Below are 114,594 nucleotides of genomic sequence, written 5' to 3'. Positions count from 1 at the left end.
CAACGATGTTCTTGCCGATGTCATGCACGTCACCCTTGACCGTCGCCATCAGGATCTTGCCCTTGGCTTCCGGTTTGTCGCCTTTTTCCGCTTCGATAAAGGGGATCAGGTGGGCCACCGCCTGTTTCATCACGCGCGCGGATTTCACTACCTGCGGTAGGAACATCTTGCCCGAGCCGAACAGATCACCGACTACGTTCATGCCGGACATGAGCGGTCCTTCGATCACTTCAATCGGCCGCGCGCATTGTTGGCGGGCCTCCTCGGTGTCGGCAACGATATGCGTGGTAATGCCCTTGACCAGTGAGTGCGACAAGCGCTCATCCACACTCCAGCTGCGCCATTCTTCGCTTTCGGCTTCCTTTACGCTGCCGTCTCCCTTGTACTCATCGGCAATATTCAAGAGGGCTTCGGTGCCGCCCTCGGAGCGATTAAGCACGACGTCCTCGACGATATCCCGCAGCTTGGGCGGAATCTCGTCATAGATCTCCAGCTGACCGGCATTGACGATACCCATGGTCAGGCCAGCCTTGATCGCGTGGAATAGGAATACCGAGTGGATCGCCTCACGCACCGGGTTGTTGCCCCGGAACGAGAACGACACGTTGGACACGCCGCCGGAGGTGAGGGCGTAGGGAAGGTGATCGCGGATATAACGACAGGCGTCGATGAAATCGACGGCGTAGTTGTTGTGCTCCTCGATACCGGTGGCGATGGCGAAGATATTCGGGTCAAAGATAATGTCTTCCGGCGGGAAGCCGACTTCGTTGACCAGGATATCGTAGGACCGCTTGCAGATTTCACGCTTGCGCGCGGCTGTATCGGCCTGGCCTTTCTCGTCGAAGGCCATGACAATGACTGCGGCGCCGTAGCGTTTGCACAGGCGGGCGTGCTCGCGGAACTGCTCTTCGCCTTCCTTCATCGAGATGGAGTTGACGATGCCCTTGCCCTGGATGCATTTGAGGCCGGCCTCGATGATGTCCCATTTCGAGGAGTCGATCATGATCGGCACGCGGGAGATGTCCGGCTCTCCAGCAATCAGATTGAGGAAGGTCACCATGGCCTTCTTCGAATCCAGCATGCCTTCATCCATATTGATGTCGATGATCTGTGCGCCTGCCTCGACCTGCTGGAGTGCGACATCCAGCGCCTCGGTGTAATTCTCATCGCGGATCAGGCGGGCAAACTTGGCCGAGCCGGTTATATTGGTGCGCTCGCCCACGTTCACGAACAACGATTCGCGGGTGATGGTGAAAGGCTCGAGACCGGACAAGCGGCAGGCTTTGGGAATGTCCGGGATCTGGCGTGGCGGATACTTGGCGACAGCCTCGGCAATTGCCCTGATGTGGTCTGGCGTCGTACCGCAGCAACCACCAACAATATTCAGGAAGCCCGCCGCGGCGAATTCTTCGACGATCTCGGCCATCTCGGCAGCCGATTCGTCGTACTCGCCAAACTCGTTGGGCAGGCCCGCGTTGGGGTGCGCCGAAATGTGCGTATCAGCCTTGTCGGATAACTCTTCCAGATAGGGGCGCAGCTCTTTGGCGCCCAGCGCACAGTTCAAACCGACCGACAGCGGGTTGGCATGGCGTACCGAGTTCCAGAACGCTTCGGTGGTCTGGCCTGACAGTGTGCGGCCTGAGGCATCGGTGATGGTGCCGGATATCATGATCGGCAGTTCGACACCAAGATCGTCGAAGGTTTGCTGAACGGCGAATATGGCCGCCTTGGCATTGAGCGTATCGAATATGGTTTCTATAAGAATCAGATCGGCGCCGCCCTCTACCAACCCGCGCGTGGCTTCGCTGTAATTGTCGACCAGTTCGTCAAAGGTGACGTTGCGGTAGCCGGGGTTATTGACATCCGGGGACAGCGAGCAGGTTCGGCTGGTCGGCCCCAGCACCCCGGCGACAAAGCGTGGACGCTCCGGTGTTTCGGCAGTCTTCGCATCACAAACGCTGCGTGCCAGCCGTGCGCCTTCAAGGTTGAGCTCGTATGCCAGCTCCTGCATGCCGTAGTCAGCCTGTGAAACCCGTGTCGAGTTGAAGGTATTGGTTTCAATGATATCCGCGCCGGCGTCGAGATAGGCTTTCTCCATGGCGCCAATGGCATCCGGCCGCGTCAGGATCAACAGGTCATTATTGCCCTTGAGATCGGTCGGCCAATCGGCAAAGCGTTCGCCACGGAAATCGGATTCTTCGAGTCGATAGCTCTGGATCATGGTTCCCATGCCACCGTCGAGAATCAGGATGCGCTGGCGCAGCGCCTCATGCAGGGCGGTCAATCGAGCGTTCAGATCAAGCATTGGGACTCCGGGGATTACGTACTGGATAGCCGGCTAGTCTAACAGATGCGTCTGCAACACTGAATTGCCGCGGCTGCGGGCCATTGAGTCACGGCTGGAAATACCCTACCAAAACAGTGGGACTTTATCCGGTCAGTCATCTCCCGTACACTAGCGCTATTGAAACCCATCGCGTATGAGGCATTACATGGCAGGCATTACTCTTACCTCCGCAGCTGAAGCCTATCTGGCTGAGTTGCTGGCAAAACAGGACACCGCCGGTATTGGTATCCGGGTATTCATTACCCAGCCGGGTACTCCCTATGCGGAGACCTGCATCGCCTACTGCAAGCCAGGTGAGGAAAAGCCGGAAGACCGCCTGCTGCAGCTGGATTCATTTGGCGTCTGGATTGACACCATCAGTGAGCCTTTTCTGGAAGATGCGGTCGTGGATTACGCCACCGACCGTATGGGCGGGCAGCTGACCATCAAGGCGCCGAATGCCAAAGTGCCCATGGTCAACGACAACAGTCCGTTGAATGATCGCATCAACTATCTGCTGCAGACCGAGATCAATCCGGGTCTGGCCAGCCACGGCGGAGAGGTCAAGCTGGTCGATGTGGTAGAGGGCGGGGTCGCCATTCTGCAGTTCGGCGGCGGTTGCCAGGGCTGCGGTATGGTCGACGTGACGCTGAAGGAAGGTATCGAGAAGACCTTGGTGGCCCGTATTCCCGAATTGACGGCCGTGCGTGACGTCACAGACCACACCGTCACCGAGAATGCGTACTACTGAGCGGATAGTTGCCGGCTACTGAAATTGCTGTAACAAAGCGGTATCCTTGGCTGGTGGCGCAAGGCCGTAAAGCTGACTGATTTGACGAGGGCAATATGGCCGGAGTGTTGGATACCGTAGACCAGAGGACGCGCCTTGTAGGCGAGAATCGTCTGGAGATTCTCCTGTTCAGGCTGGCTGGGCCGCAGCTCTTTGCACTCAACGTATTCAAGATTCGTGAAGTGCTGCAGTTGCCACGGATGACGCAGGTACCCAAGCGGCATCCGCATGTGCTGGGTGTTATCCATTTGCGCGGCCAGGCGATCCCGGTTATCGATCTCTCTGCCGCGATTGGCATGCGGGCACAGACGGTCAGCGCCGAAAGCACCATAATCGTCACCGAATACAACCAGTCGGTTCAGGCGTTCCTCGTCGGCTCGGTCGACCGCATCATGAATCTGAACTGGGACACTGTGCTGCCGCCGCCCCGCAGTGCGGGCCGCGCTCACTACCTGACTGCCATTACGCGTCTCGAAAACCAGCGCCTGGTTGAAATCATCGACGTGGAAAAGGTGCTGGCGGAAATCGTACCCTTCAATACGCGTGTCAGCGACGCGCTTCTGGATGCCGGGTTGCTCAACAAGGCGCGGGGGCGTGAAGTATTGCTGGTTGATGATTCCCCTACGGGCATGAACCAGTTGCGTGAGACACTTTCCCAGCTTGAACTGCAGATGCATGTACAGACTGATGGCCTGCGTGCACTCCGCCAGTTGCAGGCCTGGGCTGACGAGGGTGGCAAGGTCAGTGATCGGCTGCTGATGGTCATTACTGATGCAGAAATGCCGGAAATGGATGGCTATCGCCTGACCGCCGAGATCCGCAAGGATCCGCGTCTCAAGGACCTGTTTGTGGTGCTGCACACATCGCTTTCCGGGGCATTCAACAAGGCGATGGTTGAAAAGGTCGGCTGTGACGGCTTCCTTTCCAAGTTCCAGCCCGACCAGCTCGTCGAAGTCGTGCGGGAGCGACTGGAACGCCTGCCTGACTGAAACGGGCTTCTTTTAGTCTGGCTCGGACGCAGGCTACCTGCGTGGCCGAGCCTCCCTCCGTTCAAAGGCTCAATGGGCCGGAAAATTCAGCATATGCTCGTCGTTGTTCATAACGGGCTGTTCGATCCCCAATTTGTCTCCATAGATCACTGCGTAGCTCAGCACGCTCTGAACGTACTGGCGTGTTTCATCGAAGGGGATATTTTCTATCCAGATGTCCGCTGGTAGCTGATCGACGTCACGCGTCCATTGGCGCACGCGCCCCGGCCCGGCGTTATATGCCGCTGAAGCCAGTACGCGGTTACCCTGAAACTGCTCATGCAGCTGGGCCAGATATGCCGTGCCCAGGGCAATGTTGCGCTCGGGCAGGAGCACGTCGTTGGGGTTGCTCAGCGCGATGCTGAAGCGGCGCGCAGTTTCCCTTGCGGTAGCAGGCATAAGCTGCATCAAGCCAACTGCGCCCGCATGGGAGCGCGCATCCTCCATGAAGCCACTCTCCTGGCGGGTTATGGCGTACACCCAGGTCGGATTGAGCTGCCGAGCGCGAGCCTGCTGGATGATTGGTTGCTGATAGGCAAGGGGAAAGCGTATATCCAGGTCATCCCAGTGCTGCGCCTGACTGATCCCGCGAATAGCGGGGAAGTGCCAACCCAGGTCGCGAGCCATGGCCGCCTGCGCGATCAGTTCTTCGCGGCTGAAGGTGCGTCCGGCGTGATACCACTCGCGGCGTGCGTTGACTATCTGGCCGCGGGCGAGGAATTCGCGGGCTCGACGAATACCCGCCGTCTGGCTTACCCGTGCATGGGCGCGCGGCTCGACCTCGGCGGGCTTGTGGTTCAGCGCGTAGGGCTTGCGGCTGCGTTCAGCGGCGATGAATCCATAGAAGTCCCGCTCTTTGGCAAGTTCTGCGTATTCACCTGTAATGTCGCTCTCAGGGAAGGCCAACTGGGCGCTGCGAGCCCGCCAATAGCGCCAACGGTTCTGTTGCTGTAACGATTCCGGCATCGCTTGCGTGAGGTCGTGGGCCTGGCGCCATTGACCAGTGCGCAGGGCCAGGCGAATCCGCCATTCGCTGACCTGGTCATCCGTCATCGCTGGATCATTGGCGGCCATGAAAGGTAGTGCCTGGGGATCGTGGCGCTTGGCAAGGCGCACGCCGATGTCACGAATGATTGCTCGCCTGTCGTCCTCTGCGAAGGGCAGGTCGCGGTAGAACGGCCATAACGCCATCGCCGCTGCGGCGTCATCCCTTGCCATGCGGCGCAGGGCTACGGTGACAATATCGGTCATTCGATCGCTCGACTTGCCGGCAGTTGGCCGGAACCGGTCAGTATCACTGAGACGGGCGGGTTGGGTCGCAGCGTCGATAAAACGCTCAGCCAGTGCCTTCTGGCTGGGCAGATAACGCACCAGGTAGCGCGCCAGTGCATCCTGACGATAAAGCAATGCCAACCGCAGGCGCTCCCAGGCAACCTGCTCGGTCAAGCCTCCGGCGGCCCGCCACTTTTCGAAGAGCGGGTCGCAGGCGTCCGGCTGCGAATGGCCAACGGTCCATAATTCAGTGGCTCGTTGTCTGGCTAGCGTAGCGTTACCTTCGCGCCACATGTGCAGAGTAAGCTGACAGTCCAGTTCGGTGCTCTGGCTGTCTGTATCGTAGTGCTTGCGCAACAGATCCCATTTGCCCTGTTTGGCCAGACGCTGCAGCCAGTTGTTTTTTATGCCCTGGGCAGCTGGCAGGTCGCCCTGTGTTACCAGGAATGCCTGAACCTCATGGTCCGCCGGGGCGTCCTGCTGCTTTATTTCTTCAAGCAGAAGATAGGCATAAAGGGGGTAGTCGCGCAGGCCTTGCTTGAGCTGTAAATAGCGGCTGTGCTGACCCTGTTTCAGCGCTTTCATTGCCTGGTCATAACTTTGTCGCTGACTTTCAAGGCGGCTGTCTGCGACAGTTTCGGTAATAACAAAAGCTTGGAAAATCAAAACGAAAGCGGAGAATCTTGTCAGCCTTTGTAGGATGTTACAGCGCATCATGAATCCTGGCCGGAAGGGCAGTCGGAGAAATTACGAAAGGGGAAACTAGGATGTCTGACAGCTTAGCCTGTTGCTCTTAGTCGGCATAGGGGCGAGCGTTGGAATAAGCGATGCAGCAGACTAGCGGGAAGGGTAGAATGCCGGTCAATACAAGTTAAGGATGTTCTGAAAGTCCCTGCGCTCGGCCAAGCGGCGCTGGAATCACTCAAAAACCGTCTGCTGCTCAGCCCTTCATGCTATGGGCGTTTCCGGTTTGCCTGTGTTCGATTTCGCTCCCCATGGCTCCCTGTCGCTCGTGTTTCAGTGCTCCGCAAAAGGTGTGATATGGCGCTGCTCTCGTTTACTGATGTTTCCCTGGCTTATGGCCTCAATCCCCTCCTGCAGAAGGTCAGCTTTCAACTGGAACGCGGCGAGCGCGCCTGCCTCATCGGTCGCAACGGAGCCGGCAAGTCCAGCCTGTTCAAGCTGGTCAATGGGGAGCAGTCTGCCGATGAAGGTGAGATCTGGTACGCCCCGGGTTTGAAGATCGGTCAGTTGCCACAGGAGCTGCCCGAGGCTGGAGACCTGTTGGTATACGATGTGGTGGCGGCAGGTTTGACCGGAGTGGGCGAACTGCTCGCCGAATATCATCACCTCGTGCACGGTGAGATGGGCGAAGCCGAGCTGGAGCGTCTGGAAAAAGTGCAGGGTCGCCTCGAAGCCAAGGATGGATGGCGGCTGAACCAGTTGGTCGAAACGACCCTTACTCGCTTGGGGCTGCCGGCAGATAAGCGCATGTCCGAGCTGTCGGGCGGCTGGCGTCGCCGGGTACTGCTGGCGCAGGCGCTGGTGGCGGAGCCGGACGTTCTTTTGCTCGACGAGCCAACCAACCATCTGGATATCCACACCATCGCGTGGCTTGAGCAGGTGCTGCTCGATTTCCGTGGCGCGGTCCTGTTTATCACCCACGATCGACAGTTCCTGCAGGCGCTGGCGACCCGGATCATGGAGCTGGACCGCGGTCAACTGATCGATTGGCAGGGTAACTACTCAAGTTTTCTCGAACACAAGGAACAGCAGCTGGCTGCCGAAGCCAGCGCCAATGCCCTGTTTGACAAGCGGCTGGCGCAGGAAGAGGTGTGGATTCGTCAGGGGATCAAGGCGCGGCGGACCCGTAACGAAGGTCGAGTACGCGCCCTCAAGGCCATGCGTGAGGAACGTGCCCGGCGTGTAGAGCGTCAGGGGCGCGCCAGTTTTCAGCTGGAAACAGCCGACTCGTCGGGCAAGCGCGTTATCGAAGTAGAAAACATTTCCTTTGCATATCCGGGACAGCGCCCGCTGATACGCGAGCTGAGCACGGTGGTGTTGCGCGGGGATCGTATCGGTCTGATCGGTAATAACGGCTCGGGAAAAAGTACCTTGCTCAGGTTGCTGCTAGGCCAGCTGGAGCCGACTAGTGGCACCGTCAAGCACGGAACACGCCTGGAAGTGGCTTATTTTGACCAGCTCCGTGGGCAGCTCGATCTCGAACGGTCGGTTATCGACAATATTTCTGAAGGGCGTGATTTCATCGAGATCAACGGTGAGCGTCGGCACGTCATCAGTTATCTGGGCGATTTTCTGTTTTCGCCGGAGCGTGCCCGAACGCCTGTCAAGGCACTATCCGGGGGCGAGCGCGCACGGCTACTGTTGGCGCGCCTGTTCAGCAAGCCAGCCAATATGCTGGTGCTCGACGAGCCAACCAATGATCTTGACGTGGAAACGCTTGAGCTTCTGGAGGAGGTGCTTGCCGGGTTCGATGGCACTGTGTTGATTGTCAGTCACGACCGGGTCTTCCTGGATAACGTGGTAACCAGCAGCCTGGTCTTCGAAGGGCATGGCAGGGTACGGGAATACGTTGGCGGTTATGCCGACTGGCTGCGTCAGGGCGGCAAGATCGAAGCATTGGCCGAATGGGGCGATGACGCTGCGGCTCAGGCTGCCGCGGAGCCGGAGCCGGAGCCGGAGGCTACGCCAGCGCCAGTACAGGCTGCCTCGTCAGCCCAAAAACCTAAGCTCAGCTACAAGTTACAGCGGGAACTTGATGCATTACCTGAATCGCTGGAACGGCTTGAAGCCGAGTTGGAGGCGATTCAGCAGCAGGTTAATGCCCCGGATTTTTATCAGCAGCCCCATGAGCACACCGCTCCGGTCATTGAAGCGCTGGCGGCCAAACAGGCGGAGCTTGATGGGGCGCTAGAGCGCTGGGCTGAATTGGATGATCTGCAGGGCTGAGGAAAAGCGCACAGCTGACTAGGTTCAGTCAGCTGTAGTCGGTCGATTGTCTAGCTGGTTTTCTTTTTCTTTTCCAGGCGCACCGCGATGACATCACAGGGTGCGCCGTGCAACACATCGTTGGCGGTAGAGCCGAGCAGAAGAGCCAGGCCGTGCCGGCCGTGGCTACCGACCACAATCAGGTCGCAGCCCTGTTCGGTGGCGACGCGGTGGATTTCCTGGCGCGGATGGCCGAACGCGATTTGCAATTGGCTCTCCGGCAGACCGTAATCCCCGGCAAACATCTGCATGCGCTCTCGAGCCTGTTCGAACTGCTGTTGCTGCAGCATCGAGAGATCCATAGGCACATCGCCGCCATAGGCCATGGCAAGGGGTTCGACGACGTGTAACAGCGTTAGGTCGGCATTCAGCGCCTTGGCGAGTGACATGGCGTGGTCGGCTACCGAGCGACACTCATCAATCAGATCCACTGCCACCAGCACGTGAGAGTAAAGCATGCAGGTTCCTCCTGGCTTTTCGCTGATACTAGCAGCCTTTATACCGCAATCCGCGGAGGATTTATCATTCTTCGAAAGTTTTGCACCGTTTTCCGCGTTTGTCTGTTGCACAGATTGCGCTGTACGAGGGGGGTAGGATCATGGAATGGGTAGCGTTTGGCTTGGTTGCCGCTATATTTGTTTCCTCGTTACACAAGGTTTTGCCGCGCGGCCGACAATTGAGTTTGCATCGAGTGCGCGAGCATGCCCGAAAGCTCGGTTTTGTTGTGGAACGTCAGCAGGGGAGCAGGCGTGACGTTGCGCTTGAAGGGTGCGTTGGTTATCGCCTCGCACTGGAAAAATGCCCGATGGCTGAGGAGTTCAGCTATAGGCGGACCGATTCCGGCTGGGCGCGTCAGTTCGGAGCGACTGGCCCGTGCTGTCTTCCCGAAGTGCTTGCAGAGTTACCCGCAAACGTAGCGGGTCTGGATCGGTCAAGCTTTTCGCTGAGTGTGTATTGGGTTGAGCCTGAGGAGACGCAGGCACTGGACCGTCTTTTTGTAACCTTGCAACCTCTGCATCGATTGCCTGTCGGATCAGAAGGAATGACGCCCTAGATGTAAGGCTAATTCTCTAATAGCGCGGTAACTATCTGAAAATAGGTAGATTTGGCTGGAGTCCTGGTCACGTTGGATGGCCGTTGCAGCGCAACGGGCCAGTAGCTGATTGACAATCACAAGGTTTTCCCCGAAGGTGTGCGCACCCGAATCAAACAAGCGTATGAATTTCTGTGTTTGTACCGCGCAGCCTTCACCGCATCGGGAACGTTCATGGCATCGTCCTGCATCAGGCCCGACTGGCTAAACCGGATCGGCCTTCTTGTTGGACGCTGCTTCTCAAGTGCTTTTATAGCGTGGAGATCAGTTGATGATTTACGAAGGTAAAGCCATCACGGTTCAAGCCCTTGAAGACGGCATCGTCGAACTCAAGTTCGATCTGCAGGGCGAGTCTGTCAACAAGTTCAATCGTGCCACCCTGGCGGAGCTGCAAGCCGCCGTCGAGGCCATTCAATCTGACGCCAGCGTCAAGGGCGTTATTGTCACCAGCGGCAAGGACGTATTCATCGTCGGCGCCGATATCAACGAATTCGTCAACACCTTCCAGTTGCCCGAGGAAGACCTCGTAGCCGGCAACCTGGAAGCTAATCAGACCTTCAATGCATTCGAAGACCTGAACGTTCCGACAGTTGCCGCCATCAATGGTTTGGCGCTGGGCGGCGGTTTTGAAATGTGTCTGGCATGTGACTACCGCATCATGTCTTCAACCGCCAAGGTTGGCTTGCCGGAAACCAAGCTGGGTATCTATCCGGGCTTCGGCGGTACTGTGAGGGCGCCGCGTATCATGGGTATCGACAACGCCATCGAGTGGATCTGTGGTGGCGCTGAGCAGCGCGCTGACAAGGCGCTGAGCCTGCGCGCTGTTGATGCTGTGGTTGCACCTGCCAAGCTGAAGGAAGGCGCGATTGATCTGTGCAAGCGCGCGATCTCCGGTGAGTTGGATTTCCGTGCCAAGCGTCAGCCCAAGCTGGAAAAAGTCAAACTCAACACCATTGAGCAGATGATGGCGTTCGAGACGGCCAAGGGCTTCGTCGCTGGCCAGGCCGGTCCGCATTACCCGGCTCCGGTTGAAGCGATCAAGACTATTCAGAAGGCTGCCAACGCCGGTCGCGACAAGGCGCTCGAAATCGAAGCTGCCGGGTTCGCCAAGCTGGCCAAGACGTCTGTGGCCGCTAGCCTGGTTGGTCTGTTCCTGAACGATCAGGCCCTCAAGCAGAAGGCCAAGCAGTACGACAAGCAAGCTGCTGATGTGAAGCTGGCCGCTGTGCTGGGTGCCGGTATCATGGGCGGCGGTATTGCTTTCCAGTCGGCTTCCAAGGGCACGCCTATCCTGATGAAGGATATTCGTGAGGAAGGCATCCAGATGGGTCTGGATGAAGCGTCCAAGCTGCTCGGCAAGCGTGTCGCCAAGGGCCGCATGAAGCCGGAACAGATGGCTGGTGCGCTGAATGCGATCCGTCCGACCATGTCCTATGGTGATTTCGGTAATGTCGACATCGTAGTCGAAGCCGTCGTCGAGAACTCCAAGGTCAAGCACGCTGTACTGGCAGAGGTGGAAGGTCACGTGAAGGACGATGCGATCATCGCCTCCAACACCTCGACCATCTCTATCACCTATCTGGCCCAGGCGCTCAAGCGTCCGGAAAACTTCTGCGGTATGCACTTCTTCAACCCTGTGCACATGATGCCGCTGGTGGAAGTCATCCGTGGTGAGAAATCCAGTGAAAAGGCCATCGCCACCACCGTCGCCTATGCCAAGAAAATGGGCAAGACACCGATTGTGGTCAACGACTGCCCCGGCTTCCTGGTTAACCGCGTTCTGTTCCCCTATTTCGGTGGCTTTGCCCGCCTGATCAATATGGGCGCGGACTTCCAGCGTGTCGACAAAGTCATGGAGAAGTTTGGCTGGCCCATGGGTCCTGCGTACCTGATGGACGTAGTCGGCATGGACACCGGTCACCATGGTCGTGACGTGATGGCCGAGGGTTACCCGGACCGCATGGCTGATACCACCCGCACCGCCGTCGATGTCATGTATGACGAAGGCCGTCTTGGTCAGAAATCCGGCAAGGGCTTCTATGCCTACGAGCTAGACAAGAAAGGCAAGCAGAAGAAGGTTGTTGATCAGCAGGCCTACGAATTGCTCAAGCCGATCGTGCTGGAGCAGCGTGAGTTCACCGACGAGGAAATCGTCGAGATCATGATGGTTCCGCTGTGCCTCGAGACTGTACGTTGCCTGGAAGACGGCATCGTCGAGTCCGCTGGCGACGCTGACATGGGTCTGATCTACGGTATCGGGTTCCCTCCCTTCCGTGGCGGCGCGCTGCGCTACATCGACACCATTGGCGTGGCCGAGTTTGTTGCCATCGCCGACAAGTACGCCGAGTTTGGCGCCATGTATCACCCGACCGAGAAGTTGCGTGAGATGGCCAAGACCGGCAAGAAATTTTTCGGTTAACGGAACGCACAGAGCGAGAGTGAATTTATGAGCCTGAATCCGAGAGACGTCGTCATTGTCGACTTCGGCCGCACCCCGATGGGCCGTTCCAAGGGCGGCATGTACCGTAACTTCCGTGCCGAATCCATGTCAGCCAGCCTGATCACCGGCATGCTGGAGCGCAATCCCAAGCTGGACCCGGCGGAAGTTGAAGATGTGATCTGGGGCTGTGTCAACCAGACCCTGGAGCAGGGCTGGAACATCGCCCGTATGGCATCATTGATGACCCCGATCCCCCACACCAGCTCGGCGCAGACTGTCAGCCGTCTGTGTGGTTCGTCCATGAGCGCCCTGCACACCGCCGCACAGGCAATCATGACCGGAAACGGTGACGTGTTTGTCGTCGGTGGCGTCGAGCACATGGGGCACGTGGGCATGATGCACGGTGTTGATCCCAACCCTGCGCTGTCGCTGTACGCAGCCAAGGCGTCCGGCATGATGGGTCTGACTGCAGAAATGCTCGGCAAGATGCACGGCATCACCCGCGAGCAGCAGGACCAGTTCGGTGCACGTTCGCATCGTCTGGCCCACCAGGCGACCCTTGACGGGAAGTTTGAGCGTGAGATCCTGCCGATGGAAGGCCATGACGAGAATGGTTTCCTGAAGATCTTCACCGCCGACGAGACCATCCGCCCGGAGACTACGGTGGAAAGCCTGGCGGCATTGCGCCCGGCCTTCAATCCGAAGGGCGGCACGGTTACTGCCGGTACGTCCTCGCAGATCACTGACGGTGCATCCTGCATGATCGTCATGTCTGCCGAGCGTGCCCAGGCCCTGGGTATGGAGCCGCTGGCGGTTATCCGTTCCATGGCGGTGGCGGGTGTTGATCCGGCTATCATGGGTTACGGCCCTGTGCCATCCACCCAGAAAGCGCTCAAGCGTGCCGGCATGACCATGGCTGATGTTGAGTATGTCGAGCTGAACGAAGCTTTCGCCGCCCAGGCGCTGCCTGTGTTGAAAGATCTGAAGCTGCTCGACAAGATGGAAGAGAAGGTTAACCTTCACGGTGGCGCGATTGCTCTGGGTCACCCGTTCGGCTGTTCCGGTACGCGTATCTGTGGCAGCCTGCTCAATGTCATGAAAGAGCAGGGCGGTACCATCGGTATCGCGACCATGTGCATCGGCCTCGGCCAAGGCATCACCACGGTCTTCGAACGCGTCTGAAGCCAGGTGGGTCAAACAAGCCGGGGCTTTGCCCCGGCTTTTTTATTAGAGCAACAGGAGTGTGCAGGATGAAGATCATTCTCGGCCGGTATCGCCACTATAAAGGTAGCGATTATCAGGTCATCGGTCTGGCACAGCATTCCGAGACCGGCGAGCAGCTGGTCGTGTATCGCACCTTGTACGGAAACTATGATCTTTGGGTCAGACCGCTAAGCATGTTTGTTGAACAGGTTCAGGTGGACGACGTGGCTATCCCACGCTTTACCTTTATCAGCGAAGACGTGTAGGCTCTGGCCCTCCAGCGGGCTGGCCGGGTTTCCCGGCCATGCCGGTTATTCTTTGCCCGCGTTGGGCAATTCAGATGATTGAGTTAGGAATACGATTACCCATGGGAAAAGCACTGGTCATTGTGGAGTCTCCGGCCAAGGCCAAGACGATCAACAAGTACCTTGGCAACGACTTCATTGTGAAGTCGAGTATTGGCCATATTCGGGACCTGCCAACCAGTGGCAGCAGCAAGACCGAGAGCAAACCAAAGGGTAAGAAAGCCGCCTCCGCTCCGGAGCTGGACAAGGAAACCAAGGCGCGCATGCAGCTGGTCAAGCGCATGGGCGTCGACCCGGAAAACGGCTGGAAAGCACATTACGAAATTCTTCCCGGCAAGGAAAAGGTGGTCGACGAGCTCCGCCGTCTGGCCCGGGACGCTGACGCGATCTATCTCGCGACGGATTTGGACCGTGAAGGGGAAGCCATCGCCTGGCACCTGCGCGAGTCCATCGGCGGCGATGATGCCCGTTATAAGCGCGTGGTCTTCAACGAAATCACCAAGAAGGCCATTCAGGAGGCCTTCGCCACGCCTGGTGAGCTGGATATCAATCGCGTCAATGCCCAGCAGGCGCGCCGCTTTCTCGACCGCGTCGTCGGTTATATGGTTTCGCCGTTGTTATGGCAGAAAATTGCCCGTGGCTTGTCCGCTGGACGCGTACAGTCCGTCGCGGTGAAGCTGATCGTTGATCGTGAGCGTGAAATCCGCGCATTCATTCCCGAGGAGTTCTGGGAAATCCATGCGCTGCTGGATTCGCCCAAGGCGGAGGCCGTGCGCTTCGAAGTGGTCCGTGAGAAGGGCGAAGCATTCCGTCCGCTCAATAAGGAGCAGGCCGACACCGCGCTGGGTAAATTGCAGGGCGCCGAGTATCGCGTTGCCAAGCGCGAAGACAAGCCGACCAGCACGCGCCCCAATGCGCCCTTTATAACTTCGACCCTGCAGCAGGCAGCCAGCACGCGTCTGGGTTTCAGCGTGAAGAAGACCATGATGATGGCCCAGCGACTTTATGAAGCGGGTTACATCACTTACATGCGTACCGACTCTACGAATCTGTCAGCCGACGCCATCGCCATGGCGCGTGACTTCATAGAGAAGAATTACGGCGACAAGTATCTGCCGGAAAAGCCCAATCTCTACAGCAGCAAGGAAGGCGCCCAGGAAGCCCACGAGGCGATACGTCCCTCCGATGTCAAGACCAAGACGTCTGATCTGAAAAGCATGGAGCGCGACGCTGAGCGTCTGTACGAGCTGATCTGGCGTCAGTTTGTTGCCTGCCAGATGCCGCCGGCGCGTTATCTGTCTACCAGTATTACGGTCAAAGCCGGTGATTTTGATCTGCGCGCCAAGGGTCGCATTCTGCAATTCGACGGTTACACCCGGGTTATGCCGCCCCAGGGCAAGGGCGGCGAGGATGAAGTGCTGCCGGATCTGCAGATGGATAACGCCCTCAAACTCAACAAGCTGGAGCCCAAGCAGCATTTCACCAAACCACCGGCGCGCTACGCCGAAGCGAGCCTGGTCAAGGAGCTGGAGAAGCGCGGAATTGGTCGGCCATCGACCTATGCCTCAATCATTTCCACGATCCAGGAGCGTGGGTACGTCGAGCTGAACAACCGCCGTTTCTACGCTGAGAAAATGGGCGATATCGTGACCGAGCGGTTGAGCGAAAGCTTTCCCAATCTGATGGATTATGGCTTTACAGCGCGTATGGAGGAGTCGCTTGACGACGTTGCCCAGGGTGACGTGCCATGGAAACGGGTCCTCGACGACTTCTATTCCGATTTCAAACAGAGGCTCGGCGCTGCAGCTGCGGCTGACGAAGGCAAGGGCATGCGCGCCAATCTGCCTACGCCAACCGACATCGCCTGCACCAATTGTGGCAGGCCGATGATGATTCGTACCGCCTCGACCGGCGTGTTTCTGGGGTGCTCCGGTTACGCCTTGCCGCCGAAAGAACGCTGCAAGGAGACGGTCAATCTGGTGCCTGGTAACGAAGTTGCCGCTGACGACGAAGAGGGCGAATCGCGGATTCTGCGCGCCAAGCACCGTTGCCCTATCTGCTCTACAGCGATGGACAGTTATCTGGTTGATGAAACCCGCAAACTTCACGTATGCGGTAATAACCCTGATTGCACCGGGTTTGAAGTCGAGGAAGGCCACTTCAAAATCAAGGGCTACGATGGCCCGGTTATCGAATGCGACAAATGTGGCAGTGAAATGCAGCTGAAGACCGGCCGTTTCGGCAAGTATTTCGGCTGTACCAACGCTGACTGCAAGAACACGCGCAAGCTGCTGAGAAGTGGCGAGGCAGCGCCGCCGAAAATGGACCCGGTGCCCATGCCGGAACTGAAGTGCGAAAAGGTAGACGACGTCTATATCCTGCGTGACGGTGCGTCGGGGCTCTTCCTGGCTGCCAGCAAATTTCCCAAGAACAGGGAGACGCGCGCACCCTTGGTCAAGGAGTTGTTGCCGCACAAGTCGGAGATCGATCCCAAGTATCACTTTTTGATGGACGCGCCGGTTGCTGACCCGGAAGGCAATCCGACGGTTGTACGTTACAGCCGCAAGACGAAAGAGCAGTATGTGCAGAGTGAGGTCGACGGGAAGCCCACCGGATGGCGCGCATTCCACGGCGACAAGGGCTGGACGATCGAAGACGGACGGACCAAGGCCAAGCGCAAAGAGGCTTGAACATGGCTAACGAAGTCTACACCCGAACCAATCAGGCATTGTTTTTCGCACGTAAGGCACTGGATGCGTGGCGAGAAGCGGAGGGCTCCCAGGCGCTGGACGCCCGGAGCCAGGCGCTTTATCACCGGGAGCATGCGCTTTTTCACCTGTATCGTACGGTACTGGCCATCGTCCACGAGGTAGCTGATCGTTACCGTTGGCCGCTCATGGACGTGCGTACAGTGGAACAGGCGCTGGACGGGGAGGCGGCAAGGTGTTTTCCCGGGCCTGAGCTGGCTGAGCTGAGCGAGTTGGGTTGTGAGAGAGAAACCTGGCTGGGACGGTTGCTCGCCGGTTGGCTAGCCCTGCACGCGCCACCGGTGCAGGCCGCCACTAAGCCGCAGAACGACGGGCTGATAGCAAGCAGTGCGGCGAGTGCTCGCGCCGAGTGGTCACTGGATGATGCGGATGACGCCATCGGTGCGCTGAATGAGCTGATCAGCCGCTACCGTGACGGAATGGTGGAATATTGATTTTCGCCAGCCAGCCAGCCTCGCTCCTCGCGGGTTGCTGTCAAGCCTGAGTGGGCGTTACGCGGAGCCGGTCTGCTGCGTCTGTGGTACACTGCGCGCCAGTAGCCAGGAGACCAGAACATGCCTTCACCCTTTCTCGAAATAGTTGAGCTCCCCAACGGTAAGGTCGCGCTGCGACGCTCCGATGAGGACGGTGAGCCTTTGCTGGTCATCGAGTTCTCGCCCGACGCGAAGGATTTTCTGCAGGGCCATTACATTGAAGTCGCCAAGGCAATGATCAGCGCCGGCATGCAGGTGGCGGGGCAGGTGATGGAAGAAGACGATACCATCCCGGAGGATCGGGTCCTGCACTGATCTGTTATTGCCTGACAGTGCGACTCAGGCGGCTCGGGCTGCATCGAGCCGCACGTTCAGGCTGCGGCAGTTCCCTTTGCGAGCGGCGCCTTCCAGCATCTTGGCCTCACGCGCCCCTGCTGCCAACCAGCTGACCACCGTGTGACTGTTACCCAGCGCTAGAATCTCGCAGCAGAACGTCAGGCAATCCATGCTGCGCTTCGGGCGGACGATCAAAATCTGGCTCGGGTCCAGCCCGGCCGAGCGTAACCAGGTATGGCTCAGGTTTTCCGGTGGGTCGATCAAGGTCAGCCAGCGCGGCGTTCTTGTCTGGCTCAGATCGCGCAGAACCGGTGCGAGCCATTGCATGCACTGCCGCGGAGAACCATTCAGGCAGATCTCACTGAACCCTGTATCTTCATTGCTTTCGGCAACTTCGGTGGCCGCCTGCTGTTTCATCAGCCCCAGTGGTGCCCTGTAGCGGGACGCGAGCAGGGCATTCCTGATGAGATCAGACTGTTCGAGACGCGTTTCCTGGAAGTACGGCATGGTCAGCTCCTGGCGTAAACGGCAAATGGTCAGCGGCGTATAACGCCGACGCTCAACCCTTCAATAGTCAGTTCCTGCTCGGCAAGATCGATATCTATTGGCGCGAAGTCCGGGTTTTCGGCAATCAGTGAAACCTTGCGGCCTTTTTTCATGAAGCGTTTGACGGTGACTTCATCGTCTATGCGTGCAACGACTATCTGGCCATTGCGTGCTTCAGTGGTTCTATGCACGGCCAGCAGATCGCCATCGAAAATACCGATATCTTTCATGCTCATGCCTTTTACCTTGAGCAGGTAATCAGCCCTGGGATGGAAAAAATCAGGGTCGACCCGGCAATGATCTTCGATGTTCTCGACTGCCAGAATCGGGGCCCCCGCAGCAACCTGGCCGATAACCGGTAGGCGATCCTCTGCAGCATTTAGCGTATCGGCAGGTAAGCGTATCCCGCGCGATGCTCCGGGTATCATCTCGATAGCCCCCTTGCGAGCAAGCGCGCGTAAATGGTCCTCGGCAGCGTTTGGTGATTTGAAGCCGATTTCCCGGGCGATATCCGCACGCGTAGGCGGGTATCCGTGGGCATCCATATAATCCTTTATAAAGGAAAGAATCTGCTGCTGCCGTGCGGTGAGCTTTTGCATTTGGGTTGTGCCTGTTTTTTTATACAGTAGCTGTGATTATATACAGTTGATCTGTCAGTACAAGCTTGCCTGGCTCCAAATACTTGCGCCTCGCACGCAGATTGGTTAGAACCATACCTGCCAAGAGGCTCGTATGCGCTGAGCTTGACAGTCAGACCGTTTGAAACGTATGTTTCAAACACACGTTGGCGTACTTGGAATCCAGATGGCCCATTCTGATACCGTTCAAAGAATTCTCGATGCTGCTGAGCGGTCCTTTGCCGAAAAAGGATTTGCAGAAACATCCTTACGACTGATCACCAGTAAGGCAGGGGTGAACCTGGCGGCAGTGAATTATCACTTCGGTTCGAAGAAGGCGCTCATACAGGCGGTGTTCGTGCGGTTCCTCGATCCGTTCGTCTCAAGCCTGGAGCGGGAGCTGGACCGCCGGCAGGAGGCCGCAGAGGACGATGACCCCAGCCTGGAAGAGCTGCTTGAGATGCTGGTGCGTCAGGTGCTGACGGTCAAACCCCGAAGCGGTAATGACCTGTCGATTTTCATGCGCTTGCTGGGCTTGGCTTTCAGCCAAAGCCAGGGCCATCTGCGCAAGTATCTGGGGGAAGTATACGGCAAGGTATTCCAGCGCTATATGGTGTTGGTATACCGGGCCGCGCCGCAACTGCCGCCCGATGAGCTATTCTGGCGAGTGCATTTCATGCTCGGAAGTGCCGCATTTACCATGTCCAGTATGAAGGCGCTCCGGGCGATCGCTGAAGACGAGTTCGGCGTTCACCATAGCGTGGACCGTGTACTCAGGCTGATGGTCCCGTTCCTTGCTGCCGGCATGCGTGCCGACGGGAGTGCGATGGCGCGAGCTGTCGTTCCAGAGGCGCGTCTGGAATCGGTCTGATGGGCTTACCTCTGATGCTCTGATCCGTTATCGTGTGCACTTTCGCAGGGGCGCGCATGCAGCTGGATCTGATTCATATATCGATTTCTTCTCAGCAGCTAACCGGATACGCATCCGGTCGGCTGCTTTGCACGTTCCCCATCTCCACCGCCGTCAATGGGCCTGGCGAACGCAATGGCAGCGGTTGCACGCCGCGCGGTCTGCACCGTGTACGTGCGCGTATCGGCGCAGGCGAGCCCCAGGGCGCGGTGTTTATCGGCAGGCGTACCACCGGCGAGATCTGGACGGCCGAACTGGCCAGGCAGCATCCTCAGCGAGACTGGATTCTTTCACGAATTCTCTGGCTGTGCGGCGAGCGCCCCGGCTTCAACCGTGGCGGTAGCTGCGACTCCCAGCGACGCTACATCTATCTTCACGGCACCGGCGATGATCAACCTATGGGCGTACCCTTGTCCCACGGCTGCATCCGTCTGCGCAATAGCGACATTATCGAGCTTTTCGACATGACGCCGGTCGGTTGCAAGGTCCAGATTGAAGAATAAGTCCCCGCAGCGTTCATGCCGCTGCCATCACCCCTTAGCTAGGCAGGAGTAATAGGTTTGAATCAAGGTTCCCTGATGCTGGACGTCGCAGGTACGTGGCTCACTGCGGCCGACCGCGACATACTCAGACAGCCGGAAGTCGGCGGCATCATACTTTTTGCCCGCAATACCGAATCGCCAATGCAGGTGCGCGAACTGGTCAGAGCCATCCGTGCGGTGCGTCCGGATATGATTATTGCCATCGATCAGGAAGGCGGACGGGTGCAACGTCTGCGCAATGGCGTACTGCGACTCCCTGCGCTGGGTGACGTGGCGGCGCTACCAGCAGAACAAGCCGAACAGGCAGCCACTGCCGCGGCCTGGGTGATGGCCACAGAGATGCTCGCGTGCGGCATCGATATCAGTTTTGCTCCGGTGCTGGATCTTGATTATGGCCGCAGTGCCGTCATCGGTAACCGCTCACTGGGTGGTGATCCGCAGCAAGTGACCCGGTTGGCCGCGTCCTACATTCAAGGTCTGAAGCACGCCGGCATGGCTGCGACGGGCAAGCATTTCCCCGGCCATGGCTGGGCCGAGGCAGACTCTCATTTTGCTCTGCCGGTTGATGAACGCTCAGAAGAGGACATTCGCGCGTCGGATCTCAAGCCCTTCGCAGCGTTAGCCTCCCGACTTGACGGAATCATGCCCGCTCACGTCGTCTATCCCGCTGTAGATGAGCTGCCAGCCGGTTTTTCTCGGCGCTGGCTGCAAGACATCCTGCGCGCCGAGATGGCTTTTGAAGGAGTCATTTTCAGTGATGACCTGACCATGGCTGGTGCCCACGCGGTGGGCGGGATGAGCGAGCGTGTTGATGCGGCGTTGCATTCTGGCTGCGATATGTTGCTGGTGTGTAACGATCGCGACGCTGCGGAGCAGGCACTGGTGCACGTCCAAAAGATTGGCGTGCAACCGCCTGATAATCTTGGCCGAATGCTAGCCCGTCAGCGCCCCGGTGTAGAGTACAAGTCGTCTCCCGCCTGGCTGCAGGCAACCAGCTTGCTGAAACGCCTGGAGCTGCTCTGATGGACAGCGTCGCGATCATCGGTGGCACTGGGCTGAGCCAGCTGGAGGAGCTCCAGGTGACCGCCGAGCTGGACCCATCGACTCCGTTTGGCCGAGCGTCCGGACCGGTCATGAAAGGTTTGCTGGCCGGCCGTGAAGTGTTGTTTCTGGTGCGTCACGGAAATCCGCATCGTCTGCCTCCTCACAAGATCAATTACCGAGCCAACATCTGGGCTCTGAAAGAGGCTGGCGCTGACGCAGTGATCGCGGTGAACGCCGTCGGCGGCATCCATAGTGCGATGGGTTCAGGACACTTTTGCGTGCCTGACCAGTTAATCGATTACACCTGGGGCCGTGACAGCAGTTTTTTCGAGGTGGATCTCGAGCACGTCACGCATATCGATTTCAGCTATCCCTATGATGAGAGTCTGCGCAAGAAGCTGGTCGGCGTGATGGCGCGCCAGTCGATTGCTCACAGCCCCCATGGCGTGCACGCGATCACCCAGGGCCCGCGCCTGGAAACCGCAGCCGAGATACGGCGGCTCCAGCGCGATGGCTGTGACATTGTAGGGATGACCGGCATGCCGGAGGCCGCTTTGGCCCGCGAGCTGGGGCTGCCCTATGCGTGCCTGGCGCTCGTCGTCAATCCTGCTGCCGGGACGCATCCGGACATGATTAGCATGGAGTCGATGGAGCGGGTGGTCGCCGCCGGGATGGAGCAGGTCAGGAATATCCTGACGCGTGTGATTACCGAGGCCTGATTACAGTACGATTCCTGAGTTAGTCTCCGCGAGCCGACAGGGCTGCGCTGACACGCTGCAAGTACGTCCCTGTAAGCTCGGCGATGACATCCATGTCATCGAACGGTCATCGCAACTCTGTCGCCTCGCTCCGCCGAGATTGGAGCCGCCGGCTGGCTCGGAAAATCAGTTTAATCTCTCTATCGCACGAGTGCCTGATCGAGCTTGCCGACTGCCAGGGTGGAGCAAGTGTTGAAAACAGGGATGTTTTCACCAAGTCCCCATGGAAGGGTTCACGGCGTCTTGCGTAATCCTGGCAGGTGGCGGGCGATTGACTTTGGAATGAATCGGTGAGGGGATGCGGGCAATCCCCCTAGCCCCGCTTTTTCAAAGGGGGGAACCAGGCTGTGCTGTCAGGTGGTTTGATGTTTGGGTCATGCTGAGTCTGATCAGAGTTACCGCTACATGGCCATTGCTCGCTCGTTAGCAGCTTCAGACCGAGCTTAGCGGCTAACGATAATCAGCATGCCCAGGCTTTGATGATCCAGGTAGTGAACCTCGTCAGGGCGCAGGCGGCGGCTCTGTTGCAGGCGTTCGCTTACCGGCTGGCTGTCCATCGAGCCTGATTCATGGTGGACCCAGAATGCGACGTCGGCTTCCAGAGTGTTGGCGCGGCGCAGGCTGACCACACCCTGGACCGGATACTGATCGAAGCCGGTCAGGTCGTCGCCCTTGGTCACCGCTACAGGCGTGCCGGCGGGCTGGGTCCATGCTTTGTGAAAAAGTATTCTGGATCCCTGGGCGGACAATTTACGCGCTTCATTTGCCAGTCGATGGCGGGACGCGTCGATGGGCCGCACATTGCTACGGGTGGTGCTGTCCAGTTCTGCGGCGTCCGATTTCCAGTTCAGCTCGGGTCCGGGGCCCTCGACGATGCCGCTGCCGGGTTGAGTAAATAGCACTACTTCTACGATGTAATCCTGCGCACTGGCGAGCGATGTCGCGCTGAGCAGTAGCACGAGCAGCAGGGCGTGCAGGGGAGAGGCGGGTCTGGTCATTTGCGTTTTCCTTTGGCTTTCGGTTCGATCGGCGGTTGCTCCAACCGTTCGATAAGCGCTTCGACGGTGTTGAGCCGCAGCTCAGCATTGGCCATTGGCGCGCTGAACCGGAATATTGTGGCGCCTTCAAGTCGATACCGCTGGGGATTGTCCTGGATCATGCGCACCAGTACCAGTGGATCAACTGAGGTTTCGGCCGCAAATTCGAGCCTGCCATGCTCAGGGCCTACATCCACTTTGCAGATCCCCAGCGGCGCGCAGTGCAGTTTGAGCGAGGTTAGCCGGAACAGGGTTTTGACCGGCACCGGCAGCAGGCCAAAGCGATCAATCATCTCGACCTGCAGATCGCGCAAGGCATCTTCGTCGCCGGCATTGGCGATACGCTTGTACAGAATCAGCCTGGTATGAACGTCGGGGAGGTAATCGTCCGGTATCAGTGCAGGGAGACGCAGATTGATATCCGGTCCGCCGCCCAGTGGTTGTTCCAGCGAGGGCTCCTTGCCGTTCTGGATCGCCTTGACTGCGCGTTCAAGCATATCCATGTAGAGCGTGAAGCCAACCGCTTGGATCTGACCGCTTTGTCCGTCGCCAAGCAGTTCGCCGGCGCCGCGGATTTCCAGGTCGTGGGTCGCCAGCGTGAAACCGGCACCCAGATCCTGAGCCATGGCTATCGCTTCGAGACGCTTTTCCGCATCGCCGGTGATTTTTCGGCCCGCGGGGGTGAGCAAATAGGCGTAGGCCTGGTGATGGCTGCGACCGACCCGACCACGTAACTGGTGTAACTGTGCGAGCCCGAACTTGTCGGCGCGCTCGATAATGATGGTATTGGCGCTGGGGACGTCGATACCGGTCTCGATGATGGTTGTGGTAACGAGGATGTTGAACCGGCGATGATAGAAATCGCGCATCACCTGCTCAAGCGCACGTTCCGGCATCTGCCCATGGCTCACGCCAATTCGCGCTTCGGGCACTAGCTCAGCCAAGTCGGCAGCGCATTTTTCGATGGTCTGCACTTCGTTGTGCAGATAGTAGATCTGCCCACCGCGCAGCAGCTCACGAAGAATCGCCTCCTTCAGTACGGCTGGCTGTTGCTGCATGACAAAGGTCTTCACAGACAGGCGGCGTGCTGGAGGCGTGGCGATGATCGACAGATCCCGCATGCCGGACATGGCCATGTTCAGCGTACGTGGAATTGGCGTGGCGGTGAGGGTCAGTATGTCAACTTCGCTGCGCAGCTTCTTGAGTCGTTCTTTCTGGCGCACACCGAATCGATGTTCTTCATCGATGATCACCAGCCCCAGATCCTTGAACTTGATGTCTTCCTGCAGCAGCTTGTGCGTGCCGATCATGATGTCCACCTTGCCTTCGCCGAGCTCAGCGACCGCAGACTTCATCTCCTTGGCTGACTTGAAGCGCGACATGACCTCAACCTTGACGGGCCAGTCGGCAAAGCGGTCGCTGAAACTGTTGAAGTGCTGCTGGGCCAGCAAGGTCGTAGGCACCAGTACCGCGACCTGTTTGCCACTGTGTACGGCAACAAAGGCAGCGCGCATGGCGACTTCGGTCTTACCGAAGCCTACGTCGCCGCAGACCAGGCGATCCATTGGCTGGCTGCCGGTCATGTCATTGATGACCGCCTCGATCGCGGCTTGCTGATCAGCGGTTTCCTCAAACGGGAAGGTGTCAGCGAACGCCTCATAATCATGCTCGGGCTCGCTGAAACTGAAGCCCTTGCGCGCCGCCCGTCGGGCGTAGACGTCGAGCAATTCAGCCGCCACATCACGTACCTGCTCGGCCGCCTTGCGTTTGGCTTTTTGCCATTGCTCGGAACCCAGTCTGTGCAGCGGTGCGTGTTCATCTTCGGAGCCGGTATAACGCGCAATCAGATGCAGGTTCGATACCGGTACATATAGCGTCGCTTCGTCTGCATAGAGCAGTTTGAGAAATTCGGCTTCCTGGTCCTCGACCGTCAGGTTGACCAGGCCGCAATAGCGGCCGACACCGTGATCAATGTGAACCACCGGCGCGCCTTCGCGCAGCTCGGTCAGGTTGCGGATGACCGCGTCACCCAGGTCGGTAACCTTGCCGCGCCGTCTGCGCTGCATGACACGCTTACCGAACAGCTGCGTTTCGGAAATGAGTGCGACTGCAGGCGTGTCGACCACAAGCCCCTGATCTACAGGCGCTACGATGATGCCGATGGTGCTTCCGGATTGGACGAAGCCATGCCAGGTTTCGAACTGTTCCGGTTTGACGTCGATGCGAGACAGTAGCTCAAGCAACGCTTCGCGGCGCCCGGCGGAATCGGCAGCGAACAGCACGCGGCCGGCGAATCCATTCAGAAAGTTTTCCAGCTCAGCCAGGGGGCGTTCGCGCTTGTTGTCCAGTGGCAGCTCCGGCGGCGGCTGGCACGGCAGGTTGCTGCGCCCGGCGCCGGGCTCCAGCTCATCCGTATGGCAGACGACCCGTGGATAGCCCTTAATCTGGGCGAAGCAGTCTTCTACGGTGAGAAATAGCTCAGCTGGCGGGAGCAGAGGGCGAGTCGGATCCAGGCTCTGATCCTGGTGGCGAACGCGTACGTCGTTCCAGAACTGCTCGGCGCTGGATTCGATCCCCGGTTCGCTGAACAGCAGCGTATTCTCGGGGAGATAGTCGAACAGCGTGCCGAGTTCCTCGAAAAACAACGGCAGGTAATACTCGATACCAGGCGGTATCAGTCCTTCGGACATGTCCTGATACAACGGCACCTTGCGGTGGTCGATCTCGAAACGTTCGCGAAAGCGAGCGCGAAAGCCGGTAAGGGCTGACTTGTCCAGCGGGAATTCCCGGGCCGGTAGCAGGTGGATGCGCTCGACCTTGTCGATGGAGCGCTGGGTTTCCGGATCGAAGGTGCGGAGGGTCTCGATCTCATCGTCAAACAGGTCAATCCGGTAGGGCAGCTTGCTACCCATCGGAAACAGATCAAGCAGCGCGCCGCGGACGGCGTAATCGCCATGCTCGTAAACCGTGTCCACACAACGGTAACCGGCTGCATCAAGGTTCATGCGCATGCGGTCGATGTCGAGCTGCTGGCCGGTCTCCATCATCAGTACCGAGCCACCCAAGAAGGGGCGCGGCGGGATGCGGTGGAGCAGGGTGGTCATGGGGACCACGAGTATCCCCTGTTTCACTTGCGGTAGTTGATACAGGGTTTTCAGGCGCTGGGAGATAATGTCCTGGTGTGGTGAGAACCGGTCATAGGGCAGCGTTTCCCAGTCGGGGAAAGTCAGTACCGGCAGATGAGGCGCAAAGAACCGCAGCTCACGGTCGAGGCGGTCTGCCATCGCCGTATCGCGTGTTATGACCAGGCTCAGGCCCTGGTGCCGGCTCGCTGCTTCCGCAATTGCCAAGGCGCGCGCTGCGCCGTCCAGCCGGCCCCATGCAACTTTGCCATTATTAATGTTGAACTTTTCGAGGGGTAAGATCGTCTGACTGCCGGGCATGCTTGGGGTCCATCAGGAAAAGCGCTAGTGTAACGCCGTCTGGTACGGTCTGTCCGACATGGTCTGTCCTGTCTCCGGCTTTTTCCAAGGATGATTGCCTCTCTTGCCCGCTAAACGCATAATATTGGCCCTCTTTAGCACCCAAGACCTGGAAGGAAACGCCGTGACTCAAGCCCAATACGATCAATGCCTGGAAGCCTGGACTGAACGGGAAGCAACCGCTGAGGCGATGATTCCGCTGATCGGTCGGCTGTACCGCGAGAACAACGTGGTCACCTCAATCTATGGCCGGGGTCTGGTGAACCGGTCTGTTATCAGTCTACTCAAATCTCACCGTTTCGCCCGCCAGATTGATGATACCGAGCTGTCGGTCCACGACACATTTCCTGTCATCAAGGCGCTGCTGGATCTGGATCTGGGGCCGGCTTCGATTGACCTTGGCCGACTGGTAAACAAATTCCGTGAGGTCGGTGGCGATGATTTGGACGCCTTCCTGCGTGATGAGCTGGCTGAGGTAATCGGCAAGAAAGGCGAGCGGCGTGAAGGGCGTGATGTCGTTCTGTATGGTTTCGGTCGTATTGGACGTCTGCTGGCCCGCATCATGGTTGAAAAGACCGGCGCTGGCGACGGTCTGCGTCTGCGCGCCATCGTCGTGCGCAAGGGTGCCGCCAACGATCTGGCCAAACGCGCCAGTCTGCTGCGCCGCGATTCGGTTCACGGCTCCTTCCAAGGCACCATTACGATCGATGAAGAGAGCAATACGCTCACTGCAAACGGCAACGTCATTCAGATCATTTATGCCAGCGACCCGAGCAGCGTCGTTTACACCCAGTACGGTATCAAGGACGCGATCGTTGTTGATAACACCGGCGTATGGCGTGACGAGGCAGGCCTGTCTCAGCACCTCAAGTGCCCGGGTGTTTCCCAGGTAGTCCTCACTGCACCGGGCAAGGGTGACCTGAAGAATATCGTTCATGGCATCAACCATGCGGCAATTACGCCCGAAGACAAGATCATTTCCGCTGCGTCCTGTACGACCAACGCAATCGTGCCGGTGTTGAAAGCAATCAATGACAAATACGGCATTGAAAATGGTCACGTTGAGACTGTTCATTCCTACACAAATGACCAGAACCTGATCGATAACTTCCACAAGGGCAATCGCCGTGGCCGCAGCGCCGCGTTGAACATGGTCATCACCGAGACTGGCGCCGCCAAGGCTGTGGCCAAGGCGCTGCCCGAGCTGTCCGGCAAACTCTCCGGTAACGCGATCCGGGTGCCCACGCCCAACGTGTCCATGGCGATTCTGAACCTGAATCTGAAGAGCAGCACTAACCGTGACGAGGTCAATGATTACCTGCGTCACATGGCGTTGCACTCCGACCTGCACAAGCAGATCGACTTCACTAATTCTCAGGAAGTGGTTTCCACCGACTTCGTTGGCTCCCGCCACGCTGGTGTTGTGGATGCTGAAGCAACCATCTGCAATGACAATCGTGTGATTCTGTATGTGTGGTACGACAACGAATTCGGATACAGCTGTCAGGTTGTGCGGATTCTGGAAGACATGGCCAATGTGAATCCTCCGGCATTTCCGTCCAAGCGGTAAGCAAGGCTATGCAAAAAAGGCGCTTCGGCGCCTTTTTTGTTGTGCGTTCTTCAGGTGTCCGCATGAAACCGTTGCTCCTGTTGTCGCCATGCAACGGCTTTTCTCAGGGTTTTGAACCAGCGCTTGATTCTCGCAAATGCGACTGATTGTCACTGGGGCGGTATGAAGCAGATACTCCGAAATATTCAAGTGCTTGAGTAGCTTTGGTTAGGCAGGATCTTTATACTTAGCGGGATTTTTGGTGGGGGTTTGCTGCCGTCTTGCTTTGATTCCGCGTCTGTTTTCAGCGCCATATCGTCGGGTTTCCCGGTTCGGTAGCGGCACACCCTTATAGATTCCAACCAGTGATTAGGCTATTCGTATGATAAAAATCAAACGGGGCTTGGACTTGCCAATCACCGGGTCGCCCGAGCAACGTATTGACGATGCCCGTCAGGTACGTAGCGTGGCCGTAATCGGCTTCGACTACCACGGTATGAAACCTACCATGGAAGTACAATTGGGTGACCGGGTCAGATTGGGACAGATCCTGTTCAGTGACAAGAAAACACCTGGAGTTGTGTATACGGCTCCTGCCAGCGGCGTGATCAGCGCCATCAATCGTGGCGAAAAGCGTGTTTTGCAGTCTGTCGTGATCGATGTCGAGGGCGATGATGCCGTCGAGTTCGATGCGCACGAAGCCGCAGCTCTGGCCAGCCTTGATGGCGAAAAGGTTCGTCAGCAGCTTATCAATTCAGGCATGTGGACAGCCCTGCGGACCCGACCTTACAGCAAGGTCCCGGAAGTGGACGCAACGCCCAGTTCGATTTTTGTCACCGCCATCGACACCCATCCGCTGTCAGCCGATCCGGCTGTCGTGCTTGCCGATCAGGCTGAAGCCTTCGAAAACGGTCTTAAGGTGCTGTCCCGGCTTGCTCGCGTCTGGCTGTGCAAGGCCGACGGGGCATCGATCCCCGGCGAGAATGTTGAAGGTGTACGTACAGAGAGCTTCGCAGGGCCGCATCCGGCAGGTCTCCCCGGCACCCATATTCATATGCTTGATCCGGTCAACGAGAACCGCCAGGCCTGGCATATCAATTACCAGGACGTGATCGCGGTCGGCAAGCTGTTTACTGACGGTCGTCTCTGGACTGAGCGCGTCATCGCGCTGGGTGGTCCGCAGGTAGAAAAACCACGCCTGCTGAAAACCCGTGTGGGAGCGAACCTTGAGGAGTTGACCGCTGGTGAGCTCAAGACTGGCGTAAATCGCATCATCTCGGGTTCAGTATTCGGTGGCCGTCACGCGCGTGGCCCAGTCAGTTATCTAGGTCGTTATCATCTGCAGGCATCCGTATTGCTGGAAGGCACTGATCGGCAGATGCTGCATTACTTGCGTGCCGGTACTGACAAACACTCCGTAATGAACATCTTTTTGTCCAAGCTCAGCCCGTCGAAGCTGTTCGATATGACTACCACCACCAATGGCAGTCCTCGCGCCATGATTCCGGTTGGCAACTACGAACAGGTCATGCCGCTGGATATCCTTCCGACCCAACTGTTGCGCGCATTGATTGTCGGCGACACCGAAGTCGCTCAACAGCTCGGTTGTCTGGAGCTGGATGAAGAAGATCTGGCGCTGTGCAGTTACGTGTGTGCCGGTAAGTACGAATACGGCCCGATTCTGCGGGACAACCTAACCCGCATCGAAAAGGAGGGTTAAGCCATGGGTCTTCGTGCATTGCTCGACAAGATCGAGCATAACTTCGAAAAAGGCGGTAAACACGAGAAGTATTACGCCTTGTATGAAGCCGTGGATACTTTCCTGTATCGCCCGGGCAGCGTTACCCGGACAACCTCCCATGTACGCGACGGGCTTGACCTCAAGCGCATGATGATCACCGTCTGGTTGTGTACTTTCCCGGCGATGTTCTACGGGATGTATAACGTCGGTCTTCAGGCCAACAGCATTTATGCTGAAAACCCTGAAATGCTGGGTATGCAGGATAGCTGGCGCATCGCGCTGATCCAGATGTTCGCTGGATTCGATCCGGCTAGCCTGTGGGACAACTTCGTACACGGCGCAGCGTACTTCCTGCCGGTGTACGCGGTGACCTTCATAGTGGGCGGTTTCTGGGAGGTGGTGTTTGCATCGGTCCGCAAGCATGAGGTCAATGAAGGTTTCTTCGTTACTTCAGTCCTGTTTGCATTGATTCTGCCGCCGGATATCCCTCTCTGGCAGGTCGCACTGGGTATCAGCTTCGGCGTGGTCATCGGCAAGGAAGTCTTTGGCGGTACCGGTAAGAACTTCCTTAACCCGGCGCTAACCGGCCGGGCCTTTCTGTTCTTTGCCTATCCTGCGGAAATTTCCGGTGATGCGGTATGGACGGCGGTCGATGGCTACGCCAGCGCCACTGCACTCAGTGCTATGGCGATGGGCGGTGTCGAAGCGGTCATCGGCCAGGGCATTACCTGGTGGGACGCATTCCTTGGCAATATCCACGGCTCGATGGGTGAAACTTCAACCCTGGCGATTTTCATTGGCGGCGCAGTATTGTTGATGACCCGCATCGCTAGCATGCGGATTGTTCTGGGCGTAATGATCGGCATGATCGCGACCAGCTTGTTGTTCAACGTGCTGGGATCGACATCCAATCCGATGTTCGCGATGCCCTGGTACTGGCACCTCGTCACCGGTGGTTTCGCCTTCGGCATGATCTTCATGGCTACCGATCCCGTGTCAGCGTCCATGACGAACACGGGTAAGTGGGTGTTTGGTGCTCTGATCGGGTTGATGGTGGTGCTGATTCGTGTAGTGAACCCAGCGTTCCCTGAGGGCATGATGCTCGCGATTCTATTCGCTAACCTCTTTGCTCCCCTGATCGATCACTTCGTCGTTCAGGCCAACATCAAACGGAGGCTTGCACGTAATGTCCACTAAAAAAGAATCCGTCAGCCGTACTATTATCGTCGCGCTGCTGGTCTGCCTGGTGTGCTCGATCGTGGTGTCGGTCGCCGCCGTGTCGCTCAAGCCGGTGCAGGTGAAAAACCAGCTGCTCGACAAACAGCGCAACATTCTGTTGATTGCCGGTTTGCTGGAAGAAGGGCCTAGCGTAGCTGAACAATTCGAGCAGGTAACTGCGCGTCTGGTGGATCTGCGTACCGGTAAGTTCAGCGATGCGCACGAGCCGCTGAGCTACGACCAGCAGGCTGCATCGCGGGATCCGAACCTGTCCCGCGCGCTGGAAGCGCATGAGGACGTGGCCAGCATTCGTCGACGCGAGCATTACGCTACGGTGTACATGATCGAGAACGAAGACGGCATCGAAACCATGATTCTGCCGATACATGGCTATGGTCTCTGGTCCACTCTGTACGGCTTCCTCGCGCTGGAAGGCGACCTCAACACCATCCGCGGGCTGGGTTTTTACCAGCACGGTGAAACACCCGGTCTTGGTGGCGAGGTAGATAATCCCCGGTGGCGTGAGCTGTGGAAAGGCAACGTCGTATACAACGAGGAAGGTGAAGTCGGCGTACAGGTCGTCAAGGGTACCGTCGATGGCAGCGATCCGCGTCGTCAATACAAGGTCGACGGTCTGGCTGGCGCTACGCTGACCAGTCGCGGCGTCGAGAATCTCGTTCGATTCTGGATGGGCGACACCGGTTTCCGTTCCTTCTTGCAAAACCTGAAAGCAGGGGAGGCATGACATGGCTAATGTAAGTGCCAAAGGGGTCCTTTTCGATCCCGTATTCAAGAACAACCCGATTGCACTTCAGATCCTGGGTATCTGTTCGGCTCTGGCGGTTACCACCAGTCTCAATGTGACGCTAGTCATGTGTCTGGCGCTGACCTCGGTGACGGCATTCTCCAACCTGTTCATCTCGACAATCCGCTCACAGATCCCCGGCTCGATCCGCATGATCGTGCAGATGGTGATCATTGCTTCGCTGGTTATCGTGGTGGATCAGGTGTTGAAAGCCTACGCGTTCAATATCAGCAAACAGCTGTCGGTGTTCGTTGGTCTGATCATCACCAACTGTATCGTGATGGGTCGCGCTGAAGCGTTTGCCATGCAGAACCCTCCGCATCTGAGCTTCTTGGACGGGGTGGGTAACGGCTTGGGCTATAGCTTCATCCTGATTGTGGTTGCCACCATTCGTGAGCTGTTCGGCGCTGGCAAGCTGCTGGGTTATGAAATCCTGCCGGTCGTCAGCGAGGGTGGCTGGTATCAGCCCAACGGCCTGTTGCTACTGCCACCGTCCGCGTTCTTTATTATCGGCTTGATTATCTGGGCTCTGCGTAGCTGGAAGACCGAACAGGTCGAGGCGAAGGATTACCCGATGGCACCCCAGTCCCGTGCCGTGAAGGAGGCTATGTAAATCATGATCGAACATTATATTAGCCTCGCGGTCCGGGCCATTTTTGTCGAAAACATGGCCCTCGCGTTCTTCCTCGGGATGTGTACGTTTATCGCTATCTCGAAGAAGGTGCAGACTGCAATCGGTCTGGGCATCGCGGTGATCGTCGTACTGACGATCACGGTTCCCGCGAACAACCTGATCTACACCTATCTGCTCAAGGATGGCGCTCTGGCCTGGGCAGGCCTGCCCAACGTCGACCTCAGCTTCCTGGGTCTGCTGAGTTACATCGGCGTTATCGCCGCGATTGTGCAGATCATGGAAATGCTGCTCGACAAGTTCGTGCCTGCGCTCTACAACGCGCTGGGCGTGTTCCTGCCGCTGATCACGGTTAACTGCGCGATCATGGGGGCTGCACTGTTCATGGTCGAGCGGGATTACGCCTTCGGTGAGAGTGTGGTCTATGGCTTTGGCTCGGGCACCGGCTGGGCTCTGGCGATCGTTGCGTTGGCAGGGATCCGCGAGAAGCTCAAATACAGCGATGTGCCGGATGGTCTGCGCGGCCTGGGCATAACATTCATCGCCGTGGGTCTGATGTCCCTCGGTTTCATGTCGTTTTCCGGCGTGCAACTGTAAAGAGGAGCTGAACTGATGGAGATGGAAATTTATCTCGGCGTAGGGATGTTCACAGCCATCGTATTGACCCTGGTGACTGTGATTCTGATTGCGCGTTCAAAGCTGGTCAGCAGCGGTGATGTCAATATCGAGATCAACGGCGAGCGGACTGTTACCGTGGCCGCGGGCGACAAGCTGCTGAATACGCTGTCTTCCAATGGCATCTTTCTATCGTCTGCATGTGGCGGTGGCGGCACCTGCGCTCAGTGCAAATGCATCGTCGAGAGCGGCGGCGGCGAAATGTTGCCCACCGAAGAAACGCATTTCACCAAGCGCGAAGCGAAGGAAGGCTGGCGTCTTTCCTGCCAGACTCCGGTCAAGCAGGACATGAAGATCGAGGTTCCGGAAGAAGTATTCGGGGTCAAGAAGTGGGAATGCACCGTTGAATCGAACCCCAACGTCGCGACCTTCATCAAGGAGCTGACGTTGAAATTGCCGGAGGGCGAGAATGTCGACTTCCGTGCGGGCGGTTACGTGCAGCTGGAATGCCCGCCGCACACCGTGAACTACAAGGATTTCGATATTCAACCGGAATTCCGTGGCGACTGGGACAAGTTCAATCTGTGGAAATTTGTCTCCAAGGTGGACGAAACAGTCATTCGCGCGTACTCCATGGCGAACTACCCGGAAGAGCGTGGCTTGGTCAAATTCAACATCCGTGTAGCGTCACCGCCGCCCGGGCGTGATGAGCTGCCACCGGGCAAAATGTCCTCCTGGGTGTTCAGCCTCAAGCCTGGCGACAAGGTCACCGTTTATGGACCGTTCGGTGAATTCTTTGCCAAGGATACCGAAGCTGAAATGGTCTTCATTGGTGGTGGTGCAGGTATGGCGCCCATGCGCTCGCACATCTTTGACCAGCTCAAGCGTCTGCAGTCCAAGCGCAAGATGTCCTTCTGGTACGGTGCACGTTCATTGCGCGAAGCGTTCTACGTCGAGGAATACGACAAACTCGCCGCAGAGAACGAGAACTTCGAATGGCATCTGGCGTTGTCCGATCCCTTGCCTGAAGACAATTGGGAAGGCCCGACCGGATTCATTCATAACGTGCTCTACGAGAATTACCTCAAGGACCATCCGGCTCCAGAGGATTGCGAGTACTACATGTGTGGACCGCCGATGATGAACGCCTCGGTGATCAAGATGCTGCAGGACCTGGGTGTTGAGCCGGAGAATATCTTGCTTGATGACTTCGGCGGCTAGCATGCTGCACCGCATCACTCAGCCCGCTTTCGTAGTTGCTGTGGCAGCTACGTTAGCGGGCTGTTTCAATTCTGCAGAAACGGTTTCCGAAATCTACGGCGGCACCATGGGCAGTACCTATTCGATAAAATGGGTAAGTACCGAGGAGACGCCTGCGCCGGAAGCGTTACAAGCGAATATTGAAGCGCTGTTAGCCGAATTCGATGGCGAAGTGTCCACCTGGCGTGATGATTCAGATCTGGCTCGCTTCAATGCTCTTCCGGCAGGTAGCTGCCAGGACATGCCTGAATCCGTTCTGGAGATGGTGTCCTTGGCCGACGAGCTCCATGAGCACAGCGATGGGGGCTTTGATATCACCATCGGCCCCTTGCTCGAATTATGGGGTTTCCATGGTGGCCCGGCCGGTCAGTCAGTTCCTGAAGCTGCGGCGCTGACTGAAGTGTTGCAGAAAGTCGGCCAGCAGAATCTGCATACGGTAGACGGGCAGTTGTGCAAGGACGCACCTGTCCAGGTGGATCTGAGCGCGATGGCAGCCGGTTACATGGTGGATCGGGTGGTGGAACACCTGGCGGCAGAGAGCATCACAAGTTATATGGTGGAAATCACCGGGGAACTCAAGGCAGCGGGTTCGAAACCCGGCGATGTGCCTTGGCGCATCGCTATTGAAGAGCCCCGTGACGACAACCGTATCGCTCAGCTCATTCTGCCGCTGGATGGTCACGGAGTGTCTACGTCGGGTGATTACCGCAACTACTTCGAGTTTGAAGGCAAGCGGTATTCCCATACCTTCGATCCACGCAGCGGTGAACCGGTCATGCATCAGCTGGCCGCGGTAACAGTACTGGACCCGGATACGGCCAGGGCTGACGGATTATCGACCCTGTTGCTGGTCAAGGGCCCGGAGCTGGGTTGGCAGTATGCTGTCGAGCAGGATATTGCAGCGTTATTTGTTATACGCAAAGGGGTGGGCTTCGAATCCAGAAGTACGCCTCGATTCAAGGCCCTTGAACGGGGCAAGGAGTAGAAAATGGTCTGGTTATTAGCATTTTTGTTGATGTGCCTGGTCGTGGCTGGCATGGCGGTCGGCGTGATGATGGGCCGCAAGCCGATCGCCGGCTCGTGTGGCGGCATCGGCGCAACAGGTCTGGATTCCAGCTGCTCGATCTGTGGTGGAAACGCCGATAAGTGCGACGAGAACAGCCTCGAGACGAAAAAGAAGCCCAAGGCGAACCTGGCCTACGACGCGACCAAGGTCGAGTAGTTGACGCAATAGCACTATGCAAGCATCCGGGTATTGGAACAAGGAAATCGAAGTATGGCCGTATATAACTATGATGTAGTGGTGCTGGGCTCAGGGCCAGCGGGCGAGGGCGCTGCGATGAATGCCGCCAAGCATGGCCGCAAGGTTGCAGTAGTCGAAGCCCACAGCCTGGTAGGGGGCAATTGCACGCACCTGGGCACTATTCCGTCCAAAGCCCTGCGGTATTCGGTCAAGCAGATTATTCACTTCAATACCAACCCGATGTTTCGCGTGATAGGCGACCCGCGTTGGTTTTCCTTCCCGGATGTGCTTAAAAGCGCCGAAAGCGTGATGGCCAAGCAGGTGGCGTCGCGTACCAGTTATTATGCGCGCAATCGTGTGGATCTGTTTTTTGGCCGCGGCAGCTTCGCAGACGCCAACACCATCGAGCTGGTAAACGCGCAGGGTGTGGTCGAGCGTTTGGCGGCGAAGGAAATCATCGTCGCCACGGGTTCGCGGCCATACCGTCCAGCGGACGTGAACTTCAACCATCCGCGCATCTACGACAGCGATACCATTCTCAAGCTTAACCATACACCCAGGAATTTGATCATCTACGGGGCTGGGGTAATCGGCTGTGAATATGCTTCGATTTTCTGTGGCCTGGGTGTGAAGGTTGATCTTATTGACAACCGCGATCGCCTGCTCAGCTTCCTTGATGACGAAATCTCTGACGCGCTGAGTTATCACCTGCGCAACAACGCCGTGCTGATTCGTCACAACGAGGAATACGAGAAGATTGAGGGTCTGGATAATCGCGGTGTAGTCCTGCACCTGAAGTCGGGCAAGAAGCTCAAGGCTGACGCACTGCTGTGGTGCAACGGACGTACGGGTAACACGGATGGACTGGGGCTGGAAAATGTCGGGTTGCAGGCCAACGGGCGTGGCCAGCTCAGCGTCGATGAAAATTACCGGACCGAAGTGCCGAACATCTATGCCGTAGGGGATGTGATCGGCTGGCCGAGCCTGGCCAGTGCTGCTTTCGATCAGGGCCGTTCCGCTGCCGGCAATATCGTCAGCAATGATGCATGGCGTTTTGTCGACGATGTGCCGACGGGTATCTATACGATTCCGGAAATCAGTTCCCTGGGCAAGACCGAACGAGAGTTGACCGAGGAAAAAGTGCCCTACGAAATTGGCCAGGCGTTCTTCAAGAATATGGCCCGCGCGCAAATCAGTAGCGAGCCGGTTGGTATGCTCAAGCTGCTCTTTCACCGGGAGACGCTGGAAGTGCTGGGCATCCACTGTTTCGGCGACCAGGCTTCGGAGATCGTGCACATCGGCCAGGCGATAATGAACCAGAAGGGCGAAGCGAACTCCATCAAGTATTTCGTCAACACGACCTTCAACTATCCAACCATGGCGGAAGCCTACCGCGTGGCCGCGCTGGATGGTCTGAACCGTTTGTTCTGATGCGAACCCTGCCCGGCAAGAACCGGGCAGTTCTCTCAGGTGTGCAAGCCGATCGTCTCAACTGCCAGGTGCGGGACATCGGTGATAATGCTGTCAACACCCATCCCGACCAATCTATGCATCAACGCCGGATCGTTAACGGTCCAGACCGATACGTGCAAGCCGTGGCGATGCGCACGACGAACCCGCTGCAGGTTGCATAGTTTCCAGTTCAGCACCAGAAACTGACAGCCGTAGCGCAAGGCGCTGCGTATGGGATCAAGCAGGCCGTATTCCTCTACCAGACCTGTGGGCAAAGAAAAACCTGATGTCTTTGCCACCTTGAGCAGCGTGCGGCTACCCGATGTGATGACGACCTTGTTCTCCAGTCCGAACTGCTCAACCAGTCTGGCAAGCGCATCCAGCACAATATGGGACTGATTGATCGAGCCCGATTTGACCTCAAGCTGATAATGCTCGATTTCCGAAAGCTCGCGGAACAGCTGTTCCAGAGAGGGGATGGCACAGGTGCTGGACCAGCCCGGCAGGGCAAAACGAGCATCTATCTGCATCAGCTCTTCTGCGGTGTGCTGTGCGATTTTGCCGCGCAGACCGGTGGTGCGCTTTAGCGTCGGGTCATGAATGATCATTAACTTACGGTCAGAAGACAGGTGCAGATCCAACTCCATTCGCGTTACGCCTGCATCCAATGCCTGACGAAAACTTGGCAGGGTGTTTTCCGGGGCTTCCCCGCGAGCGCCGCGGTGACCGTAAAGAATGGTCATTCGCTCAATTAGCCTTCGGCCGGTGCTGAAGGACGCTGTGTACGACGGTGTTTGCTTCGAAGTACACGCTGAAGCCTTGATAATCCCAACGACTTATAGGCGGCTCGCCAACGGCCGTATGACGTACCGCTGGCTCGCCGTGGCGCTGGATAACCGATGCGGCTGACTGGCCACGCAGAGGTAGTTCGATCGAGACAGCTGAGCTGTGCTGCTGCCCAACCGGAATGGTTAAAGTGTCTGCCCCTGCTAACGGTGTGGTGAGCAGGAGAGAAAAAGCCAACAAACGGGCGTTCAGAATGTTCATAACTGAATCCTTTCGGTTTTCGCGGCACGTATTTCCTGTGCCTGTTTCTGCAGAATATGTCTGGCGAGCAGCTGGCGTTCCGGATCGCTTAGTGCTTCGAAGCTGACACCTATGGTCCAGCTGCCGGCTGCTTCGGCGCAATCGCAGCGTAGCACCCGCGCTGGAATCACCAGCCCGAGCGGAGAGGGCATGAGTACCAGCCGCAGTGCAAGCCAGGTTTCGGGTTCGAGCGGTTCGGTGGCCGTGAAGGACATACCTCCTTCGCTCAAGGTCACCTGCAGCTTATCCGTCGGCGTATCGGCAGCCTGGGTAACCAGCGTTCTGGCAACCAGCTCGATGCGCTTGTTTACAATCTTCAGGTAGGCCGCCAGTGAACGGTCACGTTCACCTATCTGGCGCAGCAGATGCTGGGATTCCTGCTCCAGCACCTGAAGCTCGCTGAGCATCTGGAATTGCGGCGACTCGAGTTGCGCATCGGACAGATCCGGTCCTTTAATGACCCGGTAGTCCAGGGCAAGCTTATCTTCAATGCGGTAAAAATCCCTTTTATCTTGAATGCTGTCGTCAATCGTTTGCATGTCATGGTCCGTTTATCCCAGCTGAATTCAGTGTAACATGTCTCTCCCAATAGCCACTCACGGGTCTATTCCCCCGTCAGGGACCTGATATTTCATGTTCAGACCTTTGCCTTTCTTTATTGGCCTGCGTTACACGCGGGCGAAACGTCGTAACCATTTCATCTCCTTCATATCGCTGATTTCCATGCTTGGCCTGACGCTGGGCGTGCTGGTGATGATCCTTGTGCTGTCGGTAATGAACGGTTTTGATCGGGAGCTGCGTACCCGCATTCTCGGCATGGTGCCACACGCTACCATCAACGGTTATCAGCCGATCGAAGATTGGCGCTCGCTTGCGTCCACACTGGAAGAACATCCTCAGGTCGAAGCCGCCGCGCCTTTTATCCAGCTCCAGGGCATGCTGACTCATGACGGCAGCGTGGCCCCTGTCTTGGTCAGCGGGATCATTCCCGAAGCTGAACAACGGGTTTCGATTATCGGCGAACATATGGAAGCGGGGGCGCTTGAGGAGCTGGTTGATGGCGAATTCGGCATCATCATTGGCGAGCTGACTGCCAACCGTTTCGGGGTGCGACCTGGTGACAAGCTGACCTTCGTGCTTCCGGAGGCCTCGGTCACGCCAGCGGGGGTATTTCCTCGGCTCAAGCGTTTCGAGGTCAAGGGTATATTCAAGGTGGGCGCCGAGCTGGATGGCTCCCTTGCTATCATCCACGCCGGTGACGCAGCTCGGCTGAGTCGCTGGCCTTCAGGTCAGATGCAGGGTGTACGGGTCAAGCTGCACGACCTGTTTCAGGCGCCGACAGTATCCTGGGAACTGGTGTCGGGCTTGTCGGGTGATTATTACGCGCAGGACTGGACGCGTAGCCATGGCAACCTTTTTGCTGCCATCCGCATGGAGAAAACCATGATTGGCTTGCTGCTCCTGCTGATCGTCGCGGTCGCAGCGTTCAATATCATCTCCACGTTGGTGATGGTGGTTACCGACAAGAAAGCCGACATAGCGATTCTACGCACGCTGGGCGCATCGCCGGGTACCATCATGGGCATATTCATGGTGCAGGGCTCGGTAATCGGCGTGGTGGGGACCCTGGTCGGTGGGGTTCTCGGCGTTCTGGCTGCTCTGAATGTCTCGGCGCTGGTTGCGGGGCTGGAGAAGCTGCTGGGAATGCAGTTCCTGAGCTCGGATGTCTACTTCATCAGCTATCTGCCATCCCAATTGATCTGGAGCGATGTCGTTCTCATCTGTTCCGCCGCGTTGGGGATGAGTTTTCTAGCAACACTGTATCCGGCATGGCGGGCGTCCCGTACCGAGCCGGCGGAGGCTTTGCGTTATGACTGAAGCAGTCCTGGAATGCCGCGAGCTGAGCAAAGAGTACGCCGTCGGGCCCCAGCGCCTGAAGGTCCTGGACAGAGTCAATCTGAAGCTGCTGCCCGGCGAGCGGGTAGCGATCGTCGGCAGCTCGGGTTCAGGCAAGACCACCTTGTTGAACATGCTCGGCGGACTGGACACGCCCAGCGAAGGTGAAGTCTGGTTGGCTGGCCGTCAGATGTCGGCACTGAAGGAATCCGAGCGCGGGCGGTTGCGTAATACCGGTCTGGGTTTCGTTTACCAGTTTCACCATCTGCTTGCCGAGTTCACTGCGCTGGAAAATGTCTGCATGCCGTTACTGATCGGCAAAATGCCGGTTGCGCAGGCACGCGAGCGGGCAAATGAAATGTTGGCTGGCGTGGGGCTGGCGAAACGGGCCGGGCACAAGCCGGCCGAGCTGTCTGGCGGCGAACGCCAGCGGGTTGCGATTGCCAGGGCGCTGATTAATCAGCCGGCGTGCGTGCTGCTGGATGAGCCGACCGGCAATCTCGACCATCACACTGCCCGAGGTGTTCAGGAGCTGATGCTGGAGCTGAGTCAGCGGCTCAATACCGCGTTCATGGTGGTTACTCATGATCTGGCGCTGGCAGGACAAATGGATCGCGTGTTGACCTTGCACGAGGGACACCTGCAGCCACGAGTGAATTGATCCAAACTCCGGGTGCATACGCAGCATAAAAAACGGCCGCTGAATCAGCGGCCGTTTTTCGTTGCGCTCGGTTGATACTATCTGGATTCAGCGGAAGTCACGGCGAGCTCCGGTGCATCCTCAACACGTTGATGACGGTTGCGGATCCAACTGAAGGCAATGGCAAGAATCAGGGCGAAGCCAACATAGCCGAGTAACGGGTAAACGGTGCCAACCAGCTTGCTGAAGCCCGCCATGCTCAGACCCAGACCGATCAATACGGAAACTGTACTGACAGATTTGAACTGCAGCGAGTCCGGCGCTGCGAAACGCGCGCTGAAAGCAAAGAACATCCCCACAGCCGTGCTGTAGATCATGCAGATCAGCGCTACCGACATGATTACCGAGAGGATCGGTGAGATGTTCGAGGCCAGCGCGAGCGTTGGCATCTCGACACCCTGCAGTTGATTGATATTGGCAAACAAACCGACGTTCAACAGCAGAATCAGGAGCCCCAGACCCAGCCCGCCAAGGATGCCCCCGAGGCTGGCTGCTCGCTGTGATTTGACCATGCCGCCAATGACAGCCAGCATCGGAAAACCGACAGCAATATTGAATGAGGCATAGAGTAATGCACCAAGGATCCAGTTGGAGCTGACTGTGTCCCCTTGCTTGGCTACCTGGTCGAGGGTTTCCAGGGGGGCGTCGTAGCTGAAGATCGAGTAGGTGGTGATAATCAGCACCAGGCCGAGTAAAAACGGCAATACCGCGCTGATCAGCCGAATGATGCTTTTGACATTGAGGCAGAGCGTGATAATCACCAGCGTCGTCATCACGAGGCCACCAGCAAGCGGAGGCCAATCGTACTGTTGACTGAAAATCGAACCGGTACCGGCCAGCATCACGACGCCGACACCAAACAGGAAGAATGACAGTACGAGATCCACCAGAAATCCGGCTTTCTGCCCAAACAGGATATAAAGCACGGCCTTGTGGGAGTCCGCCTTCATTTTCGAACTGATACGGGCGATTTGCATACCCAGGAAGGCAAACAGTAGGCCACTGAGCAGGGTGCCGAGAATACCGATCAGGCCAAAGCCGGTGAAGAATTGCAACACTTCCTGCCCCGAGGCAAAGCCTCCGCCGATCACGACGGACATGTAAGCCATGGCTATCTGAAGGGATTGTCTGTTCATCTCATGTCTCTCTTATTTGAATTATGAACCCGGACGCGATTGATGCCCGCGCCCGTGATTGATATGCCGGGTGAACTCAGGTTCGATTGATTGCTCCAGAACCGGTCACTGCGTCCGTGCATGTTGAGGCCGTAACCTTCAACAGCGATGCAGGTCGGGTAGTTCAGGTGGCTGAGTGACCAGTGCTTAACGGCTGGCCAAGGTGCCGATCACTCATGCGGGCAGAGCCGCGATGACAGACATCTCGACAAGAATGTCCGGATCGCAGAGTTTTGCTTCGACGGTTGCTCTGGCGGGCGCGGTTCCTGCAGGCAGCCACTGATCCCAGGCGGTATTCATGCCTGCAAAATCCCGCGCGATATCCTTGAGATATATAGTCACCGAGAGGATGTGTTGCGTATCGGTGCCTGCTTCGACAAGCAGCTTCTCGACTTCCTTCAAGGTATCGCGAGTCTGTTGCTCGACATCTGTGCTGACATTGTCAGCGACCTGCCCGGACAAGTAAACGATGCCCTGATGAATGACAATCTGACTCATGCGCTTGTCAGTGTGCTGTCGCTGGATGTGCATATTTTCTGACCTCTTTGTTGTTTGTGTAGCGGAAGATGTCCAGACCCTCGGTGCTGATCCGGGAAGTTTTGTTCATCAATTGGTCTGCCAACAAGCGAGCGGAGCCGCAAGACATGGTCCAGCCAAGGGTGCCGTGACCGGTGTTCAGGAACAGATTGCGGTAACGGGTTGCACCAATGATCGGCGTGCCGTCCGGAGTTGCTGGACGCAGACCGGTCCAGAGCTCGGTATCTGCCAGGTTGCCGCCTTCAGGGAACAGGTCCTTGACGATCATTTTCAAGGTTTCCCCACGGCGCGCATCAATATTCAGGTCATAGCCACGGAGTTCGGCCATGCCGCCTACTCGGATCCGGTCGTTCAGCCGCGTGATAGCTACCTTGTAGGTCTCGTCCAGCATGGTTGATACCGGCGCCATTTCCGAGTTGGTAATCGGCACGGTGATCGAATAACCCTTAAGGGGGTATATCGGAGCCGTGATGCCCAGCGGGGCGAGCATCTGCGGACTGAAACTGCCGAGCGCAACCACGTAATAGTCGGCGGTCTCCAGTTGACCATCGATCACTACGCCACTCAGGCGATCTCCGCTGTATTCCAGTCGCTCGATGTTCTGATTGAAGCGGAACTCAACGCCCGCCCGCACCGCCAGTTCTGCTAAGCGAGTGGTGAACATCTGGCAGTCCCCTGTCTGGTCGTTGGGTAAACGCAAGCCGCCGGTCAGCTTGTGCTTTACTCTGGCCAGCGCCGGCTCGGCCCGGCACACACCATCACGATCGAGTAGTTCGTATGGCACGCCGAGCCGCTCGAGTACCGCGATATCCTTGGCCGCTCCTTCAAGTTGGGCCTGGGTGCGGAAGAGTTGAGTGGTGCCGCGCTGCCGGCCTTCATATTCAATGCCTGTTTCTGCGCGCAGTTCGTCCAGACAGTCGCGGCTGAACTCGGACAAGCGCACCATGCGTTCTTTGTTCACCGCATATCGCCCGGCGGTGCAGTTGCGCAGCATCCGCGCCATGAACAGATACTGGTTGATATCGCCCGTTGGTTTTATGGAAAGCGGCGCATGTTGCTGCAACATCCATTTTATTGCCTTCAGCGGAACGCCCGGCGCCGCCCAGGGCGAGGCGTAACCCGGTGAAATCTGCCCCGCATTGGCGTGGCTGGTTTCCATCGCTACCGCAGGCTGCCGATCAACTACCGTAACCTCAAACCCTTCCCGGGCCAGGTAGTAGGCGCTGGTAGTTCCCACAACGCCGCTACCGAGAATGAGAACGCGCATGTATTTCTCCAGTGTGCATGCCCGGTCAGGGCAGGTGGCTTTCACCGGATTATAGGAAAGCTGAGATGGTGAAATTCACTGATTAAACGGCTATATTCAGGGTAAATTCACGTTCAATTAGCCAAAGGTCTAGTGCATATAACCATGAGAGCCCAATACAAGACTCAACGAGAGCTGGATCGAATAGACCGGCAGATTCTTCGGGAGCTGCAGGCAGAGGGACGACTGGCGTTTACCGAGCTCGGTGAGCGAATTGGCCTTTCAACCACACCCTGTACCGAGCGAGTGCGCCGGCTGGAACGTGAAGGGGTAATCATGGGTTACTCGGCGAGGTTGAACCCGGCGCATCTGGAGGCCGGGTTGCTGGTGTTCGTCGAGATCAACCTGTCCTACAAATCGGCGGATATTTTCGAAGAGTTTCGCCGGTCGGTGCTCACCTTGCCGCATGTCCTCGAATGTCATCTGGTATCAGGCGATTTTGATTACCTGATCAAGGCACGCATCAACGAGATGGCGTCCTATCGCAAATTGCTGGGCGATATTCTATTGAAACTCCCTAACGTTCGAGACTCCAAAAGTTACATCGTGATGGAAGAGGTAAAGGAATCGCTAACGTTGCCCGTGCCTGAACGCTAGCGCCGCCGGGGGACGCGGACAATCAGCTTTGGCTACGACGTCTCAGTTTGCGCTGCTGCCAGTTGCGTGAGACCCACACTCGCCAATACAACATGGTGGCACCATAACCAACCAGCGCCAGAATGATGCCAAAGAGCAGCGATCCGAGCAGTAAGGGCTGCCAGATGTGATGAAATTCTGAGCTAAGCCAGGCCAATGATAGTTCCATGGGCATGGTGCGTTCAGGCGTACCCAGCAACAACGTACCCACTTTGTACTGCACGAAGAATATCGGCGGCATGGTAACCGGATTGGTCAGCCAGACCAGGCCAATCGATACCGGGAGGTTGGCTCGTGCGGGCAATGCAATGGATGCCGACAGCAGCATCTGCATGGGAATCGGCAGCATTGCCACAAATAAACCGATCGACATCGCCCGCGCAACACTGTGGCGGTTGAGATGCCACAGGTTTGCATCATGCAGAAGAGTCCCCATAAAACGAAGCGATTTACTTCGCTTGATGCGCTCCGGATTTGGCATGTAGCGTTTGAGAAGGCGGCGGGGCATTGCAGACTGGCCAGCAGCTGGAAGTGAATCAATTATGCATGGAATGTCACGGTCACACTACCGGCTGGCGGCACTTCAGGTGAACAGGATGTTTCCGCCATGGCGTTGTCAGCCGCGCTTTTTGCCCTGTTTGTCGGGCTCATCACACCCTTGCTTATGCCAAGCCTGCCTCCTGCCTGGTCGCTCGCAGTTGTACTGCCGGTTATGCTGGGAGCCGCACTGTTCGGGCGCTCCGGTCGGGTATTCGCGGCTTTTTTAGCAGGACTGATCTGGGCCAGCTACTGCCATCATCAGATGCTTGATAAGCGCCTTGTGCCTGCGCTCGATGGTCAGAAAGTATTGATTGAAGGTCGCATCAGTGGGCTGCCCGAGCCGACCCTCACTGGCTGGCGATTCGAATTGGCTGAAGCGCGTATGGCTGATACGGGCGAGGCGCTGCCCCTGATTCGCGCGCACTGGTATGCAGGAGAACCAGTGGCAAGCAACCAGCGCTGGCGGTTTGAAGCAAACCTGCGGCGTCCGCGCGGTATGTCCAATCCCGGTGGGTTTGATTACGAAGCCTGGCTCTATGCTCAGGAGATCGGCGCTCTGGCAAGCATTCGTCACGGTCAACTGCTTGAGGAGCCGGTGGTCCGGCTGAGTGGGCTGCGCAGTTATATCAGACAGCGGCTGGACGCAACCCTGGTCCCCCAGCCCGGCGGACAGCGTTTGCTGGCGCTGATAGTAGGTGATCGCAGTGTACTGAGTGCTGACGAATGGACAATCATGCAGGCGACGGGGACCAGTCATTTGATGGTGATCTCCGGTTTGCATGTGGGCATGCTGGCATCGCTGGCTTTCTTGATCATGGCAGTGTGCGCCAGGTTGCGTCTGTTTCCTGGCCGATGGCCGCGATTCTGGTTCGCTGCGCCATTGGCTGTTCTCCTCGCATCCGGTTATGCGGCGCTGGCAGGGTTTGCGGTGCCCACGCAGCGGGCGTTGTTGATGATCCTGTTGGTACTGATTGCGCGTTTGATCTACCGCCAGCCCGGCCCATGGGTAACCTGGTTGGCCGCGCTGTGTGCCGTGGTCATGGTATCGCCTGCCGCACCGCTCAAGGCCGGGTTCTGGCTGTCCTTCATGGCCGTGGGTCTGCTGATCTTCGGCATGAGCGGAAGGCTTGCCGTACGCGGTATCTGGCTGCGTTGGGGCAAGGCGCAATGGGTAATCTTCGTTGGGCTGTGGCCCTGGCTTCTGCTCTGGGCGATGCCCGTCAGTCTGTCAGCACCGCTGGTGAACGCAGTTGCCATTCCCTGGGTAAGTCTGGTGGTGGTGCCGGCTGCGCTGCTTGGCGCCGTGTTTGACGTGGCGTTTGGCTGGTCCTGGCTGTTATTGGCTGCCGCGCACGCACTCGATGCATTGTTTGATGGTTTGGCCTGGTTTGCTGATTTTCAGGCGCCGCTGCGGATGGCATTTCCGGGTTGGCTGGGTTGGTCGGTGGGGGCTACAGGAACGCTTGCCTTGCTCAGCCCGCTGAGCAGATTGTTACTCGTTCCTGCGCTGGTCAGTCTGGCCGTTCTGCTGCTCCCTGGTCGGCCAGTTCCGCAGCAGGGCGCGTTCTGGGTAACCGTCCTGGACGTTGGCCAGGGTTCGTCGGCGCTTATCCAGACCAGCAACCACACGCTGCTTTACGATACAGGGGCACGACTCAGCAGTGGTTTTGATCTTGGAGAAGCTGTGGTTCACCCAGCCCTGGTTTCGTTCGGTCTCAGGAAGCTTGATGTCATGCTGCTGAGTCATGCAGATAACGATCATGCAGGGGGCGCCCTGGCGATCCAGCGTCTGATGCAGGTGGACCGGGTGCTATCGGGCGAGCATGAGCGACAGGCGGTTGCCTTGAATGCCGAGCAGTGTCGTGCCGGTGATAGCTGGGATTGGGACGGTGTGCATTTCAAGATTATGTACGCTGCAGGCGCGCCGGCTAATTCCAATGATCGCTCCTGTGTACTGAAAGTCACCACCGGTGACTCCAGCCTGTTACTCACCGGCGACCTGGGCATGTCCGGAGAATACGAGCTGTTAGCCGAGGATGTGCAGGCAGACTTGCTGCTCGCGCCCCATCACGGCAGCCGAAGTTCGTCCTCCTATGCTTTTATTCGTGCTGTTGCGCCACGCTGGGTGGTGTTCAGCGCGGGCTATGGGAACCGCTTCGGTCACCCCCACAAAAACGTTGTGCAACGCTACCGCGAACTCGGCGCCGAACCTGTTTATACTGCGACGTCCGGAGCTGTGCGGTTCGTCCTGAATGGAACAGGGCAGAGCATGCAGCTATGGAGCTGGCGCGAGCATTCAAGGCGCTTCTGGCATGAATAGCCAGGCACCTGATATCCGCCGGGGCCGCGGTTCGCGCGGTCTGTGCTAGAGTATTCAACCATTTGGGGGAGGGATCGCTTGTGTGGGAATTGATCAGTGCGGGTGGTTGGCTAATGCTGCCAATCCTGGTGTCGTCGGTAATCGCCGTTGCTATTGTAATAGAGAGACTATGGACGCTGCGTAGCAGCAAAGTCGCACCGCCGAGCCTGCTTGGGCAGGTCTGGCGCTGGGTCAAGGAAGGCCAGATGGATTCGGTGAAACTGAAAACACTGCGCGCCGACTCACCGCTGGGCGAGGTCCTCGCCGCCGGCTTGGCGAACTCACGTCATGGCCGTGAAATCATGAAGGAAAGCATCCAGGAAGCGGCCGGTAAGGTCATTCACGAGATGGAGCGTTACCTCAGCACGTTGGGCACCATCGCTGCCATTACGCCGCTGCTTGGTCTGCTCGGTACGGTGGTCGGTATGATCGATGTTTTCAGCGCGATCATGGCCCAGGGTACCGGTAATACCGGCGTGCTCGCAGGAGGCATCTCCAAAGCGTTGATGACCACCGCAGCGGGTCTGACCGTAGCGATTCCGGCGTTGTTCTTTCATCGCTTCCTGATGCGTCGCATCGATGAGCTGGTGATCGCTATGGAGCAGGAAGCCACCAAGCTGGTCGAGGTCATCCAGGGTAATCGTGATGTCGACGCCTCTGCAGTCGCTCAGGAGGGCGCTCCGCTGCGTCCCGGCAGCGTTCGCAAGGGAGCCTGACCGTGAACTTTCGGCGTACGCGACCCGAGGAGATCAGCGTCAACCTGACTCCGCTGATTGATGTGGTGTTTCTGCTGCTGATTTTCTTCATGGTTTCGACAACCTTTACCCGGGAAACGCAGCTGGAGCTGGATTTGCCCGAGGCCGCCTCGGGTAATCCCGTCGAAAGCCGCGCGCAGCAGATCGAGCTGACCATCTCCGCAACGGGGGAGGTGGCGATAAACGATAAAACGCTGCTTGCTCCGGGACTGGATACCATCAAGAATGCGTTGCAACGCGAGTCGGCTGGTGATACCAATCTGCCCGTTGTGATCACTGCGGACGGCAAGGCATCGCACCAGTCGGTGATCACCGTCATGGATGCGGCAGGGCAGCTGGGCTTCAGCCGTCTGCGACTGACTACCAGCGAGCTGGAGGCGGGCGACGGCCAGTGAAACAGCCGTCGCTTGAACGATTCATGCTACGTGCCTGGTATGACGGGCACGCCTGGCTGAAGCTGCTGCGTCCTCTTTCCTTGCTGTATCGCGCGGTGGCAACTCGCCGCCGCCGCTCCTATCTCTCTGATTCCGCCGCCAGTTGGCAGCCGCCTGTGCCTTTGATCGTGGTGGGTAATATCACCCTGGGCGGTACGGGCAAGACCCCTATGGTTATCTGGCTGATTGAGCATTTGCAGCGCCGGGGATTCAGGCCCGGCGTCATCAGTCGTGGCTATGGCGCGGCCCCGCCGTCTTTTCCCTGGCTGATCGACGCTGCGCTCGATACGTCCGGGCAGGTCGGAGATGAGCCGCTGCTGGTTGCCCGACGCTGCAATGTCCCGGTTGTCATTGATCCTGATCGGTCACGCGCGGCCAGGCAGTTGCTGGCCCAGTGCAAGGTAGACCTGATCATCAGTGACGATGGGTTACAGCACTATCGGATGGGCCGCACGCTAGAGTTGGCACTGGTCGATGCTGCGCGCGGTCTGGGTAATGCGCAGTGTTTACCGGAAGGCCCCCTGCGCGAGCCGCCGGAAAGGCTGGATTCCGTCGATTTCGTAATCCGCAATGGCGCCAACAGCGACCGTCCTGACGGCTTTGCGATGCAATTGCGACCCTCTGCGCTGGTTAATATATGTACGGGAGAGCGGTGTGATATTGCAAGCTGGCCGCACAGCAGGACGGTTAATGCTGTAGCGGGTATCGGTAACCCGGGCCGTTTCTTCGACACCCTGAAAGGCCTCTCTTTCAGCCCCAGAGAGTATGCCTTTGGCGACCATGCCGATTACAATGCCGACAGCTTTGCAGGGTTGGACCCAGCCCTGCCGGTAATCATGACCGAAAAAGACGCTGTCAAATGCATCGGCTTTGCACAGGCCAACTGGTGGTATCTGGCCGTAGACGCCGAACTGAGCGACGCCTTTGCTGCGGCGCTGGACGCAAGGCTTGGCGCCGTTCATTAATCTTTCCCAGGAGTCGTATCCATGGATCCCAAACTGCTAGATATTCTTGCCTGTCCCCTCTGCAAGGGGCCGCTGGTCCAGAACAAGGACAAGACCGAGCTTTGGTGCCGAGCGGATGGTTTGGCGTTTCCGGTTCGCGATGGCATTCCAGTGATGCTGGAGGGCGAGGCGCGCTCGCTCGACGCAGATGAACGGCTGGATCGCTGACATGTACCACGTCATCATCCCGGCGCGCTATGCGTCCACGCGTCTGCCGGGCAAGCCGCTGCAGGACATCGCTGGCAAACCAATGATCGAGCATGTCTGGACTCAGGCGCGTAAAAGTCAGGCCGAGAGCGTGACAGTAGCAACCGATGATCAACGTATAGCTGACGCCTGTCGCGGTTTCGGTGCTGACGTGATCATGACCCGTGCCGACCATCCCTCCGGTACGGACCGGTTACAGGAAGTGGTCACGCAGCTTGGCCTGGATGACAACGCCTGTGTGGTAAATGTCCAGGGCGATGAGCCGCTGGTACCGCCTGCGCTGATCGATCAGGTGGCGGGCAATCTTCTGCAGTATCCGGAGGCGAGTATTGCGACGCTGTCCGAACCGCTCACGGATATCGACACCTTGTTCAACCCGAATGCGGTCAAGGTAGTGACCGATAACCGGGGGTTTGCACTGTATTTCAGCAGGGCCCCCATGCCCTGGTGCCGTGATCAGTTTGCGGAACAACCCCGAGTGCTTCCACAAGGCGTCCCGTTTCAACGACATATTGGCCTTTACGCTTACAAGGTCGGCTTTCTGCACGACTATGTCCGCTGGCCAGCAAGCCCGCTCGAAACAGCTGAAGCACTGGAGCAGCTTCGTGCCCTCTGGTTTGGCTGCCGTATACATGTTGCCGAAGCTTGTGAAATCCCACCCGCCGGCGTTGACACGGCAGCCGACCTGGATCGCGTCCGCGCTGTACTAGGTGCCCTGTAATGCGTGTGTTGTTCGTTTGTCTGGGCAATATCTGTCGCTCACCCTCAGCGCAGGGTGTATTTCAAAAGTTGCTGGCCCATAGTGAGCTGGCCAGCCTCGTCGAGGTGGATTCCGCTGGCACGGCTGATTATCACGTTGGCAAACCGCCGGATCGCCGCGCCATCGCGGCAGCCTCCCGTCGCGGCGTGGACATCAGTAGATTAAGCGCCAGAAGGGTCGCTGACAGTGATTTTGCGGAATTTGATCTGATCCTCGCTGCGGACCATAGCAACCTGCTGGAATTGCTGCGACGCGCACCAGCACACTGTGCCGCAAAAATCCGTCTGTTCATGAGTTACGCTCCGCATGACGCCGAGGAGATTCCGGATCCTTACTATGGTGGTGAACAGGGCTTCGAGGATGTGCTCGATATGCTTGAGAGAGCTTCGCAGGGTCTCCTGGCGAGCCTTGGTGAAGGCGCATCAGTGACTACGGCCTGTCAACCGTGCTCGACATAATCAACAACGCTGACTTGCGTACCCACAATACCTTCGGTATCAGCGAGCACGCCGAGCGGTTGGTATTCGTCGAGAACGACAGGCAATTGCTGCAGGCGTTATCCCTAGCGGACAAGCACGCCTGGCCTGTAACCCTTCTGGGTGGTGGCAGCAACCTGGTTCTGGCCGGACCCGTTCGGGGTCTGGTGTTAGCCATCCGCAGCCGCGGTCGCCGTGTGGTCTCGCGCAGCGGCCGCGAGGTTATTATCGAAGCAGAAGCAGGGGAGAACTGGCATGCGCTGGTCAATTGGTCCCTGGATCTAGGCTTGTGTGGCCTGGAAAACCTGTCTCTCATACCAGGCACTGCTGGCGCCGCGCCGGTACAAAACATTGGCGCCTACGGCGTAGAGCTGGAAGATGTTTTCGAAAGCGTCGAGGTGTACGACAGGTGTACTGGTGACATCCGCCGGCTTCACCGTGAACATTGCCGGTTCGCCTACCGCGACAGCCTGTTCAAACAAGAGCCGGGCCGTTACATCATCTTGCGACTCCGGCTGCGCCTGTCGTCAGTACCTGATCCGAAGCTTGGATATGGCCCGCTGGCTAATGCCTGGCAGGCAACCGGTTTGCAGCGAGCCGATGCGCGGGTTGTCAGCGAACTGGTGTGCCAGATACGTCAGTCTAAATTGCCCGATCCTTCACAACTGGCCAACGCGGGTAGCTTCTTCAAGAATCCACTGGTAACCGCTGAACAGGCGGAAGCGTTACAGCAATGCTGGCCCGGCTTGCCAAGCTATATGCAGCCGGATGGGCGCTACAAGCTGGCCGCGGGATGGTTGATTGAACAGGCGGGCTGGAAAGGCTCCCGCGACGGCGACGCTGGGGTTCACCGTGAGCAAGCGTTGGTATTGGTGAATTACGGCAGGGCGAGGGGGGAGGACATCATGGGGCTCGCCACACGTATCCAAACGGACATCCGGCAACGTTTCGGCGTATCGCTGGAGATGGAGCCAATCGTTCTGGGATTATGACAAGACCAAACCGGGCCAGAAGAGGGTTCTGTAAGCAGAATAAGTTGGCTTGCTACAGAAACAAAAAGGGGATGCCGAAGCATCCCCTTTTTTGTTACCCGTTACTGCTTGTTGGGTTCTTCCTGCTGCTGTTCAAGCACATGGGTGTCCGGATGGCCTTCCTTCCCAGTGCCATCGTGTGTAGGCCGCGTTCTGGTTGAAGCACGTTCCTCGTCTGCTTCCTCACGCTGCTGTCCCTGGACGTGCGTGTCAGGATGATCCTTTACATCGCTTGGCTCTGGCAGCGCGTCAGGTGCTTCCAGATCGGTCCTGTTCAGCTGCTCCTTCTGCTGTTCCACCGCATTAGTCGCAGGATGCGTCCGGTCGCCGGTAGCATCGTGTACTGGCTTTACAGTTTCGGTTGCCGCTTCTTCTGGCGTGACAAACTGCTGGCCCAATACATGTGTGTCGGGATGCTGGTCGTCGCCGGTGGCGTTGGCGGATGCAGGTGCTTCAACGGTTTCGAGAGGCGTTTCAGTCTTTTCCACTGCTGCAGGCTTTTCTGCTTCGCGAGCCTGCTCTTCGGCAAGACGCTTGGCTTCTTGCTGGCGGCGGCGGATTTCCCGTGGGTCGTTGTAGGCACGTCCGCTTTCAGTCAGCGCCGGAGCGCGCTTGGAAACCGGCTCGGATGCTGCCTTCTCTGACTCGGCTACCTGCTCTGGCTTCGCTGCCTGCGGTGCTGCAACGGGTTCCGCTGCAGGCTCCTTGACGGGCGATTCAGTCGCATGCGCCTCTGGGCCGCTCGCTTGCTCGGCTTTTTCAGCTTTCTCTACGACAGGCTTGGTTTCGGACGTCGGAGATTCTGCTGTTACTTCGGTAACCTGGTCAGCGGGGCGTTTTGCCTCGGCCTGTGCAGCGTCGGCTGCGGGTGCTACAGGCGTCGGGGCTGAGTCAGGCTGAACAGTGGTCGTGCTCTCAGTCTGGTCGTCCGAGTCCTGGCGGCTGGACTGGCTGAAGGCTTCCACTGCGTTTTCAATCGATTGCTCGGCGTTGACTGCAGTCTGATTGAGGCCGCTTTCGACAGGCATTTTGACTTGATCGAGTGGGTTGGCTGATTCAGCTGGTTGCGCCTGGGCTTGCGACGCAGACACCGCTTTTGGCTCCTCACCGATCGACGACGCGATTGCGGCTGTCGCAGCGACGGCTGCCGCAGCTGGCACGACATCACTGTTCGGATCGGAAGCGTCCAGGGTGGAGCCAGAGGATTGCGCATCGGTTTGCGCTGTGCTTTCTGCGGTAGTCTCGTCCTGCACGGGACGGCTGCGACGGTTGTTGCGGCGACGCTGGCTGTTACGTGAACGGCGCTTCGGACGCTCCCCCTCGTTGCCAGCTTCATCAGCCTGTATCTCAGCTGCTACTGGCTCTGCAATGGCTGCCGCGGTTTCTTCGTTGCGCTGAGGGCGACGCTCTGCAGGTGCTGCGCTACGATTGCTTTCCGTATCCTGCTGAACCCGTGGTTCGCTGGTTGTTTCCTGGCTACGGCGACGGCGGCGTGGAGCGGTCTCAACTGGCTTGCTATCAGTCGGTGCAGTCGTCGGTGTTGCGGCGGTTTGTTCTTCGACATTGCGCTCGGCACGCTCCGGCTTGGGCGCGCGCTCAGGGCGAGGCGGACGTGGCGTTTGAGCCTTGTCGCTGCGATCACTTCGCTGGCGCCGGTTGCGTGTATTGCTGCGTCCATCGCTGCTGCGATTGCTTTCGCGCGGCTTGCGCTCTGGTGCGGTTGTAGCAGCGGCAGGCTTGCTTTCTTCGGCCGTCTGCTCATCGCTGGCAAACAGACTGACCAGTGATTTGATCAGACCCTTGAAAAGGCCTGGCTGAGTCTCGTGGATCGCCTGGGTGGCTGCGATCGGTGCAGCCGGAGTAGGTGCAGGGCGTGAAGGGGAGATGCTTTTTACAGCGGCTTCCTGACGGACGATGGCGCGCGTCTGGCTGACCGGCACGGGCTCCTCGGCGACAATATCCGCACTCATGGTGTAGCTGGTTTCGCCGTTCAGTACCGATTCGTGATCGTCACGCAGACGCTGAACTTCGAAATGAGGCGTTTCCATGTGCTCGCTGGGCAGGATAAGCACGCGGACTTTGTTCCGCGCCTCGGTCAAGGCCAGCGCTTCGCGTTTTTCGTTGAGCAGGAAGGTGGCGACAGCGATGGGTACGTGTGCCCGTACTTCGGCTGTGCGGTCCTTGAGTGCTTCTTCTTCGATCAGGCGGAGCACAGACAAGGATAGTGATTCGACGTCACGAATGGTGCCGCGGCCGTTACAGCGCGGGCAGACAATGCCGCTGGTTTCGCCAAGCGACGGGCGCAACCGCTGGCGAGACATTTCCAGCAGACCGAAGCGCGAGATGCGGCCGACCTGTACCCGGGCGCGGTCGGCCTCCAGGCTTTCGCGCACGCGCTCTTCAACCGCGCGCTGGTTTTTCGCCGGACTCATGTCGATGAAGTCGATTACGATCAGGCCGCCAATGTCGCGCAGGCGCAGCTGGCGGGCGATTTCTTCTGCCGCTTCCAGGTTGGTCTGAAGCGCGGTGTCTTCGATATCAGTACCCTTGGTCGCCCGTGCAGAGTTGATGTCGATAGAGACCAGGGCCTCGGTGTGGTCGATAACGATCGAGCCGCCCGAGGGGAGTTTTACTTCGCGTTCGAAGGCTGTTTCGATCTGGCTTTCGATCTGGAACCGGTTGAACAGCGGCACGCTGTCTTCATACAGTTTGACCTTGGTGGCGTATTGCGGCATCACCTGGCTGATGAAGTTGAGCGCTTCTTCCTTGACCGTTTCACTATCAATGAGGACTTCGCCGATGTCCTGGCGCAGGTAGTCACGGATTGCACGGATGATGACATTGCTCTCCTGATAGATCAGGAACGGAGCGCTGCGCTCAGAGGAGGCGGATTTGACGGCTTCCCACAACTGAAGCAGGTAATCGAGATCCCATTGCAGTTCTTCTGCGCTGCGGCCCAGGCCGGCAGTGCGGACGATCATGCCCATGTCCGGCGGGACGTTCAGGCTGTTGATGGCTTCGCGCAGCTCGTTGCGCTCTTCGCCTTCAATGCGGCGCGAGATACCGCCGGCACGTGGATTGTTTGGCATAAGGACCAGGTAGCGGCCGGCCAGACTGATAAAACTGGTGAGTGCTGCGCCTTTGTTGCCGCGTTCTTCCTTGTCGACCTGGACGATGATTTCCTGGCCTTCTTTCAGTACTTCCTTGATGTTGACGCGGCCTTCAGGCTGCTTGGTGAAATATTCGCGGGAAATTTCCTTGAGGGGGAGAAAGCCATGACGCTCCGAGCCGAAATCGACAAAAGCGGCTTCCAGGCTGGGTTCTACTCGAGTGATCCGGCCTTTATAGATGTTGGCTTTCTTCTGTTCGCGTGCGCCGGATTCAATATCCAGGTCATACAGGCGCTGGCCATCTACCAGGGCTACTCGCAACTCTTCGGGTTGAGTTGCGTTGATCAGCATTCTTTTCATGAAGTACCGTTGTGTTCCAGTGCTTCTCTGGAAAACACGAGTACGGCACCTGCGACTCGTCCGTTAGGTGTCAGGTGTGTTTCTGCTTGGGCCAAACCTTGCCCTTGTTCAGAGTTCATATCGCGCCCGTTGGCGGCGACAGTTGAGTCTGTGGCGAGTACAGCGAAACGATACTTTAGGGAGGAATCAGCCGGACTGGGAACGGGGACACAATGAAATGGCAAGTGTCAGCGCTCGTCACATGATCCTGAAGCTGTGCATCTCCACCTAAACACTTACCCATCTGAATCGGGTGCCGCTCATCGTTTTCCCGAGAGCGGGTTTATATTCTGTTCGCGCATGTGGCGAGCAGGGTGTCGATCATAGGGGCCGCCGGCATCTATTTTGGCCTGGCTAAGCCTCTATCTCGGTATTTCTGGGGAACGTCTGCAGGACTAGTGTTCATCCATCTTCCCCGGCTGCAATAACCGCAGCTCGCCGGACTATATCAGCATTTTTTAAGTGCTTCAATTGCATGAAAAAATGTATCATGCGCGGATGAAAATTCCTGCATCTGAAGCGCCATCTGCCGTCCAAACCGTGCTGATTCCTGAGGACCTGGCCGGCCAGCGCATTGACAACTTTTTGCTTACCCGCCTCAAGGGCGCTCCCAGAACCCTGATTTACCGGATCCTTCGTAAAGGGGAAGTGCGGGTGAACAAGGGGCGGATCAAGCCTGACTACCGCTTGAAGGCCGGCGACAGCGTACGGATTCCGCCGGTGCGCCTGCCGGAGCCCAACGAGCCCGCACTGGTCGGGCGCGGTATATTGCAAGCCTTGGAAGCCAGCATTCTTTATGAAGACAAGGCGCTGATTGTCGTCAACAAGCCGGCGGGACTGGCGGTGCATGGTGGGAGTGGGCTGAATTTTGGTGTGATCGAGGCTGTTCGCCAGTTGCGGCCTGAGGCCAGTGGCCAGCTGGAGCTGGTGCATCGGCTGGATCGTGATACCTCCGGCTGTTTGATGATCGCCAAGCGGCGAAGCATGTTGCGCCATCTGCACGCGGCGCTGCGAGGCGATAATGGTAGCGACAGTGTAACCAAGCGATACATCGCACTGGTGCGCGGGCGTTGGCCGGCCACCACCAAGCGGGTGCATGCGCCGCTGCAGAAGAACAATCTGCGTTCCGGTGAGCGGATGGTAGAGGTGGATGCCGAAGGCAAGGAATCGCTGACCGAGTTTCGTGTGCTGCAGCGTTTCGGTGATTTCGCCACGCTGGTCGAGGCGCAGCCTATCACTGGCCGTACGCATCAGATCCGCGTGCATGCCCGCCATGCAGGGCATCCGATAGCCGGGGATCCAAAGTATGGTGATGACGATTTCTCCCAGAAGATAAAAGAGCTGGGCGGCAAGCGTCTGTTCCTGCACGCGGCCTCGTTGCGTACAGAGCTGCCAGATGGTGCCGTGCTGGAAATCAGTGCTGAGCCTGGCCAGATGTGGGATAACACTCTCGCGCGATTGGCCGACTATGAATGAGCTCAATACCCTGATCTTCGATTGGGACGGCACGCTGGTGGATTCGGTCGAGAGGATCGTCGAGGCCATGCAGGTGGCGGCCGATGAGGTGGGCTTGGTTGTTCCGGCTGCCGAGGCCGTGCGCGGCATTATTGGTTTGGGGTTACCCGAGGCTATCGCTACCCTGTATCCGGAGCTCGATGACCCGTCACGGGCCGCGGCGCTCAAGCAAGCGTACAGTGACTGCTATATCCGGCTGGAGCTCACCCCGTCTCCGATGTTCGAGGGCGTGATGGATACGCTGGATGCCTGCCGGCAGCGGGGGTTCAATCTTGCAGTGGCAACTGGCAAGAGCCGGCGCGGCCTTCAGCGGATTCTCGCACAGCATGGTCTGACGGATTACTTCGATGCCACGCGCTGCGCGGACGAAACAGCCAGCAAGCCGCATCCGTTGATGCTGCGGGAAATCTTGGCGCAACTGGATATCGCGCCCGAGCAAGCGTTGATGATCGGCGACAGCGAGTTCGATATGCACATGGCGCGTAATGCCGGTATAGCGGGGCTTGCGGTCAGTTACGGGGCGCAAAGCAGGGAGCAGCTGTTGTGTTGCGACCCGGTGCATTGCATTGACGAGTTTATTGAGTTCCACGGCTGGGTGATGCCGCGTTACGGCGCCCGCCAGACAATCGAGGTATGAGCATGCAAGGGGATGAATGGACCGAGGGTTCGATGCGCTCCAGGGAGGAGATTGCAGTGGAGAAAGAAGATCGTAAAGCATGGCAATTGCTGGATAAAACGCTGCAGGCCTCGATTCAGGAGCAGCGTCGGTCGCGCCGCTGGGGCATCTTCTTCAAGTCGCTGACCTTCCTGTATCTACTTGGCGCATTTTTGATGCTTTCGCCCTGGGGAAGCGGTGACGGTGCCGGTACAGCGGAGCCGCATACCGCTGTGGTTGAACTGCGCGGCACTATCGCAGATCTCGAAGAGGCCAGCGCTGACAATTTGGTGACTAGCCTGCGGCGCGCCTTTGAAGACGAGAATACCAAGGGCGTGGTACTGCGTATCAATAGCCCGGGCGGTAGTCCTGTCCAGTCCGGCTATGTGTATGACGAAATCAAGCGACTGCGTGGTGAGTATCCGGATATCAAGCTGTATGCGGTTATTGCTGATATAGGTGCCTCGGGCGCCTATTACATCGCCGCAGCGGCGGACGAGATATATGCCGACAAGGCCAGTCTGGTCGGCTCGATTGGCGTAACAGCAGCAGGGTTCGGCTTTGTTGGCACGTTGGACAAGTTGGGCATTGAGCGTCGGACATACGCGGCCGGTGAGCACAAAACCTTTCTTGATCCGTTTCAGCCTGAGAAGGCCGATGAGCGCGAGTTCTGGCAATCAGTGCTGAACAATACGCATCAGCAATTCATTGATCAGGTCAAGGCGGGGCGGGGCGATCGGCTCAAAAATGACCCTGAGCTGTTCAGCGGTTTGGTGTGGTCTGGCGAGCAGGCGCTTGAGCTGGGGTTGATTGATGGGTTGGCCAGCACGTCCAGTGTTGCCCGGGACGTCATCGGCGCTGAAGAAACCGTGGACTTTACCTATCGCGAGTCTCCCCTGGCGCGGTTTACCCGGCAGCTCGGCACGAGCATCGGCACGGCCCTGGCCAGGCAGCTGGAGCTGGCCACTACCGCACCGGCTCCAACCCTGCGCTGATTGTCTGATCAGGGGATCCGGGTGCCTTCCTGCCTGAGCATCTCGCATAGCCTGATCAGCGGAAGGCCGATCAGGCTGGTGGGGTCATCACCGCGCAACGCACTGAACAGGCTGATGCCCAGTCCCTCCGCCTTGAAGCTTCCGGCACAATCATAGGGTTGATCGTAAGCCAGATAGCGCTCAATGCTGGCATCGTCCAGCGTACGGAACGCGACTTCAAACGGCACGTAGTCCTGTTGGTAATCACCTGTGGCGGAGTCGAGCACGCATAGTGATGTAACGAAGCGGACGGTTCTGCCGCTGCACCGTCGCAATTGGCTGGCGGCGGTAGCGTGACTGCCGGGCTTGCTGACTGGCTGGCCTTCCAGCAACAGTACCTGATCGGAGCCTATTATCAGATGGCTCGGGAAGCGTTCTGCCAGGGCGCGCGCTTTGTCCAGTGCCAGGCGCAGTGTCAGTTCTTCAGCAGACTCGCCGGTGTAAGCTTCTTCATTTATATGGGGCGCTGCCCATTCGAAGGGCAGCTGAAGGCGCTGCAAAAGCTCGCGTCGATATGGGGAGCTGGACGCCAATACCAGGCCAGGCATTAATGGGTTCCTTTTTGCGCTGTAGAAGGGGCAGTGCAGCGGCTATCTTAAGGCAGGATAGTCATTCGCCGCGATCCTCGGGTTTCTTCGCGTCGATTTGGGCGGGGCGTGCTGAAACGGAAGCAAACCCTGCGCATATTTCTGCAAATAGTTTTGACAGCAGAGGGCGTGGTCCCTAGAATTGCGCGCTTATGTCAGGACCTATACCCGCACACATTGAGCCGCACAAGCTGATTGACCGCAGCATCGTTCTGGAAGGAACGGTTCCTGCGAGCAAGATGCCGCGTCTGAGCGCCTTACTGGACGCCCCCGCTGAAGATGTACAGGTAAAGCTGTCGTTTTCGCGTGACGAACAGGGCGTGCATGCTATGCACGGCCATTATCAGGTCGATGTGGCGCTGATTTGTCAGCGCTGCCTTGAGCAGGTAATGATCCCGCTTGATAGTGAGTGCGACGTGGGTTTTGTAAGCAGTGACGAGGCGGCCAAGAACCTGCCCCGGCACTATGAACCGGTTATCTTGGATGATGAAAAACTCGATCTGCACGCTTTGATCGAAGATGAGCTCTTGCTGGCCCTGCCAGCGGTTCCGATGCATCCAACGGGAACATGTCAGCATCCACCCGGTTATCAGCCCGATATCCCGGAGCCGGAGGAAGAAGCCGAAAAGCCCAATCCTTTCAGCGTGCTGGCCAAGTTGAAACGTGATACCTAAAGCTTAGGAGCTTATAGTCATGGCTGTACAGCAGAACAAAAAGTCTCGTTCCGCGCGTGACATGCGTCGCTCACACGATGCGCTGTCCGCACCGTCCTTGTCTGTTGACAAGACTACTGGTGAGACTCACCTTCGTCACCACGTATCGCCAGATGGCTTCTATCGTGGCCGCCAGGTGATCAACAAGGACAACGACGAGTAAGTCTTGTCCACGTCAGTTTGCCCAGGTCCGCTGATAGTGCGTTGCGGTCAATGACGACACCTCAAATGACTTTGGCAATTGATGTAATGGGCGGGGACTTCGGTCCCCGTTGCATTATCCCCGCCGTAGCTCGCTCCCTTCGTCAATATCCCGATCTGAATGTTGTGCTGGTTGGTTCCGCCGATCCGGTCCAGCAACTTGCTCAAGAGCATCTGTTACCGCCGCAGCGCGTACAGTATGTGTTCACCACCGATGTAGTGCTTCCCACCGATTCTCCCTCCAGCATTCTCCGCAGTAAGCCGGACGCATCCATGCGTGTGGCGATTGAGCAGGTTCGTGATGGCAAAGCCCAGGGGTGTTTGAGTGCGGGCAACACAGGTGCGCTCATGGTGTTGGCCAGATCCGTATTGGGCACCCTTGAGGGCATTCAGCGTCCGGCCATCATGGCAGCGCTGCCGGTAGCCGGTCGCGCCTGTTATGTGCTCGATCTGGGTGCCAACGTTGATTGCTCCGCCCAGCAGCTATTCGAGTTTGCGATCATGGGGTCCGAAGCGGTGTCCGAACTCACCGGTATCGAACGGCCGCGCATCGGTCTGCTGAATATCGGCGAAGAGATCAACAAGGGCGGGCAGCGCGTTCGCGAGGTGGCAGACATGCTGCGCGCCTGTCAGGAGTTGAACTATATCGGGCATGTTGAGGGTGACGGCTTGTTCCGTAATCAGGCAGATGTGGTGGTCTGTGACGGATTCGTTGGCAACATCATGCTCAAGAGTTGCGAAGGGCTGGCTGTATATATGCAGAACGAGACGCGTCGTGCGCTGCAAGGCAGTCGTACGCTGCGTCTGATGAGTCCGCTGTTGCGGCGCGTACTCCGTCCGGTATATGAGCGCCACGATCCGGCACGCTATAACGGTGCCACGTTGCTCGGGTTGTCTGGTGTGGTGGTGAAGAGCCACGGTGCAGCCAGCCAGGCTGGCTTCGAGGCGGCGATTGGTCAGGCGATATTGGCCAGTCAGGCCGGACTGCCGAAACGTATAGCAAAACGGCTGGTCACCTGTAGGCAGCCGCGGGTGTGACCTGGCGTCACCGCAGTGCATCCAACCTGCATTCTGATTCACTCAATCCTTCAATTACTTCAATAACGAGGAAGGCTGTATGACTCAATCCCTCGCATTCGTTTTTCCCGGCCAGGGTTCCCAGGCTGTAGGCATGCTTTCGGAGCTGGCGAAGCAGGAGCCGCTGATCGGCGAAACCTTTTCCGAAGCTTCGGCCGCACTAGGGTACGACCTATGGCAATTGTGCCAGGACGGTCCAGTGGAGGAGCTGAATCGCACCGATCGGACCCAGCCTGCCATTCTGGCGGTTTCGGTCGCGTTGTGGCGCTTGTGGTGTGCGCAGAGCGAAGCGCGCCCGGCATTCGTCGCCGGCCATAGCCTGGGCGAATATTCCGCATTGGTAGCTGCCGATGTCATTGGTTTTGCCGACGCACTGCGGTTGGTTGAGCGTCGGGGTCAGTTGATGCAGCAGGCCGTGGCTGAAGGTGAGGGCGGCATGGCAGCCATTCTTGGCCTGGATGACGAGAAAATCATCGAGATCTGTGCCGCCGCTGCCCAGGGCGAGGTGGTAAGCGCGGTTAACTTCAACGCGCCTGGCCAGGTGGTCATCGCCGGCCAGGCCGGGGCTGTGCAGCGGGCCATTGATGCTTGCAAGGAAGCCGGCGCCAAGCGTGCCATTGCCTTGCCTGTCAGTGTGCCGTCGCATTGTGCGCTGATGAAGCCGGCAGCGGAGCAACTGGCGAACGATTTTGCGGCTCTGGAGTGGCGCGCCCCAACTATTACATTGGTGCAGAACGTCACGGCACGGCCCGCAGCCGATACAGATGCGCTACGCTCTCTGCTTGTGGAGCAGCTATACAGTCCTGTGCGCTGGGTTGAAAGTATTGAGTATCTCGCAGCGCAAGGTGTCACTGATCTGGTCGAATGCGGACCGGGAAAGGTTTTGTCCGGGTTGAACAAGCGCTGCGCTAAAGGGGTCAATACCCATCATCTGGACACGATCGACGGTTTTTCCGCCACCAGAGCAACATTCAAACAAGGAGCTTGAGCATGAGTCTGGAAGGGAAAGTAGCGCTGGTTACTGGCGCCAGTCGCGGGATTGGCCAGGCCATTGCCCACGAGCTGGCGGCTCAGGGCGCAATCGTCGTCGGGACCGCCACGAGCGACCGGGGCGCGGATGCGATTGCCGAGAAGCTTGCCGAAGCCGGATACAAGGGTACAGGGCTCAAGCTGGATGTACGCGATCCCCAGTCTGTTTCCGATGTGCTCGAACGCGTCACAAATGAATTTGGCGCCCCACTTGTTCTCGTCAACAACGCAGGGATCACCAGCGATAACCTGCTGATGCGGATGAAAGAAGAAGAGTGGGATGACGTCATCAGTACTAACCTGAGCTCGGTCTACCGTTTGTCCAAGGCCGTGCTCAGGGGTATGACCAAGGCGCGTTGGGGACGTATCATTAACATCAGTTCCGTGGTCAGCGGAATGGGCAACGGCGGGCAATCCAACTATGCTGCAGCCAAGGCGGGCATGGAAGGCTTCGCACGGTCCCTGGCGCGTGAAGTAGGCTCCAGATCGATTACCGTCAATTCCGTTGCGCCGGGATTTATTGATACCGATATGACCCGGGCTCTGAATGAGAGCCAGCGATCAGTCATGCTCGAGCAGATCCCCCTGGGGCGTCTGGGTCAGGCGGAGGAAATTGCCGCAGTCGTGAGTTTCCTTGCAGGTGAGTCTGCTGGCTATATCACGGGTGCGACAATTCCGGTCAACGGCGGCATGTTCATGAGCTGATTGTGCGGCAAACCCTATCCACTTTAAGGTGGCACGGGTATGCTTTCGCAGTTAAAAATCTCTCGGTGAGGGTCTACCTGGCCGGCACCGTTTACACATAGAAGCTATTGGCGCTTGAAAAATCGCGAATCGTTTCTATAAACTACCCGCAGTCCGGCTTCTCGGAACTGCAAATAGGAGTGAGAACAAGGTATGAGTACCATCGAAGAACGCGTCAAGAAAATCGTTGCCGAGCAGCTCGGCGTCAAAGAAGAAGAAGTGACCAACAACGCTTCTTTCGTTGAGGATCTTGGTGCTGACTCCCTCGACACCGTCGAGTTGGTGATGGCTCTCGAAGAAGAGTTCGAGACCGAGATTCCGGATGAAGAAGCCGAGAAGATCACCACAGTCCAGGAAGCTATCAACTACGTGAATGCTAACCAGAAGTAATCGCGTAGCCTGATAAGGGCCAGTGAAAAGCCGCAGTCCTGTCCAAGAACTGCGGCTTTTTAGTATCTGCAGCGAGCGTTTTCTGTTCTGGCATGCTCGCTTGAGTTGCCGTGGTCGCGCATTATGCGACAATACCGCGCTCGCGGGAGGCTATGGCTTCCCCGTGCTTCTCGATAGTTGAATAAGGAGTTTCCTGTGTCGCGCAGACGCGTCGTGGTAACTGGCCTGGGCATGTTGACCCCGCTGGGTAATTCGGTAGAAGGCAGCTGGCAGGCCGCATTGGCGGGCAAGAGCGGTATCGGCCCGATCGAGCACATGGATGTGAGTGCCTTTGGGACTCGCTTCGGCGGCTCCATCAGGGATTTCGATATCGAGCCTTACATGGCCGCCAAGGAGGCGCGCAAGCTCGATCTGTTCATCCAGTACGGCGTTGCAGCCTGCATGCAGGCGTTGAACGACTCGGGAATCGAAATCACCGATGCAAACCGTGATCGTATTGGCGTGTCCATGGGATCCGGTATCGGTGGCCTGACCAATATCGAGAAGAACCATGAACTGTTGATGGCCAGCGGCCCGCGGAGAATCTCTCCGTTCTTTGTTCCCGGTTCAATCATCAACATGGTCGCCGGCTACCTGTCCATTCAATATGGACTGCAAGGTCCGAATTACGCACTCACCACTGCCTGCACCACGGGTAGCCACAGCATTGGCATGGCCGCGCGCAACATCGCCTATGGCGAAGCGGACGTGATGGTCGCCGGTGGCTCGGAAATGGCGACCAGCGGTCTTGGGCTTGGTGGTTTCAGCGCTGCACGCGCGCTGTCTACCCGTAACGACGATCCGCAGGCGGCCAGTCGGCCCTGGGACAAGGACCGCGACGGATTCGTCCTGTCCGACGGCGCCGGTGCGGTCGTACTCGAAGAGTATGAGCAGGCCAAGGCTCGCGGTGCGGCTATTTATGCCGAGTTGATTGGTTTCGGTATGAGCGGGGACGCGTATCACATGACCGCGCCGCCTGAAGACGGGCGAGGCGGAGCCAAATGCATGAGCAATGCGCTGCGCGATGCAGGCGTCACGCCTGACCAGGTCGGCTACATCAATGCACATGGCACCTCCACCATGGCTGGGGACCTTGCTGAAACGCGCGCCGTCAAGACGGTCTTTGGCGAGCACGCTTCCAGACTCGCGATCAGCTCGACCAAATCCATGACGGGGCACTTGCTGGGCGCAGCGGGTGCGGTAGAGGCTATCTTCAGCATTCTGGCGCTTCGCGACCAGGTGGCGCCGCCGACCATCAATCTGCACAACCCTGACGAAGGCTGCGATCTGGACTACGTGGCCCACCAGGCGCAATCGCGCTCTCTGGATGTGACCGTATCCAACTCATTCGGCTTTGGTGGTACCAACGGTAGTCTGGTTTTCCGTCGCCACGCATGAGCCAGTCAATGGCCGTCGCTGCCGGCGAGACCTGCCTCGTAAATGGACAACCCGCCGGCGAGGTATCTGTCCGGGACCGGGGCCTGGCATACGGTGACGGGCTGTTCGAGACCATACGGGTCGCTCAGGGCAGGCTTACTCTGGCGGACTACCATTTCGCCAGACTCGAGCGCGACGCTGCGCGGCTGCGGATTACTTTCGATCTGCCAGCGTTTGTCAGGGAAGCCTCCGGTCTGGCGCTGCGAATAGGTGAGGGGCTGATCAAGCTGATCATCACTCGGGGCCTCGGTGAGCGGGGTTATGCGTTGTCCGAGGGGCCGGCTACCCGCATTGTCCTGGGTGCTCAGCTACCTGATTACCCGGCGGAACGGGAGGAACAGGGCGTCGTTCTCTATCCCTGTGTTACCCGTCTCGCCTTGCAGCCTGCGCTTGCGGGCATGAAACACCTGAATCGGCTGGAGCAGGTCCTCGCACGTTCAGAGTGGCAAGCGCCCTTCGGGGAGGGGTTGGTCTGCGACATGCTAGGCAAGCCGGTGGAATGCACCATGAGCAATCTGTTCTTACGACGCGAAGGTGAATGGGTAACGCCTGAGGTAACCGAATGCGGCGTCCGCGGGGTGATGCGTGACTACCTTCTTGCTGAACTTGCTGCCAGCGGAGAGCCGGTAAGACAACGAGCCGTTGAGCTGCAGGAGTTGCTCGATAGCGACGAGATTTTTTGCTGCAATAGCGTCTACGGCGTTTGGCCGGTCGTTGGGTTGATGAACCGAACCTGGTCGCCAGGCCCTTTTACACGCCAGGCGCAGGCACTGGCTAGACAGGCTATATTGTGAAGTCACTTGTTAAGAAAGCTTCTTTACTCATTGTATTTGCTGGGTTTATTGCCGTAGCGGCTGCCGTCGGTGGATACCTGATTCTACAGGCGACGCTGAACCAACAGCTCAACGTGCAGGGAGTCGATACGCTGGAAGTACAGCCGGGAAGCACGCCGGGGAAGTTGCTCGGTTCGCTCGAACAGCAGGGCATCCTCGAACGCTCTGCGTGGATTCGGCGTTACTGGCAATGGCAGATGCCGGAAACGGTGCTACAGGTCGGTGAGTACCGATTGCAGCCGGGCATGGATGTTCGTGCTTTGCTGGCGCTGCTCGAACGCGGTGACGTGCTGCAGCGCAGTGTCACCTTAGTCGATGGCTGGAATTTCAAGCAGTTTCGCCAGGCGTTGAGGACGGCCGAGCGGCTGAATCAGACCCTGCCCGATGATCTTGGCGATGAGGAATTGATGGCCGAGCTCGGGCTCGAGGAAGATCATCCCGAAGGGCTGTTCTTTCCGGATACCTATCAATATACGCTGGGTATGAGCGACAGGGACATCCTGATGCGCGCCTACCAGCGCATGCAGAAGGTGCTGGCAGAGGTGTGGGCGCAGCGCGCAGCGAACTTGCCTATCGATACCCCCTACGAAGCGCTCATCCTGGCGTCCATTGTGGAGCGCGAGACGGGCGTCCCCCATGAGCGCGACGAAATTGCCGGCGTGTTTACGCGCCGCTTGCAGAAAGGTATGCGTCTGCAGACCGATCCCACGGTCATTTATGGAATGGGTGACGCCTATGCCGGGAAAATACGTCGCAGCGACCTTCGTGAAGCCACAACTTACAACACGTACGTGATCGACGGCTTGCCGCCGACTCCCATCGCCATGCCTGGCCGCGAAGCTTTACTGGCCGCGGTTAACCCCAAGCCCGGCAGCAGCCTGTATTTCGTTGCTCGGGGTGACGGTTCGCATGTGTTTTCCGATACTCTTCAGGAGCATAACCGCGCAGTCCGGCAGTATCAGCTCAACAGGGCGGAGGGGTATCGCTCAAGCCCGGCGCCGGTCAAATCTGACAGCAGCGAGGCGCAGCAGTGAGTGGATTATTCATCACTTTCGAAGGACCGGAAGGTGCGGGCAAGTCGACCAATCTCAAGGTGTTTGCCCGGGCACTGGCCGACGCGGGCTGCGAGGCGCTGTTGACCCGTGAACCAGGCGGGACCCCGGTGGCCGAGCGGATTCGTGAGGTTCTGCTCAGCCAGCATGATGAGCTGATGGATGCGGACGCCGAGCTGCTACTCATGTTTGCGGCACGCGCGCAGCATCTCAGTGCGTTGATCAAGCCGGCCCTGGCACAGGGGCGCGTCGTCATCAGTGATCGCTTTACGGACGCGACATACGCCTATCAGGGCGGCGGGCGAGGGATCGACGCGCAGCGTATTGCCGCGCTGGAGAGCTGGGTTCAGGGGCCGCTACGGCCGGATCTGGTAGTGGTGTTTGATGTGCCCGTTGAGCTGGGCATGTCACGTGCCCGTGCGCGGAGTCAGCTGGACCGCTTCGAACAGGAGCAGACTGCCTTCTTCGAAGCCGTACGAGCTACCTATCTGGAGCGTGCCAGGCAGCATCCGCAACGCTACCGCATAATCGATGCCAGCGGCAGTCTCGAGCAGGTGCGTCTGGCTATGCAGCCGGTTGTCGAAGAAGTCCTGGAGCGCTGGCGTGCTTGATTCAGCTCTGCTGCCATGCCCCTGGCATATGTCCTTGTGGACCGCATTGTCCGAGCAATCACAACATGCGCACGCGTATCTGTTTGCCGGGCTTCCCGGGGTTGGCAAACGTCGCTTTGCTTCGGCGTTCAGTGCTTTTTTGTTGTGTACCGACCCGCAGCGCGGCATGGCGTGCGAGCGATGCCGCAGTTGCCTGCTGCGCAAGGCAGGTACCCATCCGGACAGCCTGCTCATTGCGCCGGAAGAAGAGGGCAAGGCAATACGTGTCGATGCCATTCGCCAGTTGGGGGATTTCATCGCCCAAACTGCCCAGCAGGGCGGGCGCAAGGTGGTGATCCTGCATCCTGCCGAGGCCATGAACCTGAACGCAGCCAACGCGCTGTTGAAATCACTGGAAGAACCTAACCGGGACACCTTTCTATTGCTCGTGAGCGACCAGCCGAGCCGGCTGTTGCCCACGATACGCAGCCGGTGCCGTGTGCAGCTGTTGAATACGCCGGTTCCGGCTGACGCTCTTGGCTGGCTCGCCCAGGAGCTTCCGGACCTGTCCGTGGACCAACACAGTGCGTTGTTGTTGATGGCAGGTGGCGCGCCGCTGCGTGCGCTGGGGCTGTACGAGATGGATGCGTTGGCGCTGCGCAAGTTGGTCGTCGATGGCATCAAGGAGCTGTTAAAGAATCAGTGTTCCGCCTCCCAGCTGTCCGAACGTTGGAATAACGTGCCGCTCGAGTTGCTGGTCGACTGGTTTTGCAGCTGGACGCTGGACCTGCTCAAGCTCAAAGCCGGGGCGGGGGAATGCATCGCCAACGATGATATGGACAAGGTCCTGGGTTATATGGCGCAACGCCTGGGAAGGCGACAGCTCATGGACTGGCAAACCTGGTTGTTTGATCATCGCGGCAAGATTCTGGGCAAGGCCAACCTCAACCGCGTTCTGTTTGTCGAGTCGTTATTGATACAGTGGAAACAGCTGGCGGAAAGACGGTAACCTGATGGAACAACGCTTGAGGGCAGTTCACGCGCCGTAACGGTGCGTCGATAGCCCAGCCAGTATCACAAAGGACTGAGTGAATTATGAGCAATCCGAGCGCAGGGCCACGCAACGGTATTCTTTCGCTGACGATCAAGGACAAGTCGGTGCTTTATGCAGCCTACATGCCCTTTGTGAAGCACGGCGGGTTATTTATCCCGACCAATAAATCCTATCGTCCGGGCGACGAGGTGTTCATGCTTCTGAATCTGATGGACGAGCCAGAAAAGATTCCGGTTGCCGGCAAGGTTGTCTGGGTCACGCCCAAGGGCGCGCAGGGAAATCGCGCCGCTGGCATAGGTGTCCAGTTCAGTGACCAGGACAATACCGCGCGGAGCAAGATCGAAACCTACCTCGCCGGTGCGCTAAAGTCCGACCGACCCACCCATACGATGTAACCATGCTGATAGATTCTCACTGCCATCTTGATCGACTCGACCTGACCGCCCATGGCGGCTCCCTTGATGCTGCGCTGGACGCGGCACGTGCCCGCGGTGTCGGCAAATTTCTCTGCATAGGCGTGGATGCTGATAACGCGGCCGTGGTCAAGCGCCTGGCTGACGAGCACGATGATGTCTACTGCAGCGTGGGTATACATCCGCTGGATCTGACCCGTGAGAAGCCGACCGATCTTGCATGGCTTGTGCAGGCGGTGAATCACCCGCGATGCGTGGCGATCGGCGAGACGGGGCTTGATTACCATTACGAACCCGATATGGCCGAGCAGCAGCAGACCTCGTTCCGGGTTCATTTGCAGGCTGCACGGCAGACTGGCAAGCCGGTCATCATCCATACCCGCTCTGCACGCGCCGACACCCTGGCCTTGCTTGACGAAGCGGATCTGCCTCAGACCGGGGTGCTGCACTGCTTCACCGAAGACTGGGATATGGCCAAGGCGGCGTTGGATATGGGCTATTACATCTCGCTCTCAGGGATTGTCACCTTTCGCAATGCCGAAGCGCTGCGCGATGTGGCCAGGCGCATTCCCGCCGACCGTCTGCTGGTCGAAACAGATTCTCCCTACCTCGCTCCGGTGCCACACAGGGGCAAGCCCAACGAGCCGCAATTTGTATGTGAGGTGGCCGCCTTCCTCGCTGAGCTAAGGGGCGAATCTCTGGAATCTCTCTGGGAAAGCACTACTGCGAATTTCCACCGGTTGTTTGCCGACGCCGTCTGAATCTCCTGCTTCGGGCTAAGGCCGGACAAAAAAAACCCGAATCCTGGGGGATGGATTCGGGTCAAGACCATTAGGAGTGTTGCAAGGCCAGATGGGGATCTGACCGTACAGAACGTCATTGGGGGAAATGCCGTCCTGTTAGTCTTCAGTATTGATCATATCGGCGAACTTTCCAGCGGGTTTGCTGCACTTTATAAACTGATTCGGAATAGTTGCGCACGCAGCTTATCGTGAACCGTTGTAATCTCAGCTTCGAAAAGACCTCCCATTCGTTACCCTCATGAACCTTGCGGTCAGGTTTGAACCAAATATGTCCATCCGGTCATAAAGTTGGCATAATGCGGCTAAACGACGTTAGGGAAGCGGGTGCGCCGAATGCAAAAAGAATCCAGAAAGGTCCGCGAGTTCCGCAGAAGAGAGCAGGAAATACTCGATACGTCCCTGCGACTGTTTCTTGAGCAGGGTGAGGATAGCGTCACGGTTGAAATGATCGCGGACGAAGTCGGAATCGGCAAAGGCACCATCTACAAGCACTTCAAATCGAAGGCGGAAATATATCTGCGTTTGATGCTTGATTATGAGCGCGAACTGGCTGCTCTGCTGCATTCCGAAACGATCGAGCGTGACAAGGAAGCACTCGCCCGCGAGTACTTCGCGTTCCGCATGAGCGACCCGGATCGATACCGTCTGTTTGATCGGCTGGAAGAGAAAGTTGTCAAGGCCAGCCAGATGCCCGAGATGATCGAGCAGCTTCATCAGATTCGTGCATCAAACTTCAACAACCTTACCGGCGTGATCAAGGAGCGGATCGACGACGGCAAGCTTGAAGACGTTCCTCCCTATTTCCATTATTGCGCCGCCTGGGCGCTGGTCCACGGCGCCATGTCTATGTATCACTCTCCCTTCTGGCAGGAAGTCATAGAGGACAAGGAGGGCTACATGCAGTTTCTCACGGATATCGGCGTACGCATGGGCAACCGCTCCAAGCGGCGCAAGGACGAAGACACCGTTACGCCCTGATTGCCCCGTATGCCGTGAACTCGCTCCGTTCTGCGGGGTCTTCTGCATGCCGTTGTGTTGCCTGATGACGAAGCGCCTTCGGGCGCGCCGAGCTGTGCAAGATATCAGGCGGCTCAGTTGAACCGTCGCTCCCGGCATGACGCGTTCAGTACGTCCTCAGGAGAGTCCCCTTGTTCGCCCTACGTTATCTGGTACCCGCCGCTTTTGCGGCTCTGTGCATGTCTCCGCTCCACGCTCGCGACTATGTTTATTCCGATGCGCATCTGCATTTCGTGGACTTCTTCCAGGAAAGCGACGGGATACAGGCGCTGCTCCGGCAGATGGACAAGCACAACATCCAACACGTAATGTTCTCCGGCATCCCGGTAGCCAAAAAGTGGCACGAGAACGAACCAAAACGCCCACGCTATTACGCCGGTGACGATGCAGGTGCTTACTGGTATAGCGCGACTGATGCCATCATTGCCCACGCGATGCAGCAATTGCCGGAAGAGCAGCGGCAGCGATTCCATCCTTTCCTCTCCGGCATCAATCCCAACGATAAAAATTCCGATGAGCATCTTCGACGCATGCTCGAGATGTATCCGGGTATCTGGCAGGGAATCGGCGAGGTCTTCACCCGTCATGATGATCTGACTGCGCTGACCCATGGCGATGCGCCGCGGGCCAACAGCGAGGCCATGACTCGCATCTATTACCTTGCGCAGGAATTCGATCTGCCGGTTATGGTGCACAGCAATATCACTTCAAAAAGAGAGCGTAACCCGCTGTATTTGCAAGAATTTGAGGAGCCTTTAAGCAAGCATCCGGAAGTGCGTTTCATCTGGGCCCACGCTGGCACCAGCGCCGAGATTCATCGCCGGCAGGACAGGCTGGACTTCGTATATCCGACACTGGAAAGAATGCTCGAGGTGTATCCCAACCTGTACATCGACCTGTCCTGGAGTTTGCTTGATCTCTACCTGCTTGATGAGGAAGGGAAGGCAAGCGAGAAGTGGGTCAAGCTCGTGGAAGCCTATCCGGATCGTTTCATGATTGGCTCTGACGTAGTGGGCAAGTTCGACAGTCTGGGGAGCAATATGAAAGCGTTCGACCCATTCCTGGACGCGCTTTCCGAGGAAACGGCGGAGAAGGTTGCGCGGGAAAACTTTTTGGCAGTGCTGCCTCCAGCCTCGACGCAGTCGAAGGATTAACAGACTGACAGACCGGAACTGAGATTGCTCAGTTCCGGTGACTATCATAAGAAGGTTATTGAGCTGCTAGTGGTGGGGTTTTCCAATAAGCGCACTGGTGGGTGGTGCGGAAATCCGCTACGCCAACGGCTTCCGGATTAGGGGTATTCAGACGCAGGATTTCTCCATCCGAAGTTAGTCGCGGCCACTCTATCGAACCCTCGGCCCCGTCGGTGCCATTGGGTCCTATTGCCGGGTTGTCACCATATTTAGCGAAGTTAGTCCAGTAGCCGGCCATCTGCTCGGCCAGTGCTACTTGTTCTTCGCTAGCACCGCGCTCCACCAGTGTTTCGCTGGAACTCAACACATACTGAATTTCAAATGAGTGAGATGCACCCAGAGGGAAGGGCGACTGGGTATCACCAAGGATGCTCGGTGCGTCGGTATCTGTGAACCAATAGCCCCATGTGTCCACCTTGTCGGTTAGCAAGTCCCACTGCTCGCTATTAGGGCAAGTAAAGCGCCAGTCGGTGCCGATTGCAGAATAAGCGTTGTATCGGCGCAGGGCTCCTGCGTCAGACTCTGACAGCCCAAGCTGCATCAGTATTGCCACCGGCGTCTGCTGGTTTAGGTAGTCATCTGCAATTGTGGCCGCGTCCAGCCTAAGGTCTTCCTGCAGCAGCGAAGCGACCGCCGCATAATATCCGATGTCGGATATCACAAAGGGAGGCCGAAGAGATTCATCTTCAGCGGTCGTAGGGTCATCCTCAGCGGGAGCCAACGCCAACAGGCTGAATAGCGTACCCTCATTCAGGTTGCTGCCCATCATCACGGGCACTTCATTAAAATCCGAGGCCAGGGCCTCGTTGATCGGCACAGGCAATGTATCGGTCCCCGTCACGGGGAGTATATTGTCCGGCTGCGCCTTAAGAAGGTCTTCCACGGAGAGTGACCGCAGACAAGACACCAGCTGATCTCCGGTATCGTCTGCACACTTGGTGTCAGCGATGGTAGGCGCTCCGAACAGGGATTGACCTCCGGGGATAGTCACAGGACCCAGAACGGTGTCAGTCAGTGGCACCTGGTTTCCGTTATAGGATCCACTTTGCACGATAGCCTTATGAAACAGACCCGCTGCACCCGGCGAGGCGAGCTGGCTCATGACGCTGTGTCCGCCGGCGGACTCGCCAAAGATTGTCACGTTATCGGCATCGCCGTCGAACTTGCTGATGTTGTCTTTCACCCACTGCAACGCCAACTGCTGGTCCTGCAGACCAAAATTGCTATCTCCAAGGCTTGCGTGGGGGAGAAAGCCGAGTGCGCCCAGACGATAATTCAGCGTAACGACGACCACGCCTTTTTCGACTAACCGTACCGGATCGTAACTTTCACCGCCGGAGCCATAAACGAACGCCCCCCCATGAATCCACACCATAACCGGATATTCGCCAGGCTCTTCCGGAGCGTAAACATTGAGGAACAGGCAATCTTCGTCAACGCTGGCTTGGCCAAAGGCGCTATCGTTCTGCGGACAGTTGCTTGCGAAATCGGTGCTCAACTTGACTGGAGTTGAATGCGCTTCGGGGAATTCCGGGGCTGCGAAACGCTCTGCAACGCCATATCGAATGCCACGGTAAGTGCGCATACCGTTATCAACTATCCCAATGTAATCGCCTTGAAGTGTCGATACTTGCAGGGGGTTCGCAGTTTCTTTTCTGTCATCGTCGCTGCTGCCTCCGCCACTGGACAAACATCCACTCAGGCTGGCGGCGATTACTACTGCGGATAGAGTTGAAAGCAGGAACTTGGGGGAAGTTTTCTTTATTGTTGTGGGCGTCATTTTTTTAATTATCCGTAACGTATTGTATGGGTTGAGCCAGAAGTAAAAATCGTCCCGATTCAGGATGAACGATAAATTAATCGACAAGGGGGCGCTAAACCCATTCGGGTGAATGACGGACGCCTCTGGGCGTGGCATGGCGAACGGCCACAGAAGCAGTCGCGCGCGCCAGCTGGCCATCCCAATCGGTTCCAGCTTCGTTTAGACTGGCGCTCTGTTGTTCAGCCTTCGGAGTGCGTGTGGCCTATTCGTTTCCCATCGATTACATCGAACCCGTCTTCCGCCCGCCAAGCGAAGCCCATTCGCTGATCTTGCCGGTGACCAACGGTTGCTCCTGGAACAAGTGCACCTTCTGTGAGATGTACACGGCCCCTCAGAAGAAATTCCGCGCGCGGGACGAGGCGCAGGTGCTGGATGAAATCCGTCGCTGTGGTGAGCAGTTGATCGTACAGCGGGTTTTTCTTGCGGACGGCGATGCGATGATTCTGCCGACCCACCGCTTGCTGACCATCCTGCGGGCTATTCGTGAGCACATGCCGACCGTGGAGCGGGTTACCTCGTACTGCTTGCCGCGCAACCTCAAGCGCAAATCCGTGGAAGAGCTCAAGGAGCTGCGCGATGCGGGCTTGGCGATGCTGTATGTCGGTGCGGAGTCGGGTGACGATGAAGTCTTGAAGCGAGTGAACAAGGGCGAGACCGCGCAATCCACTGAAGACGCTTTGTTGAAAGCCGGTGCGGCCGGGTTGCAACGCTCAGTGATGATCCTCAATGGCTTGGGTGGGCAGAGCCTGAGCACGCAGCACGCAGTCAACTCGGCGCGGCTGATGAACGCTACTCAGCCTGAATTTCTATCCACACTGGTGGTGAGTTTTCCGCAGGGTATGGATCGGTACCGTGAGCAGTTTCCCGACTTTCAGCCGCTGGAGCAGGCAGGCTTGTTTCGGGAGATAGAGCAATTTCTGGGTGCGCTTGAGCTGGAAAACACCGTGTTCAGGAGTGACCACGCATCGAATTATCTGGTGCTCAAAGGCGTGCTCGGTGCAGACAAGGCACGTATGCTGGAGCAGGTGCGCACCGCTATCAGTCAGCCGGCCAACGCTGGATTACGACCGGAATGGATGCGTGCGCTTTGATGTAATAGGCGCATCGAGTAGGTATCGAGACCCTGAATCCCCCTAGCCCCCTTTTCCAAAGGGGGAATCGTACGTGCGGGGTATGGCGAATGTCTGCTGTTCTGATAGATGGCTATTGCTTGAGATATAAACCAAAAGCCACTCGGACCAGTTCCCCCTTTGGAAAAGGGGGCTAGGGGGATTGGGTTTTTGAGCTTTGGCTCATTAAAGAACATCTGGACTCATTCCGAGATCCGAGATCTGGGTGTTCAACATACAGGGAGAGATAGCATGCGTTGGTTTGCTTTATTGCTGGGATTGGCGGTGATGGCCGGATGCATGAAGCCGTCTGATATGCGCGAAAGCGCGCGGTATTACCTCGACGATGCCGGGTTGACCAACAACTACCGCATCACCCGGAGCGCTACCTGGACACTTCAGTCCGACTCGAGCCTGTATATTGCTCAAGGTCATTTTGTACCGGTGGGCCATCCTTATTCACGCCCCAATGTCGTCGCTGAGGAGGCCTTTGCGGCCGCAGTTCAGCTCTTCCCGCTGGTGCAGCGGGCACATCAGCCAGCGGGTCTGGATGAAGCGCTAAGTCAGGCGCAGTCCCACCGTGCCGATTACCTGCTCTACACGCGCTTCGCCAGTGCGCAGGCTGGCGATGCTGAGCGATCGCAGGATCAGTGGGGCGAGGTGGGCATCGATGAGGCCAAGCTGCAACTCATACTGATGGAAACATCCACCCGTCGCGTTGTCGATTTTGTAACGATCGAAACCAGGGGCGGCTTTCTGCAATTTTTCAAGGCCAAGCCGTCGACACTGCTCCGTCCGCCGTTGGAGGATTACACCCGTCGACTGTTGGGCCGATAACCTGAGGTAAGAGCATGGCCAGTGATAAACCCACTGCAGAATCCATTCTGAAGAGTATTCCGGAACCTGAGCAAAGTACGCCTCGCCGCGCGCCCGCCCCGGTGCATTTGTGGAACCCGCCGGTCAGCGGCGAACTGGACATGTGTATTGCCCGTGACGGGACCTGGATTCACGAAGGTACCGCTATCACCCGCAAGCCGCTGGCTCAGCTGTTCGCAGGGATACTGCGTTTTGACGAGGACCAGCGTTACTATCTGGTAACCCCGGTGGAGCGCTGGGCTATCCAGGTTGAGGACGCCCCCTTTGTAGCCGTTGCACTGGAGGTCGAAGGCGAGGGCAGGGAGCAGGTGCTCAGATTCATCACCAGCCTCGATGACAGCGTCGAAGCTGGACCGGACAACCCCATTCGTGTCGTTGTTGATCCGGAAACGCAGGAGCCTTCACCCTATGTGCGCGTCCGTGCGAATCTCGAAGCGCTGATCAATCGCAGTGTGTTCTATGATCTGGCAGAGCGCGCCGAGGAGCAGGAAGTCGACGGCAAGACCTGTTTCGGCATCTGGAGCAAGGGCACCTTTTTCCCCATCGACGGCACCCCCATCACCCACTGATACCCGTCATCGATTGGCGCCGGCGGCCTGCTGGCGCGAATCCCAGTCAGGGCGCGGCTCCCCCCGTCTGTCAATATCCTGTAGCGGTAAAAAATCAAATTAAAGCAGTTGCCCGAATCCATATGTGGGGCTAGGATTGCGCTTTATGCACTACAAGTAGTGTTTTTCGTTTCCGGAGGCCCCTTGACAGCAAGTTGTTGTTCAGGTGGGTTTTTTCCGGCGTAGCCTAGCGTTTCGGGAGAAAGCAATGAGTCAAACAGCCAAGGTGCAGCGTCTGCATAACGTCGTTACCAGTATCAGTTTGCAGCCTGCCTCAGAGGATATCTGGGATACCAAGTACCGACTCAAGACCAAGGATGGGTCAGCTATCGACAAGACCGTGGACGAAAGCTTCCAGCGCGTAGCGCGGGCACTTTCTGACGTCGAAGCTCCCGAACTGCGCGAAGAGTGGTACGACAAGTTTCTGTGGGCGCTGCGTCACGGTGCCATTCCTGCCGGTCGGATTACCTCTAACGCCGGTGCGTTGGAACATAAACCGGCGACCTCGACCATCAACTGCACCGTGTCGGCCACGATTGGCGACTCGATGGACGACATTCTGTCCAAGCTGCATGAAGCCGGCCTGACGCTGAAAGCGGGTTGCGGTATCGGTTACGAATTCTCCACGCTGCGCCCACGCGGTGCCTACGTGTCGGGCGCAGGGGCCTACACTTCTGGCCCGCTGTCCTTCATGGATATCTACGACAAGATGTGCTTCACGGTGTCCTCCGCCGGTGGCCGTCGTGGCGCCCAGATGGCCACCTTCGATGTGGGCCACCCGGACGTCACTGACTTTATCCGGGCCAAGCGTGAGGGCGGGCGTCTGCGTCAGTTCAACCTGTCGCTGCTGATTACCGAAGACTTCATGAAGGCGGTCGCGGCCGATGAAGACTGGAAACTGTCCTTCCCGCTGACCCAGGCAGAAGTCGACGCAGACGGTATCGATCTGAACAACGAAGAACAGGTGGTATGGCGTAACGTGCCGTCCAATGACCGCTACCTGACCCGCGCCGACGGCAAGGTCGCATGCCGGGTATCCAAGGTCATGCGTGCCAAGCGCATCTGGGACATGATCATGACCTCGACTTATGACTTCGCCGAGCCGGGCTTCATCCTCATCGACCGCGTCAATGAAATGAACAACAACTGGTTCTGCGAAGAGATCCGCGCAACCAACCCCTGTGGTGAACAACCCTTGCCGCCCTACGGTGCATGCCTGCTGGGCTCAATCAACCTGACCCTGTTTGTCCGTGATCCCTTCACCGACAAGGCCCGCTTCGACTGGGACGAGTACCGCAGGGTGGTCGATATCTTCACCCGCATGCTGGACAACGTGGTGGAAATCAACGGTTTGCCGCTGGAACAGCAGCGCAACGAGATTTTCCGCAAGCGTCGCCACGGCATGGGCTTCCTCGGTCTGGGGTCGACCATGACCATGCTCTGCATGAAGTACGGCTCACCCAAGTCGCTGGAGTTTACCGAGCAGGTATCGAAGGAAATGGCGCTTCAGGGCTGGCGCACAGGGCTGCAGCTGAGTGAAGAGAAGGGCGCAGCGCCGTTGATGGACGAAGAGTTCACCATCACCGAAGCCATGCTGGCCAAGCGGCCCGAGATGCGCAAGGACGGGCTCAAGGCCGGTCAGAAGGTTTCAGGTAAGGTGTTGTGGGCGAAGTACAGCCGCTATATGCAGCAGGTGGCGGCCGAAGATCCGGAACTGGTCGCCGCGCTCGCCGAGAAGGGCTCGCGCTTCACCCACCACAGCTCGATCGCGCCGACCGGCACCATTTCGCTGTCGCTGGCGAACAACGCCTCCAACGGTATCGAACCCAGCTTTGCGCACCACTATTTCCGTAACGTGATCCGCGAAGGCAAGAAGTCGAAGGAAAAGGTCGACGTGTTCAGCTTCGAGCTGCTGGCCTACCGTCATTTCGTCAACCCGGACGCATTGCCGAGCATGGAGGCGGGGACTCGCAACCTGCCCGACTATTTCATTGCAGCGGATGACGTCAAGCCGACCGAGCACGTTGATGTGCAGGCCGCAGCGCAGAAGTGGATCGACTCGTCGATTTCAAAAACGGCCAACGTACCGACTGATTATCCCTACGAGGACTTCAAGGACATCTACCGGTACGCGTACGAAAAGGGCCTGAAGGGCTGCACCACCTTCCGTTTCAACCCGGAAGCCTTCCAGGGCGTATTGGTTAAAGAGCAGGACCTGGCCAACACCACCTACCGGTTCAAGCTGGAAGACGGCACCTTCATCGAAGCCAAGGGCGGCGATGAAATTGAATATGATGGCGAGTTGCACAGCGCCGCCAATCTGTATGATGCCCTCAAGGAAGGCTATTACGGCAAGTTCTGAACCCAAGACAAGATTAAGCCCCGTCAAGGCGGGGCGAGGAAGATTTAACATGGCATTGAAAATCAGCAGCAAGATAGTCGACTACTCCGTGGTCAAACCCGATGACGCAGCCAAGGAGCAGGAAGCTCAGGCGCCGGTCGTCAAACTTGAAGAGATGCATGAGAAGCTCAAGCGTCCGGAGTTTCTCGAGGGCTCTACCTACAAGATCAAGACGCCGACTTCGGAGCATGCGATCTACGTCACCATCAATGACGTGATCCTCAACCACGGCAGCGATCACGAAACGCGCCGGCCCTTCGAGATTTTCATCAACTCGAAGAACATGGAGCACTACCAGTGGATTTCAGCCCTGACGCTGATTATCTCTGCGGTGTTCCGCAAGGGTGGCGACTGCACCTTCCTGGTTGAAGAGCTACGCAGCGTGTTTGACCCCAAGGGTGGGTACATGAAGCGTGGTGGCCGCTGGATGCCGTCGCTGGTGGCCGAGATTGGCGAAGTGCTTGATCAGCACCTCAAGCGCATCGGCATGATCCAGGACGAGATGGACGATCATCAGCGCGCTTATCTTGAGCAGAAACGCGCGGAGTTCATGGGCGTTTCGGCGCAAAGTCAGGCGTCAGCCGAGTGCGATGACAGCACCGAGGTCTATCCGCCCGGTGCCCAAATGTGTGCCAAGTGCCATACCCAGGCTGCGGTGTTGATGGATGGCTGCATGACCTGTCTGAGCTGTGGCGATAGCAAGTGCGGTTGAGTGTGATCTTGCGCAGCCTGTGACCAGAGCCCCTTCCGAGGGGCTTTGTTGCATCTGCGCTCAGGGTGGGTAAGGAGGAATACGATGAGTCCGAGTGATTTTGCAGCATTGATGCCAGGCGTGTTGCTGGCTGCCTTGCTCGGTTGGGGATTGACCATCTGGATGATGTTGCGGCGTCAGGCGATATACCAGGCGGATATGGACGCCCAGCGCGAACGCTATCAGCAGCTAAAGGAGGAGGCTCATCAACAGCTGGCGCGGCAGGGCGCGCTGGACGCGAGGGTCGAACACATCCAGGACACACTGGATGTTCTGCGCGACCAGCATGCAGAGGTATGCAAACGACTGAGCGACGCCGAGCAACAATGTCACCACTGGCAGGTACAAGCGGAGCGGGCACAAACACTCAGCGCCGAGCAGGTCCGTCAGCTGGCTGAGCTGCGCGGGGAGCGCGAAGCACTGAATGCCAGGCTGCTCGATCTGCAGGTTACCCATGAACAGCTGAACGTCGAGCATTCCACGCTATTGAGTACGCTGGAGCAGCGCCAGCAACACTTCACTGAACAACAGCAGCTGCTGAAAGACAGCCGCGACCAGCTCAAGCTGGAATTCGAGCAACTCGCCAGCCGTATTTTTGAGGCCAAGGGTCAGGCTTTCTCCCAGCACAGCCAGCAGTCGCTGGATGCGCTACTCAAGCCCTTCCGAGAGCAGATCGATCAGTTCCGCAGCAAGGTCGAGGATATTCATCACAAGGACACCCAGCAGCAAGCCGCGTTGGCTCAGGAGCTCCTGCATCTGAAGGAGCTGAACCGGCAGATTACGCAGGAAGCTCACGATCTCAGCACAGCGCTGCGAGGGCAGAAGAAGACTCAGGGCAATTGGGGCGAGCTGATTCTCGAGAACGTGCTGGAGCGTTCCGGCCTGCGCCAGGGCCAGGATTTCAAGCGCGAAGTGAGCATGAACAACAGTGAAGGCAAGCGACAGCGGCCGGATGTGTTGGTCTATCTGCCGCAGGATAAACATCTGATCATCGACGCCAAGGTCTCGCTGAATGCTTATACCCGTTATATCAACAGTGAAGACGAGGCTGAGCGGCGCATTGCCCTGGCTGAACACGTGCAGGCGATCGGCGAGCGTATACGTGAGCTGGCTGATCGGCACTATTTCGAGCTGCCAGGTCTCAATGCACCGGAAATGGTCTTCATGTTCATTCCCATTGAATCTGCTTTCGTCGAAGCGTTGAAGGCTGACGAGACCCTGTTTCAGAAGGCCATCGAACAGAACGTTCTGGTCGCGACACCAACCACATTGCTCACCAGCCTGAACATTGTTCGTCAGCTCTGGCGTTTCGAAGATCAGAACCGCCACACCGCCGAATTGGCCGACCGTGCCGGCAAGGTCTATGACAAGCTACGTACTTTCCTAGGCAGTATGGACGGTATTGGCAAGAGTCTCGAGCGCGCCACTGAAGCTTATCAGCGTGCCTGCGACCAGCTGGTCAACGGCCGGGGAAACCTGGTCAAACAAGTAAGTGATTTCAAAGGCTTAGGTGTATCGGTTAAAGCAGAACTTGATGAGGGCTGGACAGACAGGGCAGGACTGGAATTGGCCCGTGAATCCCCGGCCTCGACGGAATAGAGACGGCTGGAGGCGGGCAGCTTAAGACCATCCACGCCGGCGATCGAGCGCCCACCTGGGAGTGTAGCGCGCCTGCGCGACGCCGGGGTTCTGAGGCTGAAGGTTGAAGATGGGAGTGGGCTGCTAGGTCTTGAAATGCGAAAGGCCCGGGTAAACCGGGCCTGACTATTACAAGTGGAAGTCGCCGCTGGCTTCAGGCTGGTAAAGAATGTCGATAATCTTGAGCTTCTGCGGTCGGCCATTGGGCCCCGTGCACGAGATGCTCTGTCCCTTTTTCAGGCCCAGCAGGGCGATGCCCACCGGTGCCAGCACTGAAATGGTTCCGGGACGGCCGGCCTGTTCGGGATAAACCAGGGTCAGGACAAACTCGCGGTCGCTCGCCTCGTCAACGAAGCGTACGGTGGAGTTCATGGTGACCACATCTGAAGCAATGCGCTTGTGACTGACTACTCTCGCTCGCAGCATCTCGCCTTCGAGCGCTTCGAGCAGATCAATAGGCGCATCCATGGTCGCTAGCAACTCGTCCAGTCGCTGGATATCCAGTTTTGTCATCACAATTGCGGGTGATTTGTTCATGGCGAACGGCACAACTCCTTGTCAGGAATAATTATTCGTGTATCGGGTAAAAACTTGAAAGCGCGAGCAGGCTAGTCCGGACACGGCACAAACGCCGAAAAGGCGCAGTTAACGACTCGTAACTGAGCTCATCGAAGCGACTTCGGATCCAGTAAAAGCAACGCAGGTGGCTATTTCAAGTGCCTGTGAAGCGAAAGGCCGGTAGAACACCGGCACCCCTCGACACTACCAGAACCGGCCAAGGTTGCAAGCCGTGGTTGTGGCAAAAGATAACCGCAAGCGGGTTTATTCAGCCTTCAATGCGTCCAACACCACGCCGACCTCTGGCAGCTACCGGTGATTTTTGTCAGAATCCGCGCTCTTCGGGATGAGCCCGATATAACCGGGGGATACGTGAGTGAACCGATTTGCCGAGATCCAGGCATTGCTGCGCCGCAGTCTGCAACTTGATGATGACGTAGTGTTGGACGCAGATACCGAGTTGTTGGGAGGACTGCCAGAGTTCGACTCGATGGCGGTCGTGGTCATCCTTGGCGAGATCGAGAATACCTTCGGTATCCAGATTGCTGACGACGAAATCGAAGGCGAGGCGTTTGCGACGGTTGGTTCGTTGCACGCGTTTGTTTCGGCACGCCTCGATTGAAAGATCGCTGATAAAGCTGTGCTACAGGCCCGGGCCCTTGGGAGGATCAGATTGCCATTCGCCGTTACGCCGGGGTGCGGTTAGACTGAGACGCATCGTCTGACGCACTGGAGTGGGCTATTGAACGTCTTCAAACAGGCCGCAGTATTCGTTCGCGCAAATCTGTGGATTCTTCCTCTGGCGGCGCTGGTGATCTGGATACTCTTTCGTTTCCTGGATCCCGCGCCGCCGCGCACCGTGGGGATGACGACGGGCATCGAGAGCGGTGGTTATCACCAGTTCGGCCTGAAGCTCAAGGAGCGTCTGGCCAAGGAAGGCTTGACGCTTGAGTTGTACCCGAGCCGCGGCAGTGTAGACAATCTCCATCGACTAACCGACGGCACATCGGATGTTCAGCTCGGGTTGATTCAGAGCGGAACCACCTCGTTGCTCGAGCGTGAGCAGGTGCGTCGTCTGCGTGGCCTGGCTGCGCTCTATCACGAGCCTCTATGGCTGTTTCAACGTGGTGATACTGATATCCAGCGGCTCACCGACCTGTACGATCTAAGGGTCTCGGTGGGTACGGAAGGTAGCGGTACCTGGTCGGTGGTGCGTAGCCTGTTTGGCGAGGTCGGCAACCAACGTGCACGGGAGCTGCTAGAAAGCGGCTCCTGGCTGGCGTCAGGCAGTACGGCAAGTGTTCAGGGTTTGTTGGAGGGCGAACTGGATGCGGCCTTCCTTGTACTCCCGGTGGGCAATGCGCTGCTGAGGGAGCTGATTGCGACACCGGAGGTTCGGTTGGTCAATCTGGCGCAGACGGAAGCCCTGGCGTCGCGGTTATCCTTTCTCGAACATATTGTCTTGCCTGAAGGGCTGCTTGATCTGGCGGGTAACGTGCCGCCGGAGAATACCGCGCTGCTTTCGCCCGTCGCCACGCTGGTCGCCAATACAGAATTCCACCCCGCGCTAACGTCGCTGATTCTGGAAGCCTCCCGCGAGGTACTCCGGGAAGGTAACCTGCTCGACGCCCCCAATGCCTTTCCCGCAGCGGTGCCGATGGAGCTGGAACTCACCGGGGAAGCCGAATACTACCACCGCGAGGGCGTGCCGTTTTTGCAACGCTACCTGCCTTTCTGGATTGCCTCCATAGCTGACCGCTACGTTGTCCTGCTCATTCCTTTCATTGTCATCATGCTGCCGTTGCTACGCAGCATGGGACCAATCTATACCTGGCGCATGCGTGCCCGGGTATTCAGATGGTACGAACATTTGCGTCGTGTCGACCGGCTGATCATCAACGGCCAGATCAACGGCGTTATCGACAAGGAGATTGCCGGTCTGCACGATCTGGAGGGTGATCTGAGCCGGGTCGAAGTGCCTCTGTCGTACGCCCATGAACTGTACAGTCTGCATTTGCACGTGCGCTATATGATCAGCCGTCTCGAAGCGATGAAGGCGTCGCCGGAGCAGCAGGACGCTGCCCATCCCTAATCGGGCCGGCGAAAGGGACCGAGCTTTGCGCTGCGCCTGGCAAGCTCTACCATGGAAGACAGGACAATACGAGGTGAACAATGAGGGATGTATTAAACGGCGCGTTGCATGCTGTTGATCAGGTTCTGCTGGGTAAACAGCACGCAGTGAGGCTGGCCGTCGCCTGTATTCTCGCGCGGGGGCATCTGCTTATCGAGGATCTGCCCGGGATGGGCAAGACCACATTGTCCCAGGCGCTGGCCCGGGTGATGGGGCTCAGCTACCAGCGCATTCAGTTCACCAGCGATCTGCTGCCGGGTGACATTCTTGGCACCTCGGTATTTGACCGCAACAGCGCCGAATTCGTGTTCCATCCGGGGCCGATCTTCGCTGAGTTGATCCTGGCTGACGAAATCAACCGCGCCACGCCAAAGAGTCAGAGTGCCTTGCTGGAGGCGATGGAAGAAGGGCAGGTTACGGTGGATGGCGCGACCCGCCCTCTGCCTGATCCGTTCTTTGTCATCGCGACCCAGAACCCGGTGTCGCAAAGTGGCACCTTTGCTCTGCCCGAGTCGCAGCTGGACCGGTTTCTGATGCGCCTGTCGCTGGGTTATCCGTCAATGGCAGCTGAAAAGGCGCTACTGCTGCGCGAGGGCCGGCGCGCCCGACTCGACAATATTGAACCCGCGCTGACGCGTGATCAGCTGCACAGGTTGCAGCAGGCGGTGCCAGAAATCACCGCCAGTGAGCCGATCATTGACTACATACTGCGGTTGGTAAATCGCACCCGCGAGAGCCAGGTGTGCGCCTGGGGATTATCGCCGCGGGCCAGCCTGGGGCTGCTTGCCGCAGCCCGCGCCTGGGCGATGCTTGAACATCGTGGTTATGTCATTCCGGAGGATGTACAAGCGGTGTTGCCAGCGGTCGTCAGCCACCGGTTACGCGCCAGCGAAGACCCCGCCGGCCACGGCGGAGGCGGACTTGCACAATGGTTGCTCAACGGGGTGTCCGCAGTGTGATCGGTCGTCTTGGAGGCCAGACCACGGGCGCCTTTGCACGTTGGCTGAACAGGCGTATTCCACCAGCCAGCCAGGTGCAACTGAACCACCGGCGCATTTTTATTTTGCCCAGCCGTGCAGGACTCGGCCTGATGCTGCTGTTGCTGATCATGCTCATCGGCGCGATCAACTACCAGAACAGCCTGATATACGCGGTCACTTTTGTGCTCGCCAGCCTGTTCTGGGTCAGTCTCTATCACACCTATCGCAATCTTTCCGGGCTGCAACTGCGCGGCACGGGCAGTCGTCCTGTATTTGCAGGGGAATCAGCCCCCTTCGATCTGACCTTGCGAGCGCAGAACCGCGAGCATCAGTCGGTCCGTCTGCGTTGGTCAGACGAAACACCGCAGCAGGTAGACGTTGGCAAGGACGAAGATGTGCAGATAACGCTCTATCACCAGGTGCACAAGCGTGGCTGGTTCAGGCCGGGCCGTCTGCGTATCGAGACGCGCTATCCGCTCGGCTGGTTTGTGGCATGGAGTCTGGTTGATCTGGAGCTGCAGGCGCTGGTGTATCCCAGGCCAGTTGACGCCCCCTTGCCAAGTGCCGGACGCAGTGGTGAAGGCGAGGGTGACCAGCCACATGGCGAAGGCGTGGATGACTTCCAGGGCCTGCGTGCCTATCAACCCGGCGATTCGCGGAAACGCCTGGATTGGCGCGCCTGGTCAAGAGGGCAAGGACTGCACAGCAAGGTGTTCGCTGAACCGCTACGGAACAGCCTGTGGCTTGATCTTGACGTCGCGCCGGGAGTGGATCTGGAACAGCGTCTGGGCTGCCTGGCCGGATGGGTGCTGCAGCTCGAGCAGACCGGACAGCCCTACGGATTGAAGCTGCCGGGCGAGCAGATTGCCCCGGGTGTCGGTGATGCGCACCGTGACGCCTGCCTGCGTGCTGTGGCCTTGTATGGAGTGGCGAAATGACCACACCAGCACTGATTCCTCGCAACAGCCTTGCCTGGCTCTTGACCGCCCAGGTTGTTGTGCTATTACCACACCTGCCTCGTCTGCCCATCTGGGTGGCTGTGCTCTGGATGGTTTGCGCAGTATGGCGCGTGCAGATCCAGCGCATGCGCTGGGGCTACCCCGGCGTCGTGACCAAGGCACTCGCTATCCTGGTGAGTGTGGTCGGCGTGTATGTGTCGCAGGGTACATTGATCGGCCTGGACTCCGCGGTACTGCTGTTGTTGCTGTTATTCATGCTCAAACTGCTGGAAATGCGCGATCCGCGTGACGCGCTGGTGGTGGTCTATCTGGGCTTTTTCCTGATCGCGACGGCGTTTCTGTTCAGCCAGAGCATCCTGCTCGCGCTCTACCAGTGCCTATCCATGCTGGTGTTGATTGCCGCATTGGTAGGCCTGCAGCAAACGTCCGGACGCAACGATCCCGGGCGTGCCTTTCGCACCGGTGCAGTCCTCCTGGCCCAGGCTATTCCCCTGATGCTTGTGCTGTTTCTCCTGTTCCCGAGAATAGGCCCGCTGTGGGCGGTCAATGCCCCCGGCCAGCAAGCCACCACGGGGCTGTCGGAAAGCATGGCACCCGGCGATGTGGCCAATCTGGCGCAGTCCGGGGAGCTGGCTTTCCGGGTCAATTTTGACGGTCCGATACCGCAGCATGACCAGTTGTACTGGCGCGCCATGACCCTGAGTCAGTTCGATGGCCGTCGCTGGAGCCATACGGCCGTCTCAGCCGGCGGCGCCCCCGGGAGTCTGCAGGTCGACGGGCCATCGATCAGTTATCGCGTCGTAACCGGTGCCAGCCATCAACCCTGGCTGTTCAGCCTGCGGGGGGCCACATCGACGACGGACGAGCTGGTTCTGACCCGGGATTTCATGCTGCGCGCCAGGCGCCCGATCAGTCAGACCACCGCTTACACTGCAACGTCCTGGCCGGACAGTCTGCTCGACCCGCAAGGTCTGGATGCGCTGCAACAGCGTCTATATCTGGCGCTACCCGAGGGCAGCGATCCGCGCACCCGCGAATGGGCCCTGACGCTGCGCGAGCAATACCCGGATGACGCTGAGCTTATCCAGGCCATGCTGCAGCATTTCAATCGCGAGCCATACCACTACACCTTGCGTCCGGATACGCTGGGGCAGCACACCAACGATGAATTCCTGTTTGATACGCGGCGCGGATTCTGCGCCCACTTTTCCGGCGCCATGACCTTTGCCCTGCGCGCGGCGGGTATACCGTCACGGATCGTTGCCGGCTATCAGGGCGGTGAGCTCAACCCGCGTGGCAACCATGTGCTGGTGCATCAGTTCGACGCCCACGCCTGGGTCGAAGCCTGGCTGCCGGGTCGCGGCTGGATTTCAGTTGACCCGACCTTCCAGGTGGCGCCGGAGCGCATCGAGCGGGGCCTGCAGGAAGCGTTGCGCGAGGAAGGCAGCTTTCTACAGGATTCACCGCTGTCCGGCGCGCGCTATCGCAACATTGGTTGGCTGAACACTATCCGTCTCGCCTGGGATGACGTGAACTATCGCTGGCAACTGCATGTGCTGGGATATGAAAGCGAGCGGCAACTGAGTTTCTTCAGGCGCTGGTTTGGCACCGCCGACTGGCAGCGCATCGGCGTGATAGGCCTGATTGCCGCAGGATTGGTCATGCTGCCGCTGGCGCTCTGGACGTTGCGCCCGCAAAAGCGGTCTAATGACCCTCGCAAACGTGTCTGGGACGAGCTGAATCGCCGACTGGTCAGGCTCCGGCTGCAGGCACGAGACGGAGAGGGACCTCGTCATTGGCAGGCGCGGCTGGTCGCGGCGTTACCCGAGCAAAAGCCCGAACTTGACGCCTTCTTCGAAGAATATGTACGGCAGGCCTATATGCACACCGTCCCGGTCGACGACAGGGCCAGTGTGTCTGCGCTCCGGTCCAGGCTGGCCGCGTTACTGCGTCGCCTGCCACGCAAGCGGCGACCAGGCCCGGTGACGCTGGTGGAGTGATCGGCTGGTTCGGGCTCGATGCCTAATTACAGAATAATGGAGCCTTCATGCATCCTTTCAGCGCCATTCGCCCTCCCAAATTAGCCGTTGGGCTTGGCTTCATCGGGCTGGTCCCGTTTATCACCGGTTCACTTGGAATCTGGGTGACGCCCGAGGCGTGGCGCGAGCGGGTCCTTGAAGAACTGCTGGCCTATGCTGCGATCGTGATGGCCTTCATGGGTGCAATCCACTGGGGGCTGGCCATGCGTGCGGAAGAGTCCAGCGAGAAGGCCCCGGTCCAGCTGGGATTGTCGGTTATCCCGCCGCTGCTTGGCTGGCTGGGCCTGAGCCTGCCGGTTCATTTTGCGGTGCCGATCTTCCTGATAGCCTTCGGCGCGCTTTATTTTGCCGATATCTGGGCCGTTAAGCAGGGGCTGGCCCCGGTGTGGTATCCGGCGCTGCGCAAGCCGCTGAGTATCGTGGTCATCATGTTTCTTTTGATCGCCTGGCTGGCCACCGTTACCCCTTTGCTTTGAGTTTCAGCGCAGAGCACCGTGGCAATGGATCTGCCGCGCGTCTGCGCGTAAAATCCTCGGCTTTCTGACAACTTACAGGACAGCACCCATGGGCCGCGCTTATCAGAACCGCAAAGAATCAATGGCCAAAACGGCTGACGCTAAAACCAAGGTCTACAGCAAGTATGCTCGCGAGATCTACGTTTGCGCCAAGTCGGGCGGTGTTGACCCCACGGGTAACCTTGCTTTGCGCGGGCTGATCGAGCGGGCCAAGAAAGACCAGGTCCCTGCACACGTGATCGACAAGGCCATCGACAAGGCCAAGGGCGGCGGCGGTGAAGACTTCGCGGTCGCACGCTATGAAGGTTTTGGTCCGGGTAACTGCATGGTTATCGTCGACTGCCTGACCGACAACCCCAACCGCACCATCTCCGATGTTCGCAACTGCTTCACCAAGACCAAGAGCAAATTGGGTACCGGCGGCAGCGTCAGTCATATGTTTGATCACTGCGCCATTCTGGCCTTTGCCGGAGATGACGAAGAAGCAGTCCTTGAGGCGCTGATGATGGCTGACGTCGACGTGACCGATATCGAGAATGAGGGCGGCACCATCACGGTATTCACGCCGCATACGGAGTATGCCAAGGCAAAGCAGGCGCTGGTCGAGACCTTCGAGGAAATTGACTTTGCGGTGGACGAGATCCAGTTTCTGCCACAAACCATGACCGAAGTCAGCGGCGACGACGTGCCCATGTTCGAGAAATTCATCGACATGCTCAATGATCTGGATGATGTCCAGAACATCTACCATAACGCCGAAATAGCCTGAGGCGCCCGGAGCCGGGATTCATCCCGGCTCTGATGTCATCGGGACCGGCTGCTCTGGCGACCAGCGTCGCGCCGGGGCGCGCTCCCACAGTATTGTGCGGAGCGCCGTCGTGTTAGATCTTCTTCACGAATTCCGACTTCAGCTTCATCGCGCCGATACCGTCGATCTTGCAATCGATATCATGGTCGCCATCCACCAGACGTATATTCTTGACCTTGGTGCCGACCTTGACCACTGACGACGACCCCTTGATCTTCAGATCCTTGATCACGGTAACGCTGTCGCCATCCTGCAACACGTTGCCGTTGGCATCCTTGATCTCACGTGCATCATCGCTGGCTTCGCTGCTACCGTCCTGAGCCCATTCGTGGGCGCACTCCGGGCATACGTACATGGCGCCGTCTTCGTAGGTGTATTCGGAGCCGCAGGAGGGGCAGGGAGGAAGTGTGCTCATGACCAAAACCTTGTCTTTGATGGGCCTGCCTCGCCCGGAGGCGAGAATCAGCGCCGAATGATGCCAGCCGTGACCGGTAGTGTCCATGCGACACAGGGCTGCACACCTAGCGACAGAAGCCGAATCCACTGCCGTCAAAATGGAAGTGGTTTTCGTGGGGCTGGTTATAGTCCGGTCCCAGTACGGTTCCGAAATAGCTGCAAGCGGCGTCGTGCACGTCCCGCAGAAAGTCCGCTTTACGTGGCGCCGAACTGCTATCCCAGTGTCTGAGTACGGATATACGTTCGCCGTCTTCCAGTCTGAAACTCGCCACATCGAGCGCATTGGCGGTGGCATGCTGACTCCGGCGTCCGTTCGCTCTGTTATAGACGTTGCGGCAGGCAAAGCTGCCAAAGTGCTCGACGCGCGTGATCGGGCTGCCCAGATGGTGCTGAGCCAAAGGCTGAAGCTTCTGCCGCTCGAACATCACCCAGGCCACGGCAAGCGGGCAGGTGACAGTAAACGGCGAGTTATAGGCGATTTGCGAACCGCTGATGCGTACCACGTTGGTCAGGGGGCAGCCCTCAACTGGCGTATAGTCCTCCAGCGGCAGGTAGTCCAGAGTGCCTTCGGGTGCGGTTTCAAGCACGGCCCGGCACCGCTCGGGGTCATCGCCGAGCTGCGACAGTTTCCATTTACTGACCGGCGTCATCGGATGGCTGATTACCAGCGGTCTCCATGGATTCCACTGCGGGGGCAGCTGCTCCCAGGGCCTGGTGAGAAGGACGCCTGCTGCGAACGCCAGCAGCAGAAGCCATTTGATCAAGCGGACAGCAATAGGATTCAAGCTCCCTCCGCTATGGCGACACGTTACAGGGCATCAGCTGTGCCGAAGGCAACTCAGCTAGGGGGTTGAAACCAGCCTGTTGTGCCTTGGCAAGGTCTCGCTGGGCGATTGCAAACACAGCGATGCTGCCATCTGGTGCGCCGCACTGGGCAATACGCATCATGCCGTCGTGACCACAGCTGGCATCGGAGACACTTACCCCGGATTCAACCAGCTGCAACGCCAGCGTTGCCCCGGTCGCGCCCGGATTGCCGCACTGTACCGCTCCGGTGGGTTTATAAACCTGTACCGTCTGCGGCGCGGGAGGTGGTGCTACCTGGGCATCGGGAAGGCGCGAATCGTTAGTGCAGCTCGCCGTGAGCAGCGCAGCGGGAAGACAGATCAGGATCGAGGTTTTCTTCATCGGGATTACCGGAATGAATGAAGTGGTCGGTTGGATGCCAGCCCTGACAAGTATCCAGTGTTGGCGGTTACGCGTGTTCAACCTTTGCGCAGCAGCACCAGGATGGCGCCGGCAACAATTGCCATGCCGCCAACAATCAGATACCACATGGTCCCTTCGGTGAAGCGTCCGGTGAAGGTCTCCACGACCTGATCACCCAGTGACTGCGATGACTGCCAGCCGAAGTAGAGCAGTATCAGGCCCAGAGCCAGCAGCACGATGCCTATCATTTTCTGCGTTGCCATTGTTGTTTTCCTGAGTAGGTCCTCGAGACGGACAAACCACTTATAGCTTCTTCCGCACCGGTACACCACTGCGGAACGGGCAAAGCCCGCTCGGCCGGACTGCTTGAACTCATGGTGCAGGCCCCCGTCATAAGATTATGAACAACAAGGGAAACCCGCCCGTTGGTCGCCGAACCGCAGGGTGGGTCCAGCAGGAAGTCGTTCTGTATTTCACCCCACCATCGAGGAGTCAGCCATGTCTGAGAGAATTTCCCGAGAAACCCTGAATGAGCTGATAAAGATGGAGAAGCAGACATGCCTTTCCCTCTACATGCCTACCCACCGGAGCTTTCCGGAACGAGAACAGGATCCTATCCGCTACAAGAACATGCTGAGAGAACTTCGTGAGCGGCTGCAAGCGCAACACCCCGAGGCCGATGTTGCCACCTTGATGAAGCCGTACGAAGCGTTGCTTGATGATCACGATTTCTGGATCTATCAGCGCGACGGAATAGCCGTCCTGCGCGGTGAGAATTTCTTCAGGGTTTTCTCGCTGCAACACAGGGTGCCGGAATACGTGGTCGTCAATTCACATCCGTTTCTGAAGCCGTTGCTGCGCATTGTACAGTCCACCGACCGTTATCAGGTGCTGTGTCTGGCGCGCGATAAGGTGCGGCTGTTCGAAGGCAATAGCGACGTGCTCGATGAGGTGGACCTGGTCCCGGAGGTACCGAGAAACCTGGACCAAGCGCTCGGCACTGAACTGACGGAGAAAGGCCAGTCGGGCCATCCCGGTGGTTATAGTTCGGCAGGCGAGCGGGGGGATCCGCAAATGCACGAAGCGGGTGGTCCTGATAAGCAGGCCGAGATCGACCTTGACCGGGATCGCTTCTTTCGGGTGGTCGATCGGGCGATTCTGGATCATTACTCACGACCCTCTGGCTTGCCGCTGATACTGGCCGGCTTGCCGGAAAACCAATCGTTCTTTCGCGCGCAGAGTCACAACCCACAACTGCTCAAGGAAGGCATCAACCTCGGGCAGGGCTCGCTGGATGTTCGCGCTCTGCAACAGCGCAGCAGCGAATTGATGGAGCGGCGCAACGGCGAGCGGCTGAACGGCATTCTCGACCAGTACGCGACTTCGAAACCGCAGAATCAAGCCACAGACGACTTGCGTGAGATCGGCAGTGCAGCAGCCCAGGGGAAGGTGGGCACGTTGCTGGTCGAGTCGGACCGCGAGGTGCCGGGTCAGGTTGACCGTGATACCGGTGCCGTGTTGCTGGATGAAACCGGTGACCTTGCTGCAACGGACGTGCTGGACGAGCTGATACTGCTGGTGCTCGAGCGCGGTGGCGACGTCAATGTGGTCCCGGCGGAGCGCATGCCGGGTCGTAGCGGTGCTGCGGCAATCTACAGGTTCTAGACGCTCCTTCAGGTCGGGCAGGAGCAAGGCGGCTCCTTGCCTGGCCTTTCAGCCACGCAGTCTCGGATGCCAGCGCCATTCCAGCGGAACCCTCGCCGCATAACAGACGCTTACGCTGACAAGCTTGGGTTCCCTGTGTTCTTAGACAGCCTACGCTGCTTACCGAAAAGCGCTGTCTGCGCACATCTGTCGGCGGAACTAACCCACTGCTTTTCAGCTCCTCTTTAAAAGCCCCGCTGCGCATGGGCAGCGGGAGTTATTGAAGGGGTAAGTCTATGCCTCGCGCGATCAAGATCAGCCTGGCGTCTGACAAGAGTGATGCACTGATCGACCGCCTCCTGGCTATCGATGGCATGGTCAGTATCGATTTGCAGCGCGGTGCTTCGGTTGAGCCAGAGGGCGACGTGGTATCGGTTGCGGTGGTGAACCAGCGCATGCGGGCAGTGTTGAATATTCTCGACGAGATGGATGTCACCCGCCAGGGTAGCCTCCAGCTGAGTGCACTTACCAGCGTCGTCAGCCCCGGTAATCAAGCCATGCTGAACGCCGAATCGGACGAGACAGTCTGGGACGAAATGGCATTCATGCTGCGTTCCGATACCAACCTCTCGATCAACTATGTCCTTGCCATGGCGCTTGCAGGGGCCATTGCAGCGGGTGGCCTGTGGACCGACACGCTACATGTGGTGATCGGTGCGATGCTTATTGCCCCGGCCTTCGAGCCGCTCGCAAGGCTGCCGTTTGGTCTGGTCTCGGGTATCCGCGAACTGGTGCCGTCCGGGCTCAAGTCGATAGTGGTGGGTAATCTGATGATGGTGTTTGGGGCTGCGTTTTCTACGCTGGCGCTCGAAGGGTGGAATCCGGGCGCAGCTCATTCGTTCCTGAGCAATCACTGGGTCGGTTTCTGGAGCAGTATTACCTTTACCAGTCTGTGGGTGTCCGCGTTTGGCGGGATCGCGGGCGCCGTGGTCATCAGTGCTCAAAAATCGGTGCTGACGACAGGCGTCATGGTCACTCTCGCACTGATTCCGAGCATGGCTCTGGTCGGGATGGGGCTGGTTGCGGGAGATCCGGGTCTGATGGGCATTGCAGCGCTGCGCTGGCTGCTTGATGCGCTTCTGGTTATGGTGATGTGCGCCGCCGTTTTTGGACTCAAGCATCGATTTCTTCATCGCAGCCGCGAAGCCAGCAGCTGACGCGGTATTGAGTGGTATCGCAGTGCTACTCAAGCTGAACTGCAGTGCGGGCAAGGAGCAATGTGGCTCCTTGCCCCGCTGATTGTTACTCGGGCATTTTCGAGGAATGGTGGCTGGTGATCAGCCATTGCGATCCGTTCCAGCGGTAGGTGAAACTGTAGCGGCCGCGCACTACGGCCCCGGTACTGGCGAAGGCGAAACTGTAAAGACCCGCATCAACTGCCATGTTGCAGCCAATCTCGATACTACTGAGATCAATCGAGCCACTCGGACGGTCCTGCATGAAGTGCTCAAAATAGTCGGCTTTTTCCGCTGCGGCAAGGCGGGGCTGATTGGAGACTGTCGGTAGCAGTATGGAGTCGCTGGCATAAAGATTGACAACCCGCTGTGGATCGCCGGTCTGCAAGGCGGCATTCCAATCCTGGAACAGCGCAGCAATTTCGGCTTTGGTTGTCGCTTTACACGTCTCGGTCCGTTCGTGCGAGATCGGGCCGGCATTCGGTGTCATGTCCTGGTTTGCACACCCGGCAAGGAAGGCAAAGGCAACGGCGGACATCAGGGCTGGCTTCATTCGGTACTCCACTGAAGGAATGAATACGGGGGTAGGGGTAACGTGCGGAGTCCGGTTCCGTTAAATTTCCTGCCGGGATCTTAGCAGAAGCTGGTGCAGGAGGCCTCTGTTTCAGGCCTTTCAGAGGAAAGCGGGCAGTTGGGCGGCCGGTGTCAGCGCACCGGCCGATAATTGCCTGGGCCTAGAGAACTTCTACCTTGATCGCGCCGGCGCCCAGACCGAGCTCGGTCAGGCAGCGCTGTTCGACTTCCGACATACCGCCATCGTTCAGCTCACAGGGAATCATGATCAGCGTGGGCTTGCGCTTGAGAAAACCGAATGCGCCTATTTTTTCCAGTCCGTCCTTCAGGCATTCTTCAGCCGGTTTGAACGTACCGACCAGTAAACGTTTGGTCGAGTAGGGGGTGGCAGGCCTGACGGTCATATTTTCTCCCTCGGATATCAACTCCATTCGGTCGCGGTAGATGTTCACTTCGATATGCATGGGGGTTTACCTCCCTGTTATCTGGGTTGTTGTTTTCAAGTGCTGCCGGGTTGGTTCCGGTTCAATTACTTATCCGCTCACCACGCTCAATGCTTGTAACAGCGCCCTGTTCGAACTGCACATGGATCATGAACCTGCCTGGCCCCGGGATGTAGGTCCACTCTTCGACGGTGATGCAAGCCTGTTTTTTTCGTTTGATGATGGCAGGCTCGCGGCAATGGGAATCGCGGATCGCCGGCTCTCCGCATTTGTGCAAGACTGTGGCTTTTGAATCCTTGGCGCTGACGATTCCCTGATCGCATCTGAAGGACTGCGCCTGCGCATTCCCCGCGGCCCATAACAGCGGGACACACAAGGCGAGTGAAAGATGTCTTTTAATCATGGGTTGGTCCGTTTGCAGGCCATAGCTAATCACGAGGCTGGTGATTGCGCTGTTGCACGACAGGCAGCGGGCAGAAATTGGCTGTCCAGATCAGTATTGTTCAGCCCGATCGCTTCCATGCCGGTGACCGGAGTGTCGTAGCCACACAGCCAGCTGATCGGGCTTGCCGGACTGCCTCTGACCACCGCCGGCCTGAACGTGAGCGTCTTGCCTTGCAGGGGCCGGGAGGCCTTGTTGCCCAGGGTTACGTGCAACGCGCCACCGTTTACCGTTACTCCGGTGATTCGATTGCCTATCAGCATTGCCGGTGCGGGCAGCCCGGCCGCTGCGTTGTCTGCGGGAAATTCAAGGTGTTCGACATAGTAGTTGTTGATGTTCTGTCGAACGGTGGAGGCCATACTTAGCGCTTCGGTCACTTCGCTACGCTGGATATATACCTGATAGGAGGGCAGCGCCATCGACGCGAGAATGCCGATTATAGATACCACCACCATCAGCTCGATAAGAGTGAATCCCTTCATGTGGTTCATATGGCTTCTCCCAGAATAAAGATCGGCGAGTAAATGCTGGCAACGAAAAAGAAGATAGCTGCGATGATCAGCAATGACACGGCTACCGAAAGCGCACGCATCTGCTTTTCACAGGATGTGGTCAACTGCATGCCAATCTCGCGGATCAGGTCCTGAATCTCCCGCGACACGTCCATGCCGGATGCGGCCAAACCGGTCAGGTGAGCGGTCAGACTGGATTGCTGTGCGGGCTGGTAGTCGCAGCAGCTGGAAGCCGGAAAGGCAGCAACTTCGAGAATACTGGCATAGGCGCGCCGGGCCGGGGCCGGTGTAAGCAAGCGGTAGCTCAGACTCTGCTGAAGCCCGGGCTGATAGCGAAACAGCGCGCGCAACCGATAGCCGGTAGCCAGCACGCCAAGCAGCAACACGAATATCAGCAGCGAAAAGATCATCCAGTTCGCTTGATAAACGGCGGGTGCGGAGTGGGTCGAAGCGGACATGCTTTGCATCATGCCGAGAAATGCCGGCGCGACTTTCAGTTGATACAGGGAGCTGGTAACGAAAAACACGAAGGTCACGTAACCCAGGTAAACCATAACCCGCTTGAACTGCAGTGGTTCGCTCAGGGCGTCGCTAAAATCGGCCTGGCCATAGGTCTGTAATGCGGTGTGCGCCAGGCGGGGGTCGGCTTGCTTGAGTTCCTGCAACAAGCGGTAGGGCAATGTGTCGGTGGTTTTTGCAGCGCCGTAGAGCCGGGCGCCGTCATCATTTTCGGCGCGCTCAATGCATTCTTTGAGATTGTCGCCTGGGTTGTACAGGTTGTGGCTGCGTCTGCAGATGTAATGAAACCTGCGCCATTCCATTGATGCCTTCCTTGTCCAAGAGCCGTTTCGCCAGTGTTCGCCGCTGGTATATAAGCCGTGTCCGGCCATGGTGCCAGTCTGGAGAGTGAAACTGAATCGAACATGCACCGTTTTGTTGCGCTACGTCACAATCTGAGGATGTGGAGCAGGTCGATAAACGGGAGGGACGGGGGAAGTGTGAGAAGAGAATGGAAATCGAAAGGCCGGACAGGCGTCCGGCCCGTATTCTAGCGTTCCTTGATTTCGCTTACTTCGGACTGCGGAATCTGGTTGTAACGTCCATCCTTGTCCTGGTATTCGATCAAGCCGGTGTCCTCATCGATCTCCGGCTTGTTCTCGGATTCGATCAGGCGCCCATCATGTGTGCTGATGATGTGCTCGTTTGCGCAGCCAGCCAGAGTCAGCAGGCCGAAAGCGCAGAGAACGGCGAAAAGCCCTTTCTTCATGGAGTATTCCTCGGGTAAATGATTACAGGCATCAGACCCGGGCGCAGGGGCAACGTTCCGTTTCGTCGCACTTGTCGTCAACAGCGGTGTTGAGTTGTGCGCCGGATCAAATTGCTTTCCGTAAACGAAAAAACCCCGCCGGAGCGGGGTTTTTATCGTGCTTGGTGCTTAGACCTGAGCGACCGGAATGGACGCTGCGGCCTTCTGGTACGACGCGATTTCGTTGAAGTTCATGTAGCGATAGATATCGCTGGCCATGCTGTTGATTTGCGCAGCATAGCCCATGTATTCCTCAACGCTCGGCAGACGACCCAGGATAGCAGCAACCGAAGCCAGTTCGGCAGAAGCCAGGAATACGTCAGCACCATCACCCAGACGGTTCGGGAAGTTCCGTGTGGAGGTGGAGACCGCAGTAGACTTGGCTGCGATACGTGCCTGGTTACCCATGCACAGCGAGCAGCCGGGCATCTCCATGCGTGCGCCAGCCTTGCCGTAGATGCCGTAATAGCCTTCTTCGGTGAGCTGGAACTGATCCATCTTGGTCGGCGGAGCCAGCCACAGACGGGTCGGCAGGGTGTCCTTGTTTTTCTCCAGCAGCTTGCCGGCGGCACGGAAGTGACCGATGTTGGTCATGCAGGAACCGATGAAGACTTCATCGATCTTCTGACCAGCCACTTCAGACAGCAGACGCGCATCGTCCGGATCGTTAGGTGCACACAGGATCGGCTCCTTGACGTCGGCCAGATCGATTTCGATCACGGCGGCGTACTCGGCGTCAGCATCTGCCTTCATCAGTTGCGGATCAGCCAGCCATGCTTCCATGGCCTGGGCACGACGCTCCAGGGTACGGGCATCCTCATAACCGTTGGCAATCATCCAGCGCAGCAGGACGATGTTGGACTTCAGGTATTCGGCAATCGACTCTTCGCTCAGCTTGATGGTACAGCCAGCAGCGGAACGCTCGGCCGATGCGTCAGACAGCTCGAACGCCTGCTCGGTAGTCAGGTTGTCCAGACCTTCGATTTCGAGAATGCGGCCAGAGAAGACGTTCTTCTTGCCCTTTTTCTCGACGGTCAGGTGACCTTCCTGGATAGCGTAGTAGGGGATCGCATGGACCAGATCGCGCAGAGTGATACCGGGCTGCATTTCGCCCTTGAAGCGCACCAGTACGGATTCAGGCATGTCCAGCGGCATCACACCGGTAGCCGCGGCGAAGGCAACCAGGCCGGAACCGGCAGGGAACGAGATACCCATCGGGAAACGCGTGTGCGAATCGCCACCGGTACCGACGGTATCAGGCAGCAGCATGCGGTTCAGCCAGCTGTGAATGATGCCGTCACCCGGACGCAGTGCAACACCGCCACGGTTATGGATGAAGTCAGGCAGCGTGTGGTGAGTGGTGACGTCGATCGGCTTCGGATAGGCTGCGGTGTGGCAGAACGACTGCATAACCAGATCAGCCGAGAAGCCCAGGCAAGCCAGGTCTTTCAGCTCGTCACGGGTCATCGGGCCAGTGGTGTCCTGGGAGCCGACAGTGGTCATCTTCGGTTCGCAATAGGTGCCGGGGCGAACGCCTTCAACACCACATGCCTTGCCGACCATCTTCTGCGCCAGGGTGAAGCCCTTGGTGCTTTCAGCTGGCTGCTCAGGCTTGCGGAACAGGTCGGAGTGACCCAGACCCAGTTCGGCGCGGGCCTTCTCGGTCAGGCCACGGCCGATGATCAGCGGGATACGGCCGCCGGCGCGTACTTCGTCCAGCAGAACCTGGGTTTTCAGCTCGAAGGTAGTGATGACTTCGTCTGTGCCGTGCTTGCAGACCTTGCCTTCATATACATACACATCGATGACGTCGCCGGTGTTCATGTCGGATACGTCGAACTCGATCGGCAGGGCGCCTGCGTCTTCCATGGTGTTATAGAAGATCGGAGCGATCTTGTTACCGAAGCAGAAGCCGCCGGCACGCTTGTTCGGCACATAGGGAACGTCGTCACCGAAGAACCACAGCACCGAGTTGGTAGCTGACTTACGCGAAGAACCGGTACCCACCACGTCACCCACATAGGCAACCGGGAAGCCCTTGGACTTCACTTCTTCAATCATTTTCAGCGGGCCAACGACACCAGGCTCGTCGGGCACAATGCCGTCTCGGGCCATTTTCAGCATAGCCAGCGCGTGCAGCGGAATGTCCGGACGTGACCAGGCATCAGGGGCAGGCGACAGGTCGTCGGTATTGGTTTCGCCAGGCACCTTGAAGACGCTCAGGCTGACCTTGTCGGCAACAGCGGGGCGGTTGGTGAACCACTCGGCATCGGCCCAGGACTGCAGAACCGCTTTGGCGTGTTCGTTGCCCTGCTTGGCGCGGTCGGCAACATCGTGGAAGGCATCGAACATCAGCAGGGTGTGCTTGAGTTCCTTGGCAGCAGCGGCTGCCAGCTCCTCGTTGTCGAGCAGCTCGACCAGCGTCGCGATGTTGTAGCCGCCCTGCATGGTGCCAAGCAGCTCAACGGCGCGCAGTTTGGTCAGCAGTGGAGAGGTGGTTTCGCCTTTGGCAACGGCGGACAGGAAGCCGGCCTTGACGTAGGCGGCTTCATCGACCCCTGGAGGTACGCGATTGGTCAGCAGGTCGAGCAGGAATTCTTCTTCACCAGCGGGCGGGTTCTTCAGTAGATCAACCAGGCCAGCGGTTTGTTCGGCGTTAAGCGGCTGAGGCACGATGCCTTGGGCGGCGCGCTCTTCAACATGTTTGCGATAGGCTTCAAGCACAGTTATTACCCTCATCAGTCTGTTCCGTTTGTAACGGAACGGTCATCCTCACGGACCATGACGCCGGATCTGAGGTTGGGTGCAAGCGCAGGCCCGGTCTGGTGGGGGCAACCTGGTAACTGGGTTGGCAGATACTATCTGGTTGCGGGCAAACGCCTGTCACACTCCCTAACGGCGCGCCGATTCTACAGTAAGCCCTGGCTAAAGTTAAGCTGCCGTGCGGGTAGACCTTGGGATGAGTAGCCTTTGATCAAGCGGGCGAGACTCTGGTCGAGCGGATGTGATTAAAGGGTGATGACGGGATTGAAGGGCAGGGTCCGCAGACCCTGCCGCTCAGCTTACTTCTCCAGCAGATTCTCCAGATGGGTCAGCATGTCTTCAGGCTTGAGGACCAGCACATCGCTATGCAGCTGATCGAGTACCACTTCGGCCGTGTTGCCGATCAACGCTCCGGAAATGCCCTTGCGTGCTACGGTGCCGATCACGGTCACGCTGGCGCCGAGCTGCTTGGCCATTCTTGGAATCAAGCTATCGGCCGGACCTTCGTCAATGTGTAGCTGGGACGGATCCAAGCCGTACTGGTTGACGTACTTGGCGGCCTCTTCGGTGTACTGCTGCGCGATATCCTCGCGAAGCTGATACACCGGGTTGGCGGCTGACAACATCGGTGCCGGATGCGCGCTGGTCAGGTGTACCTCACCATTGATCATCTCCGCGATATCAACGGCATGGCTGACGATGGTGTCATGCAATACATGGTGCTGATCGTCATGATTACCCAGGTCGACCGCGGCCAGAACCTTGCCGTTCATCCAGGAGTCACCGCTCTTGACCATCAGAACCGGCGCCGGGCAATAGCGCAGCAGCTTCCAGTCATCCGGCGTCAACAGGGCTTTCTTGAGCGCGCTGTCGGGCAAATGCTGTTTGATGACCAGCCCGCATCCCTCGCGACGCTGCACCTGAACGACGGTGTCAGTCATGCTGTTGTGCCAGCACTGTGTGTGGGAGACAGACAGACCTTCGTTGCGAAGCTCGGTACTGAGCGCTTCAAGCAGCGAGGTATAATCCTGTCGGTTTTCGCATACCAGTAGATGTAATTCGGCCTCGATCACACCGGCAATCAACTTACCCCGGGTAAGTGCGAGGTGTTCTGTCTGGCTCGGATCGATGACAACCAGAATACGTTTAATGGCTTGCATGATGCTCCCTGTTTTCCCAAGCATATCGCTGTTCAGAAATTTGCTGGAACCTTTAGAACCTGGCCTGCCGCGACCAACGTTTCAAGCATAATCCTTTTATAACATCCTATCCGGGCCGAAGCCCGCCAGGCATATGCCTTCGACATGGTGTGCAGGCCTGGCCGTTGAGTTTCCAGCGCCTTTCTGGTTGTTGTTCATTTCAATGTAGTCTGTTTTAAACGAAACGGCGTTGATTTGTATCAACGTAGCGTTGGTACCTCCGACTATGCTGCCCGTATAATTCGCAAATCAGCATCTGATCACAATTAAGAGTTTTCATGACCCTTCCGGAAGAATTAGTGGCGTTCCTGCCATGCCCGACACCCGCCGCATGGATCGACCAGGCCCTCGACCATCCCGAGGAGCTTTTGATCGATCATGCCAATTGCGAGAAGAAAGCTGCTTCCACTGCCTTGAATCTGATGTTTCGCTATATCGACAAGCCTGAGCTGTTGCAGAAGATGTCGCGGCTGGCCCGGGAGGAGTTGCGCCACTTCGAGCAGGTGACAGCCTTGATGGCCAAGCGGGGCGTTACCTATCGCGGCTTGTCGGCCAGCCAGTACGCCCAGCGCTTGCGCGCCCATGTGCGTACCACCGAACCGGGGCGTCTGATCGACACGCTGATCATCGGTGCTTATATAGAAGCGCGGTCATGCGAGCGCTTCGCCTGTCTGGCACCTCATCTGGATGACGAGCTGGCAGATTTTTATCGCTCGCTGCTGAAGTCCGAGGCCCGCCATTATCAGGATTACCTGACCCTGGCCCGCCAGTATGCTGAGGGTCCCATCGATGAGCGTGTCGCGTTTTTTGCCGATATCGAAGCTCAAGCAGTTGTGCAGCCCGATACTGAGTTTCGCTTTCATAGCGGAGCGGTCTAGAGCCTGTTGCCGTTTCATCGCGGCCGCGATGAAACGGCAATAGACCCTAGGGTATGAGGGCGACCACGAGACTCAAAGGAGACAACATGAAACGATGGGCGAAATCTTCCCTGGCAGCGGTAATGCTGCTCGGCACAAGCCATGTGTACTCCGCGGAGGGTGCGTGCGAGCGTATCGTGGTGACCGGAAATCCCCAGTATCCGCCGGTTCTCTGGGTTGATCCCGCAGACGAAGACAAACTGATCGGCGCTGGCGTCGAGCTGTTGGAGCTGGCGCTTGAGGGTACCGGCATAGAGGTCGAGGTGATGAACACCGGGCCCTGGTCGCGGGCTCAGGAAGAAGCGCGTAGTGGTCGCGTAGACATGCTGGCCGGCGCATTTCTCACGCCCGAGCGGCTGGCGTTCATGGATTATGTTTATCCGTCCTATGTGGAAATCCCCAGCGTTCTGTTTGTGCGCAGGGGGCAGGCGTTTCCGTACGGTGGTTGGGATGATCTGCAGAGCAAGCGCGGCAGTACGCTAGTCAATAACAGCTTCGGTTCGGCTTTCGATACCTATGCAAAAAATCATCTTGAAATCCAACAGGTTCCTTCGGCCGAGCAGTCCTTTCGGCTGCTCCTGAGTGACCGTGTGGATTATGTCGTCTACGAGCGATACCAGGGGCTCGCGGTGGCGGAGAAACTGGGCATTACCGATGAACTGGACGTGCTGGAAGGCTCGCTGATCAACGAAAACCTCTACTACACCGTCTCGCATAATTCCGCCTGCAATTCTCCTGCGCTTCGCTCGGCCCTGGCGCTGGGGATGCACAGGGTCGTTAACCAGGGCGAACCGCGGCGTCTGCTGGAAAAATATCGAAATCAATGGGCCAGCCAGTTCATGCCTGAAACGACCGAGGGCGAGCCGGGAACTGAACCGAGCGAATGACACAATGCAGCTTTCTCGGCCGCAGTCAGAACCATAACAGAATGCGGGAATGATACCCTGTAGCGGTTGAACACATGGCCGGTGATAGCAGTGGCTGCGCTGGTCTGATAACTGCGTCGGGGAGACGGCCCATGTCTGTACCTTTGTATCAACGTATAGCGCAGCAGCTCGCTGAAGACATCGTCAAAGGGTTCTATCAGCCTGGCGAGCGCGTGCCCTCGGTACGCAAGCTCAGTATGCAGAAGGGTGTAAGTCACGCCACGGTGCTTCAAGCCTACGCTACCCTTGAAGATCAAGAGCTTATCCGGGCACGCCCGCAGTCCGGATACTACGTGCACCGTTCTCCGGCGCTTACTGCGCCCACCCCCGAGATGTCCGTAGTCGAGGCGCCACATGCGGTGACCCGCAGCGGTATCATTGCCGAAATCCTCCGACAGTCACGCCGGCCCGGGGTGATCCCGCTTGGCGCCGCCGTACCCTGCAGCGAATACCTACCGTTGCGTGCCTTGCATCAGCAAGTTAGCAAGGTGACTCGTTTTCACAGCCAGCGCGCATTCGACTATTCCTTCAGCCCGGGGTACGAGCCCCTGCGCCGGCAGGTAGCCATGCGCATGCGTGATGCGGGCGCTGTGGTCGATCCTGCGCAGGTGGTGATCACAAACGGATGTGTCGAAGCCTTGCAGCTGTGCCTGCGTACCATCACCAGGCCGGGGGATCTGATTGCCAGCGAATCGCCGAGCTATTACGGGTTGGTGCAACTGTGTGAACTGCTCGGCTTGAAGGTGGTTGAGATTCCCACCGACCCCGAGTCGGGCCTGAGCCTTGAAAGACTGGAGGAGGCTGCCCAGCGTTGGCCGATCAAGGCGCTGGTGCTTACCAGTCGCGCCGGCAACCCGATGGGCGCAACCATGCCCGAACACCGCCAACGGGCGCTGGTGGAGATGATGTCACGGCACGACATCCGCATTATCGAGGATGACGTGTATGGCGAGCTGATGTTCGATCAAGGTCAATCGCGGGCACTTAAAGCCTTCGATCGCGCCGACACCGTCATGTACTGCTCGAGTTTCTCCAAGACCATTTCGCCCGGTTTGAGAACGGGCTGGGTGATCGCTGGCCCGCAGCAGGACGCGATAGAAAGGTTGCAGACATTCACGACACTGTCTGCCTGCAGCGTCAGTCAGATGGCGGTATCGGCTTATCTGGAAAATGGGGGGTACGACCGCCATCTGCGCCACGTGCGTCAGGCGTACCGCAAGAATCTGAGCTGCTTTCAGTTGGCGGTTCAGCAGTATTTCCCGGCCGGCACCCAGATCTCGCGGCCGAAGGGCGGCTTCATCCTCTGGTTGAGTATGCCGGCACAGGTGGATGCACGGATGCTATTCAATCAGGCTCTGGAGCAGAACATCAGCATTGCGCCCGGATTGGTTTTCAGTAATACCGATCAGTTCAACCATTGCCTGCGTCTGAACTGTGGCATTCCCTGGAATCAAGAGACCGAGCGGGCGGTGGAGACGCTCGGCAGGCTCGCTGCGAAGCAACTTGCCCATCAGCGTTCGGGGGCAGGGGAGGCAATGGCCTGTTAAGAAGCATGCCGCCCCGGATGTCGCGATGTTCTGTTAAGGGTTTAGCGGGTTGCTAGTTCTTCACGTTCTTTCGAGTCTCTTCTCTCAAGTTGCTGACTTAGCTCGATAATCTGTTCTCTCATCCATCGGTTTGCAGGATCCTGATCGGTGCTTTCGTGCCAGAACAGATGACTTTCGATCGCCGGCACATCGTTGATTGGTAGTGCTGTCCAGAACAGATCATGACGACGCGCAAAGCGCTCGGAAACGGTCATGACCATATCGGTGGACTCAAGGACCAGGGGTGCCATCTGGTAATGCTGCGAACGCAGTACCACGCGCCGTTGCAATCCCATCTTGCCGAGCGCGAGGTCGACATGACCGAGACCGTTGCGGCGGCTTGAGATGTGAATATGTGACTGCGCAAGATAGTCGTCGAGGGTCAGCTTCGCCTTGCTGGCCAGTGCGTGTCCTTTGCGCATGACACACACGTAGCGGTCTTCGAACAGTTTGACGTGGCGAACCTGGGTATCGGTATTCAGCGGCGCATCAATGGCGAAATCCAACCGCCCGGCGGCCAGTTCCTTGGTTGTCTCGCGGCGCTTGGTCAGGAAGCTGTCGATATTGACGTTAGGGGCGAGCCGGCAGATACGGGATGCAAGATGCGGCAGAATCACCGCTTCCGACAGGTCGGTCATGCTGATGCGGAAGGTCTTGGTCGCCTGGTCGGGGTTGAAGCTCCGGCTTTCCTGAACCGATACACGTAGCAACTGCAGCGCATGACGAACCGGGGTGATGATGTTCTGCGCCATCGGTGTGGGCACCATGCCCTGAGCGGTGCGCACGAACAGCGGATCATTGAAGGTTTCACGAAGCCGGGCCAGCGCGTTGCTCACCGCGGGCTGAGTGATGCCGACGATCTGACCTGCGCGGGTCAGGTTGGCTTCGGTGTAAATGGCGTCAAATACAATGAACAGATTCAGATCAACTTTACCGAGGTTCATCGCGTTTAATCCTTTCGTCGGTATGCCTCGAAACCGAGACACGAGTTCTTGTGATATTCGCAAGAGTATATATTGATTATATGAATGTTAATACACGCCGGAAATGCCTTCGATAAATTCGCATTTCTCATCTAGCATCGTCTTGTCATTAACAGCACACAGGCGAAGAGCTATGGATTTCGGATATTCCCCCAAGGTCAAGGAACTGCGTGAGCGCGTAGACGCCTTTATGCAGGAACATGTTTTCCCGGCTGAATCGGTCTTCCATCAGCAGGTCAACGAAGGCGACCGCTGGCAGCCGACCGCCATCGTTGAAGAACTGAAAAAGAAGGCAAGGGCCGAAGGATTGTGGAACCTCTTTCTTCCAGAGTCCGAGCTCGGCGCGGGCCTGACCAATCTCGAGTACGCTCCGCTGGCTGAGCTGATGGGGCGTTCCGGGCTGGCTTCCGAGGCGTTCAACTGCAGTGCGCCGGATACCGGCAACATGGAAACCATCGTGCGCTACGGCAGTGAAGAGCATAAGGAAAAATGGCTCAAGTCTCTGCTCGAAGGCGAAATCCGCTCCTGTTTCGGCATGACCGAGCCGGGTGTAGCATCATCCGATGCAACCAACATGCAGGCCAATGCTCACCGCGAAGGTGATGAGTGGGTTATCAACGGCCGCAAGTGGTGGACGTCGGGTGCCTGTGATCCGCGCTGCAAGATCATGATCTTCATGGGGCTGACCAATCCGGATGCGCCGCGTCACCAGCAGCATTCAATGATCCTGGTGCCGATGGACACCCCCGGCGTGAAAGTCATTCGTCCTTTGCCTGTGTTTGGCTATGACGATGCACCGCATGGCCATGCGGAAGTGATTCTGGATAACGTGCGGGTGCCCTACAGCAACGTGCTGCTTGGTGAGGGCCGGGGTTTCGAGATCGCCCAGGGGCGGCTCGGACCAGGGCGGATTCACCATTGCATGCGTTCGATCGGCGCTGCCGAGCGCGCATTGGAGCTGATGTGTCGCCGTTCTGTTGAGCGCGAGGCCTTCGGCAAGCGTCTGGCGCAACTGGGTGGCAATATCGACCTGATCGCTGAGTCGCGCATCGAGATCAATCAGGCTCGCCTGCTGACCCTGAATGCGGCTTACATGATGGACACCGTAGGAAACAAGGTCGCAAAGAGTGAGATTGCCCAGATCAAGGTTGTAGCGCCAAACGTTGCGTTACGCGTGATAGACCGGGCAATTCAGATGCACGGTGGCGCTGGCGTTTCCGAAGATACGCCGTTGGCCCATATGTACGCCATGCAGCGGACACTGCGCCTGGCTGATGGTCCGGACGAAGTGCATCGTGCGTCCATTGGTAAGCTGGAGCTGGGCAAATACATGGCTCGTTAATCCCGCTTGATGGCCGTGTAGCCTTTAGAAGTCAGCAGCCCGCGCAACGCGGGCTGCTTTGTTTAATCCGGGCGTCAGTCGGCGGAGTGCTCCTCGGTATGGTCTCCGAGGATATCCTGCACATAGAGCATCTTCACCAGCACCATGCCGGCGGCGGCAAGCGGGGTCGCCAGGATCAGTCCGAGCGTACCGGCCAGCAAGCCGAACAGTATCTGGATACTGATGGTGAGCGCCGGTGGCATCTCGACGATGCGATGTTGCAGCCAGGGCGTTAGTCCCCAGCTCTCCACAGCCTGCACGCCCATATAGAGTGCAACTACCCAGAGTACGGTTTCGGTGCCCTCGAGTGACGCCAGCAGTATCGCGGGGATGATCGCCAGGATGGGGCCGATGTTGGGAATAAAGGAGAGCAGGCCGGCTATCAGGCCCAGCACTAATGCCAGTTCAATTCCGATAAACCACAACCCGACCGTGGTGAAGACGCCGATCACGAGCATTTCCAGCAGCTTGGCTATCAGCCAGGATTGCAATGTGGAGCCTGTTTCAAGCAGCACCTCTCTGGCGCGAGGGCGATAGCCCCGCGGAATGAGCTTGAGGAAGCCGCCCATGTATGATCCGGGATTGATGCTCAGGCAGATCCCCAGTATGAACGCGATGGCGAAGCTGCTGAATGCGCCGGTGATGGATGACAGAACGCCCGTTACTACGCTGAACACCCCGGTGCTTTGTTCCACTGCCTGTTCCAGGCGGTCGCGCTGTTCTAGCAAAAAATTCATCCATGTCGAGTCCGCTGCCCGCGCTCGCCATTGGTCTATCGCGCGCGGCAGGTTGTCGACCAGCGATTCGAACTGCGTGCTGATGCTTGGTGCGAGCAATACCACTGCGGCGCCCAATGCGATGATCAGCACTACGAAAAACAGCAGCAGCGACAGGCTGTAAGGCATACCGGTCTTGTCGGTAACCCACTGGGCTACGCCATTGAACAGCACGCCGAACAATATCGATGCAAAAATTAGTAGGAGAAAATCAAAAGCGAGCCATGAAATGATGCAGAACAGGACGACCAGCGCCAGTACGCTGGCTTGCACCATGGTTCGTGTCGCAACGGCGCGAGGGGAATAATGACCATCTTCTTCTGTCATTCAGAGCTCCCGGGCTGGCCCCCGCTGGCGGGCGTGGGTCTAGGTGTAATGTCTGCTGCAAAGCACTCGCTGGCGGAGTAGCGGGTGGCCATGGCCAGGCTTGCGATTACCAGCAGTGAAGGAAGCGCTGAACAATCCCTTGCATTCTCTGCGTGACCTGAAGCGTGCAGACGCAAGGCGTGCTTCGCCGTCAATGGTCGTAGCTCTTGCCAAGAAGCGCAACGCAGCAGGTGCGCGCTTCAGGCCACGCCCTTCGGGGCTTCCAGGTTGGCCCGCACTCGTCGTTGCGGTTTCTCGACAGGCCCCGGCATGGCTTCAAAACCGCGCCTCGATTGCGACCCAGCCTGAAAGCCAGAGAGCGCAAGGAATTATTCAGCGCTTCCTTAAGACTGTGTGCCGGGAGCATCGTTCAGCCACGCAACAACGCCATCCGAAGTACCATCGGATGGAGCGATCGAAGGAGTTGGCGTTGTCGTGGGTATTGGCGGGTCGGCTCGGTATTAGCGAGCGCGGTAGGTAATGCGGCCCTTGGTCAGGTCGTACGGTGTCAATTCAACTCGAACCTTGTCGCCGGTCAGGATGCGGATGTAGTTCTTGCGCATCTTGCCTGAAATATGGGCAGTCACGACGTGGCCGTTTTCCAGTTCGACGCGGAACATGGTGTTAGGCAGGGTGTCGATGATGGTGCCTTCCATTTCAATACTGTCTTCTTTCGCCATTAAGCAAAGGCCTCTCAATTTCGGTTCATTAAGCGAGTCATTGAAATCATGCCCGCAAAAAAGGTGAGCAATTGTGCCCTAAAACAGCCTGGCAGCCAAGTTTGGCGCCCAAATATATGACGGGGGCTCGCGGCTTCGGTTCGCAACTGCCTTGGAAAAAATGCGCGTGGCTTGTCAGAGGGGGTTGCTACGGCGGGGTCAGCGAACCCGTGGCAGCACTAGTTGACAACAATCCAGCGCTGATTGACCAGCATCTCGATCGGGCGGTATTCGGTTTTGTAGTTCATTTTCTTGCAGTTCTTGATCCAGTATCCAAGGTATACGGCGTGCAGGTTGCATCGGCGGGCTTCTTCGATCTGCCAGAGAATCGCATAACGCCCCAGGCTCCGTCGGTGCTCGTCCGGATCGTAGAACGTATAAACCGCGGACAGTCCGTTGATCATCTGGTCGGTAACGGCTACTGCCAGGAGTTTTCCGTTCAGGCGGAACTCATAGAAAATACTGAAAGGCCATTTGCGCACCAGAAACGAGGCGAACTGTTCGCGGCTGGGTGGATACATGTCGCCATCGGCGTGGCGGGCTTCGATGTAGCGCGCGTACAACGAATAGATTTCTTCGGTTGTCTCCGGGATGGTTCCGGTGACTACCAGATCACGATTGCGCTTCAGAATTCGTTTCTGTGCCGAGCTGGGGGAAAACGCATCAACCGGGAGGCGGGCGGCGATACAGGCAGAACACGCCCGGCAATGGGGCCGGTACAGGTGATCTCCACTGCGCCTGAAGCCCAGCTCGGATAGTCGACTGTATGTCACTGTATCGATGGGCTTCTGTGGGTCCAGAAATAGCGTCGTAGCCTGCTCCTCCGGCAGATAACTGCAGGCGTGGGGCTGTGTTGCGTAGAATTTGAGATGTGACAGATCAGTCATGGTCGTAGCTTCGATACGCTTTTCTCAGGAGTATAGGTCGGTAATTCAGCCCCATCAAAAAAACCGCCAGCAGTCGGGCGTGCCGTCAGCACAGAGCCGCATGAGCAGCGATCTGAATTCGCGTCGACGAATGCTTTCCGCGCCAAAGCTGAACAGGTGGTCGGTTGGCATCTGGCAGTCGATGAGCTCAAAGCCGCAATCGCCCAGCCGCTCGACAAGGTAAATGAAGCCGGTCTTGGAGGCGTTTGTCCGGCGACTGAACATGGATTCGCCGAAAAACACCTTGCCCAGCGCAACGCCATATAAGCCGCCGATTAGCTGCTCGTCGTCCCATACTTCCACGGAATGGGCGATGCCGCGTTTATGCAGTTCACAATACGCTGCCTGCATATCGGCTGTGATCCAGGTTGAATCAGTGTAGTCCCTGGGTTCCGCACACGCCGCCATGACTGCCGGAAAATTCTGGTCCAGTGTGACCGTGAATTGCGTTTGCCGAAGAAATTTACGCATGCTGCGCGAAACGTGCAGCTTTTCGGGGCGTAGTATGGTTCGTGGGTCCGGGCTCCACCACAGCAGAGGTTGGCCTTCCTGATACCAGGGAAATATTCCCAGCCGATAAGCGCGTTCGAGGCGGGCGGGGGAGAGGTCGCCACCTACCGCCAGCAACCCGTTCGGGTCTGCCAGTGCGTGCTCTGCAGAGGGAAAGTCCAGGCTGTTGGGGCTAAGCCAGCTAATTTGACTCATGGCGTCTCACCGACTCGTTGATACATAAGACCTTTCATCAGCAAGATGATATAAGTTATTGTCTCAATTAAAGATAGTGCTTAGAGCGTATCAAGCGCAAATGTGCGAACGAGGTTTACTCGATTACGCAAAACGCAGGCAAGCCTGCCTCCGACCGCCGGCGGTTGTGAATTCAGCCGCGGTAGGCCGTACAATAGCGCCCTGAACAATGACGGAAGCCAGAACGTTGAAGGATACCCGATCCCAGAAAGCAGCCCATCTAGCGGTGCGCGAACAGCTGAGCCTGCGACTTCGCGAAGGCGCGCTGCTGGCTATGATCGCCCTGTGCCTGTACCTGTGCATGGCGCTATTCACCTACGATCTCAGTGATCCAGGCTGGACGCACAGCGGCAATGTCTCGCAGGTGCAGAATGCCGGGGGCCAGATGGGCGCCTGGATCGCTGACGTCCTTTTGCTGGCGCTAGGTTATCTGGCGTTTCTCTTTCCAGTGATCGTCGCAGTCAAAGTCTGGCAGATGTTTCGACGGCGGCATCAACCATTCATCTGGAACGGTTGGTTGTTCTCCTGGCGCCTGATCGGATTCTTTCTGACGCTGTTTGCCGGTACCGCGCTGGCCGCCTTGCATGGCACAGCGCCGGCCAGCTTCCCTGATGGCGCAGGTGCCGGCGGGATACTCGGGCAGTTGCTACGGGATCTGGCCTATCCGGCGCTCAACCTGCATGGCAGCACGCTGGCGTTTTTGACCCTGTTCCTGTTCGGGATAACCGTATTCACCAATCTGTCCTGGTTCAAGGTCATGGATCTTACCGGCCGGATTACGCTGGATCTACTCGACCTGGTGAAGCGTGCATGGAACAGCTGGAGCTCACGCCGCGCCGATGACCGGTCCGAGCGCGAGGAGCCGGCGCGGCCTGCACGCACACCTGCACCGCGGCGAGAACCGTCGATTTCCCGAGAGGACAAGCAGCGTGCCGACGATTTACGCGCCGAGCGTCAGCATTCGCTTGAGCGTCATGTAGAGTCTCAGCAGAGCCGTCAGCCGCCGGAAATCGTACCGCCGGAGAAAAAGCCGGTCGAGCCGAGCAGCCGCCTGCAGAAGGAAAAGCAATCCAAGCTTACCTTTGACAGCGTCGAGCCCGGTTCACTCCCGCCCATCTCGTTGCTTGATGCGCCAAGCAAGAAAACCAAGGGATTTTCTGCCGAATCGCTTGAAGGAATGTCGCGCCTGCTGGAGCTGAAGCTTAAGGACTTCGGCGTTGAGGCCGAGGTTGAGAAGGTTCAGCCGGGGCCCGTGATTACCCGCTTTGAAATTCAGCCTGCCGCCGGGGTCAAGGTCAGCAAGATCTCCAACCTGGCCAAGGATCTGGCACGTTCGCTGGCCGTGATCAGTGTGCGCGTGGTCGAGGTTATTCCCGGCAAGACCACTGTCGGCATCGAGATTCCCAACGAGGACCGCGAGATCGTACGTCTATCTGAGGTGCTGCAGACGCGTGAGTTCGACGAGGCGCATTCGCCGGTCACGCTGGCGCTGGGGCACGATATCGGCGGAAATCCGGTCATGGCTGATCTGGCCAAGATGCCGCACCTGCTGGTCGCCGGTACCACCGGTTCAGGTAAGTCGGTCGGCGTGAACGCGATGCTCCTGAGTATTCTGTTCAAGTCGCAGCCTGAAGAGGTGAGACTGATCATGATCGATCCGAAAATGCTCGAGTTGTCGATCTATGAAGGCATTCCGCACCTACTGGCGCCGGTCGTAACCGACATGAAAGAGGCGGCCAATGCGCTGCGTTGGTGCGTGGCGGAGATGGAGCGACGTTACAAGCTGATGGCGGCCATGGGCGTGCGTAACCTGGCTGGCTTCAACCGCAAGGTAAAGGACGCGGAGAAGGCCGGCACGCCGCTGACCGATCCGCTATATCGTCGCGAATCCATGGATGATGAGGCGCCCGAGCTTGAGTCGCTGCCGACCATCGTTGTGGTGATCGACGAGTTCGCCGACATGATGATGATCGTCGGCAAGAAGGTTGAAGAGTTGATCGCGCGGATCGCACAGAAAGCGCGTGCGGCGGGTATCCACCTGATTCTGGCTACACAGCGGCCATCGGTTGACGTCATCACCGGCTTGATCAAGGCGAACATCCCCACGCGTATGGCGTTCCAGGTATCCAGCAAAATCGACTCGCGTACCATTCTGGATCAGGGTGGTGCGGAGCAGCTGCTCGGGCACGGCGACATGCTCTACATGCCACCGGGGACCAGCCTGCCGGTGCGGGTGCACGGCGCCTTCGTATCAGATGAGGAAGTTCATCGTCTGGTTGATGAATGGAAGCTGCGCGGCGAGCCGGATTATATTCAGGATATTCTCGACGGCGTTGATGATGGCGGGGCCAGTGCTTTCGATAGCAGCGGTGGCGGGGGCGGCGATGACAGCGAGACCGACGCGCTGTATGACGAGGCCGTTCGCTTCGTTACCGAAAGTCGTCGCGCCTCGATTTCTGCAGTGCAGCGTAAGCTCAAAATCGGTTATAACCGCGCTGCCAGGATGATCGAGACGATGGAAATGGCAGGCGTTGTAACACCCATGAATACCAACGGCTCGCGCGAAGTGATCGCGCCGCCGCCCGTGCGCGATTAACGCGGAGAATTGTCCATATCATGATGAAAAACCTGTTGCGCTCGACCTTGTCTGCGCTGTGTCTCGTCAGTCTGCCGTTCACGGCCGCGGCTCAGGGACAGGAGCAGGCGGCGGAACGGCTCAATGAACTGTTGTCCGCCGCACAGACCATTACCGCGGACTTCTCGCAGATGACGCTCAGCTCCAACGGCGCCAGCATGCAAGAAACTCAGGGTACGCTGGAGGTCAAACGCCCCGGCATGTTCCGCTGGCACACCAATCCGCCGCTGGAGCAGGAACTGGTCTCGGACGGCACGAAAATATGGCTATACGACCCGGACCTCGAACAGGTCACCATCCAGCAACTGGATCAGCGCATGTCACATACGCCGGCGCTGCTGCTCTCGGGGGATGTCAGTACCATTGAAAAGAGTTTTACCATCAGCTGGAATCAGGGCGGCACCGTTGAGGATTTCGTGCTTGAGCCAAAGGACAACGAGTCGATGTTCGACAACCTGCGGCTATCCTTCCGAGACGGTGTACTGAACGACATGCAGATGAGCGATCCGGTCGGTCAGCGCACCAATATTCTGTTTCAGAACGTGGTACTGAACCCGTCGCTGCCCGATAGCCGATTCACATTCGAAATCCCTGAAGGAGTCGATGTCATCAGTGAATAGCAAGGGGCTGTTCGACGATCCGGCACCCAACCAGCCACTGGCCGCGCGCATGCGTCCGGCCAGTCTGGATGAGTATGCCGGTCAGTCCCACTTGCTCGGTCCCGGGCGCCCCTTGCGGGTCGCGCTGGAGCAGGGCGCGCTGCACTCGATGATCTTCTGGGGCCCCCCGGGTGTCGGTAAAACGACATTGGCCAAGCTGCTCGCCACGCTGACTGATGCCCATTTCGTAACGATCTCGGCGGTCCTTGCCGGGGTGAAGGATATTCGCCAGGCGGTCGAAACTGCCCGGCAGCAGGCCGCTCAGAACGGCCGGCAAACTATCCTTTTTGTCGATGAGGTTCACCGCTTCAACAAATCCCAGCAGGACGCCTTTCTGCCATACGTGGAAGACGGCACGCTGTTGTTCATTGGAGCAACGACGGAGAACCCGTCCTTCGAGCTGAACAACGCCTTGCTCTCGCGGGCACGGGTATATGTGCTGAAGTCGCTGGACGATGAGGCATTGAGCGATCTGCTCAACCGCGCGCTGAGTGACGCGCGTGGGCTGGGCGAGCACCGGCTGGCCATCAGCGATGAGGCGCGCACGATACTGCTCGGCGCCGCAGACGGCGATGCGCGCCGGCTGTTGAACCTGCTGGAAATTGCTGCCGATCTGGTGCCGGACGGCGGCACTATCGAAACCACTCTGGTCAGTGACCTGCTCAACGACACGCGCCGGCGCTTCGACAAAGGCGGTGAGGCCTTCTACGACCAGATCTCCGCACTGCACAAATCAGTGCGCGGCTCCAATCCTGATGCCTCGTTGTACTGGTTCGCGCGGATGATCGATGGCGGCTGTGATCCGCTTTATATCGCCCGGCGCGTCGTGCGCATGGCCAGCGAAGAGGTGGGCAATGCCGACCCGCGCGCCCTTGAGTTGTGCCTGAATGCCTGGAACGTCCAGGAACGCCTGGGCAGCCCGGAGGGTGAGCTGGCCGTCGCCCAGGCCATTGTCTATCTCGCCTGCGCGCCGAAGAGCAACGCGGTCTACAAGGCCTACAACGCCGCGATGAAGGATGTTGCCAGCCAGCCTTCGCATGAGCCGCCGCTTCACCTTCGCAACGCGCCTACGAAAATGATGAAAGAGCTGGGTTACAGTCAGGGCTATCGTTACGCTCATGACGAGCCGGGTGCCTATGCCGCCGGTGAGGATTACTTTCCGGACGAGCTCGAGCCGCGCCAGTACTATCATCCTGTCAATCGCGGTCTCGAATCCAAGATATCCCAGAAGCTGGATCACCTGCGTCAGCTGGATGAGCAGAGCACGGTCAAACGGAGAACCGATCGGTGATAAGGACTATCGCAGTGATCGCACTGGGCGGCTCACTGGGCGCGTTGGCGCGATTTGGACTGGCGCAATGGATTGCCGCCTACTGGTCGCGATCCTTTCCGCTTGCCACCTTCGCCGTTAACCTGATCGGCTGCCTGATCATCGGTATACTCTACGGCCTGTGGCTGCACCGGCCGGAATTTTCGCCGCTATTGCGCCAAGGGCTGTTTGTCGGCTTCCTCGGTGCGTTCACCACGTTTTCCACGTTCTCGCTGGATACCCTGCGGTTGTTCGAGAACGGTGAGGGCCTGACGGCTCTCTCATACATCCTGCTCAGCGTGTGCATCTGTCTGATCGCCACCTGGGCCGGCCTGTCGCTGACCCGCTGACGCGCCAGGCTGCCACCCAAAACCAATAAGTGATGACCCATGCTTGATCCGAAACTGGTC

General features: G+C 58.0%; 111 protein-coding genes (2 of these 111 running past the window's edge). 76 read left to right on the top strand and 35 right to left on the bottom strand.

What is annotated here, in order from left to right; all coding sequences use genetic code 11:
* Positions 1–2,305 carry the 5' portion of a methionine synthase gene (gene metH, locus HG264_RS06240; RefSeq protein WP_169406841.1) on the bottom strand. Its footprint begins 1,388 nt before the window's first position, so the window shows 2,305 of its 3,693 coding nt (coding positions 1–2,305); it begins with the start codon at positions 2,303–2,305; its stop codon lies off the left edge, out of view.
* Positions 2,306–2,492: 187 nt separating this feature from the next.
* Here metH and nfuA point away from each other — a divergent pair, with 187 nt between their 5' ends.
* Together nfuA and HG264_RS06230 are read left to right on the top strand one after the other, a co-directional pair.
* Positions 2,493–3,077 (top strand): Fe-S biogenesis protein NfuA, encoded by a 585-nt coding sequence (gene nfuA / locus HG264_RS06235; protein WP_150298984.1) that lies wholly within the window; start codon positions 2,493–2,495, stop codon positions 3,075–3,077.
* 95 nt (positions 3,078–3,172) lie between these two features.
* Positions 3,173–4,105 (top strand): chemotaxis protein CheV, encoded by a 933-nt coding sequence (locus HG264_RS06230; protein WP_169406840.1) that lies wholly within the window; start codon positions 3,173–3,175, stop codon positions 4,103–4,105.
* A 69-nt stretch (positions 4,106–4,174) separates the two neighbouring features.
* Here the strand turns inward: HG264_RS06230 and HG264_RS06225 are convergent, their stop codons facing one another.
* Positions 4,175–6,130 carry a transglycosylase SLT domain-containing protein gene (locus HG264_RS06225; protein WP_169406839.1) on the bottom strand — a complete coding sequence of 652 codons (1,956 nt, stop codon included), beginning with the start codon at positions 6,128–6,130 and terminating at the stop codon, positions 4,175–4,177.
* A gap of 327 nt (positions 6,131–6,457) precedes the next feature.
* On the opposite strand from HG264_RS06225, the gene HG264_RS06220 reads away from it, so the two are divergent.
* Positions 6,458–8,386 carry an ATP-binding cassette domain-containing protein gene (locus HG264_RS06220; RefSeq protein ID WP_169406837.1) on the top strand — a complete coding sequence of 643 codons (1,929 nt, stop codon included), beginning with the start codon at positions 6,458–6,460 and terminating at the stop codon, positions 8,384–8,386.
* A 50-nt stretch (positions 8,387–8,436) separates the two neighbouring features.
* Here HG264_RS06220 and HG264_RS06215 read toward each other — a convergent pair whose 3' ends face one another.
* On the bottom strand, positions 8,437–8,883 hold the full coding sequence (locus HG264_RS06215; RefSeq protein WP_169406836.1) for a universal stress protein: 447 nt from the start codon (positions 8,881–8,883) through the stop codon (positions 8,437–8,439).
* 906 nt (positions 8,884–9,789) lie between these two features.
* Between HG264_RS06215 and fadB the strand changes: the two genes are divergently transcribed.
* From fadB to HG264_RS06185, 6 genes are all read left to right on the top strand, one after another.
* Positions 9,790–11,937: a fatty acid oxidation complex subunit alpha FadB gene (gene fadB, locus HG264_RS06210; protein WP_169406834.1), complete on the top strand. Its 2,148-nt coding sequence runs from the start codon at positions 9,790–9,792 to the stop codon at positions 11,935–11,937.
* A gap of 27 nt (positions 11,938–11,964) precedes the next feature.
* Positions 11,965–13,140 carry an acetyl-CoA C-acyltransferase FadA gene (gene fadA, locus HG264_RS06205; protein WP_169406833.1) on the top strand — a complete coding sequence of 392 codons (1,176 nt, stop codon included), beginning with the start codon at positions 11,965–11,967 and terminating at the stop codon, positions 13,138–13,140.
* Positions 13,141–13,208: 68 nt separating this feature from the next.
* A complete protein-coding gene (locus tag HG264_RS06200) occupies positions 13,209–13,427 on the top strand; it encodes a DUF1653 domain-containing protein (RefSeq protein WP_169406832.1) in 219 nt (72 codons plus the stop codon).
* A gap of 101 nt (positions 13,428–13,528) precedes the next feature.
* Positions 13,529–16,156, top strand: coding sequence for a type I DNA topoisomerase (gene topA, locus HG264_RS06195; RefSeq protein WP_169406831.1), 2,628 nt, complete (start codon positions 13,529–13,531; stop codon positions 16,154–16,156).
* Positions 16,157–16,158: 2 nt separating this feature from the next.
* Complete coding sequence (locus HG264_RS06190) at positions 16,159–16,668, top strand: DUF6586 family protein (RefSeq protein ID WP_169406830.1); 510 nt, start codon at positions 16,159–16,161, stop codon at positions 16,666–16,668.
* A 120-nt stretch (positions 16,669–16,788) separates the two neighbouring features.
* A complete protein-coding gene (locus HG264_RS06185; RefSeq protein WP_150298973.1) occupies positions 16,789–17,022 on the top strand; it encodes a hypothetical protein in 234 nt (77 codons plus the stop codon).
* A 24-nt stretch (positions 17,023–17,046) separates the two neighbouring features.
* On the opposite strand, the gene sulA is transcribed toward HG264_RS06185, so the two are convergent.
* Positions 17,047–17,550 carry an SOS-induced cell division inhibitor SulA gene (gene sulA, locus HG264_RS06180; protein ID WP_169406829.1) on the bottom strand — a complete coding sequence of 168 codons (504 nt, stop codon included), beginning with the start codon at positions 17,548–17,550 and terminating at the stop codon, positions 17,047–17,049.
* 29 nt (positions 17,551–17,579) lie between these two features.
* On the bottom strand, positions 17,580–18,188 hold the full coding sequence (gene lexA, locus HG264_RS06175; protein ID WP_169406828.1) for a transcriptional repressor LexA: 609 nt from the start codon (positions 18,186–18,188) through the stop codon (positions 17,580–17,582).
* A gap of 205 nt (positions 18,189–18,393) precedes the next feature.
* Between lexA and HG264_RS06170 the strand changes: the two genes are divergently transcribed.
* The 4 genes from HG264_RS06170 (at position 18,394) to HG264_RS06155 (ending at position 21,421) form a co-directional block, all read left to right on the top strand.
* Positions 18,394–19,077, top strand: a complete 684-nt coding sequence (locus HG264_RS06170) for a TetR/AcrR family transcriptional regulator (protein WP_169406827.1) — start codon at positions 18,394–18,396, stop codon at positions 19,075–19,077.
* A 56-nt stretch (positions 19,078–19,133) separates the two neighbouring features.
* Positions 19,134–19,619: a L,D-transpeptidase gene (locus HG264_RS06165; protein WP_169406826.1), complete on the top strand. Its 486-nt coding sequence runs from the start codon at positions 19,134–19,136 to the stop codon at positions 19,617–19,619.
* Positions 19,620–19,694: 75 nt separating this feature from the next.
* Positions 19,695–20,681, top strand: a complete 987-nt coding sequence (gene nagZ / locus HG264_RS06160) for a beta-N-acetylhexosaminidase (protein ID WP_169409032.1) — start codon at positions 19,695–19,697, stop codon at positions 20,679–20,681.
* Positions 20,681–21,421: an S-methyl-5'-thioinosine phosphorylase gene (locus HG264_RS06155; protein ID WP_169406825.1), complete on the top strand. Its 741-nt coding sequence runs from the start codon at positions 20,681–20,683 to the stop codon at positions 21,419–21,421. Before nagZ ends, HG264_RS06155 begins: the two co-directional genes overlap by 1 nt.
* 482 nt (positions 21,422–21,903) lie before the next feature.
* On the opposite strand, the gene HG264_RS06150 is transcribed toward HG264_RS06155, so the two are convergent.
* Together HG264_RS06150 and mfd are read right to left on the bottom strand one after the other, a co-directional pair.
* Positions 21,904–22,458, bottom strand: a complete 555-nt coding sequence (locus HG264_RS06150) for a CsiV family protein (RefSeq protein WP_169406824.1) — start codon at positions 22,456–22,458, stop codon at positions 21,904–21,906.
* Positions 22,455–25,940, bottom strand: coding sequence for a transcription-repair coupling factor (mfd, locus tag HG264_RS06145; RefSeq protein ID WP_169406823.1), 3,486 nt, complete (start codon positions 25,938–25,940; stop codon positions 22,455–22,457). The genes HG264_RS06150 and mfd overlap by 4 nt, the downstream gene beginning before the upstream one ends.
* Positions 25,941–26,103: 163 nt before the next feature.
* Here mfd and HG264_RS06140 point away from each other — a divergent pair, with 163 nt between their 5' ends.
* The 10 genes from HG264_RS06140 to sthA all read left to right on the top strand — a co-directional run bounded on the left by HG264_RS06140 (position 26,104) and on the right by sthA (position 36,472).
* Positions 26,104–27,549 (top strand): glyceraldehyde-3-phosphate dehydrogenase, encoded by a 1,446-nt coding sequence (locus HG264_RS06140; RefSeq protein ID WP_169406822.1) that lies wholly within the window; start codon positions 26,104–26,106, stop codon positions 27,547–27,549.
* 361 nt (positions 27,550–27,910) lie between these two features.
* Entirely contained in the window at positions 27,911–29,248 is a 1,338-nt protein-coding gene (locus HG264_RS06135) for a Na(+)-translocating NADH-quinone reductase subunit A (protein WP_169406821.1), read from the top strand.
* A gap of 3 nt (positions 29,249–29,251) precedes the next feature.
* Positions 29,252–30,466: an NADH:ubiquinone reductase (Na(+)-transporting) subunit B gene (locus HG264_RS06130; RefSeq protein ID WP_169406820.1), complete on the top strand. Its 1,215-nt coding sequence runs from the start codon at positions 29,252–29,254 to the stop codon at positions 30,464–30,466.
* Positions 30,456–31,232: a Na(+)-translocating NADH-quinone reductase subunit C gene (locus HG264_RS06125; RefSeq protein WP_169406819.1), complete on the top strand. Its 777-nt coding sequence runs from the start codon at positions 30,456–30,458 to the stop codon at positions 31,230–31,232. Before HG264_RS06130 ends, HG264_RS06125 begins: the two co-directional genes overlap by 11 nt.
* Position 31,233: 1 nt before the next feature.
* On the top strand, positions 31,234–31,905 hold the full coding sequence (locus HG264_RS06120; RefSeq protein WP_169406818.1) for an NADH:ubiquinone reductase (Na(+)-transporting) subunit D: 672 nt from the start codon (positions 31,234–31,236) through the stop codon (positions 31,903–31,905).
* A 6-nt stretch (positions 31,906–31,911) separates the two neighbouring features.
* Complete coding sequence (gene nqrE / locus HG264_RS06115) at positions 31,912–32,520, top strand: NADH:ubiquinone reductase (Na(+)-transporting) subunit E (protein ID WP_150299334.1); 609 nt, start codon at positions 31,912–31,914, stop codon at positions 32,518–32,520.
* 15 nt (positions 32,521–32,535) lie between these two features.
* Positions 32,536–33,759: an NADH:ubiquinone reductase (Na(+)-transporting) subunit F gene (gene nqrF, locus HG264_RS06110; protein ID WP_169406817.1), complete on the top strand. Its 1,224-nt coding sequence runs from the start codon at positions 32,536–32,538 to the stop codon at positions 33,757–33,759.
* Position 33,760: 1 nt separating this feature from the next.
* Positions 33,761–34,783 carry an FAD:protein FMN transferase gene (locus HG264_RS06105; RefSeq protein ID WP_178102805.1) on the top strand — a complete coding sequence of 341 codons (1,023 nt, stop codon included), beginning with the start codon at positions 33,761–33,763 and terminating at the stop codon, positions 34,781–34,783.
* A gap of 3 nt (positions 34,784–34,786) precedes the next feature.
* Complete coding sequence (gene nqrM / locus HG264_RS06100) at positions 34,787–35,020, top strand: (Na+)-NQR maturation NqrM (protein ID WP_169406816.1); 234 nt, start codon at positions 34,787–34,789, stop codon at positions 35,018–35,020.
* A 54-nt stretch (positions 35,021–35,074) separates the two neighbouring features.
* On the top strand, positions 35,075–36,472 hold the full coding sequence (sthA, locus tag HG264_RS06095) for a Si-specific NAD(P)(+) transhydrogenase (RefSeq protein ID WP_169406815.1): 1,398 nt from the start codon (positions 35,075–35,077) through the stop codon (positions 36,470–36,472).
* Between the two features lie 35 nt (positions 36,473–36,507).
* On the opposite strand, the gene HG264_RS06090 is transcribed toward sthA, so the two are convergent.
* Genes HG264_RS06090 through HG264_RS06080 form a run of 3 tightly spaced genes read right to left on the bottom strand, consistent with a single transcriptional unit; the run spans position 36,508 to position 38,118 of the window.
* Positions 36,508–37,236, bottom strand: coding sequence for a glycerophosphodiester phosphodiesterase family protein (locus HG264_RS06090; RefSeq protein WP_169406814.1), 729 nt, complete (start codon positions 37,234–37,236; stop codon positions 36,508–36,510).
* A gap of 4 nt (positions 37,237–37,240) precedes the next feature.
* Positions 37,241–37,540, bottom strand: coding sequence for a phosphodiesterase (locus HG264_RS06085; protein ID WP_372240204.1), 300 nt, complete (start codon positions 37,538–37,540; stop codon positions 37,241–37,243).
* Positions 37,537–38,118, bottom strand: a complete 582-nt coding sequence (locus HG264_RS06080) for a PilZ domain-containing protein (protein ID WP_169406813.1) — start codon at positions 38,116–38,118, stop codon at positions 37,537–37,539. Before HG264_RS06080 ends, HG264_RS06085 begins: the two co-directional genes overlap by 4 nt.
* A gap of 94 nt (positions 38,119–38,212) precedes the next feature.
* Here HG264_RS06080 and HG264_RS06075 point away from each other — a divergent pair, with 94 nt between their 5' ends.
* Positions 38,213–39,457 carry a lipoprotein-releasing ABC transporter permease subunit gene (locus HG264_RS06075; protein ID WP_169406812.1) on the top strand — a complete coding sequence of 415 codons (1,245 nt, stop codon included), beginning with the start codon at positions 38,213–38,215 and terminating at the stop codon, positions 39,455–39,457.
* Positions 39,450–40,136, top strand: coding sequence for a lipoprotein-releasing ABC transporter ATP-binding protein LolD (gene lolD, locus HG264_RS06070; protein ID WP_169406811.1), 687 nt, complete (start codon positions 39,450–39,452; stop codon positions 40,134–40,136). Before HG264_RS06075 ends, lolD begins: the two co-directional genes overlap by 8 nt.
* 77 nt (positions 40,137–40,213) lie before the next feature.
* Here the strand turns inward: lolD and HG264_RS06065 are convergent, their stop codons facing one another.
* The 3 genes from HG264_RS06065 to HG264_RS06055 form a co-directional block, all read right to left on the bottom strand.
* Positions 40,214–41,311: a hypothetical protein gene (locus HG264_RS06065; protein ID WP_169406810.1), complete on the bottom strand. Its 1,098-nt coding sequence runs from the start codon at positions 41,309–41,311 to the stop codon at positions 40,214–40,216.
* A gap of 213 nt (positions 41,312–41,524) precedes the next feature.
* The gene (locus HG264_RS06060; protein WP_169406809.1) at positions 41,525–41,881 is read right to left on the bottom strand and encodes a RidA family protein; all 357 of its coding nucleotides are present in this window, start codon (positions 41,879–41,881) and stop codon (positions 41,525–41,527) included.
* A complete protein-coding gene (locus HG264_RS06055; RefSeq protein WP_169406808.1) occupies positions 41,856–43,154 on the bottom strand; it encodes a D-amino acid dehydrogenase in 1,299 nt (432 codons plus the stop codon). The genes HG264_RS06060 and HG264_RS06055 overlap by 26 nt, the downstream gene beginning before the upstream one ends.
* Positions 43,155–43,298: 144 nt before the next feature.
* Here HG264_RS06055 and HG264_RS06050 point away from each other — a divergent pair, with 144 nt between their 5' ends.
* Positions 43,299–43,790: an Lrp/AsnC ligand binding domain-containing protein gene (locus tag HG264_RS06050; RefSeq protein ID WP_169406807.1), complete on the top strand. Its 492-nt coding sequence runs from the start codon at positions 43,299–43,301 to the stop codon at positions 43,788–43,790.
* A gap of 22 nt (positions 43,791–43,812) precedes the next feature.
* Here the strand turns inward: HG264_RS06050 and HG264_RS06045 are convergent, their stop codons facing one another.
* The gene (locus tag HG264_RS06045) at positions 43,813–44,337 is read right to left on the bottom strand and encodes a DUF2062 domain-containing protein (RefSeq protein WP_169406806.1); all 525 of its coding nucleotides are present in this window, start codon (positions 44,335–44,337) and stop codon (positions 43,813–43,815) included.
* Positions 44,338–44,436: 99 nt separating this feature from the next.
* On the opposite strand from HG264_RS06045, the gene HG264_RS06040 reads away from it, so the two are divergent.
* From HG264_RS06040 to murB, 8 genes are all read left to right on the top strand, one after another.
* Positions 44,437–46,689, top strand: coding sequence for a DNA internalization-related competence protein ComEC/Rec2 (locus tag HG264_RS06040; RefSeq protein WP_169406805.1), 2,253 nt, complete (start codon positions 44,437–44,439; stop codon positions 46,687–46,689).
* Between the two features lie 80 nt (positions 46,690–46,769).
* On the top strand, positions 46,770–47,444 hold the full coding sequence (locus tag HG264_RS06035) for a MotA/TolQ/ExbB proton channel family protein (protein ID WP_169406804.1): 675 nt from the start codon (positions 46,770–46,772) through the stop codon (positions 47,442–47,444).
* A 2-nt stretch (positions 47,445–47,446) separates the two neighbouring features.
* Positions 47,447–47,878, top strand: coding sequence for a biopolymer transporter ExbD (locus tag HG264_RS06030; RefSeq protein ID WP_169406803.1), 432 nt, complete (start codon positions 47,447–47,449; stop codon positions 47,876–47,878).
* Between the two features lie 23 nt (positions 47,879–47,901).
* A complete protein-coding gene (gene lpxK, locus HG264_RS06025) occupies positions 47,902–48,882 on the top strand; it encodes a tetraacyldisaccharide 4'-kinase (protein WP_169409029.1) in 981 nt (326 codons plus the stop codon).
* 21 nt (positions 48,883–48,903) lie between these two features.
* Positions 48,904–49,089, top strand: coding sequence for a Trm112 family protein (locus HG264_RS06020; protein ID WP_169406802.1), 186 nt, complete (start codon positions 48,904–48,906; stop codon positions 49,087–49,089).
* Between the two features lies 1 nt (position 49,090).
* Complete coding sequence (gene kdsB, locus HG264_RS06015; RefSeq protein ID WP_372240203.1) at positions 49,091–49,849, top strand: 3-deoxy-manno-octulosonate cytidylyltransferase; 759 nt, start codon at positions 49,091–49,093, stop codon at positions 49,847–49,849.
* Positions 49,849–50,346 carry a low molecular weight protein-tyrosine-phosphatase gene (locus HG264_RS06010; protein WP_169406801.1) on the top strand — a complete coding sequence of 166 codons (498 nt, stop codon included), beginning with the start codon at positions 49,849–49,851 and terminating at the stop codon, positions 50,344–50,346. Before kdsB ends, HG264_RS06010 begins: the two co-directional genes overlap by 1 nt.
* On the top strand, positions 50,334–51,356 hold the full coding sequence (gene murB / locus HG264_RS06005; RefSeq protein ID WP_169406800.1) for a UDP-N-acetylmuramate dehydrogenase: 1,023 nt from the start codon (positions 50,334–50,336) through the stop codon (positions 51,354–51,356). The genes HG264_RS06010 and murB overlap by 13 nt, the downstream gene beginning before the upstream one ends.
* A gap of 101 nt (positions 51,357–51,457) precedes the next feature.
* On the opposite strand, the gene rne is transcribed toward murB, so the two are convergent.
* Positions 51,458–54,865 (bottom strand): ribonuclease E, encoded by a 3,408-nt coding sequence (gene rne, locus HG264_RS06000; protein WP_169406799.1) that lies wholly within the window; start codon positions 54,863–54,865, stop codon positions 51,458–51,460.
* Positions 54,866–55,402: 537 nt separating this feature from the next.
* Here rne and rluC point away from each other — a divergent pair.
* The 3 genes from rluC to sppA are packed head-to-tail and all read left to right on the top strand — an operon-like array spanning position 55,403 to position 58,069.
* Complete coding sequence (gene rluC, locus HG264_RS05995; RefSeq protein ID WP_169406798.1) at positions 55,403–56,380, top strand: 23S rRNA pseudouridine(955/2504/2580) synthase RluC; 978 nt, start codon at positions 55,403–55,405, stop codon at positions 56,378–56,380.
* On the top strand, positions 56,373–57,056 hold the full coding sequence (locus HG264_RS05990) for an HAD-IA family hydrolase (RefSeq protein ID WP_169406797.1): 684 nt from the start codon (positions 56,373–56,375) through the stop codon (positions 57,054–57,056). The genes rluC and HG264_RS05990 overlap by 8 nt, the downstream gene beginning before the upstream one ends.
* Before the next feature lie 2 nt (positions 57,057–57,058).
* A complete protein-coding gene (sppA, locus tag HG264_RS05985) occupies positions 57,059–58,069 on the top strand; it encodes a signal peptide peptidase SppA (RefSeq protein WP_372240202.1) in 1,011 nt (336 codons plus the stop codon).
* 8 nt (positions 58,070–58,077) lie between these two features.
* Here the strand turns inward: sppA and HG264_RS05980 are convergent, their stop codons facing one another.
* A complete protein-coding gene (locus HG264_RS05980) occupies positions 58,078–58,656 on the bottom strand; it encodes a nucleoside triphosphate pyrophosphatase (RefSeq protein ID WP_169406796.1) in 579 nt (192 codons plus the stop codon).
* Between the two features lie 191 nt (positions 58,657–58,847).
* Between HG264_RS05980 and HG264_RS05975 the strand changes: the two genes are divergently transcribed.
* From HG264_RS05975 to HG264_RS05905, 15 genes are all read left to right on the top strand, one after another.
* The gene (locus tag HG264_RS05975) at positions 58,848–59,369 is read left to right on the top strand and encodes a YceD family protein (RefSeq protein ID WP_169406795.1); all 522 of its coding nucleotides are present in this window, start codon (positions 58,848–58,850) and stop codon (positions 59,367–59,369) included.
* A gap of 19 nt (positions 59,370–59,388) precedes the next feature.
* The gene (rpmF, locus tag HG264_RS05970) at positions 59,389–59,571 is read left to right on the top strand and encodes a 50S ribosomal protein L32 (RefSeq protein WP_150298940.1); all 183 of its coding nucleotides are present in this window, start codon (positions 59,389–59,391) and stop codon (positions 59,569–59,571) included.
* Between the two features lie 65 nt (positions 59,572–59,636).
* Complete coding sequence (gene plsX / locus HG264_RS05965) at positions 59,637–60,647, top strand: phosphate acyltransferase PlsX (RefSeq protein WP_372240201.1); 1,011 nt, start codon at positions 59,637–59,639, stop codon at positions 60,645–60,647.
* A 79-nt stretch (positions 60,648–60,726) separates the two neighbouring features.
* Positions 60,727–61,674 carry an ACP S-malonyltransferase gene (gene fabD / locus HG264_RS05960; RefSeq protein ID WP_169406793.1) on the top strand — a complete coding sequence of 316 codons (948 nt, stop codon included), beginning with the start codon at positions 60,727–60,729 and terminating at the stop codon, positions 61,672–61,674.
* A 2-nt stretch (positions 61,675–61,676) separates the two neighbouring features.
* Positions 61,677–62,420, top strand: coding sequence for a 3-oxoacyl-ACP reductase FabG (gene fabG / locus HG264_RS05955; RefSeq protein WP_169406792.1), 744 nt, complete (start codon positions 61,677–61,679; stop codon positions 62,418–62,420).
* Between the two features lie 192 nt (positions 62,421–62,612).
* A complete protein-coding gene (gene acpP, locus HG264_RS05950) occupies positions 62,613–62,849 on the top strand; it encodes an acyl carrier protein (protein ID WP_169406791.1) in 237 nt (78 codons plus the stop codon).
* 195 nt (positions 62,850–63,044) lie between these two features.
* On the top strand, positions 63,045–64,286 hold the full coding sequence (gene fabF / locus HG264_RS05945; protein ID WP_169406790.1) for a beta-ketoacyl-ACP synthase II: 1,242 nt from the start codon (positions 63,045–63,047) through the stop codon (positions 64,284–64,286).
* A gap of 8 nt (positions 64,287–64,294) precedes the next feature.
* Positions 64,295–65,119, top strand: coding sequence for an aminodeoxychorismate lyase (gene pabC / locus HG264_RS05940; RefSeq protein ID WP_169406789.1), 825 nt, complete (start codon positions 64,295–64,297; stop codon positions 65,117–65,119).
* The gene (gene mltG, locus HG264_RS05935) at positions 65,113–66,192 is read left to right on the top strand and encodes an endolytic transglycosylase MltG (RefSeq protein ID WP_372240222.1); all 1,080 of its coding nucleotides are present in this window, start codon (positions 65,113–65,115) and stop codon (positions 66,190–66,192) included. The genes pabC and mltG overlap by 7 nt, the downstream gene beginning before the upstream one ends.
* The gene (tmk, locus tag HG264_RS05930) at positions 66,189–66,821 is read left to right on the top strand and encodes a dTMP kinase (RefSeq protein ID WP_169406788.1); all 633 of its coding nucleotides are present in this window, start codon (positions 66,189–66,191) and stop codon (positions 66,819–66,821) included. The genes mltG and tmk overlap by 4 nt, the downstream gene beginning before the upstream one ends.
* Positions 66,814–67,809, top strand: coding sequence for a DNA polymerase III subunit delta' (locus HG264_RS05925; protein ID WP_256663786.1), 996 nt, complete (start codon positions 66,814–66,816; stop codon positions 67,807–67,809). The genes tmk and HG264_RS05925 overlap by 8 nt, the downstream gene beginning before the upstream one ends.
* Positions 67,810–67,895: 86 nt before the next feature.
* A complete protein-coding gene (locus HG264_RS05920; RefSeq protein ID WP_169406787.1) occupies positions 67,896–68,249 on the top strand; it encodes a PilZ domain-containing protein in 354 nt (117 codons plus the stop codon).
* A gap of 2 nt (positions 68,250–68,251) precedes the next feature.
* Positions 68,252–69,028: a TatD family hydrolase gene (locus HG264_RS05915; protein WP_169406786.1), complete on the top strand. Its 777-nt coding sequence runs from the start codon at positions 68,252–68,254 to the stop codon at positions 69,026–69,028.
* A gap of 375 nt (positions 69,029–69,403) precedes the next feature.
* Positions 69,404–70,048, top strand: coding sequence for a TetR/AcrR family transcriptional regulator (locus HG264_RS05910; protein WP_169406785.1), 645 nt, complete (start codon positions 69,404–69,406; stop codon positions 70,046–70,048).
* Between the two features lie 218 nt (positions 70,049–70,266).
* On the top strand, positions 70,267–71,241 hold the full coding sequence (locus HG264_RS05905) for an amidohydrolase family protein (RefSeq protein WP_169409024.1): 975 nt from the start codon (positions 70,267–70,269) through the stop codon (positions 71,239–71,241).
* A 55-nt stretch (positions 71,242–71,296) separates the two neighbouring features.
* Here the strand turns inward: HG264_RS05905 and HG264_RS05900 are convergent, their stop codons facing one another.
* Positions 71,297–73,240 (bottom strand): carboxylesterase/lipase family protein, encoded by a 1,944-nt coding sequence (locus HG264_RS05900; protein WP_169406784.1) that lies wholly within the window; start codon positions 73,238–73,240, stop codon positions 71,297–71,299.
* Between the two features lie 59 nt (positions 73,241–73,299).
* On the opposite strand from HG264_RS05900, the gene HG264_RS05895 reads away from it, so the two are divergent.
* The 6 genes from HG264_RS05895 (at position 73,300) to rmuC (ending at position 80,446) form a co-directional block, all read left to right on the top strand.
* On the top strand, positions 73,300–74,193 hold the full coding sequence (locus HG264_RS05895) for a radical SAM protein (RefSeq protein WP_169406783.1): 894 nt from the start codon (positions 73,300–73,302) through the stop codon (positions 74,191–74,193).
* Between the two features lie 270 nt (positions 74,194–74,463).
* On the top strand, positions 74,464–75,048 hold the full coding sequence (locus HG264_RS05890; RefSeq protein ID WP_169406782.1) for a DUF4823 domain-containing protein: 585 nt from the start codon (positions 74,464–74,466) through the stop codon (positions 75,046–75,048).
* 14 nt (positions 75,049–75,062) lie between these two features.
* Positions 75,063–75,656, top strand: coding sequence for a DUF1285 domain-containing protein (locus HG264_RS05885; RefSeq protein WP_169406781.1), 594 nt, complete (start codon positions 75,063–75,065; stop codon positions 75,654–75,656).
* 247 nt (positions 75,657–75,903) lie between these two features.
* The gene (locus tag HG264_RS05880; RefSeq protein WP_169406780.1) at positions 75,904–78,057 is read left to right on the top strand and encodes an adenosylcobalamin-dependent ribonucleoside-diphosphate reductase; all 2,154 of its coding nucleotides are present in this window, start codon (positions 75,904–75,906) and stop codon (positions 78,055–78,057) included.
* Positions 78,058–78,106: 49 nt separating this feature from the next.
* Positions 78,107–78,808: an NrdJb gene (locus tag HG264_RS05875; protein WP_169406779.1), complete on the top strand. Its 702-nt coding sequence runs from the start codon at positions 78,107–78,109 to the stop codon at positions 78,806–78,808.
* Positions 78,809–78,892: 84 nt separating this feature from the next.
* Positions 78,893–80,446 (top strand): DNA recombination protein RmuC, encoded by a 1,554-nt coding sequence (gene rmuC, locus HG264_RS05870; RefSeq protein ID WP_169406778.1) that lies wholly within the window; start codon positions 78,893–78,895, stop codon positions 80,444–80,446.
* 168 nt (positions 80,447–80,614) lie between these two features.
* Here the strand turns inward: rmuC and rnk are convergent, their stop codons facing one another.
* On the bottom strand, positions 80,615–81,022 hold the full coding sequence (gene rnk, locus HG264_RS05865) for a nucleoside diphosphate kinase regulator (RefSeq protein WP_169406777.1): 408 nt from the start codon (positions 81,020–81,022) through the stop codon (positions 80,615–80,617).
* Positions 81,023–81,419: 397 nt separating this feature from the next.
* On the opposite strand from rnk, the gene HG264_RS05860 reads away from it, so the two are divergent.
* The 7 genes from HG264_RS05860 (at position 81,420) to HG264_RS05830 (ending at position 88,436) form a co-directional block, all read left to right on the top strand.
* Entirely contained in the window at positions 81,420–81,665 is a 246-nt protein-coding gene (locus tag HG264_RS05860; protein ID WP_169406776.1) for an acyl carrier protein, read from the top strand.
* 120 nt (positions 81,666–81,785) lie between these two features.
* Positions 81,786–83,135, top strand: a complete 1,350-nt coding sequence (locus HG264_RS05855) for a TAXI family TRAP transporter solute-binding subunit (protein ID WP_169406775.1) — start codon at positions 81,786–81,788, stop codon at positions 83,133–83,135.
* 80 nt (positions 83,136–83,215) lie between these two features.
* Entirely contained in the window at positions 83,216–84,133 is a 918-nt protein-coding gene (locus HG264_RS05850; RefSeq protein ID WP_169406774.1) for a MoxR family ATPase, read from the top strand.
* Positions 84,103–85,092 (top strand): DUF58 domain-containing protein, encoded by a 990-nt coding sequence (locus HG264_RS05845; RefSeq protein WP_169406773.1) that lies wholly within the window; start codon positions 84,103–84,105, stop codon positions 85,090–85,092. The genes HG264_RS05850 and HG264_RS05845 overlap by 31 nt, the downstream gene beginning before the upstream one ends.
* The gene (locus tag HG264_RS05840) at positions 85,089–87,113 is read left to right on the top strand and encodes a DUF3488 and transglutaminase-like domain-containing protein (protein WP_169406772.1); all 2,025 of its coding nucleotides are present in this window, start codon (positions 85,089–85,091) and stop codon (positions 87,111–87,113) included. Before HG264_RS05845 ends, HG264_RS05840 begins: the two co-directional genes overlap by 4 nt.
* Before the next feature lie 47 nt (positions 87,114–87,160).
* Positions 87,161–87,628 carry a DUF3429 domain-containing protein gene (locus HG264_RS05835; RefSeq protein ID WP_150298916.1) on the top strand — a complete coding sequence of 156 codons (468 nt, stop codon included), beginning with the start codon at positions 87,161–87,163 and terminating at the stop codon, positions 87,626–87,628.
* An 88-nt stretch (positions 87,629–87,716) separates the two neighbouring features.
* Positions 87,717–88,436 (top strand): YebC/PmpR family DNA-binding transcriptional regulator, encoded by a 720-nt coding sequence (locus HG264_RS05830; protein ID WP_169406771.1) that lies wholly within the window; start codon positions 87,717–87,719, stop codon positions 88,434–88,436.
* Between the two features lie 112 nt (positions 88,437–88,548).
* Here the strand turns inward: HG264_RS05830 and HG264_RS05825 are convergent, their stop codons facing one another.
* From HG264_RS05825 to HG264_RS05810, 4 genes are all read right to left on the bottom strand, one after another.
* Positions 88,549–88,890, bottom strand: coding sequence for a zinc ribbon domain-containing protein YjdM (locus HG264_RS05825; protein ID WP_169406770.1), 342 nt, complete (start codon positions 88,888–88,890; stop codon positions 88,549–88,551).
* Positions 88,891–88,996: 106 nt separating this feature from the next.
* Positions 88,997–89,716 (bottom strand): extensin family protein, encoded by a 720-nt coding sequence (locus tag HG264_RS05820; RefSeq protein ID WP_306085228.1) that lies wholly within the window; start codon positions 89,714–89,716, stop codon positions 88,997–88,999.
* Between the two features lie 10 nt (positions 89,717–89,726).
* Complete coding sequence (locus tag HG264_RS05815) at positions 89,727–90,119, bottom strand: hypothetical protein (protein ID WP_169406769.1); 393 nt, start codon at positions 90,117–90,119, stop codon at positions 89,727–89,729.
* A 77-nt stretch (positions 90,120–90,196) separates the two neighbouring features.
* Positions 90,197–90,403: a DUF3185 family protein gene (locus HG264_RS05810; RefSeq protein ID WP_169406768.1), complete on the bottom strand. Its 207-nt coding sequence runs from the start codon at positions 90,401–90,403 to the stop codon at positions 90,197–90,199.
* Between the two features lie 235 nt (positions 90,404–90,638).
* Between HG264_RS05810 and HG264_RS05805 the strand changes: the two genes are divergently transcribed.
* Both HG264_RS05805 and HG264_RS05800 read left to right on the top strand, forming a co-directional pair.
* Positions 90,639–91,805 carry a hypothetical protein gene (locus HG264_RS05805; RefSeq protein WP_169406767.1) on the top strand — a complete coding sequence of 389 codons (1,167 nt, stop codon included), beginning with the start codon at positions 90,639–90,641 and terminating at the stop codon, positions 91,803–91,805.
* A gap of 275 nt (positions 91,806–92,080) precedes the next feature.
* The gene (locus HG264_RS05800) at positions 92,081–93,001 is read left to right on the top strand and encodes a DUF389 domain-containing protein (RefSeq protein WP_169406766.1); all 921 of its coding nucleotides are present in this window, start codon (positions 92,081–92,083) and stop codon (positions 92,999–93,001) included.
* A gap of 85 nt (positions 93,002–93,086) precedes the next feature.
* Here HG264_RS05800 and HG264_RS05795 read toward each other — a convergent pair whose 3' ends face one another.
* The 8 genes from HG264_RS05795 to HG264_RS05760 form a co-directional block, all read right to left on the bottom strand.
* Positions 93,087–93,572, bottom strand: coding sequence for an SgcJ/EcaC family oxidoreductase (locus HG264_RS05795; protein ID WP_169406765.1), 486 nt, complete (start codon positions 93,570–93,572; stop codon positions 93,087–93,089).
* A gap of 181 nt (positions 93,573–93,753) precedes the next feature.
* On the bottom strand, positions 93,754–94,056 hold the full coding sequence (locus HG264_RS05790) for a hypothetical protein (RefSeq protein WP_169406764.1): 303 nt from the start codon (positions 94,054–94,056) through the stop codon (positions 93,754–93,756).
* 61 nt (positions 94,057–94,117) lie between these two features.
* Complete coding sequence (locus HG264_RS05785) at positions 94,118–94,438, bottom strand: DUF2845 domain-containing protein (protein ID WP_169406763.1); 321 nt, start codon at positions 94,436–94,438, stop codon at positions 94,118–94,120.
* 29 nt (positions 94,439–94,467) lie between these two features.
* Positions 94,468–94,968 carry a pilin gene (locus HG264_RS05780; protein ID WP_169406762.1) on the bottom strand — a complete coding sequence of 167 codons (501 nt, stop codon included), beginning with the start codon at positions 94,966–94,968 and terminating at the stop codon, positions 94,468–94,470.
* Positions 94,965–95,810 carry a hypothetical protein gene (locus HG264_RS05775; protein WP_169406761.1) on the bottom strand — a complete coding sequence of 282 codons (846 nt, stop codon included), beginning with the start codon at positions 95,808–95,810 and terminating at the stop codon, positions 94,965–94,967. Before HG264_RS05775 ends, HG264_RS05780 begins: the two co-directional genes overlap by 4 nt.
* Before the next feature lie 227 nt (positions 95,811–96,037).
* Positions 96,038–96,256, bottom strand: a complete 219-nt coding sequence (locus tag HG264_RS05770; protein WP_169406760.1) for a YgdI/YgdR family lipoprotein — start codon at positions 96,254–96,256, stop codon at positions 96,038–96,040.
* Between the two features lie 168 nt (positions 96,257–96,424).
* On the bottom strand, positions 96,425–99,019 hold the full coding sequence (gene acnB / locus HG264_RS05765; RefSeq protein ID WP_169409022.1) for a bifunctional aconitate hydratase 2/2-methylisocitrate dehydratase: 2,595 nt from the start codon (positions 99,017–99,019) through the stop codon (positions 96,425–96,427).
* Between the two features lie 338 nt (positions 99,020–99,357).
* Positions 99,358–100,218, bottom strand: coding sequence for a universal stress protein (locus HG264_RS05760; RefSeq protein ID WP_169406759.1), 861 nt, complete (start codon positions 100,216–100,218; stop codon positions 99,358–99,360).
* A 317-nt stretch (positions 100,219–100,535) separates the two neighbouring features.
* On the opposite strand from HG264_RS05760, the gene HG264_RS05755 reads away from it, so the two are divergent.
* The 3 genes from HG264_RS05755 to HG264_RS05745 all read left to right on the top strand — a co-directional run bounded on the left by HG264_RS05755 (position 100,536) and on the right by HG264_RS05745 (position 103,647).
* Complete coding sequence (locus HG264_RS05755; RefSeq protein WP_169406758.1) at positions 100,536–101,135, top strand: tRNA-(ms[2]io[6]A)-hydroxylase; 600 nt, start codon at positions 100,536–100,538, stop codon at positions 101,133–101,135.
* Between the two features lie 86 nt (positions 101,136–101,221).
* On the top strand, positions 101,222–102,061 hold the full coding sequence (locus HG264_RS05750) for an ABC transporter substrate-binding protein (RefSeq protein ID WP_169406757.1): 840 nt from the start codon (positions 101,222–101,224) through the stop codon (positions 102,059–102,061).
* Between the two features lie 131 nt (positions 102,062–102,192).
* Positions 102,193–103,647, top strand: coding sequence for a PLP-dependent aminotransferase family protein (locus HG264_RS05745; protein WP_169406756.1), 1,455 nt, complete (start codon positions 102,193–102,195; stop codon positions 103,645–103,647).
* A 41-nt stretch (positions 103,648–103,688) separates the two neighbouring features.
* Here the strand turns inward: HG264_RS05745 and HG264_RS05740 are convergent, their stop codons facing one another.
* On the bottom strand, positions 103,689–104,630 hold the full coding sequence (locus HG264_RS05740) for a LysR family transcriptional regulator (protein ID WP_169406755.1): 942 nt from the start codon (positions 104,628–104,630) through the stop codon (positions 103,689–103,691).
* A 172-nt stretch (positions 104,631–104,802) separates the two neighbouring features.
* Here HG264_RS05740 and HG264_RS05735 point away from each other — a divergent pair, with 172 nt between their 5' ends.
* Complete coding sequence (locus tag HG264_RS05735; RefSeq protein ID WP_169406754.1) at positions 104,803–106,011, top strand: acyl-CoA dehydrogenase; 1,209 nt, start codon at positions 104,803–104,805, stop codon at positions 106,009–106,011.
* A 74-nt stretch (positions 106,012–106,085) separates the two neighbouring features.
* On the opposite strand, the gene HG264_RS05730 is transcribed toward HG264_RS05735, so the two are convergent.
* From HG264_RS05730 to aat, 4 genes are all read right to left on the bottom strand, one after another.
* Positions 106,086–107,153, bottom strand: coding sequence for an AI-2E family transporter (locus tag HG264_RS05730; protein WP_169406753.1), 1,068 nt, complete (start codon positions 107,151–107,153; stop codon positions 106,086–106,088).
* 500 nt (positions 107,154–107,653) lie between these two features.
* Positions 107,654–107,872: a translation initiation factor IF-1 gene (gene infA, locus HG264_RS05725; protein ID WP_080050557.1), complete on the bottom strand. Its 219-nt coding sequence runs from the start codon at positions 107,870–107,872 to the stop codon at positions 107,654–107,656.
* Positions 107,873–108,090: 218 nt separating this feature from the next.
* Positions 108,091–108,798 carry an arginyltransferase gene (locus HG264_RS05720; RefSeq protein WP_169406752.1) on the bottom strand — a complete coding sequence of 236 codons (708 nt, stop codon included), beginning with the start codon at positions 108,796–108,798 and terminating at the stop codon, positions 108,091–108,093.
* A gap of 54 nt (positions 108,799–108,852) precedes the next feature.
* Positions 108,853–109,542, bottom strand: coding sequence for a leucyl/phenylalanyl-tRNA--protein transferase (gene aat / locus HG264_RS05715; protein ID WP_169406751.1), 690 nt, complete (start codon positions 109,540–109,542; stop codon positions 108,853–108,855).
* Positions 109,543–109,750: 208 nt separating this feature from the next.
* On the opposite strand from aat, the gene HG264_RS05710 reads away from it, so the two are divergent.
* The 5 genes in view from HG264_RS05710 to serS are tightly spaced (at most 39 nt apart) and all read left to right on the top strand, a layout consistent with a single transcriptional unit that may run on beyond the window.
* Positions 109,751–112,177: a DNA translocase FtsK gene (locus HG264_RS05710; RefSeq protein WP_169406750.1), complete on the top strand. Its 2,427-nt coding sequence runs from the start codon at positions 109,751–109,753 to the stop codon at positions 112,175–112,177.
* 23 nt (positions 112,178–112,200) lie between these two features.
* On the top strand, positions 112,201–112,836 hold the full coding sequence (gene lolA, locus HG264_RS05705; protein ID WP_169409021.1) for an outer membrane lipoprotein chaperone LolA: 636 nt from the start codon (positions 112,201–112,203) through the stop codon (positions 112,834–112,836).
* Positions 112,820–114,166, top strand: coding sequence for a replication-associated recombination protein A (locus tag HG264_RS05700; protein ID WP_169406749.1), 1,347 nt, complete (start codon positions 112,820–112,822; stop codon positions 114,164–114,166). Before lolA ends, HG264_RS05700 begins: the two co-directional genes overlap by 17 nt.
* Positions 114,163–114,534 (top strand): fluoride efflux transporter CrcB, encoded by a 372-nt coding sequence (crcB, locus tag HG264_RS05695; RefSeq protein ID WP_169406748.1) that lies wholly within the window; start codon positions 114,163–114,165, stop codon positions 114,532–114,534. The genes HG264_RS05700 and crcB overlap by 4 nt, the downstream gene beginning before the upstream one ends.
* Positions 114,535–114,573: 39 nt before the next feature.
* A protein-coding gene (gene serS / locus HG264_RS05690) for a serine--tRNA ligase (RefSeq protein WP_169406747.1) crosses the window boundary here: on the top strand, positions 114,574–114,594 show its 5' end (the start). 1,263 nt of this gene lie beyond the right edge of the window; the window shows 21 of its 1,284 coding nt (coding positions 1–21); it begins with the start codon at positions 114,574–114,576; its stop codon lies off the right edge, out of view.

The sequence above is a fragment of the Pseudomonas sp. gcc21 genome, from assembly GCF_012844345.1.
Classification (GTDB): domain Bacteria; phylum Pseudomonadota; class Gammaproteobacteria; order Pseudomonadales; family Pseudomonadaceae; genus Halopseudomonas.
Note: the sequence above shows the minus strand (reverse complement) of the source record. Positions and strands in the feature narration are given on the sequence as shown.

Coding starts and splice junctions, on each gene's coding strand:
- rmuC (WP_169406778.1), top strand. CDS start 78,893: ATGAGTCCGAGTGATTTTGCAGCATTGATGCCAGGCGTGTTGCTGGCT.
- HG264_RS05980 (WP_169406796.1), bottom strand. CDS start 58,656: ATGCCTGGCCTGGTATTGGCGTCCAGCTCCCCATATCGACGCGAGCTT.
- HG264_RS05825 (WP_169406770.1), bottom strand. CDS start 88,890: ATGAGCACACTTCCTCCCTGCCCCTCCTGCGGCTCCGAATACACCTAC.
- HG264_RS06185 (WP_150298973.1), top strand. CDS start 16,789: ATGCCTTCACCCTTTCTCGAAATAGTTGAGCTCCCCAACGGTAAGGTC.
- HG264_RS05890 (WP_169406782.1), top strand. CDS start 74,464: ATGCGTTGGTTTGCTTTATTGCTGGGATTGGCGGTGATGGCCGGATGC.
- HG264_RS06045 (WP_169406806.1), bottom strand. CDS start 44,337: ATGCCCCGCCGCCTTCTCAAACGCTACATGCCAAATCCGGAGCGCATC.
- infA (WP_080050557.1), bottom strand. CDS start 107,872: ATGGCGAAAGAAGACAGTATTGAAATGGAAGGCACCATCATCGACACC.
- HG264_RS06150 (WP_169406824.1), bottom strand. CDS start 22,458: ATGACCAGACCCGCCTCTCCCCTGCACGCCCTGCTGCTCGTGCTACTG.
- plsX (WP_372240201.1), top strand. CDS start 59,637: ATGACTTTGGCAATTGATGTAATGGGCGGGGACTTCGGTCCCCGTTGC.
- HG264_RS06060 (WP_169406809.1), bottom strand. CDS start 41,881: ATGCACATCCAGCGACAGCACACTGACAAGCGCATGAGTCAGATTGTC.
- HG264_RS06085 (WP_372240204.1), bottom strand. CDS start 37,540: ATGAACATTCTGAACGCCCGTTTGTTGGCTTTTTCTCTCCTGCTCACC.
- HG264_RS05740 (WP_169406755.1), bottom strand. CDS start 104,630: ATGAACCTCGGTAAAGTTGATCTGAATCTGTTCATTGTATTTGACGCC.
- rne (WP_169406799.1), bottom strand. CDS start 54,865: ATGAAAAGAATGCTGATCAACGCAACTCAACCCGAAGAGTTGCGAGTA.
- topA (WP_169406831.1), top strand. CDS start 13,529: ATGGGAAAAGCACTGGTCATTGTGGAGTCTCCGGCCAAGGCCAAGACG.
- HG264_RS05795 (WP_169406765.1), bottom strand. CDS start 93,572: ATGAAGCCAGCCCTGATGTCCGCCGTTGCCTTTGCCTTCCTTGCCGGG.
- HG264_RS05920 (WP_169406787.1), top strand. CDS start 67,896: ATGAGCAATCCGAGCGCAGGGCCACGCAACGGTATTCTTTCGCTGACG.
- fadB (WP_169406834.1), top strand. CDS start 9,790: ATGATTTACGAAGGTAAAGCCATCACGGTTCAAGCCCTTGAAGACGGC.
- HG264_RS05775 (WP_169406761.1), bottom strand. CDS start 95,810: ATGGAATGGCGCAGGTTTCATTACATCTGCAGACGCAGCCACAACCTG.
- HG264_RS05910 (WP_169406785.1), top strand. CDS start 69,404: ATGCAAAAAGAATCCAGAAAGGTCCGCGAGTTCCGCAGAAGAGAGCAG.
- HG264_RS06200 (WP_169406832.1), top strand. CDS start 13,209: ATGAAGATCATTCTCGGCCGGTATCGCCACTATAAAGGTAGCGATTAT.
- HG264_RS06155 (WP_169406825.1), top strand. CDS start 20,681: ATGGACAGCGTCGCGATCATCGGTGGCACTGGGCTGAGCCAGCTGGAG.
- HG264_RS06225 (WP_169406839.1), bottom strand. CDS start 6,130: ATGCGCTGTAACATCCTACAAAGGCTGACAAGATTCTCCGCTTTCGTT.
- HG264_RS06230 (WP_169406840.1), top strand. CDS start 3,173: ATGGCCGGAGTGTTGGATACCGTAGACCAGAGGACGCGCCTTGTAGGC.
- HG264_RS05760 (WP_169406759.1), bottom strand. CDS start 100,218: ATGCAAGCCATTAAACGTATTCTGGTTGTCATCGATCCGAGCCAGACA.
- lexA (WP_169406828.1), bottom strand. CDS start 18,188: ATGCAAAAGCTCACCGCACGGCAGCAGCAGATTCTTTCCTTTATAAAG.
- nfuA (WP_150298984.1), top strand. CDS start 2,493: ATGGCAGGCATTACTCTTACCTCCGCAGCTGAAGCCTATCTGGCTGAG.
- HG264_RS06090 (WP_169406814.1), bottom strand. CDS start 37,236: ATGACCATTCTTTACGGTCACCGCGGCGCTCGCGGGGAAGCCCCGGAA.
- lpxK (WP_169409029.1), top strand. CDS start 47,902: ATGCTACGTGCCTGGTATGACGGGCACGCCTGGCTGAAGCTGCTGCGT.
- HG264_RS05800 (WP_169406766.1), top strand. CDS start 92,081: ATGCCTCGCGCGATCAAGATCAGCCTGGCGTCTGACAAGAGTGATGCA.
- HG264_RS05730 (WP_169406753.1), bottom strand. CDS start 107,153: ATGACAGAAGAAGATGGTCATTATTCCCCTCGCGCCGTTGCGACACGA.
- HG264_RS05790 (WP_169406764.1), bottom strand. CDS start 94,056: ATGCATATCGAAGTGAACATCTACCGCGACCGAATGGAGTTGATATCC.
- HG264_RS05900 (WP_169406784.1), bottom strand. CDS start 73,240: ATGGCCAGCTGGCGCGCGCGACTGCTTCTGTGGCCGTTCGCCATGCCA.
- kdsB (WP_372240203.1), top strand. CDS start 49,091: ATGTACCACGTCATCATCCCGGCGCGCTATGCGTCCACGCGTCTGCCG.
- HG264_RS05830 (WP_169406771.1), top strand. CDS start 87,717: ATGGGCCGCGCTTATCAGAACCGCAAAGAATCAATGGCCAAAACGGCT.
- HG264_RS05700 (WP_169406749.1), top strand. CDS start 112,820: ATGTCATCAGTGAATAGCAAGGGGCTGTTCGACGATCCGGCACCCAAC.
- nqrF (WP_169406817.1), top strand. CDS start 32,536: ATGGAGATGGAAATTTATCTCGGCGTAGGGATGTTCACAGCCATCGTA.
- nqrM (WP_169406816.1), top strand. CDS start 34,787: ATGGTCTGGTTATTAGCATTTTTGTTGATGTGCCTGGTCGTGGCTGGC.
- HG264_RS06135 (WP_169406821.1), top strand. CDS start 27,911: ATGATAAAAATCAAACGGGGCTTGGACTTGCCAATCACCGGGTCGCCC.
- rluC (WP_169406798.1), top strand. CDS start 55,403: ATGAAAATTCCTGCATCTGAAGCGCCATCTGCCGTCCAAACCGTGCTG.
- HG264_RS06125 (WP_169406819.1), top strand. CDS start 30,456: ATGTCCACTAAAAAAGAATCCGTCAGCCGTACTATTATCGTCGCGCTG.
- HG264_RS06120 (WP_169406818.1), top strand. CDS start 31,234: ATGGCTAATGTAAGTGCCAAAGGGGTCCTTTTCGATCCCGTATTCAAG.
- HG264_RS05750 (WP_169406757.1), top strand. CDS start 101,222: ATGAAACGATGGGCGAAATCTTCCCTGGCAGCGGTAATGCTGCTCGGC.
- HG264_RS05880 (WP_169406780.1), top strand. CDS start 75,904: ATGAGTCAAACAGCCAAGGTGCAGCGTCTGCATAACGTCGTTACCAGT.
- HG264_RS05710 (WP_169406750.1), top strand. CDS start 109,751: ATGACGGAAGCCAGAACGTTGAAGGATACCCGATCCCAGAAAGCAGCC.
- HG264_RS05845 (WP_169406773.1), top strand. CDS start 84,103: ATGGTTGCTCAACGGGGTGTCCGCAGTGTGATCGGTCGTCTTGGAGGC.
- HG264_RS05815 (WP_169406769.1), bottom strand. CDS start 90,119: ATGAAGAAAACCTCGATCCTGATCTGTCTTCCCGCTGCGCTGCTCACG.
- nagZ (WP_169409032.1), top strand. CDS start 19,695: ATGCTGGACGTCGCAGGTACGTGGCTCACTGCGGCCGACCGCGACATA.
- aat (WP_169406751.1), bottom strand. CDS start 109,542: ATGAGTCAAATTAGCTGGCTTAGCCCCAACAGCCTGGACTTTCCCTCT.
- fabD (WP_169406793.1), top strand. CDS start 60,727: ATGACTCAATCCCTCGCATTCGTTTTTCCCGGCCAGGGTTCCCAGGCT.
- HG264_RS06050 (WP_169406807.1), top strand. CDS start 43,299: ATGAGAGCCCAATACAAGACTCAACGAGAGCTGGATCGAATAGACCGG.
- HG264_RS06170 (WP_169406827.1), top strand. CDS start 18,394: ATGGCCCATTCTGATACCGTTCAAAGAATTCTCGATGCTGCTGAGCGG.
- HG264_RS05720 (WP_169406752.1), bottom strand. CDS start 108,798: ATGACTGATCTGTCACATCTCAAATTCTACGCAACACAGCCCCACGCC.
- fabG (WP_169406792.1), top strand. CDS start 61,677: ATGAGTCTGGAAGGGAAAGTAGCGCTGGTTACTGGCGCCAGTCGCGGG.
- HG264_RS06105 (WP_178102805.1), top strand. CDS start 33,761: ATGCTGCACCGCATCACTCAGCCCGCTTTCGTAGTTGCTGTGGCAGCT.
- lolA (WP_169409021.1), top strand. CDS start 112,201: ATGAAAAACCTGTTGCGCTCGACCTTGTCTGCGCTGTGTCTCGTCAGT.
- HG264_RS06040 (WP_169406805.1), top strand. CDS start 44,437: ATGGCGTTGTCAGCCGCGCTTTTTGCCCTGTTTGTCGGGCTCATCACA.
- HG264_RS06190 (WP_169406830.1), top strand. CDS start 16,159: ATGGCTAACGAAGTCTACACCCGAACCAATCAGGCATTGTTTTTCGCA.
- HG264_RS06215 (WP_169406836.1), bottom strand. CDS start 8,883: ATGCTTTACTCTCACGTGCTGGTGGCAGTGGATCTGATTGATGAGTGT.
- HG264_RS06020 (WP_169406802.1), top strand. CDS start 48,904: ATGGATCCCAAACTGCTAGATATTCTTGCCTGTCCCCTCTGCAAGGGG.
- HG264_RS05840 (WP_169406772.1), top strand. CDS start 85,089: ATGACCACACCAGCACTGATTCCTCGCAACAGCCTTGCCTGGCTCTTG.
- mfd (WP_169406823.1), bottom strand. CDS start 25,940: ATGCCCGGCAGTCAGACGATCTTACCCCTCGAAAAGTTCAACATTAAT.
- lolD (WP_169406811.1), top strand. CDS start 39,450: ATGACTGAAGCAGTCCTGGAATGCCGCGAGCTGAGCAAAGAGTACGCC.
- HG264_RS05770 (WP_169406760.1), bottom strand. CDS start 96,256: ATGAAGAAAGGGCTTTTCGCCGTTCTCTGCGCTTTCGGCCTGCTGACT.
- HG264_RS06165 (WP_169406826.1), top strand. CDS start 19,134: ATGCAGCTGGATCTGATTCATATATCGATTTCTTCTCAGCAGCTAACC.
- HG264_RS05990 (WP_169406797.1), top strand. CDS start 56,373: ATGAATGAGCTCAATACCCTGATCTTCGATTGGGACGGCACGCTGGTG.
- sulA (WP_169406829.1), bottom strand. CDS start 17,550: ATGCCGTACTTCCAGGAAACGCGTCTCGAACAGTCTGATCTCATCAGG.
- HG264_RS05835 (WP_150298916.1), top strand. CDS start 87,161: ATGCATCCTTTCAGCGCCATTCGCCCTCCCAAATTAGCCGTTGGGCTT.
- HG264_RS05745 (WP_169406756.1), top strand. CDS start 102,193: ATGTCTGTACCTTTGTATCAACGTATAGCGCAGCAGCTCGCTGAAGAC.
- HG264_RS05885 (WP_169406781.1), top strand. CDS start 75,063: ATGGCCAGTGATAAACCCACTGCAGAATCCATTCTGAAGAGTATTCCG.
- pabC (WP_169406789.1), top strand. CDS start 64,295: ATGGCCGTCGCTGCCGGCGAGACCTGCCTCGTAAATGGACAACCCGCC.
- HG264_RS06080 (WP_169406813.1), bottom strand. CDS start 38,118: ATGCAAACGATTGACGACAGCATTCAAGATAAAAGGGATTTTTACCGC.
- HG264_RS06065 (WP_169406810.1), bottom strand. CDS start 41,311: ATGAACAGACAATCCCTTCAGATAGCCATGGCTTACATGTCCGTCGTG.
- rnk (WP_169406777.1), bottom strand. CDS start 81,022: ATGAACAAATCACCCGCAATTGTGATGACAAAACTGGATATCCAGCGA.
- HG264_RS05785 (WP_169406763.1), bottom strand. CDS start 94,438: ATGATTAAAAGACATCTTTCACTCGCCTTGTGTGTCCCGCTGTTATGG.
- HG264_RS05905 (WP_169409024.1), top strand. CDS start 70,267: ATGTCTCCGCTCCACGCTCGCGACTATGTTTATTCCGATGCGCATCTG.
- fadA (WP_169406833.1), top strand. CDS start 11,965: ATGAGCCTGAATCCGAGAGACGTCGTCATTGTCGACTTCGGCCGCACC.
- HG264_RS05780 (WP_169406762.1), bottom strand. CDS start 94,968: ATGAACCACATGAAGGGATTCACTCTTATCGAGCTGATGGTGGTGGTA.
- HG264_RS05805 (WP_169406767.1), top strand. CDS start 90,639: ATGTCTGAGAGAATTTCCCGAGAAACCCTGAATGAGCTGATAAAGATG.
- HG264_RS05755 (WP_169406758.1), top strand. CDS start 100,536: ATGACCCTTCCGGAAGAATTAGTGGCGTTCCTGCCATGCCCGACACCC.
- HG264_RS05975 (WP_169406795.1), top strand. CDS start 58,848: ATGTCAGGACCTATACCCGCACACATTGAGCCGCACAAGCTGATTGAC.
- HG264_RS05875 (WP_169406779.1), top strand. CDS start 78,107: ATGGCATTGAAAATCAGCAGCAAGATAGTCGACTACTCCGTGGTCAAA.
- HG264_RS06010 (WP_169406801.1), top strand. CDS start 49,849: ATGCGTGTGTTGTTCGTTTGTCTGGGCAATATCTGTCGCTCACCCTCA.
- HG264_RS05810 (WP_169406768.1), bottom strand. CDS start 90,403: ATGGCAACGCAGAAAATGATAGGCATCGTGCTGCTGGCTCTGGGCCTG.
- acpP (WP_169406791.1), top strand. CDS start 62,613: ATGAGTACCATCGAAGAACGCGTCAAGAAAATCGTTGCCGAGCAGCTC.
- rpmF (WP_150298940.1), top strand. CDS start 59,389: ATGGCTGTACAGCAGAACAAAAAGTCTCGTTCCGCGCGTGACATGCGT.
- HG264_RS05735 (WP_169406754.1), top strand. CDS start 104,803: ATGGATTTCGGATATTCCCCCAAGGTCAAGGAACTGCGTGAGCGCGTA.
- HG264_RS05915 (WP_169406786.1), top strand. CDS start 68,252: ATGCTGATAGATTCTCACTGCCATCTTGATCGACTCGACCTGACCGCC.
- sppA (WP_372240202.1), top strand. CDS start 57,059: ATGCAAGGGGATGAATGGACCGAGGGTTCGATGCGCTCCAGGGAGGAG.
- HG264_RS06130 (WP_169406820.1), top strand. CDS start 29,252: ATGGGTCTTCGTGCATTGCTCGACAAGATCGAGCATAACTTCGAAAAA.
- sthA (WP_169406815.1), top strand. CDS start 35,075: ATGGCCGTATATAACTATGATGTAGTGGTGCTGGGCTCAGGGCCAGCG.
- HG264_RS05850 (WP_169406774.1), top strand. CDS start 83,216: ATGAGGGATGTATTAAACGGCGCGTTGCATGCTGTTGATCAGGTTCTG.
- HG264_RS06055 (WP_169406808.1), bottom strand. CDS start 43,154: ATGCGCGTTCTCATTCTCGGTAGCGGCGTTGTGGGAACTACCAGCGCC.
- HG264_RS06075 (WP_169406812.1), top strand. CDS start 38,213: ATGTTCAGACCTTTGCCTTTCTTTATTGGCCTGCGTTACACGCGGGCG.
- HG264_RS06220 (WP_169406837.1), top strand. CDS start 6,458: ATGGCGCTGCTCTCGTTTACTGATGTTTCCCTGGCTTATGGCCTCAAT.